This window comes from Psychromonas aquimarina ATCC BAA-1526 (assembly GCF_000428725.1).
Classification (GTDB): domain Bacteria; phylum Pseudomonadota; class Gammaproteobacteria; order Enterobacterales; family Psychromonadaceae; genus Psychromonas; species Psychromonas aquimarina.
Genome location: NZ_KE386791.1, coordinates 407,551 through 495,609 on the forward strand (window position 1 = coordinate 407,551; position 88,059 = coordinate 495,609).

Below are 88,059 nucleotides of genomic sequence, written 5' to 3' on the forward strand. Positions count from 1 at the left end.
GTCATTTATCAAAGACGGTATTAACCGTGTTATTTTAGCCACCGACGGCGATTTTAATGTCGGAATGGTTAATCAGCAGGCCTTAAAAAACAGAGTTGAGCAGCAGAGAAAATCCGGTGTTTCTTTGAGTATTTTAGGTTTCGGCCGCGGTAATTACAATGATGCTTTGATGCAGGAGCTGGCACAAAATGGTAACGGTAATGCGTTTTACATTGATAACCTTAACGAAGCACGCAAAGTGTTAGTGGAAGAGTTGTCGTCTACCCTGCTTACCATTGCCAAGGATGTAAAAATTCAGATTGAATTTAATCCCAGCATAGTAAGTGAATACCGTCTGATTGGTTATGAAACTCGTGCTTTGAAGCGTGAAGATTTTAATAACGATAAAATTGATGCGGGTGATATTGGCGCTGGTCATACGGTGACCGCTATTTATGAAATCAGTTTACGCGGTGCCGCGAATCAAAGTGTTGATCCGCTACGCTATCAGTCTGCACATAATAAAAAACAGCTTCCTGCTGAGCTAAGTGAAGACAAAATTGCGCTTAATGAGCTGGCCTTTTTGAAATTACGTTATAAATTACCGCAGCAGAACACCAGCAAATTGATTGAAATACCGATTAACAGCGCTGATATTAAAGCATCTCTGCAGGACACCAGTGAGACTTTTCAGTTTTCTGCCGCTGTTGCAGGTTTCGGTCAGCTGCTGCGCGGCGGTAAATATCTTTCCACTATGGATATCAGCCGGATTATTAAGCTGGCACAGCTTAGCAAAGGTCAGGATAAACACGGCTACCGTGGAGAATTTATCAATATGGTCAAGCTCGCTGATGCCTTAGCGCCGCAAGTTGCTGAAAAACGGAGTTTAAAACAGTAAATTTAGTGACAGAGCAGACAGTAAATAGATTTAAAAAAGGTAATATCTGCCGACATGTTATTTAATAATGCTCAACAGGCAATGACCCAAACCACTTGAAGATGCAGGAATCAGCAGATTAGAGTAGTTTGGGTATATCAATATAAGGGTAAAGGATTGGACGCTAAGGCTCAGGAGAATATAAGCCGGCAGCTGCTCGATCAAACGCAGATGCTGGCCTATGCACAGGGAGATGCCGCTGCGTTTGATCAGCTTTATGCCAGGCATAAAACGGCTGTGTACCGCTTTTTTATACGCCAGAATTTGACCACCGCCGTGGCCGAAGAGCTGTGTCACGATACCTGGCTTAAACTTATTAATAACCGGGCAAGTTATCAGGCTAATGCATTGTTCACCACTTACCTTTTTACTATTGCCCGGCGTATCGCGATTGATCACGCACAAAAGAAAAGTGTGTTATTTGAAAAACAGCAGATTGAAGATGACTTAGACAGCTTAGATAATCAGGAGAGCAGTAAAACGCAGCAGATAACAGAAAATAACCATGACCCGCAATTAGATGCGGCGGTAAATCAAACATTAGCCGATGCGTTAAAACAGCAGATAGCGGCCTTGCCCTATGAGCAGCGGGAAGTCTTTTTATTAAAACAAGAAGCGGGGTTTAGCATTGATGATATTGCCAGGATAACCTTTCAGAACAAAGAAAAAGTGAAAAGCAGTTGGCGCTATGCGTTACAGAAAATGCGTAAGGGGTTAAGTTTTTATGGCAACTAATAAGCAGGATGATAAAGCACTGGCAGAAGATCAGGCCTTTATACAGTCACTTTATGATGATTTGTCTGAGCACAATGGTGATTATACAGCCGAGCAGCCTAGTGAGCAGTTAGATCAGTCTATTCTCGCCGCTGCACATAAAGCGGTGAAGGCTAGACCGACTCTGCATATAGAAAAAACATCAAGTCGACAAACTAGCGATAAAAAACAAGAGTTGAACCGCCCTGCTGACAAACGTAAAAAAATAGCCTGGTACTACCCGGCAGCTACGGCTGCTTCTTTTCTGTTAGTCGGGTTAATTGTTAATCATCAGCTTAGTGTCCCTATTAACCCCGAATATAGAGCCCCGTTAGTATCGATGGATCATATTACTAAAGCTGAGCAAAGTGAGTCTTTAGCTGCACCAGCAGCAGAAATGGAGTTAGACACTTTCAGTGATCAAGAGGTACTGCCTGCAGCTGCAGAACAAGCATTTAAAGAAGAAATGCTTATCGGGGAGTCTGATGATGCTTTTGCAGAAAGCGAGCAGCAGCTGACCGCATCCGTAGAAGTACCCGTTTCTGCTTATAAAAAATCCATGAAAAGCAGCCCTGCCCAGCTTCAGTCCAAAGCAGAAGTCGCCGGTGAAATTTCAGCAGGAGCAGTGCTCCAGAGCACTGAAGCTGAGTTTGCTGTTGCAGCGGCTAAACCACAACCATCAATAGCAGCAGAAAAAGAAGCAAAGGCAGACATGCTGGCCAGTAATGACTTAACAACAGAGATGCACAAACAAATGCTTGCAGAACAAGCTCAACAACAGCGCCGTCAGGCGGCTAAGGCCAAACTAGCGCCTGCTGCTAAAGACAGGATGCTGAGTAAACAAACGTTTAAGCCACCTTTATTTCCCGCTGTTTTGGCGTATGAAGAATACAAATCACTGCAGGAACAGTCTAAGCAAAAAACTTTATACTGGCAGCTGCAGCAGGAAACTGACAGCAGTTATGTGATTAAACTGTTTAAAACAGAGCAAACCTCAGTATTTTACCGCTTAAATAAAAACAGCTTCCAACTCGACATAAGCAGCGAAGATAAAAAGCGGCCCTTTGCAGAGATAACTTATACTGCAGAAAAATGAAAAACATAACCCAGTGAATGCTTCCCACTCTTAAGTGCATAACTAAATTTATGTGCTTTAAGAGCGGTTTAATTTTTGAACGACAAGGAAGCTATTTCTGCACGATGAAATAACCCGAATTCTGTGAGTAGTTAAGCTCTATGCCGAGAATATGACTCCAGCGTTTGACCTCTTGAGCAAAAAAATCACTTTCCTGCAGATATCGAAACGCACTCTGCCAGGTTTTAATAAGATCAGTGCTAGAGTCAGGGCTGAACGCCATATAGCTTTTCGACTCTTTTATTATCCACACCATTTTGATATCAGCCGCCTTATAACCAAGGGACTTTGCAATCACTGGCGCTTCAAGATCTGAGCTTACCCAGTAGTCAACGCGCCCTCTCATCAGCATCTGCAGGCCCTGCGAGTGTTCGGCAAGGTTGAGTACTTTATTGCCTTGTTTTTCTAAAAGTAATGAACGCCAGTCACTGCGCATTGCAGCAATCGGTGTTTGCGAGGATTTGATGAGTTCAGGCTGTGCCGCCTGGTGATCCGCTCGTGTAAATACACCATGCTTGCGGGTAGAAACCGGCCCTATAAAGGTGAAACCTAATGCTTTGCGTTCTTCAGTTTTTCCGGCTGTAAAAATAACGATATCAGGTGTATACAATGCAATTCTATAGGCGCGGCTCCAGGGGTATACTTCTATTGGTTTTGTCCAGCCTAAATGATCACGAACAGCTTTTACGATTTCTGTTGTTGTCCCGGTGAAACTACCGGCATAGCTGTAATTGGTTGGTGGTTCCGATGAGGTAACGAATCTTGGTTCCGGGTGGGAGCGGATCGGCACGGCTAATAAGAACACAATAAATAAAACAACATAGACAGCGCTATAATGTCGTTTTATTTTAGTTAATTTGGCCATTGAAACTACCACCCTAATATTTCCTAATTATCAGATTAATTCAAACTCTCCTCTGTCGGTTGAACTTGCAAATTTAGTAGAATTTAGCATTATCTTTTTATTTGCCAATTCACTTTCTGCCGGCTTCTTTGTTTTCCTGACAGACTCAACAATTAATCTATCTACATCCATATCACTAAAGCGCGGTGTTATTCTGCAAACTTCTTAGCATTTTGTTTGTGATAATTAATTCTTTCTTCAATATTAACGGAGTCATTATAATTGTTGATGGTATTTATCCAGAGTTCACTAAGCTGATTAAACTTTTGCCCTTTTTTAGTAACAGCAATATAGGCAGGTGTCGCTCTCTCCATACTGAAAATCTTTCGGTACTTCACACCTTTCATCGCAGGATTCTCAGCTGCAAATTTCTGTATCATTGAATCAAAACTGGAGTCAGCGGAAAATATATAATCCCGGCGTTTTGCTGCTAACATTTTTAAGGCTTGATCGTGCATACGTACTACACCGCGGCTGGGTTCATCGATGGAATTAATAAAATCATCTATGGTTGTACCAAAGCTGTTACCCCGGGTCATGACCAGCTTGTATTGTTTTAGTTCCTGTAAGCTTTTTACCGGCTGCACCTGTGTATTGTCTTCTACCGTGTAGGCGCTTATCATAGATTTGTTGATAAAGGCCGGGACACTCAGGTAATGAAATTTTATTTCTCGCTCAGGCGTTTTATTTGCCCCTAAAATAATATCTATTTTTCCGCTCTCTACATCTGCCTGACATCTTCGCCAGTTATCTCGGACAACGGCTTCAGCCTTAATATTGTATTTTTTCTGTAGAAGATTCAGTTCTTCAATAAGAATGCCATCGTAGGAATCTCCAGCGGGGTAAATCCATGGAGCCCAGTTATAATAGGCACACCAGGTTAGTTTCTGTTGTGCATGTGCAGTCAGCGGCAGCATGAAACAAACAAGTAAAAATAATATTTTCATAACGTACCTCATACGATTTGCTTTGCTGCGGGCGTACAGAGTGTAATGAATAGGCTGCTTTTGATGACTCGCGGCAAGCGTTGATATAGTCGAATATGATAAAAGTATAGTGTAATTTACTTGATCTGTGTCAAGCAGCGCCTTGTAAAAGGCGTGGCGGTCCAGGTATTACGTTTTGTAGTTAAACAGCAGCGGTCTGACAAAAAAACAAAATTTGAACCGTTGCGGCTGAAGCTGTTTGCGCCCTTCCTCCCGATCACTAAAATGCTCAGGCCTTTAACTCCTGGTGACAACTTTGATGAACTCTATAAACAGTGCTGTTTTAGTGTAATGATTTTAGATATCATCTAGGCAATGTAGAGGAATACTCATCTATCGTACAAAAATCATTCGAATCATGTTGTTACGATACTTGAGTGTTTAATGAAGATTACCAGCCTTCTTTGGATATGAGTTAAGGTAATGAATGTACCTTGAGTTTCCCTGTTCCTGGAAGGCCATTAGAAGTACTTAGGAACAAAAATGGTTAATGTAAGGGCGAGAGTGCCGTTTAAGGTCGGCTCGAAGAGTGATATACCAGCAGATCTGCTTTCTTTTAACGGCCTTGAATCTGGTAAAGAGCATATTGCGGTGATTTTTAAAGAAGCTGATAAGCAGGCGGCAGCCCCGCTGGTGCGCATACACTCAGAGTGTTTAACGGGTGATGTATTTCATTCTTCCCGCTGTGACTGCGGTGAACAGTTAGATGAAACCATTGAAAAAATGGGTCAGCAAGGCGGCATTATCCTGTATTTACGTCAGGAAGGCCGTGGAATTGGCTTGTACAATAAAATTGATGCCTATGAACTGCAGGGCCAGGGCATGAATACCTACGAGGCAAATAATCACCTTGGTTTTGGTGATGATCTGCGTGATTTCACTGAAGCAGCCCTGATGCTCAAGGCTGTCGGCATTGACGAGATCCGTTTGATTACCAATAATCCGAAAAAAGTGCATGATCTTGAAAATTACGGTATTAAAATCGTTGAAGTAGTCGGCACTCAAACTCATGTTAAAGAAGGGAATGAAAGTTATCTGAAAACCAAAGCGAGCCATGGTAAACACCGCTTCAATTTCGACTGATAATTTTCTGAATAGAAGAATGCACTAATAAAATGTGAGTTTAAGTAAATATAAACTCACATTTTTTGTGCACTAAGCGGTGTTACTGCTTTTTCATCTGCATAAAGCTCAGCACTGACAAGAAAGCAAAGAATACCGGGTCGCTCCAGCCAAAACCAACAAAGATACCAGTTAGCCCAGCATAGGTAGTAATAATAACACCCAGGCTGTTCGCGATCGTTAAGGCCAAAAACAGGTTCTTAGCCAGTTTTCCTGCTTCAATCTCCCGCAGCAACAAGCTTACAGCCGCTATTCCGCCAAGAAAAATCGACGTGTGCTGCGACAGAAAATACGCATACTGATCGTTAATTTCCAGCCCGTACATTGGCCACATAAGCGTCGGCACAAAAAATAGTGCCAATGCAAACAGCGTATACACAGTGCCGTGAGCTGTTAAAAATAACCTATTGTTCATCGTCCTGTCCTTAGTGCTCAGCAATTGGTGCATGATTGATATCAGATAGGGTCTTGTTAACGTCAAAAATCAGCCCTCTTACATCTGTGATCCCCATCTTATTTAAGCGAGCGGTATGCATCTCCAGATAAGCCTGTGCACTCACTTCATCTTCAAACAAGTAAACCCCGCCGCCGAGCTGTTTCGATTCATTTTCGGTCCAGATCTTCCAAATCATCCCCGGTTCATTATTGATTGATTCGGCAAGTTCATTGAGCATAGCCGCCATCTTTTCTCCAAACGGACCATTAAAACCAAAATCGACCTGTAGTAATTTCTGCATCTTTCTTCTCCTGTAAATATTCATCTCATTTTTTAACTTTAGAGTAAGGTTGTGAAATATTTTTCAACACATCTCTGGCTTAAGTGCAATAATACCTATAGGAATTGAACATAAAAGTTCATAATATTGCGCATATGTGTGGAGAAATTAGACCAATGAGACTAAAAACGACGCTGGATCAGTGGTTAACCTTGTATGAAATTGATCGCGCCGGAAGTATTCAGGCTGCCGCGGTAAAATTAAATAAAAGCCATACCACGCTTATCTACGCGGTTAAAAGACTGGAAGAGCAGTTAGGCATTTCGCTGGTACAGATAAAAGGCCGCAGAGCGGTACTTAGCGACGATGGAAAATCGCTGCTTCGTCGAGCTGATACAATGCTTGAGCAGGCACGTGAACTTGAAGAAATCAGTACGCAGCTTGCTAAAGGAATCGAGTCGGAAATAACAGTCGCTATCGATCACCTCTGTGACCGCCGCTGGTTATATCAGCCTATGGCTGATTATTTAACACAAAACAGCAGTACTTCCATTCAAGTGGTTGAAACTTCACTGTCTAAAACAACGCAGATGGTGGCCGCTGAACAAGCTGATATTTCAATTATTACCCTGCCGGTTACTAACTACCCATGTGAGGCGTTCGGTATTGTCACTATGCTGCCTGTGGTTTCCAAAAGCCACCCACTTGCAGACAAACAGCCCCTGTGTTCAGCGGACTTTACGACAAGCAGTCAAATCGTTGTAAGAGACCTGGGCTGTGATACAAAGCAGGATGTCGGCTGGCTAAAGTCGCGTCAACGGATTACGGTGGACAATTTTGATCACGCCTGGCAGGCCGTCGAACAGGGAGTCGGTTTTTGCCGTCTGCCGGAGCATTTATTAAAAAGCCGCAGTATGGAGAATATTGTTATTCTAAAAGTAGAAAACGCACAGCAATACCAGGTACCTATGCATCTAACTTTACCAAAAGGCGCAAAAACCGGTCCGGCTGGCAAATGCCTGTATCAGCTGTTATTAGAGAGTAAAAATCACCGGTCTTGATAAGAAAAAGCAGCCGCTGTTTGCCCCATTTCATAAAACCTCCAATCGTACGGATATCTTCCGTAATTAACTGCAGTCTAGTTTTACGCACATAAAGAGCAGCTTGTACGGGCTTGATTTTCGATTTGTGATGAATCTTACATCGTTTAAGTAAGCATGAGGTCTTATTGATCATTACCCTTCAACTGCTATATTTAACAGATAGGCAGGTCATACTGCTGGTTAAAATGCCAGTCGTGAGACCATACTATGGAGAAATTATATGAACATAAAAACACTTTCTTTAGGTCTGTTTTTCAGCGCCTCGACTCTTATGTTTCCACTCAGCGTAAATTCTGAACCTGATAAGACGCCAAAGCTTAGTATCTCGAAAAAACAGGTTATTGAACATTGGACGCTCGAGAGAAGACATCAAGCCATCCCCAGAGATTTGGTCGTGGATCATTCCGGAAACGCTTTTTTGAAAGGCCGTAACGGGCAGCTTACCCCCTATGGATTATCTAAGGACCATCCCGAGTATAATCGCAAGCCTGGCTCAGGTGCAAAAGATACTACGCCTCCATCCATTACTGACATGAGCCCCGCTGACGGGACAACCATTGGAGAGTCATACACTTTTAGTGCGGTTATTACCGATGACAGCGGTGTCCGCTCAGCGAAGGTGATAATTCGCTACCCAAACGGCACTCAAACCCAATCCTTTTCAGCCAGCCGGACCTCCGGCAATACATGGTCAGTCAGCCTAAGCGGTTTTACCACAGGTAACTGGAGCTGGCGAATAGAAGCGAAAGACGGCAGCTCAGGAAAAGGCCTTACAGCAACATCGGCTGAACTGGATTTTATCGTCGATAGCGGGGGAAATCCTATTGACCCGGAAACTGGCGACACCGTGACAAATGCAGCATGGAACAATGGCGGAGCAATCCAGAATGCAGCCGGGAGACTTTACTTCGAAATGCCGACCAACCGTCGTATGCGCAAGTGGAGCGGCTATGTCTGTTCAGGAACAGTAAGCAACGATGACGGCGTCACTGGCCGCTCTATCATTATCACTGCTGCTCACTGTGTTTACGACGATGCCAATAAAGCCTTCGCACGCAACGTGCTTTTTATCCCTAATCAAGGTCAAACCACCGGAGCCGGTACTGATTTAAACTGCAGCAACGATCCTGTCGGCTGCTGGGTACCTAGTTTCGGGGTTGTTGATGACGACTGGACCTCGCGGACTTTTCCGGACAATATACCTTGGGATTATGCATTCTACGTGGTTGAAGACAGCGGTTCTCATCTAGGGGCACCTGCTGGAACGGATGTACTTGATCAGGCTGTAAGCGGCTTTAATATCTCTTTTGACTACCCTGTCTATGGGGATTTTACTCATGCATTCGGTTACTCATACAGTGAAGATCCTAACTTCATGTATTGTGCTGAGGATCTTACCACCGAGGGAAGTGACAACTGGTGGCTAGCAAGCTGCGGCTTATCAGGCGGATCTTCAGGCGGGCCATGGATTCAGCCAATGGACGAAACAAACGGCACCGGCCCAATCATGTCGGTCAACTCCTGGGGTTATACAACTTCACCTGGAATGGCTGGACCAATATTGTTTGATACCTCTGCAGAATGTGTTTTTCAGGCGGCTAAAACAGCAGCCGGGCCAAGTTCAAGCAGTGATGGTGATGCAGGAGTTGCACCGCTTTGCCCATAAAATTACGGGCTGTTTATTTGTCACAAATATCATACATAACGGCTGCAGAGCGCAGCCGTTTTTTGTATTGAAGTATGTGTATAGTTAAGAAATCGTATATTCATAGAAAGTTACCCCATTGCCACCTTCTTCATTAGAAATAAAACCAACCTTTTCCAGTAACTTGACTGACGCTGTGTTTTCACTATCAACACCGCCAACCAGCTTCTTAATTAACTGTTCTGCATGACAACATTCAATTAGACCCAGTAACAATTCACTTGCATAACCACGATGCCAGAAATTTTCTCCCAGCAAATACCCCAGATGAGCTGTAGAATTATCGGATTCATAGAGAAAGACAAAACCAATGACAGTACTGGAATCTTTGAGATTTACGACATATAAATGGCTTTCACAAAGCATTTTAGTAAGCCAGATATCTGCTTTTGATTCAGTGTTAATACCGTGGAAATACGGCGGCAATGACTCAACTACAGAGGGAGAAAATAAATCGACAATTGAAGACAGCAGCTCAGACTTTGATGACTCAGTTTGCAGATAACCAGCTGGATTGGAAATCTCGAGTCTAGCTGTTGTAAACGCTAATGATTTCAACTTTGAGTTATTAATCATATTGTTACATGCCTACCATATTATTTGAATTTTTGTACCGACATTGACTAATTCCATAAACTCATCCATTTCAGAGTTTGTCAGTGCAATGCATCCGTTGGTCCAGTTAAACTGCTGAGTAATTGCAGAAAACCAGCTAAGCCAGTTCCGTTGACCGTGAATCATGATAAACCCACCAGCAGAAACACCATTGGCCTTGGCATTTTCAAGATCCTGACGGTTAGGATAAGAAATATGCATTGCTCTATAAAAAGATGAGTTTTCTTTTTTATAGTCTAATACGTAAGTCCCTTGCGGCGTTTTTTCATCGCCTTCCTGCTGCTTGTGCCCCTTTGGATTCGCACCAAAAGCAACATGGTACTCTTTGATAACTTTACCATTATCAAGTAAGTACATTTTATTTTCAGATTTCTGGACTTTGACCAGATCGATACCTGCAAAAGAACAATTAGTGAAAAGCAGCAATATTAGAAAAACAGATCTCATAATATCCATGATATTTAGGAAAATTACAGAACAAAATACGGTTCATTTTCAACTGCATTTAAACATTCCTGCATTGAAAACTCTTTATGTAACTCGCACCATTTACCGTTGTAACGCATATAAGATACATTAAATTTTTCATCGCCTACATATACCATTCTTGCAAATTTGATTTCAAAACTGGGAGAAATAGCATTTTCTCCCGGGCTATTGTAGATTGCGCAAAAATAAAAAGAATTTCCATACCATTTTGAATAAATATCCGCCAGATAGTTGGAACTACAGTCTATCGATAGAGGCTTAACATTTTTGGGTTTAAGAGTTTGCTTAATTAAATTAGAGGCTTCTTTATCAAGCTTGCTTTTAATTAAACTAGTTACTTTGGGCCTTACGCTTGTTGAATTCATCCACTTTTTCATTTCTAATACTGCTTAATTATTTTGTATCGGACGGAGTAAACGGCATTAATAACTAACCATACTTATTAACCAATAAAGTAGCCGAATTGATAACTGCTCGACGTAATGTCGGCAGCGCTACGAAAAACAAACCACATCAAAGATTCTCTCATTTGTATTTGTTGAACGCTCTTCACTGAGATAACCAATATATTCATCACATATGATGCCTTTTCCTTGGTTTTCTTCAACCATGTAAATCCGAAAATATGACAAAGCAGAAATCTCTGCCAGCCACTTAATCTCAAAAGGCTCATTTACTCTAAATGCTGAACCTATTCCGAACCAACATAAAACAGGTGGTTTCAGTATCATAGTATTATTCACAAGATAACTTTGAACGTCTGTAATATCATCAAAATCGGTATGTATCATCGACTTAGTAGAAAGAAACTGATGGCACGCAAAATCCTCTCCGGGTAAAACAGGAAATACAGAAAAGAAATCAAAACTGCTTACACATTCTGCTTGTTCAATTTTGTCAACCCAAGTAAGCGGCAGCAGCTTTAACAGTTGTTCCCGCTCCTTACGTTCCTTGTTTTCTTGAAGCTTTATCTGCAAACGAGAAGGCATGATTTACTCCTTTTGGCGAGCCCCTGGAATGAAAAAATCGAGGCCTACATCCTATGCATTAAAAATCAACAACATACAACCGATAGATTTGAGTGTTACTTTTTACATCGAGCTCACTTATTTCCGGTGAGTATGAATATTTGATATTCAGCATCTGCTCTTACCGCAGTACATGCTGATGAAATATTAAGGTTCTTAAACCCGGCTTTCTTTGCTGTATCTAAAAACATCTCTCTATCAAAACCAAAATGGAAAATTCCTGTGTCTTCCGTATGAAAGCTTCCATCCTCGATATCTAAATCGGCAATTGCTATAACACCATTATCATTCAACATCGTATGAAAATTGTTAAACATTTTTTGTATGTCTTCAATATGATGCATTGTCATTGATGAGATGATTCCATCAAATTTTTGATCTAATCTGGCTTTCGCTAAATCTATTTCTAGTATTTCAAGCTCACATCCTAAATTATCTCTTTTATCATCCAGCATTTTGTTCATAGAGCTTGATATATCTATAGCTGTAATTCTATCAACAAATGGGGCTATTTTTTCTAACAGCAAACCCGTTCCGGAGCCAAAATCCATTATCTGCATAGTTTTATCAAGTTTTAAGACTTTCAAAACAGCCTTTGCAATATTTCCTACGGTATTAACCCTATTCTTATCTTGTTCATAATTTTCTGCTTTATGCTGAAAGTAGTCCTTTTTCATATGCTGTTCCTAAGCTTAATTTGGTTCGTTATCTTTGTGTACGATGAAGACCATAAACTGCATGATCAATAATACGTCCATTCAGGTTTTCCGAGTTGGTAATAATGCCCTCCAGCGTCATTCCTAGACGCTCACAGACAGCTCGGCTAGCCAGGTTTTCGCTAGCCGCTGATATTTCAACCTTATGCATATTTAGGTCATTAAATGCGATGTCGATAAGCTTTTTACACACCCGGGTCATAATCCCCTTTCCCTGAGCCGACTCTGCCAGCCAATAACCAATCTCAACTTTTTTCAAGTTATGGTTAATTGTATTGAAACTTACATTACCAACGAGTTTTTTATTGAACCATACTGCACAGACCATTGACTTACCGTCTGCGTAATCATGGAGAGATTTTTGAATAAACGAAACAAAGTCCTGTTCACTTTTACAGTGCGGCGGCCATGCCAGCCACTGCTCAAGAGCACTGTAATTTTCTTCAGCTAATTCAACATACAGCGGTGCAAAAGATTTTTGAACTAATGCCAGTTTAATTTCATTATCAACTGTTGAGCTAAACAAAAACTTCTCCTTTAAAAAATGGAATACAGATATCACAGATATCACAGATATCACAGATATCACAGATATCACAGATATCACAGATATACTTATCTGGATCCTCTGCTGGATTGTTATGGTAGAGTTCATAACATGATTTGTCATCACATTCGTATCCGCCGGTGCAAAAACATGCAGAGGTTTCTTCCCATGCCTGCAGGATATTGTCAGTAATGACCTCAAAATGACAGATAGCAGTCAAATCACATTTAATCACCCGCAGATTGATAAAGCGGCCTGTGCAGCACCAGCCGACATCCTTCATAACTTTTTAAAAACGCCCTTTTGATGATCTTGATTTGATTATAATTATTTCAACTTGACTTATAATTCATAATCACTACTCTGGTGCTGTTAATAAATTGTTAACACGTCCGTATTTCTTATAGAAAGACGGAATTCTAAATAGTGACAAGGAGAAAATCGATGCCTACAAAATCTGCCGACAGCTGCAATACGCTAGAAAATTCGAATAACATCAGTAATGGTAATGAACCCGTTCCTGCAAGTACATTTGTTGCTCTGGGAAAATCCGTAGATCTCAATACCAGAAGAGTCTATGACCCAACGGTATTCATTGATGATGAAGCTAAATTAAAAAAAATCATAAGCCGTGTCACTGCCGGAATATCAACCGCAGAGTTTAAATGGAGCAGTAACATAGAAGAAATAAAGGAAAATCTAAAGTCAGATGTCAATGCTGACTTTTCCTACGGCGTGGTAGAAGTTAACGGCGGGGTCAGTTATAACACCAGTAACGCCAGTGTAGGTCTTACTAAAACATTGTTCGCAACCAGTTCAACAATTGTTTATAACGATTATATCAGTAATCCTGATAGTAATTTCATCACTGATGCGGCTAAAAGTACGGCTTATGAAGATATTGAAGTTTTTTATAAAAAATACGGTAACGGATATGTCTCTTCTATCGATTTAGGAGCAAAAATCATAGCCAAAGTTGAATTGAAATTTAACAGTACCTCTACCGCTGAAAAGTTCTCATCACATTTAGATGTCGGCATAACGGGAGGACAGATTGCAGGCGGAGTTAAATCTAAGCTCGAGCAGGAGAAATCATGCGCCAATGCCAAAGTTGATATCAGTTTAAGTTTCATGCAGATCGGCGGTAATTTTACACATGGCGTCAAACACTTAATTGACAGACTTCTACAGGAAGAGCCGGGAATGCAGCAGACTGGTGATACTGCACTGTCTCTGTCTAACAAAGAACTGACAGAATCTATTACTTTATTTAATAAGATACAAAATGCGGTTCTGGAGTCAATTAAGAACTTAGGTCCGGGCCTGTTAGAGCCTAATGCGGTACTGGGTGCGGTAAATTATCGTGCTGCTGAATATAGCAGCGATATGATAGAAGAAGCCAAGACCACCACACTTGATATTAGATTTGTAAGAGAAGTGAACAACTGGTACACAGATATTTGCGGCAAAATAAACATAATGACCGGACTTCACAGCACATGCAGTCATAACGTTGATAACTCAACACGCACCCTGCTGCCGGCATTTACTGCAATGAGAAATCTGACCCGGCCAACTGATATAACCAATTTACAGATCGGGATATATTCAGGTGTTCTGAATATACTGCGAAGCACCAGTGAAGCTGCGGCTAGAACAAAATTTAACAGCCTAAAAAATGCGGTTGCAGTCGGCTCTGAATATGCTGGAAAACCTATGGTGATTGGAACATCACCATTAGGCCCGGCTTTAGAATATATTGAGAAAATCCGTGCGAACAGCTGGATATATACCAGCGGACCTAATGCTATGGGAGCCATTGAGGGAAAAGCAGTCGCTTTACTCTCGGCACAAGGTGATCATAAATCTGAACTGTACCACTACGACAGAGCCAGCAGCTGGCAGGATCTCAGTATTGCAGAGGCTAGTACATTAATCAGTTCAGCTAAAGGTTTCTGGACCGGCTACGGTGAATCAAATCGACGTTCACGTTTCCATGCTCCCTGGAATTTACCCGAGAGGCTTGCAGCTGCGCAATACAACGGCTACAGCAGTGAACTGGTAGATGATGATCAAGGACGTTACAGCGCATCCCTGCAGGGCACAATGACAGTCGGCGTTTTTGATTTTCAGGGACCGGTGAACCGGAATCTTTGTGCCACAACCAGTTCAATATTATGGATGACTGAGAACGGTATCACCTGTCATAACAATGATGGTTCTCAATGGTCGCGTACCTGGCCGTGGGTACAGAACTGTACTGGATTAATAACCCATGGGACATATGTAGACTGGCGCACAGGAGCAGGTGCACAACTCTATTATCCTAGGTGGACCTGGGATAATGTAAATGAATCCGTGGGAGTAGATGTTCCTGCCGGAGCAATTCGGGATGCAAGCAGTCTGGGTCTTACAATTACTCCTACAGAAGTATGGGCTACGATGTTTTCAACTAAAGTGAGCATTGATGCATTATCAATAGAAACTGAAAGCCGGCCTTTACAAGATATACGGCTTTTGACCAATCCCGGAAGCAATATCGCCGAAAACACCCACAGATTTATGGAGATATCAAAAATATGGGATAACAAAGGGAGAATAATTGTTGTTAAATAATCATTTAACGCTCGATTCATAACACAAGAAACCCGCCGTAACAGGGCGGGTTTTGACTGTAATTAGTGAAGCAACTGGATGAGGCGTTGAGGCATTCAGCTTGTGCTGCAGCGCAGGGAATGTCCGGTGCAGCGTTTTATGCGCCCCTTTTACAGTTCATATTCTTTGGCAATAAATGCCGTTGACTTAGCATGATCTATAAAATTACCTTCATCTTTCAGCAGTACTGCACTTATTTCCTGCCCTTCTGATGAGCTCATTGCTTCCATAAGCTCCTGTTCCGATTCAAACCAGACTTCTGCAACACCATCGTATGCCTGCATCATTCCCCTTGACTCTCGAATGCCCTCATTAAGTGGTGTAGCAATTGTGTGAGACTGGATATACTTTTTCGCTCTATAAGTATCGGCAAACTTCTGGAACAAGGGCCCATGACTGTTAAGCCAGTAATCCTGAAACTCTTCTCGAGTCATTTCTGCATGGCGGGTACAACACATGATAAATTTGATCATTTTATTTTCCTTATTACGTCTGATCTAAGCGCCGACGAGTAACTATTAATTATGGATATACAGATTTCATCTATCTGCAAACTTCAATTAAAGTTTACTTGTTCCTAAAAACTTTACTAGATAGGTGTTTTGAATAATACTGTTCTCTTTAAGTGAACAGTTTCGATAAACTTCAGGAATTAAAATGGAAGAGCTAAAACGTGTAGGAGTTTTTACCAAGGTGGTACAGGCACAGAGCTTTTCTGAAGCTGCCCGCCGCCTTGGTGTCGCTAAATCAGCAGTGAGTAAGCAGATTAGTTTATTGGAGCAGGAAGTCGGCGTACGCCTGCTTAACCGTTCGACCCGCAAGTTGAGTCTTACTGAGGCAGGCGAAATTTATTACCGCCATTGTGAACAGATAGTCAACCGCGCCGATATCGCTCTTAATGAACTGCGCCAGTATCAAAACCAGCCGACCGGCACGCTGCGGGTATCCAGCCCCGTTCCGTTCGGCAGAGCACTATTGATCCCTGTAATTAAAGAGCTGCGCAGCCTTTATCCTTTGCTGAAAATAGATCTGCAGCTCAATGATCAGGTAGTTAATATGGTTGAGGATGGTATAGACCTTACAGTACGCATTGGACAGCTGCCGGACTCTAACTTGATTGCTAAAAAACTATGCGATACCTCTGTGGTCCTTTTTGCTTCACCCGAATATCTTGCCCGCTGCGGTACGCCGCAAACACCAATGGACTTGGCGGAGCATCAATGGATTAGTTTATCGATTCTTTCATCCCCAATTGTGGGATCATTTAGCTATAAAATTACCGGGAAGCCGGCAGAACACCAAATCAACAGCAGCCTTAAAATCAACTCGGTAGATGCGGTTATTGATGCCGCCGTACAGGGGCTGGGAATCTCAGCCTTAGTAAAAACCGTCATTCATGAAGAATTACGCACCGGCAAACTTATTCCTGTGCTGCAGGAGTATGAATTAGCGCCGCGAGCAGTCTATGCACTCTATCCTCATCGAGAGCACCTGCCGCCCAAGGTAAGAATTTTCATGGACTTTTTAGAAAAACATTGTGCAAATGCCGACTGGGCATTACCCCGGAAATAATAGAAATTAATAATAAAGTGTAATAATGAAACACAGTATTAACACGCCTAGGTATACTTGATTTATAAGACAACCCTATTCTTATTTTCGAATAAGGCGGTTTTATCAGACTTCGTAAGGTGAATGATATAAAGAGATGCAGAGCGCAGTTCGATTTGACTAACTGTTGTAAAATACCGCATCAACCGTCATAGACAAACGACGGCTGGTGCAGCTGTTTCAGTTAAAAATTAGTTTTGACATTTCAAAGGAATACAAATATCAAAGATACACTTACCTTCTGGATGCTCTTCTGGATTGTTATGGTAGAGTTCATAACATGGTTTGTCATCACATTCGTATCCGCTGGTGCAAAACCATGCAAAAGCTTCTTCCCATGCCTGCTGAATATTGTCAGTAATCACCTCGAAATGACACACGGCATAGGGCCCGCCGCAGACACTTTGAACAGCAATTTGTCCTTCAGGAACAGTTCCTTCAGGAATAACTATGCATGCATCAAAACGGCACTTTTCAGCAGGGGTTACCTCAGGATTATCCCAAAAGATTGAAAGAACCTTACCGGGTCCCGCATAATTTCGAGGGCCAGCCCACTTCATCAGCTCTACGAATGCAGGTTCGCATGTTTCACGGCCATAAGAACCAACCTTACGTATATAGGCAACATTATATTCCGGCATTTCTTTGATTTCTGCGTTCATTGCGTTTCTCCTTTTGTTGTTTAATGAATTCATTAAGACAGTGTCAGAATCATAGGTTGCCTGGAGGGATAATGCGTTTTCATTTTTGCGCTCTGTGTTTCCAATCTTGCTTTTGCGATACTCAGAAGGTGTCGTTCCAAAATGCTGTCGAAAGGCCTTGGCAAAATTTTGTGAACTCGAGAAACCGCATCCCATTGCTATTGTGGTAATATCATCAAGCGGATTAGATAAAAGACGGTTTGCCGCCAGCTCAAGACGCAGCCTTCTTGTAAATCCAGCCGCAGTTTCCCCAACAACAGCCTTGAAAATTCTGTGGAAATGGAACATGGAAAAAGAAGCTGACTCAGCAATCTCTTCCAACGACAGATCGCGTTCGATATTGCGGCTGATAAAATTCATAGCACGACAAACGCGTTTTTTGTAGTCAATTGTGGTGTAGCGCATCAAATTTCCTTATGCAGCATTTTTATTTGAATCTATCTTGATCAAGTCCAAATAGTTCAATAAAAAGGCAAGTCCTCAGAGTGGAACGATTATTACAAAACACAACTGTATTAATATACAGTTAATATTGTACATCCTTATCAGAACTGATCAATAAGCCCCTGTCAACTTAACGATAACATTACCACTTATATTGATACTCTTAACACCTCATATTCATCGAATTTCTGTCAACGGCTGCACTAGCTCACCGACTTAAACACTTATCTGAACCAGTACTTTCAAGGGAAAGCCTTAGAGTATGGTTTTGGGAGCGGAGCATCATCAAACACTTACGGCCTTGGTAATTTTGTTATTTACGAACGTAATGATGGTGTTTTTGCCACCCCTAGAGGAAACGCTTTAATATATGCTGGTGAAGCACAGTGTTACTAGAATGTGACGTGCTGAAGCCCGAAAAATACAATAAAAAGTTCCGGCCTTTGTTAATAGTTGTATTTATTCACATTCATTTACACGGGATTTTAAAATCAACGTGATAATGCTCGTCGTGCCTTACCCATGAAGGTTTTTTTGAAAACTGAATATTCTGCTTTAAATATTCAGCATGCTTGGTTGTGAATAAGTTCGGCTGCAGTTCCGGATCAAAAATAACCCGCCATAAGTCAAAGCCGAGTCTCTTCGACTCTTTGTGCAGCTCAACTATATGAGACGCTAACGCATTATAATCGATACGGTATTCTTCAAACCAGCCTGACGAATCGAACTCGATGTTATAGCCGAATTTGTTAAACGGACTGGTAGGCAGATGAACAGACACACCTTTGTCATTAACGACGGGAGTCATAAAATCCACCGACAGTCCATTTTGATGCGTTTTATGCGGTCGGAATTTACCACCGTCTTCGAAACCTGTTTCAGCATATTTAAATACGGTGTCAGGCATGCTGGTTTGTAAATTTTTATATGAATTCAGTATGATTGTTTTCACTGCGGAATGAACATAGGTTCGTCCAGCAAGCCTCGCAATCGTGCTGTAACTTACATAATTTTTTCCTTTGCCCGGCAGTTCAACTCCGTTCTTTAAACTTCCGTTTGCAGTGGAGCCAAAACAGGTACTTGACTGGGAGCTGGCGCCTGAAGAGATAAATATCAGGCCTATTAAGAATAACTTTGTCATTAAATATAATACTTCCTTGTGCGTTTCATAACTGCTTATCCTTGTTTTATTAACAGCAGTTATGAAGTTTTATTACGTGATCAATGTATGTAAACGTCTACTGCAGCATACGTTTTTCCACCGTCGCCAGTGCATCATCGATAGACTGACGGCCGCTAATGACATTACTGATTGCAGCTTTTTGTCCAAACCAGAACGGCATCATCTGCGGTATATTAGGCATAATCTCCCCTATTCTGGCATTTTCAATCGTTGCCGTTACGCGCGGATCAGCGCTTAACTCTTTCTGGAAACTTTTTAGTGCAGGCGCTCCAATCGGTGCATGCTGGTTCATGTATCTAAGTCCGTCGTTGGTAAGCAGGTAGTTCTCAATAAATTCCTTAGCTAAATCAACATTAGGAGAAGCGGCACTAATTCCTGCACTTAAAATACCCACAAAAGGACGAGAAGGTTTACCATTTAACTTAGGAAGCACTGCTAAACCATAGTTAATGCCGGATTTATCTAAATTTTTCCATGACCATGGGCCGTTTATCATCATGGCGACTTTGCCTTTATTAAATGCAGCTTCAGCAGACGCATAATCAGAGTCTGGTGAAATAATACCGCGGTCTACTAATTTCTTTACAAATGACATCGACTGTTTAGCACCTTTATTGTTAACCCCGATATCCCGGGCATCAAACCCGCTGGAAGTGAGTTTAAATGCATAGGCACCATTTGCAGAAAGAATCGGCCAGGTAAAAAAGGGGGACTGAATATCCCACATTACGGCTTTCTTGTCATCCGGCATAGACTTATCTACTGCAAAGACTTCTTCCCAGTTCTGCATTGGTTTCGCTATTAAATCCTTATTGTATATAAGTGACAATGTTTCAGCAGAAATAGGGTAACCGATATAGTCACCTTTATAGTTCAGGGCACTCCAGGTAAAGTTGTCAAATTTAGATTTAAATTCATTACTTGGTGAAATTTTTCGGAGCAGGCCCGCTTCTGCATAGCCGCCGAAACGGTCATGTGCAAAAATCATGATATCAGGACCGCCGCCTGTTGAAGCAACCTGCGGGAACCTTTTTTCCAGCTCAACCGGGTGTTCGACGTTGATTTTTACCCCTGTCTCCTGTTCAAATTTTTTGCCGATTTCAATAATTCCTTTATAACCTTTATCAGAAGGCGCCCACACTGTAATCACATTATCAGTAAACGCATTGACAGGCAGTGAAGCGGCGGTTAAAAGAGCAGATATAGCAAGTGTTGATAATTTTCTCATTGTATCTTTCCTTTTACGTTGTAAATTGTTCTAGTTGAATGTGGTGATTTTATATTCGAAAGGTTTAAGCTTTACCTCTTGTAAAAGCTTGTTTGAGTAAAACTGCTGGCTGCTGTCAGAAAGGTTAATCATCACTACAACACTGTTCTGCTCTTTTTCACGACTGAAGCAGAAAACAGACTCACTCGTTTCCTCTAATACTTCCGGTCTTGCGCCGTACTGCCCGTTCCATAACACAGGGTTATTTTTTTTCAGCGCCAGAAGCTGCTGGTAGAAATCATCATGTTGAAATTCCTGCCATTCAATCTCGTCTTTTGCAAAAAAAGACAGCTGTTTATTAAGGCCCGATTCTTGTCCGCTGTAGATCAGCGGCATACCTGATAAGGTCGCCGCCAGAACTGAATAGGCTTTGAATGCAGGCCCATACAGTTCAGCATCACATGTCTCCCAGCTGTTTTTATCGTGATTGCTGGTAAAGGCCATACGATAAGCGTGTTCAGGGTATTCAACGGCAGACAATTCAATATGTTCCTTAATTGCAGACACACTGCTTTTACCTTTAACAATGTCACTCATTGCATCATACAGTCCCCAGTCGTAAGTCATGTCAAACGCCTTATTATGCAGCTCTGGAGATGCCCATTCAGCAAGCATAAACACAGGTTTAATACTGTCTAATTCAGCTCTGGCTTTTTCCCAGAATTCCGTCGGCACCAACCCTGCAACATCACAACGGTAACCGTCTATATCAACGTCTTTAACCCAGTAACTCAGCGCATTTATCATGGCATCCCATAATTCCGGCTTTTTATAATCCAGACCGACTACATCATCCCAGTACTCAAGCTCTTTCCCGTTATGGTAAACATAGGAATGAATTTCTCCCTTCTGGTCTTTTTTAAACCACTCAGGATGCTCGCTGACCCAGTGATTATCCCAGGCAGTATGATTGGCCACCCAGTCAATCAGAACATACATTCCCATGTCGTGTATCTCCTGCACCAGTGTTTTAAAGTCCTGCAGTGTGCCGAACTCAGGGTTTACACCGTAATAATCTTTAACAGAGTAACCGCTGCCCATACAGCCTTTGCGGTTTTTTATACCCACAGGATGAATAGGCATAAACCACAAAATATCTACGCCCATTTTTTTTAATCTCGGCAGATGGCTTTTAAAAGCGTTGAATGTACCCTCCGGTGTAAACTGACGGATATTCACCTCATAGATATTGGCAGATTGAGACCACTCGACATGCTTAAACTGACTCTCTTTTGTTTTACTCATTGCTTATTCCTTCTATTTGATAATTTGTGTCTGCTGCCTGCTATATTTTATGAGCAGGCATCTTAGGCTTATTAATCTTTTTGACGGACAGCACCGATGGACTTTCTAACAACTAGTTCAACAGGTGCTATTGTCTGCAGTTTTTTCGGCTCGACACCGGAAAGAACAGCTACAATCGTATCTGCAAGCGGCTTGCAGGAATCGGTGAACGGTGAACGAGTTACAGTAAGAGGAGGTGTAAAATTTTCTGTTTTCAAATGTGCGATAACATCGTCATGAGCGATAACTGACAAATCTTTACCTATGCTGATACCAAGTTCTTTAGCGGCAAGGTAAAGCCCGTATGCCTGACTTACGCAGGAACACACTACGGCCGTCGGAATTAAATCGGCACTGCTGTTTTTAAACCATTCTAGCGCTGCTTTATAACCCTCTTCTTCTACCATTGGACGGTTAACAATAAATGAATCGACAATATCTATGTCCCGCTCTTTCATTGCCTTAGTAAAGCCTTCTGCCCTTTGAGCTGCAAAAGCAAAATGAGACGGTGCATTGAGCATGGCAATACGTTTATGGCCGAGGTCGGCGAGTAAATTAACAGACTGGGACGCTGCATCTAGGTTATCAATATCAAAATAGGCATAATCAACTTTTTGTTGAGTACGGCCATGCACGACAAAAGGAAAGTCCTGCTCTAATAAATATTTTATGCGTTCATCATTGACATCAGGTGCTTTAATAATCACGCCGTCTATGGTCCGGCTGGACACAAATCTTTTAAATGACTCCAGAGCCTTGCCTTTACGCGCAGAGTTGATCAGCAGGTCATAATCAGCATCGCCTAGGTGATGGCTGATATTTGCAAGCTCCTCTACATAAGTCGGAGCATTAATTAATTCGTCAGGTGACCGCAGAACAATGCCGATCATACCTGAACGCCCCGTCGCTAACTTGCGCGCATTTGCGTTTGCCTGATAGCCCAGCTCACTGGCTGCATTTAACACACGTTTTCTGGTTTTTTCACCCACTTCCGGGAAACCGTTAAGTGCCCTGCTGACCGTTGCCTGAGACAGGTTAAGATATTGAGCAAGAGATTTTAGTGTTGTCATGATTAATCCTTTGAGAATTTAAAGCGCTTTAAATTTATATGAATGTCAGTTCAGATCAACAATCACAGTAATTAGCTGTGATCTCGATCTTGAAAGGATTTACAACATAAAGAAAAAGCTCAAAGCGCTTTAAGTTTTGTTTGAAATTACTGACTATAAGATAAATTTCATAAACAGCAGCAGACGGTTAGTTGAGATCTTGAGGTGGAAATTAAGTATCCGCTCGGCTTTGTGTGAAGGTCTTTACTTGAAGGGCTGTTGAGAGTACTGCTCGTGAACGCGTCTGTTTATACGGATCTCAATACTGCTGTCCATTTAGACCGAAATTATTGATAAGTACTGGTTAAAAGCATCAGGCGGGAAGCGCATTTATCGACTTTCTTTTACAATAGTTATTCTTGATTTAAACCAAGTTCTTTCTGCTTTTTTTTAGTAAGGCCCAGGGAAACAATGCGATGAGACTCTTTAAGGTAATAGGCTAAATCTGCATCTGTTTCTTTTGAGCTGTCATAGTGTTGTATCCACTTCATTCCTCGCGAGGCAAAGTAAGGGGCTGGTTTATAACCTTCTAATTCACTTAAAAAATAAAAGTTAAGCTCGGATGTTTTAAAAATAAATGCAGGTTTATCCTTTTCTCCCAGGCCGCCGATTGCAAATACTTTACCGCCTACTTTCCATACATGAGAGTTGTTCCATTGAACTACGTATGTCGATGCCGGTAATGAATGACAAAAGGCATTATATTCGTCATAAGTCATTGTACTGTTCCTCTCCTATTAGGCCGGATGAAATGTGCATTCTCAATTAATTGTATAACGCTATTCATTTTCACCCCCTGAATACACAAATATTGTTCCTGACTGCTTCTGGATTTCTTTTGCTATGATTGACTTTCCAGCACTTGATGTTCCATTGAAGACTATTGATATTTTACGCATACTTCATACCCTGTTGAGCCGCTTGTTAGTCCTTGTTTATTTCGAACATAATTTTTAACCACCTAAGATCCTCTGGACCAAGTCTGGCTTCCTTATGTAAGCGGCTGTCTTCATATACTTCTTTATAAACACGGCAAATCGCAATTTCAGTTAATTGACGCCACCTTTCATTATGCAGTTCGGGAATGCCGGCATTAGATAAATTGGGATCGATTAACGGATCATGTTCAGATTCCGTTGTGCGAAGAGCAAGCTCTAATTCTTGTAATATTGGATTTATAACCTGAAGTGTGCTCGATTCTGCGAATTGTTTGGCTATATTTTCTTCCGCTTCCTTAACTGATTTTTCAATCTGGTAATTACTCAGCTTTTCACCTGCAGGTCTTAAACCATATTTATTTAAAAGACTACCGACTCCAGGTAGTAAGGCTTTTGCTGCAATTCCAGCCCCCAGAACAGGATTAGCTACGGCTGCTAACCCTCCGACTAACAGCATTCCATAGGTTAGCTTTTTATCCAATGAATCAATATCGTTTGCCAGTGATTCAAGGCTGTTTAAATTATCCTTAGACCTTTCTCGAGCAACATCCCCTGCACATTGTCTCATGTACTCTTTCAGCATCACTTCATAGTGGACATTAGGAAAGTGGAATATTCTTCTTTTCGGAAGGTTATTAATTTCAGGCACTGAATCAGGTAAACAGCGCATAGTATGCAAAGCGAATGTGTGCTCTGAAAGATGATAAGGAATAACAAAGTAATGCTTTTCATCATACTGAATATCAACATACTGTGAATATTTTTGGATCGAAATAAAGATCGGCAGTCCATTTACTTTTTCTTTGACGATTGAATATCCAGAAATTAATTCATCTGCTGCTTTATCGGCAACCGTTCGCACTGTATTAATTCCCTTTTTTAATAACTCTTTCATAAATTAATTTGTACCGTCTATTTAATATAAAGCTGATGCATAAGCATAACTGCAGCCGGAGGATAGATTGTCAGCCCTTATCTGTGCCGGTTAGTCTACAAACCCCGGCACCTTAGATTGAAGTATCTTGATCAGTTTTGCATCCATATATTCATAATCATCTGGAATATTTAACGAAATGATTTTTTGATTTTTGATGGCTAGAGCAAACTTACTGCTTAATTTCTTCTTATGTGCTTTTTCCATGACAAAGATAAAATCAGCCCACTCAATATCTTCGACACTTACATGAACCTCTGCATCGTTACTGATGCCTGCTGAATAAACTTCCCAGCCTTGCACATTACTGAAGACAGCCTCAGCCGTTGGACTTCTCAGCTTATTCCTGCTGCATAGGAACAATACTTTTTTCATTCTCTCTCCAATAACAAAGTACCCGGCTTGCTAATATGTGTTTTCGCAAATACCAGAGACTGCGTTTTTCCAATGTTCCATTTCTTTAACATTAATCGCAATGGAATCTTCTTCGCCATTTTCATTGATGAAAATTATACGCAGCATTTTCTTAAGAGGCGATACGCCTTTCAAACGACGAACGAATTCCGCCCCTCGAAGTTTAGCCGCCGGCACTGTAATTACTAAATCTAAAAGAACAAGTTCAAAATACAGATAATTTTCTGTAAGTGCTATATAACCCATACCACTCGTTTGAGAATATCCAGAGGATTCCACAGCCCTGAACATAATATGTTCTACGGGCATTATTAGCTTCTGACCCCGTATTTTTTCTTCTACGCGCGCCATTACAAGTTTCTGACGGCGCCACAAAAAGTAAAAAAACCATATAAGCAGCGAAATTCCGATCAATATTGCTATATACATATGGCTCATAAACAAAAAAGTAAGCGCAAGTAATAATATATTGAGCGCCACAGCTAATATAACTCTCACTGAAACTACCTCCTTCTCTGCTAGACGCCGTCAGCCACGGTACTTTTGCAGCACAGAGCGATGCAGCGGGGCCGGTTGAATAGCTTTATTAGATTTTCGGTTCAAATCTATAGTGACCAGTGATTTTGTAGTCAAAAAGTATATCTTCAATCTCAGGTCCTGAGCCGATGTTGTGAACGACATAAGGATGAGAGCCAAACACTGACTTTTTGTTAACCAATATACCTATGTGGGGAAGGTTTCCCGGGAGCATCCATGTGACAATATCACCAGCACGATAGTCTTCACCACGCTGGCTAACAGGTAAAGAAATCGCATTCCGTTCAAAAAATGCCTGTAGATTTGGTACTCGACGATGATCAATGTTCCGATCAGTTCTCGATAACCCCCATATCTTTTTAGAAGGATAGTGACTGAAATTGTCACGCATATCTTCGTGAACCAAGACCTGAAGATCAACTCCCAGCTTACGATAACTACGAATAATTACATCCGTACAAACACCAATACCTGAAGGAACATCGCCGTTAGGATAACTTAGTTTATGGTATGAACCGTCGTATCTAACCTGAAACTCTGTTCTCTCTTCCGCTGCTTCAACTAACCGCTCGGAAAAATCGCTGGCAAAGCTCATAAATGAGAAAAGAGACAGTATTAAAAATGGAATTCGATTCATAATCATTCTTCCTAAAAATATAACGCCTGCTGAACAGAAACAATGGCTGGCTAAAATCACGAAGTAATGACCAGCTGATATTTTTCCGTTAAAGCACCTAGCACGCAGCGCAAACATTTCCATGGCGTTTGGGGATGTTTGCTCTAATTACGATATTTCTAGGCGTAATCTGATAGTCACAAAACTCTTCTAGTACCACTTGATAGCCCTGCTCCTGTAAGTATAAAGCTCTATCTAAAATGAGCCACATTTCTAACGGCCGTCTAAAAACATGGCGCACCAATTCCATTTTTTGTATGCTGGCGGCTCTAATTTCTCCAAGCGATAGATACTGCTGCCAGTCTACCTGCCCGGGCGCTGTTAAATTATGCTGTTGTAAACACCAGCAGGCGAAATCCTTAAACTCTCCGCTAAACCAGCTTTTATTCACAGAAGGAATAGGTACATAATGTAAATCCTGCATTAAGTCAGCCCTTAAAGCTTGATAGGCCAAGCGCCAAGTCACTTCTTTCTGGCGTAAGACTGCGGCCCTGTTACCTCCTGTTAGCTGTGACTGTACGGCCATTTTTATCTGATCTTTATTTAAGGCTAACTGGCTCTGCTGCGCATAGCTGGACAAACTTTGATACGTTTCAGCTTCTGTTAAATGGTAACAGCAAGGGATCAAATCTATGTTTTCAACTTGATGTTTAACACTTTCTGCAAGCATCTTTGTATGTAAATCACCACAGGCATGCATAGCTACAACATGCTGCTTACCTGCAAGCAGTTCGGCCTGAGTCGTTAATACATCCGCATGAATAAATTTCTGCGGCAGCTGCAGCTTGTCGGCCTGCGTTTGCCCTTGTTGACACAGCTCAGCCTGCCACTCAATACTGTCAATTGAAGTTTGGTGATGAAATGCCAGAATGCGGCCTAGGTGCCCTTTTCCTGCACACCACTCCACAATCGAGCGGTTTTTAAATGGAAAGCTTTGACTAAAGGCCTGTATTTGCTGCCATTTTCTCCCTGCAATATTAGTTTTCAGCCAGAATGGAGAGGCTGCTTCCGTTTGCGCACTCATCGCCAGTTGATGTTTTTCACCCCAGGCGAACATATCCGGAAAAAAGTCTGAAAAACACATTTTCTGCCGCTCAAGCTGAGTATCAATTTTATTAAAATCACTCGCTTTCAGTTCATCAACATACCGGGTTAATGCTGGATTTGACCATGGGTAATCATGATGCTGAAACGGGATAAACTGCCAGTACGAACTGTATTTGTGGAGCAGATTATCGAGTTCAAGAAATGCGTTAACTAAATTCATCTTGGCTCTATATGTAGAAAAATTTCAATTTAACCTTAATTTACCTATTTTAGCGAGTAACTATTTAGCTTTAGGCATTGATTTCTTATCACCAGTACTAACTGACAGACCTGTTTATAGTTGATATAACAGGAGTGTCGGCTGCGCATAATAGATACTGAATAGCGTAAACAATTGCTGTATCATCGCGTGCAGATTTTTCACAGTATTTAAGAACCACTATGGCAGCACAAAAATTTAATCCAGAGCAGACAGATTTAACAGCAGATGATCGTTTTGACTCAGAAAAACAGAGCGCACTGCTTAAGCGCAACAAAGAACAAACCTCAGGTAAAATCGTACTTGCTACGATTAACGCCAGGTTTATCCATGCAAGTTTGGGATTACGCTATCTATACGCTAATTTACAAGAATTACAAAGCGCTTGTGAGATAAAAGAGTTTGTTATTCAAACCCGTGCCATGGATATTGTTGAGCAGATCTTGGAATCAAAACCAGAGATTGTGGGTTTTGGTGTCTATATCTGGAACATAGTTGAAACTACAAATGTTGTCAGCCTGTTAAAGGTGATCGCGCCGGAAATCAAGATCATTTTAGGCGGGCCGGAAGTGAGTTATGAAACCGAGCAGCAGGCTATTGTCGACTCAGCAGATTTCGTATTGACAGGTGCGGCTGATTTAAGTTTTTATCAACTGTGTAAAGATATATTAAATGCGTCGGAACCTGACAAAAAAATCCTTAAATCTAAGCCCGTTGAATTAAAAGATATTGAATTACCCTATCAGTATTACAGCGATGCAGATTTAAAGCATCGTCTGCTCTATGTTGAAGCATCACGCGGCTGCCCGTTCAAATGTGAATTTTGTTTATCATCATTAGACAAAGTATCAAATCCATTTGAGCTGGACTTATTTCTTGAACAGATGGAGATCCTCTATCAACGTGGTGCGAGAAATTTTAAATTTATCGATAGAACCTTTAATTTAAACATTCAAAAAACCATGCAGATTATGCAGTTTTTCTTAGATAGATTAACTGACGATCTCTTTCTACATTTTGAAGTGGTACCGGACCATCTGCCTAAAAAATTAAAAGAGCTGCTGACCCAGTTTCCCGAAGGCACTTTGCAGTTTGAAGTGGGGATTCAAACCTTTAAACCAGAGGTACAAGCTAATATCAGCCGTAAGCAGAATAATCCTAAATCAAAAGAAAATTTACTTTGGTTAAGAGAACATACCAACGCACATATTCATGCGGATCTTATTTTTGGTTTACCGGGTGAAACCTTGGAAACATTTAAAGAGAGCTTTAACGAACTCTATCACTGCCGCCCCCATGAGGTTCAACTGGGCATTTTAAAGCGTCTAAAAGGTACTCCAATAATCCGCCACACTGAAACATTCGACCTGCGTTTTAGTCCATTGCCGCCGTTTACTATATTAAGTAATGATTGTGTTGATTTTGCGACCATGCAGCGTTTTACCCGCTTTGCTCGATACTGGGATATGATTGGTAATTCTGGGCATTTTAAACATTCGCTGGCAGAGATGTTATCTGAAAATCCTTTTGATGATTTTATGGCGATCGCAGACTGGCTCTTTAGCCAAACGAAACAAACACACAAAATTAACCAGAAAAGACTTTACGAGCTAGTTTCGCAATCAGTCCAAGCTTTATTTCCAGACAGGCATCAGCTTGTTGTTTCTAAAATGGAATTAGACTTCCCCTCGGCGAAACTAAAAAGCCGCTTCAGCAATCTCAATCTTTATGCGGGTCAGCAGAGTGAATCAACAAGGCCAAACAAGTTAGCGCAGCGCCAGCAGCGACATGCGTTATAAAACGGTGATGCTAGAACGCCACTAAATCAAGCCAGGTTTTCCTAAACCGAGTCTGCTAAGCAGGCTTGGTGTTTTCCGTACTAACCGCACCGCGTTTATCATCCCTGGTGAATACGTACAAAAACTGGAGCGTCCATATATGTCCTCGCTTTTTGAGGAGTAACACTGACACTTAACGCTTTGCTCAGCAAGCATTATGCGCCCAGTGACTGCCTTGTATGCGAGTTTTAAAAACACGATGTATTTCACAATACATAACTCGAAACATTACTAAAATAATTATTAATTAGAACAATGCCAGGAGCACCATCATGGGTGAAGTCATTGCACAATTAATAATTATTGGTGGAAACCATTTAGCTTTCCATTTAGGACGACTATTTCTTACTATCTGTTCATTTGGAAAATTATCCATTGAACCTTTGCCAAAAAAGTACCCAGCAAATTGGGTTCAAGCATTTGACGGTGAAAAAGTCGAACAAGCATCAACTAAAGCTCACTATAATATGTCCTATTCAATAGCTATCGCTATCGGCTGCGTAATCATCATTACACTTTTTGGTTTTGGATTATTCTTCTTTAGCGAAGCTTTATTCGAACAAAAGCTTCAAAGTATCAATTGATTTTACCCCGCCTCAACGGCAGGCGCTCAACCACTATCTGCATGCTTTACAGCAAGAGTTACAAACTCGACTATATCAATTTTAAAAAATTTCATAACGACATACATCCTAATTAAAAAGTTTACGCCCTGCTGACAGGTAATAAAATGCCTGGTTAAAATAAGCGTGAAGAAGAAACGCCTGCTGTTTTTATGTGAACCAGGGAATAGTGATTGAACGGAAAAGATAGAACAGCCAGCCTTTTCAAAAAAAGCCTCTTTATTTTAGGTATCCAAAGATTTGAGGTTATGATGGCGATGTTATCAAGCATACCGTCGTTAAAGTTATATAATAACGGGTGCTCATAGCGACACAAACCATGCAGAAGCTCTAATCACACTGCGTTCATGGCCGGTCGCCTTCAAGAATTCGACACTTTCACTCTTAGTCAGCACATAGGTTTCGGTATTTACCAGCGGATGACACTGAAATGCCTGCTGCCGCCAGATATCATCATCCATCAGCAGTTCAACCCGGTTTTCACTGTCATTGATCAGCGCCAGCAGCGACACGGAACCCGGTGTTACCCGCAGATATTTATCCAGCCGCTCTGCTGAAGCAAATCCCAGGCGGGAAATAGACATCTGCTTGGACAGTTGTTTCAGATCAACCTTCTTTTCCGGTGTCGTTAACAGCAGAAAATGGCGACGGCCATAGTTATCCCTCAGAAACAGATTCTTTAGCCTTGTTCCCTGGCGCTGCAGGTTCAACTTGTCAGCCTCATCACAAGTCGCAAGGGGGGGATGTTCATAGCACACCGGGCGTATATTCAGCTGTATAAGCAGTGTATCCAGCGATGCTTTGGCAGTGATAAGATCTGTCATCTGTAAACATTTCCTCTATTCATACAGTAATTCAAGCCGCATCTATATTCGTAAATGCAGGCCAAACTTTACATTTACTCATGCAGCCGTCAATAAATACCCTTCCATTCAAAAGAACTTTTTCATCACCACTCATACTCGAGCCAGGATAAGCTTTAACGATTATTTCTAAATGCCGCTATTACACAAGTTACCCGCTTTAACTACGGATGAACTCAGCAGAAAAATTACTAATAAAAATATCTCTGCAAACCTTTATATTATGCTCTATTTAAGGCGCATCTTTTTCATCATGCTGCCAGGGCCATCGACCTTCGACTTCAAGATGAAGCGTCACACTGAGGAAAGTACGTATTAATATAATCAGCCCAAGGACGGCTACGTTCTCTAATGTATTTGCCACAACCACTGTTCTTATAATGTCTCCGGCAATTAAAAATTCTAAGCCCAGCATAATAGACCGGCCTAGTTGTCTTCGGTAGGTACGATAGGCGGCACCTTCTGCTAACTGCCGATATGAACGCAGAAAGGTAACCGAAGAAAGTATTGATCCGATAAGAACAACAAGAACACCAATAGCCTCAATGCCGTAACCTGCTGCAGATATTATTTCAGTAAATTCCATAGATTTTTCCCTGTTAATTATCCGTTTTCCTAACGCCGTTTAAAGCCCTAAAAGCAACTGCTATTGTTTAATTACATACTCTTCATTTCCAATAGAGTAAGCCAAATTCTATGCCCAAAGGAATAACAAACCCAAAGAAAACGCCACCTAAAGCATAAACGCTCAAAATCCAGTCTGCATCATTTTTTGGTAAATCGATATTTGGATGCTTAACAAATGTACCTTTCACCAATATAGTTCTATAGATAAGTCTTGGGTAAAATCCATACAAAGAAAATACTCGCCTGCAGTATAGTAATTGCGCCATAAAACAGAAAAACACAACTGTAAACGGCATGAAAGCGATAATATGCTTACCGTCATTTGCATTAAAGGACACAATACAACAGAAAATTAACAGGCTTAAAATTAACCCGCCAGCTATTTTCAGAGTAAATTTAAGGTGATAAACAGGCTCTAACACCACATATAAAATGGCTAAAGCATATATTTGTAACCAAAAATCCATTTATATAATTACTCAACTCTAATTATAAGATTAACGTGGTAAACAACAGTCCATAAAACGACGTTGTTTTGCCGGCTTGTTCTTTCAGCAAAACGATGGCAGCCGTTAATGCACCTGCTTGATCTGCTTTGTCAGGCTGTTCTCAAAGCAGACAGCTTCCAGTAAAACAACATCAAGGACAATACTGACCACGGCATTAGCAGCCACCAATAGAAAGATGTTGTACCGTCTATTCTGTAGCCATAGATTAAAATCCCTGCACTTACTAACAACGATATGCAGTAAATGAACCAAAGGCCAACTAAAACATTATTGGCAAAATTTGAGGTGTTATGTGTATGTTCTGCACATGCATAAAAAATCCCCCCCATTCCAACTGCCCCGCCAAAAGATATTTGGGCAAATGACAATAAAATCACCATCCAAAGTGACATGATTTCTTCCTTGTTTAGTAGGTCTCACCACACAAAAAGTGGGCACGTTATGCACTATAAAGTTTTATTAAGGGCTGGTATGAAACGACAGTCCCCGGAGGGCCGAAGGCCCGGAATGAACTTAGCAGCTTATTAGGTGCACGTCTTTTCGCCGGCATAGTTAATTTTGTAGTTATGATAGCTATCGAGAACTTGATGATAAATGCCCGCAGACTTAACAATTGCGGCAGGATGAAAAGCATTAATCAGTAACATATTATTATACTTGTGAACCCGTTTACACACATGCTCCATCTCAGGGAAAACGTGTTTCTTTACCGGCTTGAATGTACCACAAAGTACAATTACATCAGGTTTAATAAGCTCAACCTGGCGTTTTATATAAGGAGCATATTCATTAACATGGGCATCAAACGACTTTTTGTTTGTCCTGGATCCACCTGCAGTTTTTCGCATATTAATATATGCGATACTCCAAGCAGCTTCCTTTCCAAAGGATTTTGCATCCTTAAAACTAGGTACTTCCCCGGAATAGTTTGCTAAACCATAAGCCCATCGACCGACTCTTCGGAGCACTTTTCCTTTCCACCAGCAGCTCTTCTTTGAGGACAATGCGTTAGTTATAGCATTTACCACATTTTGCCTGGCTTTATTGGTTTCTTTAAGTATGAAGAGAACCTTCAGGTCTGATCTTTCCCAATGATCGGGAGAAATAATTCCATCACGGTTGAAATGCCATTTTTCAGTAGGGAATTTCTTTTCCCATACATCAAGAAGTGAATCATGGCATTCAACTTTACTTATTGTTAGATCATCCATCTCAATATCTCATCCATAAAAATTGAGGGGCAGTCTTGTATTTTGCTGACAACTCCAATTGAAAATATAACAGCTTATTAGGCAATATTTGCTAAAAACTTAGGGTTTTTTAAGGCTAAATCATAATCATACTTTCGATAGAAAGGCCATATACTTTTGTCACCAAGTAGGTAATCATCGGTGCTTATACTCTTAAAAAAGACTCCACTAGAAATCCTATAGAACAATACTTTTAATGATCTTACAGAAAGTAAACTAACTCTCGGCCATTCATACTCAAGTTCAGAATGTAGGAAAATAATCCAGCGACAGATCACTCGTTTATCATGCTTTGATAGTTCGATTTTATGAGATTTAAAATCATCATATAAAAACCATGATTGCTCAAACACTTCAAAAACAGCCCTATCATCAGAATCAAAGTGGCCTTCAAACTCTAAGTCATCATACTCAAGGTTATCAATTTGTCCGCTAATTAAGTGCCTCAGCTTTTCAGATAGTAACTTTCTCTTTTCGATATCGATCAAACTAAGCCCCTATACGAAATGTGTTGTATAACGCCCATACCACGAGCAATTGAATGTTGGACTGCTTTTTTGCATCCTTTGATTTTTCGCAAAAAACAGGCCGACGTTTAATTGTCCCTGTACAAATTTTTGTCCGCTGTAATTACTGGCATAGAATTTCCTTAACCTTGCCCAATGATAAAACCTTATTCAACTTCGCTGTATCAGGTTCGTAACCACCAGTATCGGTATAATTAGATACAATAATTGAAGCTGTTCCAGAGTAACCACAATGACCTTGCTTTTTAGGCGGTACTTTAAGTGATTTTCTTGCTTCAATATTTGGTGCAAAACAAAACCATACTGACCGATTACTTTTTTGTTTTCTAATTACTAATTTTGCAGTTTCATCATTTGGATTAAAACACACTACATCACCTAAATACTCTAACGATTCTGCATCTGTGTAATACGTATAATCACCAACAAAGGTTATTTCTTGGTTTGCAAGTGAACTAAATGAAAAAAGAAAAACAATTCCACTACAAAAATTGCGAAACACCTTCATTGAAACTCCTTTACAGCTGACGCCTTAATACTTGGCAAAATTTTGAAATTCGAGGGGCAGTCTTGTCTTTTACTTTAAAAAGTAAGACTTGATCCCATATATGTTATTTATCAACAACAATCCCAGTTGTACCAAACTTCTGAAAAGTCACATTTAGATAATAATTCAGGTTTTATGAAAAAATTACCGACCCCACTGTCTCCCCACATTATGTCAACCTCTTCACAGTCAGATGTATCCATTTGAAACAGTAACAGCCAATTTTCATCTGTTTTTTCATAACTTCGAGGATCTTCTTGAGTAAAGTAGGCATATCCACCGACTTTGCTGCCGGTTGCATCTAAGTTTTCATAAATATGATCAGAAACTTTCTCATCTAAATCAAATATATCTCCGACAATCGGTTCAAATCGGTAATCGCTTGGCGACGGAAGTTCTTTTACTAATGTAAAACTCAAAGAATACTCCTCACATAAAGGTAACATGCAGTTATTCGAAGCAACGGGGAGATCACTTTCTATTTCCGAAAAGAATTCTGGATGATAAATAACTCTATAACCATTAGGTTTTTTAAGAATATCGTCTAATGGTGTTTCGAAATCTAAGCCATATACATCATCATTCTCTATGAAAAACTGCAAAATACCGTTTTCAGGATACCCAGCTAAATGCGGCATATCTTCAAAGTTAATTTGACTCAATAAAAATAAAGGAGCCCCTTCATTAGAAGAAGGATATTCAGCCCCTTTCGGCCAATACGCTTTACCTCCAAATTTACTGCTCCATGGATGCTTTGGTGCTTTTGCAATTGGTTTTATTTTTACAGTCTCTAATTCATGTGGTTTGAGTTTTTCAATAATTACATCGATCTCTTTTTGAATCCCCATAAAACTTAAATCCTTTTATTATTTTTTAGTACTTCCGATACTATGAATAGATAATTAATACTTTACTTAAAAGCTTCACATCCAGAAAATGGCGTACAGCTTTGGTGAATGTTAATTTAACTGCTTGTTAAGTCTCTCTTCGTACAAATTAAGCTTATTTAAAAATAGATTTACGAAATATCTATCATTTTCATTACAAGCTATAGACAAAGCAAAATCAGCCTCTTTCTTTATGATTTTACATTGCTCAAGAGTAGCACCGTCCATTGCATATAAGATGCCCGCAGGCCACTCATGCTCACAATGTGAGAGCCAGTATAATATACTCTTAAGAAGCAGCTCTTTACCTTCGCTATTTGAGGGATCAATCTCATAGCATTTACGATAAAAATCCATTTCAACCAATGAACCTAGCTCTTCAAAAATACCTTTAGTTTGGTAGATATTTTGAATTAACTTTCCAAGCCAAAGAGTAGATCTGTAATCATTAGACTCAAATCCTTCTTTGAGTATTGGATATACAAGCTCAATAAAAATTTCATACCTGATGCAGCTATGCCGGTTCTTTTCAAGGTTAGGTAAATAAGACCAAACCCATGTTGAAATTTCGTCATTATCCTTAAATGAATTAACAAATTTTTTAATCGAATTCGTGGCTTGCTTTTTTAAACCAGCTTCAAGTTCTCGTTCAAAACTTTCGTAATACTCAATATTCATAAGAGACTAAACGCCTTATTATATTTTTTGGGCTAACTCATCCAATTTTTCCTGAGCTACAGCAACTTGCTCTCCGTATTCTTCTGAAATATATTCTAACAAGGCGCAAAATATTGTTGGCTAAAATTGAGCGTAGCGAAAATAGCTAACTGTATCTTGTCGCACTTTAACGGATTGTTATAAATTTTTACTCAATCCATTTCAGCTTAGCTAGCTCTTTTTTATCAAATGAAAAATAAGTATCCAATATCGAACACGATTTGGATTGTGACTCGACAGATTCACACTGTAGTAATCGAAATACCTTCCTCTGTTCATGCTGAGTACATTCCTTATCATATGAAAATTTTGACTTAGGCTTACAGGCAAATTTAGGATTGATTTCAAACTTCCAAACCCTGGAGTTAGAAAGCAAGATAGTAGGCATAGAAACCTCTTTTATTTCCTTATAATCGAAGGCTTCCCTCTCTCCCCCTAAAGCATGAATAACGACCACATCACTCTTAATGATTAGATAGTTCTTATTCCAAGCCATTTTACCTAAGAATGCATACGACGGCTGCCAAGTCCCAGTAGGAATCTCCATAGGGCTTGCCCAGCTAAAAATTGGAAAACACAGAAGCGCGAGAAGAAAAATGTGACTCATGGATTCTCTCAATAATTTATAACATAACGTTAAGCAGCGAAAAATAGTTGGCTACAATTTGTGAAGCACGAACAAAAGCCAACTGTTTTTTGTCCGTTTGAACGACTTGTATATATTTATTTTTCAGTAATCACTGAATAGTAATGAGTAATACTAGCTTCGGCTCCTAAGGAGATACGTTTAGACACGTTGAGGACAGGCCAAATGAATGCCTCTCCTGTATCTATTTTTCCCATACCAAAATGTTTGTTGCCATCAATGCTTACCCCACCCCAGACAACACCACCATGGTTTTTCCTATAAACCTCACCGATATAAAACCCAAACATTTTAGTAAATTCATCAATCTGTTCGCTTGGCATTCCACTTTTCTTCACGTAATTGCTCAAGCTTTCGAGTGTATTTTCGATTTGCAAAATACTTGCGTCAGACCAATCTAACTCAATATTAAATTTTGACCTTACGAAATCAACACAATCAAGTGAATATGCCTCTGCGATCTTTTGTACATTATCATCATTATGAAACTCGATATTTGTTTCAGTTGCTTGAACTGTCGTTGAAAAGAACATAGCTATAATCGCCTTTATTATTCGATTAAACATTAAACTTCCTCAATAAATATAACGCTGCATTAAACGGACTAAAATTGTTGGTTATAATGTGAAGCACAACGGAACCTAACCAACTTTTTTAGTTCCGTTTAAATGCCTTGTATATGCAAGACTTTAAATGCTATTAATATTTAGTTTTGCTTCGTATTCAAGTTTGTCACCCTTGATAGGCACTGCTGATTGACTCCGCTGTAAAATACTAACGTACTCTTGCTGACCAAGAACATCCCAAGCCAAATTGCCCTCGTAATTAGAAATATCATTTTCTGAAATGTATTTTAATACCTTAGGGTGTTTAAAAATCAAATTTTGCATATGACTGTTGAAGTTAGACATTGATTCTTGAAACTCTTTCCCCGTTTCCTGAGTCCAATTAACGTAGTAAATTGACTCATCGAAATCTTCCCTCTTTTGGTAAACCCCATTCCCGTCAGCACCAGACCAGTTGTGAATTTTAATTGAAAATAACTCTGAACCACAATTGATGGGGAAAATTGTAGCTTTACTGTCTTTCCCAAGTTCGAAAGTTTCTCTTTTAAAGTAGATATTTAGAATAAAAAGAGCTCCTAAAGCACGTAACAGATTCCCAATATTTCCTTTTGCTAGGCTTTTTACTCGCTCATGTTTAACAGCTTGGTACGCTTTTTTCCAATCAGACCCACTTGTTCCCCTTTTATGCGCCTTATGCAGAGGTTTCAAGGTTTTATTTTTCTCATCTTTATAGTGAAAGTTAGATGAGCTAAGAACCAGAACCTTTTTACTAAGCAACCATTTTTCTTCTAAGTGTTTAAGACAGTCAGTATCAAAATATAGATCACGATCCGTTGGAACCGTTCCACCATCCTCTATATATAAGTCTTTAGAAATTGATTCTATTTCAACCGAACATCGTATTAGCAATTCTGATATTTTTACTGAGTACACGGCCATTTGAGAATCATCGAAGTGTACTAAATTAGAAAGCTCTAACGCTTCTTTTTCGATATTTTTATAGATTGGCCAATATAAATTCGACACTCGACTACTCCGTTTGCATATAACAGTTTTATATACATCACAGTGACGCAATTGCCCTGCTGTATATCTTATTCACTTAAAACATCACAATAACCAAAAGATCAAATCAATTCAATGAATTGTAAATATATGTAAGATAATCGTGATTCGACAAATAGATCACCAGGATGATATGCACATTTTTCAAACGAAGCAGGCAAAATACGGAGGGGACGCTGCTTGTGTTTTGTTCAGCATAACTGAACATAAGAGGAGTAACAGCAATTTTCAGCAGATCAAAAATCAATCAGATCCTTAATCAAACAATCGAGATGACCATTAAATAAATAGAGAATTCGAGGGTCAGGTTTATTTTGCAAGACAAAGGTTCGCCGCATAACTTGGGTTGATCATTTAAGAAATTAAGTTGTGTGTCCAGTCAATGGGCCCATTTCTCTCTTCTAGTGATTCCATTTGTATATACTCTCCTATTAGTTTTAACCACCAGCCATAAACGATTAACCCCCGCACTTGGCGAGGGTTTTATTATTTACTTACGTATTTTATTCAACTGACACATGCATCATAAGATCAAACAGCTTTCCTAAATCTACATCATCAATAGGCTTATCATCAAACAAATGCTCTCTAATTTCTATTTTAGGTACAGCATTAATAAAAAGCTTATTTTCAAATAATATTCCTATTAAGTATTCATTCCCATATCTTGAATGTTCATAGTATGAATGATCTGCTGTAAAACTTGCCTCTGTTTTATATCCACCATCAACATTCATCAAATTACATTTTTCAGTCTTTACAGAATCTATAGAACCAGTACCAAATAATGAACATGTTGTTTTTTCATGAATTAAATATTTCTGCATTTGATCTAACTGAACAACTTTTGATACTGTGATTAAACCCTTTCCTTTTAGCGGATAATAAGTAAATATCCCATTGGTAGAATCATCAGTTCTAGAGATTGAAATTTCGTATTCCATCTCGTTTGTTTCTTCATTAAGTTTGTCTTTTAGCACGCACTCATATTTGTCTGCTGTACATATATGCTTTATTTCATCAACATCATAATTTAACACTTTAGCAATAGTATCAAAATCACCAAGAATTTCAGGATCAACCACCTCAGGCTCAACAAGCTCTGATTCAACAACTTCCTGTTCGGCAGTCTCAGGCGTAACCGCTTCAGTTACAATTTCAGTAACGGTTTCAGGCTCTACAATTTCTGTAACAGTTTCAGGCAGACCAAGAATTTCATTATCAATAATTACAGGTTCAACAAGGTCGTTATCAACAATTTCCGGATTAACAGTTTCAGCAGTAATCGAGTCTATTGGTTTAACCGTTTCAGCTTCATTCGTTTCAGTAATAAGATCAACATTCACCGGCTCAATAGTTTCAGTAACAGCCTCAGGATCAACAATTACAGGCTTAACAGTTTCAGGCTCTGCAGTTTCAGTAGTAACCGGATCATTAATTTCACTAACCGTTTCAGCTTCATTCGTTTCAGTAATAGGCTCAACAATCACCGGCTCAAGAGTTTCAGTAACAGTTTCAGGGTCAACAATTACCGGCTTAACAATTTCAGGCTTTACAGTCTCAGGCGTAACCGTTTCAGTCACATTTTCGGTGACAGTTTCAGGCTCAATAGTTACCGTTTCAACAGTTTCAGTAAGAATTGGCTTTATAGGCTTAATAAGCTCAGGTTCAACAACAGCAGGATCAACCGTCTCAGTAACAACAGGCTTTATAGGTTCAACTGTTTCGACAGCGATTGGTTTTGTAGTTTCAATCGTTTCTGTAATGTTCGGCTTTATTGGCTTAACAATTTCCTGATTAACAGTTACAGGCTTAACCGTTTCAGGGTGGATCGGCTTTATAGGTTTAACTGTTTCCGTGATTATTGGCTTAACAGTTTCCACAGTTCCTGTATGGATAGGCCTTACAGGTTTAATAATTACCGGGTTAACGATTACCGGCTTAACAGTCTCGCTAACAACAGGGTTTATATTATCAACATTTTCATTATTGATAACTTCATCTATATTTTTATCGTCTATAACTTCCTTATTAACAACGTCCTGTACGGCTTTTGTGTCGTCTGCTCCATCAGATCCACAAGCACTTAAAATTAAAGCCATACTTAGTACAATTGCATTTTTTTTCATTAATTATCTCTATTAGTTTAAACCGCCCAGGACTGCCCTGAACAGCGGGCGAGACAATAGCAACCCATGATTACCATAGCAATCAAAAGTTAATTCTCACCAGAAAATAAACAACAATAAGCGGTTTGGCTGCAGCTGACAAAATTCTACAGAGAAAAAATCAATCAGTTCCTTAATCAAACCATGATATTGCTGCTAAACGGACAGATCTGGCGGCAGAAGATGAAGTGCTGAAGTCGTTAATAGATAAAATCAACTGCAGCTTGAGGCTGGATATTTAAGCAAAAAAGCACACTCATCTGCCGATAAAACAGCGAATGTGCTGAGCTGCATTTCTCTAACGCATTAGAGCGCCCTTTTCGTCGACGTATTTTTGAAAGGCGCTAATAAGTGAATCAATTGGTGACTTTATTGGTTTTATCCCGCGATTTACCTTGTATTTAATCCGGACAATCCTGAGCATTAGTTATTTGATATCTACAGTTGTCTGCTAAGCCCATTGTGCCCAGTATATAGATTGCATCACCTAAATTTTCAAAGGCGGTATTTTGAGTTGACGGAGTTATTGTTGATGCTTGGGGCTGGGGAGCGGTATCAGCATTTACAGCCTTATTACACACTACACTCATACATGAGGTTTTTGCAATAGCCTGAGGTACTGTTACAGCATCAGATTCATAAGATACCTGGTAGCTGGGCAGAACAACATCTGCATTTGCAGATGACTCTGCAAATGCAGGACTGAACCATAAAACTCCCAAGAAAAAAAGCTTATTCATTTTCCACCTTATATTTTCAGTATCTTAATGTAACTGTTCGATATAGCCGCATAGTTTGCTAGACCCTTTTTACTAGCAGGCACCATGCAGGTGAAACCTTAAATTACATCAACAAGAAACCAACTACATTAAATAGTTCACTGCTGAAAAACAACTCTGAGAGGATATAATTCGCGGCCGCAGATTGCTTCTATGCACTTAGCTCCCGTGTTTTGCGCTGACTATTATAAGTCGTCAGGCAGTTTTATTAGAAAAGATATAATGTATGGATTTGTATGTATAGCCTTTCACTACCGCTGCATGTGGAGGCTTCACAGCCTCTAAGTACAGGCGTTAATAGATAGGGTTAACAGCAGCTTAAGACTGGATATTTAAATATAGTAGAAAAAGCACACTCGTCTGCAGATAAAACAGCGAGTGTGCGAATCGCTATTTTCTCTGACGCATCAGATCGGCCATTTCCTGCAGCGACTGCTCGATATAGAACTGCATCAGCTCAAGTTTATCCTGCATATCACTGCGGCTTGTCATATTAAAGCAGATGCTGTCATTGCGCTTGAAGTAGCGGATCCCGTAGCCGTCATCTACAATCGGCCCGTAACCTGCCAGCTCTACACCGTAGTCTGACGTGGTGCTGGTACAAACCACACTATGGTTGAGAGTCTGGTAACCTTTATCTGTAAATATTTCCGGCAGCGTATCGATGCCGATGCTGCGGCCAGCCTTTTTATATCGGTACTTTAGCGCTAGAAAATGAGTGTAAATACCATGACCAAATCTGCACTCTTTTGCCCTTTCAATATGCTTTTCGGCGGCTTTAATGAGTGAATCAATTTTAGTCTGAGCAGTGCATCCGGCATCGCGTATATTATTAATAAATGCCGTCGACTCGGGTGAAACGGTATACAAAACATCGATACGTCCGTCGAGAAACGTTCTGGTCATCACGGCTTCATAGGCACTGTAGCACTTGCCATAAAGTTTATATTCAGCCAGCTGCAGCGCCAGCTGAACAAAAGCATCTGGGCTGACACCAAACTTCTTGATCTGATTTTTACCAAAGCTTGTAAAATTTAAAACCCTGGTCTGGGTATTTGCCGTGTGCTGTTTAAACGAATCAGCTGCTGTAGAAATTGTCTGTTTCAGTGTTTCATCTAAGTCAAATTCCATTTCTTCGACGTTTGGGAAAAGTCCTTGTTTTGTTTCAACAGAAATATCCCTTTCATCAAAACAAACCTTATCAATCGTGTCATAGATATGACCAACCATGCGTAACATAACTGAGCCGTCTACCCCGGTATGTTCAAAATTTATCCCGGTCTTGCCGTTTTTAAAAACGATAAACTGCAGCGACTTATCGAAGAAGCGATCTCGGCCGTCTCCATGAAGTAACTGTTTTGATATTTCACTTATCTCCTTCGGATTGTTTTCATCCAGGCATAAGGCAAAGGCAGCTTCTTCAATAACAGTCATCGCTTTTTTATTATCGGCCGATAACTGAAGCAGATCTGCCCGGCTTTCTGCCCAGGCATCCCGCTGCATTGTGGTCAAAAGACCTAAATTCTGTCCTTTTTCAGAAACAGAAATAATGCAGTTGAGATCGAATTCAATTGCAGAGGCAGAGCGAACAATTCCATTTCCATTAATGATATTGAGTTTGTAGATGCGCTGATGGTACATAACAACAATATGCTTTCTGGATGATGAAACTTTGAACTCATCTGTTCCCGGCCGTGCAATTCTGATTGAAGAAAACAGATTTTTATACTGATTCATACAAAGCGGCATCTCTTTCTGCATATCAGCCGTCAGCACTTGTTTATCAATCAAAGCGATAAAATCATAAACACTACTGATTAACGCTGCAGCAATATTTGCCTGTGAGCAGGCCTTTTCATCACGCTTACTTTTCAGGTAATAAAATACATTGCTGTTAATTACCAGAGAATCTCGAGATTCCAGGTAAAGGTTTCGCCAGACGGGCGCAGACCAGTTAGATTGAGTCTGTTGGTTATCCCATTCAAGCAGCTCGTTTTGTAGTCTTTCCCCTTCACCGCCAGGCAGGAGAAACTGCTCAACCACTTCTCTAGTCTTAGTTATTTCTTGTTCCGTTATTAACGGCTGAGCCCATTCAATAAGTTTACGGCATGTTGTATTTAAGTCCGGCACCTGCATTAACGGCAGCTCTTTTTGAAGGCTAAATGTGTTCTTTATCAATCTTTCAATTCCTTTGTACAAAATAAATATTTTCTGCGCTATATCACCAGACAAAACCCCACTAACTTATGCAGTTGTAACAGCAGAATTATTGGAAGTAATTCATTGAATTTAAGGCGTTATCCCAGATTCACCGTGTTTCCAATGTGCATAGCCGGCCGCCCCGGGCAAGGATATTTTTTCAGGTTTTCTTCCCTGTTTTAAAGCGGTTCAGTCAGGTGCGTTTGCTTGTAAAAACTATTGCTGATAGCGTCTGATTATCTTTCACCGACAAAATAATTACAGTTAAAATAATTTTAGCTGTAATTACCTGGCTATTCTCACTTTTAGAAAAACAAGCCAAACCCAATAAAACAGCGCACTTAGGGCGGTATCTTACCCTTTATTTTCATAATTTCCAATTAACTTGATTACTGCTCAATTTTGGAAGCGTTCGAATTAACACTTGATAGTTAGAGCACTAATCATTAGGATCGTTATTAATTGAGCGTTCAATTAACAACGTTATTTAAGAATAAAGGGAAGTTATTTATGCCGAGACCGGCGATGAAACATGTCCGACAACAGCAGCTTATTGATGCCACGCTGATATCAGTCGAACGCTATGGATTACAGCACACCACAATTAATACGATTAGTGGTACGGCGGGCATGTCATCGGGGATCATCAGCCATTACTTCGGCGGCAAACAAGGGTTAATTGAAGCTACACTTAAATATCTTCTCAGTGAATTAAAGCAGGCATTATTAATAAGGACATCAGGTAAAACCCTGTCTCCTGTTACAAGGCTCTCTATGATTGTTGAAGCAAATTTTACCGAACTGCAGCGTTCAAATGCAGTAACTAAAACATGGTTAAGTTTCTGGTCCCAGGCGATGCATGATCCGGGATTAGCAAGACTTCAGCATATCAACAGCCAGCGCCTCTACAGCAACCTGCTTTTTTCTTTTAAACAGCTTCTGCCGGATACAGCCGCGGTTAATGCCGCCAAACAAACCGCGGCGGTGATTGACGGTTTCTGGCTGCGAAGTGCCCTGAGTTCAACACCAGAGCAGGATTTCAAGCAGGCGCAAATGCTGTCTAAAGCCTTTATTGAGACTGTTATTCTGCAGTATGGAGAAAATCAATGTCGTCATTAATCGTTTATCAAAATTATGTTCATGGTCGATATATATCTAACGGCACGGGTGAAACATTTCCAGTAGTTAACCCTGCGACAGGTCAAATCAGCTATTTAGTTGAAACAGCAGATGAAGCAGTGCAGCAGGCCGCAATTGAAAGTGCTAAATCCGGTTTTGCTCAATGGTCAAAAATGACTGCTGTAGAGCGCAGCCGTATTCTGCTTAAAGCAGCCGCGCTGCTGCGGGAATACAATGACGAACTTGCCGCTGGTGAAGTATTGGATACCGGTAAACCATGGCAGGAAGCATCCGTGGTTGATGTGGTCACGGGGGCCGATTCAATCGAGTTTTTTGCAGGCCTTGCCCCGAGCATTGAAGGTAATCAGCAGCACCTTGGTGATGATTTTTATTATACCCGCCGCGAGCCGTTAGGTATTTGTGCTGGTATTGGTGCATGGAACTACCCGCTGCAGATTGCCTGCTGGAAAGCAGCCCCGGCTTTAGCCTGCGGTAATGTGATGATTTTTAAACCCTCAGAAGAAACCCCGCGCGGCGCAATGCGTTTAGCTGAAATATTCACTCAGGCCGGTCTCCCCAATGGTGTATTTAACGTGCTTCAAGGCGACGGCAGAGTCGGCGCCTGGCTAACCGGCCATGAAGATATCGCTAAGGTGTCTTTTACCGGTGAAGTTGGTACCGGCAAAAAAGTGATGGCAGCAGCCGCTGCTTCACTAAAAGAAGTCACTATGGAATTAGGCGGTAAGTCGCCGCTGATTATTTTTAATGATGCCGATATCGAAAATGCGGTATCTGCCGCTATGCTGGGTAATTTCTATACCCAGGGCGAAATCTGTACAAATGGTACACGTGTGTTTGTTCAGCAGGATATTTATCCGCGTTTTATTAAGCGCCTAGTTGAGCGTACCGAGCAGAATATTGTCTGCGGCGATCCGATGAATGCTGAAACCAATTTCGGGGCACTGATTTCAAAGGCCCATCAACAGAAAGTGCTCGACTATATTGAGACTGGCAAAGCACAGGGCGCGACCCTGCTCACTGGCGGTAAAGCATTACAGCCGGAAAATGCACCACATGGTTTCTTTGTTGCGCCGACTATTTTCACCGACTGCACTGACCAAATGACATTAGTCAAAGAAGAAGTCTTCGGCCCGGTTATGTCGGTACTGACTTTCAGCGATGAAGAGGAAGTTGTGCAGCGCGCAAATGACAGCCACTTAGGATTAGCCGCTGGTGTGTTTACCCAAGACATTACCCGCGCTCACCGGGTGATCCATCAGCTCCAGGCCGGTATATGCTGGATAAATGCCTATGGTGCATCCCCCGCTGAAATGCCGGTCGGCGGCTATAAAATGTCAGGTATCGGCCGTGAAAACGGCAGTGAAACATTAAAAGCCTATACCCAGATTAAAGCGGTATATGTCGGCATGCAGCCGCTTGAAAGTCCGTTTTAAGGAATGAATATGACTAGATCACAATATGACTACATCATTGTAGGCGCAGGAAGCGCAGGCTGTGTACTGGCAAACCGTTTGTCAGCTGATCCCGGCAATAAAGTTCTGCTGCTGGAAACCGGCGGTAGTGATAAGAGTATTTTTATTCAAATGCCGACCGCATTATCCATACCGATGAACACTAAAAAATACGCCTGGCAGTTTGAAACTGAAGCCGAGCCGTTTCTGGACAACCGGCGTATGCACTGCCCTCGGGGTAAAGTATTAGGCGGTTCATCATCTATTAACGGCATGGTCTATGTACGCGGCCATGCACGTGATTTTGACGAATGGCAGCAGGCTGGAGCTGAAAACTGGGATTATGCACACTGCTTACCCTACTTCAAAAAAGCCGAAACCTGGTCATTCGGCGCTAATGACTATCGCGGAGAGTCTGGACCTCTGGCTGTAAATAACGGCAATAATATGAAAAACCCGTTATATCAAGCCTTTGTGGATGCGGGTGTTGATGCAGGTTATTTAGCAACTGCAGATTACAATGCCGGGCAGCAGGAAGGTTTCGGGCCGATGCATATGACAGTCAAAAACGGTGTACGCTGGTCTACGGCGAATGCCTACCTAAGACCGGCCATGAAGCGTGCTAATCTCACCGTAATTACCCATGCACTGGTTCACAAAGTGTTGTTAGAAGGTAAAACAGCCGTGGGAGTTTCTTATGAGTCTAAAGGTCAGTTAACGGATCTGCGCTGTAATAAAGAAGTCCTGCTTTGTGCCGGCTCTATCGGCTCGCCGCATATTCTGCAGCTGTCGGGGATCGGCGCAGCAGACACATTAGCACAAGCCGGTATAGAGCAGGTTCATGAACTGCCCGGTGTAGGTGAAAACCTGCAGGACCATCTTGAGTTTTACTTCCAGTTTAAATGCTTAAAACCGATATCGCTTAACGGCAAAATTGATCCGTTAAACAAGTTGTTTATTGGTACACGCTGGATATTGAACAGATCCGGCTTAGGCGCGACCAATCACTTTGAATCATGCGGATTCATCCGTTCTAAAGCGGGTTTAGAGTGGCCGGATCTTCAGTATCACTTTCTACCGGCGGCCATGCGTTACGATGGTAAAGAAGCATTTGCAGGTCATGGTTTTCAGGTTCACATCGGTCATAACAAACCTAAAAGCCGCGGCTGCGTTAAAGTGGTATCAAGCGATGCACATACGGCACCGCAAATTCAGTTTAACTATTTATCACACCAGGATGACATTAAAGGTTTTCGTGCCTGTGTTCGATTAACCCGTGAAATTATCAATCAGCCCGGCTTAGATGAATATCGCGGCGAAGAGATTCAGCCGGGAGCTGCGGTACAAAGCGATCAGGAAATCGATAGTTTTGTCAGAAGTTCAGTTGAAAGCGCCTACCACCCCTCCTGCTCTTGCAGAATGGGCGAAGATGCAATGTCGGTAGTGAACTCAGAAACTAAAGTTCATGGTATCGAAGGTCTACGAGTCGTTGACTCATCAATTTTCCCGACAATTCCTAATGGCAATCTGAACTCACCGACCATTATGGCCGCAGAGCGTGCCGCCGATATTATTTTAGGTAAAACACCTCTTGCGCCCAGCACGGCTGAAGTAACTGTGGCAGATAACTGGCAGAGCAGTCAGCGATTACAAGCCCCGAAACGTCAGGTCAGCTAGTTCAAACTGGTCATAAATTTATTGTAATTGGCTGAAATCTGTCAATTACAGCAAAAAGGTCAGGGCCAGCCTAAGCGGAATACGCAAATGGCCTATATTGCCGCGTTCATTTTTTCAGGGTTTAACTATCGTCAACACGATACTTAAGCCTTTAAAAACTGCTCAGCAGCGTTTTATAAAACAACACAAGGAATTAATTATGTGTGTCAACAATATCCACCTGGAGGCCAAATAATGACTATTTGGCTGTCAATCGGCATTTTATTTACTTTTGCCGCAATTGCGTTTGTTATTTACCGTTGGGGTAATATGAAGTGTATTGGTGTCACGCCTGTACGCAATTTTACCTTTATCGCTATTCTCTTTACCTCTGGTTTAGATGTAGGTTTAATCATGTTCCCGCTAACCGAATTTGCAGGTTACGCTGATATTGCGAGCAGCCCTGAATATGGTTTTAGTAATCCCTTAGCCATTGAATTTGGTTTCTGGGCTTTCTTTATCTGGGCATTCTACTTTTTAACCTGTTTCTACTTTTGTGTTATTGAACCAAGAGTTAAGTTTTTCGAAATTTCGTTAATTAAGTTTATTAATAACTTAGTTATTATCGGCACCTGTGCCTTTACTGCCTACCTGCTCCTGACTAACCTGCCCTGGTACTTACCAGGCTTAGGTGACGGTGAAACCCTTGTCGGCAGTTTTTACTTAATTGTATTCCTGGTTATTGCCGCCGCCGTGTATTCAAGTACCAATATCCGTTACGTCAAAATTTTAAGCCTGGGCAGCAGCTGGTTATTTTTAGCTTTAATCGCAATCATGTGGGCAGGTGCATTTTTAACTGATAACTCAAGTGTTGGTGAGTTCTTTACTACTTTTGCTTTATTAGGCGACTACTTTACTAATCTTCACCGCTTTGTACTGCCGCTTAATGATTACCATGAATTTTACCTGTTCTGGTGGTTTGCCTGGAGCATTATGATTGGTCAATTTACCGCACGTTTTGTCGGTGGAATGAGAACCTATCAAGTATTAGCTGCAATGATGATTTTCCCGTCTATTCCGATTGCAGTATGGTTCAGCGTGCTTTATTACTACAGTGCTAACGCCATCCCGACAGCAGGATTTTATAATCTGGCGATGGTGATTGTAGGGGTAACATTTGTTATCAACTCACTTGATTCATTAGTTCGTCTATATACCGACAATTTAAATCTGACCGTGCTGCGTTTTGGTAAAACCCGTTATATCATCGGTAATATTGCGCTGTTAAGCGGATTAACACTGCTGTTCAAGTTAGATTTTTTACAAATTCAGTGGGTCGGCGCATTAGCAATAGCATTAATTTTAGGGTGCTTCGGTTATATTCTAAAAACTCATTACCGTAAAGTCGCTGATATTGAACGTTCACCAAAAGCGAACAAAATCGACTTCACTAAAATTGAACTGGCAAACTGAGAATGAAATAACTAGGGTCTGTGAGTAATACTTTTAGGCTCACAAGCCTTTAATTTTGCACATAAACCAGAAAGCAGAATATCGTTCAGCGTTATTCTGCTTTTTTTCTATTTTGCGCATGAGTCTTATGATTATTTCTGTTATGGTACGCAAAAAAATAATGAGGGAATTATGGAAAAGTACGAACAACTATTAATTTCATTACGCCGAGTGATCCGAGCTATCAGTATACATTCTCGGCAGTTAAATAAAGATTCTGGATTAACCGGGCCGCAGCTGATGGTAATGCGCAAAATAGCTCAGCTTGATGCGCCGCTTGCAAAGCAGATTGCTCAGGAAATAACGTTAAGCGCGGCAACCGTGACAACGATTCTCGACAGACTTGAAAGCCGTAATTTAGTCATTAGAACACGCAGTACAACGGATAAGCGTAAAGTGCATTTATCCTTAAGTGAAGCGGGACAAACGTTATTAAACGAGTCGCCGAGACCACTTCAAGAGCACTTTATTAAACGTTATCAGAATCTTGAAGAGTGGGAACAAAGCCAGCTGCTTTCAGCCGTCGAGCGTATTGCATCAATGATGGATGCTGACGAACTCGATGCGGCGCCGGTATTATTAGTAGGACAGATTCAAGCCGACGAGTCTTTGTAATTCAAGCATCTGCCTATGCTGCGGGTAATATACCCGCTTCAATGCTTAACTGACTGCCGCGCCCTGTCTGTTCTAATTTACTGCTGAATGCCTGCGGCTTAATTATCGTTTAACAATTTGTTAAATTAATAGCGCTGTCTATGCGCTTCTCAACTTAAAATCAGTGAATATGTTTGTAAAACATACAAAACCACCTGTTTAACAGTTATCAGCTTTGTTTTTTGATTCGTTTGTTTTTAGCTGTATCGCCTGCCTGTCCCGTAAATACAGGGCTGACAAGCTGTCTGGCTAATATATAAACGCTCTCACGTGAAATCTGCTGTGTAATCAGGGGCATTATATGTATTTAGAAAAATGACAGCGCTAATTTATCTTCAGTTTCCCGTTAATATAAATTTTTTTAATAAACTCACTGCTGAGTAGACGGAACTGTATAAGATACAATGGCACTTAATTAAGTTATACAACAACAAGGAAGTTTACCCAATGGATGTGATAATTCTGTACTCAGCAGGCCACCTTGGCAGTGCAGTGATTATGAATAAGTTATTCAACATGCCGGAGATTAATATTGTCGGTGTTGTAAAAGCCCAGCCGTTAAAAATGTCTATCCGCGGACGAACCCGCATCATCAACCATCTTAAAAAAGTGGGATGGAAATTCGCATGGCTGCTCCTTTGGCAACGCGGCATTCAAGTACTCGGTTATCTAGTCACACTCGCTTTTCCATTTTTACGAAAACGTTTAAAGCCGGCATGGAAGATTGCCGCGGATCATAATATTCCTGTTTTTCACTGCGGAAATATTAATGATAAATCCTGTCAGGAGTTTATTAAAAAGCTCCAGCCTGATCTGCTGATTTCAGCCTATTTTTCGCAGATATTAAAAAAAGAGATTATCTCACTTCCTAAAACCGGCGTGTTAAATATTCACCCCGGCTGGCTTCCCTCCTATAAAGGGGCAATGGCGTATTTCTGGGTATTAAACAACGGCAGTGACAGAGGCGGTGTAACGGTTCACTGGATAGATGAGGGTATTGATACTGGTGAGGTATTAGCCCGCAAGGCTTTTACATTAAAAGCTAATGCGACACAGGAGAGTGTCTTAATGTACACAGCAGTAATAGGTGCAAAACTGCTGGGACGTGTGCTGAGAAAATTAATTGATGGAAAAGATCCTAAGCTGCATACAGCCCACAGCCAGGATGAGAAAGAGATGTACTACCCTATGCCTGGCGATAAAGATTTTGAGTCCTATTTTAAACAGCGTCGCTATTTCAGAATACGTGATGTACTAAGCGTGCTGGTGATGAAAAAATACTAATAAGTATTAACAGCTTCTCAAAAACAGATATACAGTAGTAATGCACTCAATTTCAAACAAATAGAACTGCAGCCGAAAAAACATATATACCCGTTATCATTCAAGATGCAAAAATCAGCAAGTCGTGAGGTGAACAGTTTCTAGGCGTGAAGGTGACGATCTAACTGGTTAAATCGAGACTTCACAACAACGAAGGTGTTTGCCTCACGGCTTGCCCTGTGGGTCGCTAGCTCGAAAACCAATACTGCGTTGCAATATTCGATAAGGGCTAGCCATTGTCATCATATTGCGCCTTGTCTTGGTGTCCGAGCTAACGACTGATAAATGCATTTTGATTGGTAACGGGTATATAATATCAATTCACTTCGAGCTGGATAAACTTAACATTTAAACAAACATTATAGGGATAATAATGAAAAGGAATTATCTATTACTTGCAGGGATTGCTCTTGGCTGCTCTGCGTACGCCAATGCTGCAGAAGGTCCTGCCGATAATCAAGGGCTAAGCGGTGAAATCAGTTTATTAGCCGCATTTAGCGGTGGAAAAAGTAACTTTAATACGGATCACGCGGTTAAAACAGGCGATTTAAACAGTGCAGGAGAATCAGATTCTGAGTTTATGCCGATCCCGTTAGGTCAGGTGCGCTATACCTTTGGAACGCAGCAGCTGTTTTTGGGTACATCTCGTGCAGATATTATTGAAGGGGTCGTTGCATTAGAACTTGGCTACGCATTTGAAGTTGGTGAGAATTCCAGGCTGTCTTTTTCATATTTACCTACCATTGTAAATGGTGAAACATGGGAAAACCCGTACCTTGTCAATAGTTCAAGAAAAACTACTGACGTATCCGGCAATGCTTACCGTATACAATATGACAACGTTTTAGATACGGGGATAGATGCAGATTTTGCGTATTATGATAAAGAGATCGAGAATGAACAGTCCGGCAGTACTACTGCTGAGCAGGAGCTGTTAAAACGCGGCGGCTCTGGATATTTAGTTCAGGTTTCCTATGGACGACCGGTCGGCCGGTCAACTTTTATTATGCCTTCACTTGAATATCAGAGATATTCAGCAGACGGTAAAGCAATGTCCTATGACAGGTATGGTTTTAGCCTTACTGGAATGCATAGTTTTGGAAACCATCATTTTTCATTAAACGGCGGTTATTCAAAAACAAAATACGATGCTGAAAATCCAATCTTTAACCAGACCCAGGAAAACTCAATTTACAGTGTGATGTTTGCCTACGAATACAGCAGTTTTATGGGCTGGGAAAATTTAGGCTTTAATGTGCTTAGCGGCTATGAAACAACCAGTTCTAATATTACATTTTATGATGAAAGCGAATATATAACGGGTATTGGTGTAACATACTTTTTCTAGGGTAAACAGCATGGTGATTCAATATACTTGCTTCTGCAAAAATCAAAACACCATGCTGAAAACAATGTGCACAGATAAACTGTATTTAGGCGACTTAGAAATAATTCCAGCGAAGAATATCGACAGCCTCTATTAATTCTACTTTTTACACTTATTCTGCACATTTAAGTGCGCTTGATATTTCTTAGCAATCCACTGATGTAAGGGAAGCCCTGTGTTCTTCTTTAGCAAATACGCAATACCTGCCAAGACTAATATACCTATAACAGCTGCCATGATCATTTCTCCATGAAGTAAAAATAAAGACGATATTTTTTAGAGTATCGCCTTTATGATGGATTAAGCAGTTTGCATCTTAAGTGCCTGAGATTCTGCTTTCTTATCTAATGCGCCGCTAAAGCGTGTTAACACAAGAGCAAGCAACACCACAATCGCGCCAATCCAAGGTGTGTTCATAAGTCCAGCTTCTGCTACGATTAAACCGCCCCCCCAGGCACCAAGTGCAATGCCTACGTTAAATGCTGCAATATTAAGACCAGAGGCCACATCAACTGCATCCGGAGTGTGCTTTTCTGCTAGTTTGACTACATAAACCTGTAAACCCGGCACATTACCGAAGGCAAATGCTCCCCAAATTAAGATAGTTGCAGCCGCTGCAATTGGGTTAACCGCGGTGAAATTGAACACCAGCAGCACCGCGGCAAGGCCTGCAAAAATAATGGAGAGTGCTTTAATCGGGCCCATTTTATCACTCATTTTCCCGCCCCAGACATTACCTATTGCAACCGAAACGCCATAAACCAACATGATCAGACTGACAGCGCTGGTATCAAAACCTGAAACCTGTTCCAGGATAGGTGCTAAATAAGTAAAGGCGATGAATGAGCCGCCGTAACCAATTGCTGTAATTGCGTAGACCAGCAGTAAGCGAGGCTCGGCAAGTACTTTAAACTGCGCTGAAATTTTGCTCGCAGGCGCCTGCTTTAAGTTATTTGGTACTAACAGCGCACTGCCAATAAGAGCAATCAAACCGAGCAGCGCCACAATTAAAAAAGCTGCCTGCCAGCCGAATGTTTGACCAATGTAAGTGCCCAGCGGCACACCCGTTACCAGTGCCACGGTTAGCCCGGTAAACATAGTCGCAATAGCGCTGCCTGCTTTTTCCTTTGAAACTAACCCGGTTGCAATGGTTGAACCTATGGAGAAAAATACACCATGTGCCAGACCCGTTAATATACGTGCGGCAATCAGTGTGTCATAACTCGGTGCTTGCCATGCTAATAAGTTACCGGCAACAAAAAGTGCCATAACCGCCAGTAAAACATGTTTTCGATTCCACTTACCTGTTAACGCCGTTAATACCGGTGCGCCAATGGCAACACCAAGTGCATAAAGACTGACTAACAGTCCGGCGGAAGGCAGTGATACGTTTAAATCCTGGGCCATGGTCGGGATTAAACCGACAATGACAAATTCAGTGGTTCCGATAGCAAAGGCGCTGAGCGTCAATGCGAGTAATGCTAAAGGCATAATTTTTCCCTCTTTTTCTGTTTTAATATTGCAGCACAAGATGTGTTTTCGTTTGACGGGGGCATTATTGTGTTTTGTTAAGTTGTGAAAAACCGTACTATTAACAAATTACTTTTGTTAATATTGCAAAAATAAGTATTAAGGTTGTAAGGAGGACTGCATGCTGACCCGTTCTGATGATTTAGAAATCTTACTTACCGTAGTCGACAGTGGTGGTTTTTCTGCTGCGGCTGATACGTTAGATATTCAGGTCGCCCGAGTGTCTCGTGCGGTGAGCAAAATCGAAAAACAGCTTGGTGTCACTATTTTAAACCGCACCACAAGACGGATCGAGCTTACCGATGAAGGACGGCAGTTTGTTGATTCTGTTCGTGTCGGGTTGTTACACATTCAGCAGGCAGAAGAAGAACTTGTCTCTCGCGGTGAGTTACCTGCAGGCAGATTGCGCATCGATGCGGCAAGCCCTTTTGTATTTCATCAACTTGTTCCTCTTATCCAGTCTTTTAAAAAAGCGTTCCCTGACATTCAATTAGAGCTCACCTCTAATGAAGGTTTTGTGGATCTGTTAGAGAAAAGAACCGATCTGGCAGTCCGCATTGGTAAATTAACCGATTCCACTTTACACGCCCGTCCGTTAGGAAAAAGTCTGCTGTATATGGTCTCCTCTCCTGAGTATCTGGCCAAAAGAGGTGTACCAAAACAGATGAGTGATTTATCTAAGCATCAGCTAATTGGTTTTACGGGAGCAAAAGTATTAAACAGCTGGCCATTAGCCGGAATTGATTATATTGAACCGAGCTTGACAGCCAGTAATGGAGAAACGGTGCGTCAACTTGCACTCACTGGCAACGGCATTGCCTGCTTATCCGGTTTTATGGTCAATGAAGATATTGCGGCAGGAAGGTTAGTCCCGCTATTAGAGCAGGAAAAACTGACCAATACAGGTCGTGAGCAGATCAATGCCGTTTTTTATAAGTCTTCTTCTGTTGCACGACGTATATCGGCATTTATTGATTTTATTCAGCCAAAGCTGTCTTTGTAAAACTGACTATATAAGATGTTATATTCTCAGCAGCACGTAAAGGGAACATAGCGTTCATTTTCAGCTATTAAAAATTTAAATTACTTCACCCGGATCAAACTATGCAGACTGTTTTCCAGCTGTATTTTGATCGCTTGCGAGCAGCGCATTTTATCTACATTTTTAATCATTGCAGCCTGGTAACCTTGCAGCTCCATCCATTGCATCGGACGGTCAAAACTGTCTTCGCTGACCAGAAACGTATCATTAAGCATACTGCTCTGCTGTCCTGAACTTTGCTGGATACTGACTATCCAGATACGCTCTTGAAACTGCTGAACCTCAGAACAAGCTTGCGTAAATTTATGCCAGTTTATCACCATCAAAGAAACGATTTTATTCATTATGTTCATTACAGCTTCCTTAGAACGCTTAAGGTAATTCATGACCGCGCGCACTTTCATATAACTGATACCACTCTTCACGCGTTAACTGAACCTGTTCGGCTTGAACGCAGGCCTTAATTCGTTCAAGGCTGGTCGTGCCAATAACAGGTTGAACACGTACCGGGTGGCGCATTAACCAGGCTAAAACAATAGCCTCAGTCGGAACATTATATTGCTCCGCCAGTTTAGACACTAATCTGCAGGTTGCCTGCACTGCTTTGCTTTCACCTGTCACATCACGTCCAGTGAACAACCCCTGAGCTAAACTTCCCCAAGCCTGGATCTGCACATTATGCTGGCGGCAGTATTCTAATTTTCCTGCTGTAAAGTTGATATCTCGGCCCTCAGGATTACCCGCCATAATACCTTCTTCTAACCAGTCTAATTTAGCCAGGCTGATTTCAATTTGATTGGCTACGAGCGGAGCGTCAAGCGCTGACTGTAGATAAGCCATTTGATGGTGATGCATATTAGACACACCAAAGTGACGAACTTTTCCACTATTTTTTACCTGCAGAAGCGTGTCTGCAATCTCATCCAGCTCCATCAGCGGATCCGGGCGGTGAAGAATCAAGGTGTCAATATACTCGGTATTTAAACGGGTCAGGATATTATCAACCGAAGCGCTTACCCATTGTTTAGAAAAGTCATAACGCTTAGGACCTGCATCATCTTCAAAACGGATACCGCACTTTGACTGAATGTACATTTTTTCGCGTAATTCTGGCCGCTCAGTCAGTACCTGTCCGAACGCTTTTTCTGCTTTTCCCAGCGTGTAGATATCCGCATGATCAAATAAGTTAATACCTGCCTGTAAAGCGGTCTCAATCACCTGATGAGCTTGAATAATATTTTCTGGGGCAACCGGGTTTTGATCCCAATCACCACCAAGTCCCATACAGCCGTATGACAAGGCACTAACATTCGCTAAATACTGATTTAATGGAATCGGACGTTGTTTGCTCTGCATGTTTATCATTCGTTAGTCCTTTTAATATTGATCTGATGATTTTAATGAATGATATTGTAATGGGGAAAAGACAAAGTGGAAGAGCGTGAAAATGAAATCATTGTTTGATATAAAGAACAATCACCGCTATTTTTAGTTATGGCGTAGAATATTAGTCTGAATTTCCCTTTATCTTGGATAAAAATCATGCAGCAGCATAAAAAAATCGAGTGTTTAATGCTATTTGTCGAAACCGCTCAACAACTTAGTTTTACCAAAGCGGCACAGAACTTATCAATATCAAGAGGATATTTATCGGATCAGATAAAAAAGCTGGAAAAAGAGTTAAAGTGTTCATTGCTGCTGCGGACGACACGCAGTGTACGTTTAACCCCTGAGGGGGAGAAAATTCTCGCCCAGGGAATAAAAATAAAAACCACTATGCTGGACTTAGAACGCAATGTTCATCAGGAGCATAACGCTTTAACGGGGGCTTTACGGATCACTGCCCCTAAATTACTTACCGAGCGCTTTCTATTAGATATCTGCCATGACTTTCAGAAACTGTATCCCGGCATACATTTTATTATCGACTCAAGTTATATCAATTACGATTTAAATCAGGACGATTTTGACCTGGCATTTCGTGCAACCCTGCACCCGCCGCAAAATATGGTGGCAAAAGAGTTATTTTCCTATCAGCACTGTTTATGTGCCTCTCCTGAATATTTGGCTGAATATGGCGTGCCGAAAAGTATCAAAGACCTGTCTGCACATTGCTGTTTATCAGCATTAGAGCCGCAGTTTTGGCCCTTGAAGTCTGCTGACACGGCTATCAAAGGCTGGTTAACTATTAATGACCATTATTTGCTGAAACAACAGGCGCTGGCAGGAAAAGGGATCATTCGCGTCGCCAGCTATTATGTGGATAGAGAGCTAGAGCAAGGAACTCTGCAGAGTATATTAGAAGATGAGTATATTCATGGGCAGAGTATTTATCTGCTTTATCCGCAGCTGATTTATCCTTCCGCAAAATTAAAAGTTTTTATTTCATTTGTTCAGGAAAGGCTTGCCTGTTGAATGGAAGGTGAGCAGATCCTGATGGCTCCCCATAACTACGCAAACAGTTTCAATGTGTTTGCGTCTGCAGATTGGTGCGGCTTGCCTTGCCCTACGGGCACTCGCTCAAAAAACAGTTCAGCGGTGCGCAATCGAAAAGGAGCTGCCGTTACCTTATGCTGTTCCTTGCTCTGCTATTCGATCCAGTGCCTGACAAAGCATCTTGAGGTAACATGGGTATAGGTATATATTTATATGCAAAGGATTTTATATGAAAATATATGCGCTTTTATTTTTACTCTTCTACAGCACATTATCTGCAGCTTCAGATAAGCGGGTTGTTGAGATGGCAACGGACACATGGCCGCCCTATTATGGTGCGGATCTTGAGAAGAATGGACCGCTGGTCGAAATTACCCGACGCACACTTAAAAATATAGGTTACGAATTATCGGTTGCTTTTATTCCCTGGAAACGTGCAGTAGAGCATAGTAAAAAAGGAAAATACCAGGCCGTACTAGGCGGTTATTATAATAAACAGCGTACTAACTATTTCTGGTATTCGGATCCTATTGCCACAAGCAACCTAGTGTTATTTATGCATAAAAATAATAAATATAAATATAAAGAAATAACAGATCTTAATTACCTTGATGTCTGTGTTATCAACGGTTACTTTTACAGCGATGAATTCACCAATAATCCGCTAATTATTAAAATCAAATCAAACAGTTTAAAGCACTGTTTTGAAAGGCTCATTGCACAGCGTGTGGATATAGTTATAGCAAATGAAGTTGTCGGTCTGCAGCTGCTTAACCAGGAATTCAGTCAGGATAAAGAACAGATTGTTACTGCTGAAAATGCATTAACTTTTAAGAATCTCTATATATTATGGACAAAAAAACAGCCTGAAAACTTTACCCTGAATATAGATTTCAATCGTGAACTTAGGAAATTAAAAGCAGCTGGTGAAGTCGATAAAATTTTTCAAGAACTGCTTTATTAAATAAGGTTTTCTTCAAGTAGTTCAACAATTTTTTCTGTTGTTATCTGTTTAAAATCATATTGCCCGAGCAGCGACAAATCTTCCCCGCCATTTTTCCCTATGCCGACACCCACGATATCGGGTTGTGAATCAAGAATAATAAATACCAGTTTTTTATTCAGTGATGCGCTATCTATCGTTACAGCTTCGGAATTATTGCCAAGATTTCGCAGTGCCTGATCCATTAAACCTATGGTTGTAGAGATCTCTTTATAACGTTTCATAAACCGATCATTAGCTTGTACTGCCGTATTAAGTAGTTCCTTTATATTATTTTTCATTTTATTCCTTTATTATTTAATCGTATGCACGGCCTGAAAACTAATTAGAATTAATAACCAACTCGCTTCCAAAAGTCAGCTTCGTTGTGCTTCTCTGGCTGGGAAATATGGAAAGTTTTATCAGCAATAATACGGTCATTCAATTCAATGGTCATACGCCACTGTCCGCATTTATCTGCAATCGGCGCCCAGATAGTGTCGCCAAGATAAAAACTCCAGTCATTGTTCGTTACATGCACCACGCCGTCAAACGGGGCGCGTAAATTCCCTGCATCATCAAGAATACCCGGATGATCAATACAGTAACGGATTTTACTGCCTCTGGCTTTTTTTATATTAACAATAAAGCCGAATTCAATATCGATCTGTGCCGGAATATCCGTAGTAAATTCTTTTACCTGCGGAAGTTCTTTTGATTTTGACTGCCATTGTGAGTGAATGCCGTAGGTCAGCATTTTAATAACCGGCTTCTGTTTTGCCATCAGTAATTCAACTTAGTAGTTATTGTTTGTTAATTAGAATAGGAGTTCATTATAGTTAAAAACAACCGCTCGAAAAAGAATTTTACACAAGCACCCTTCTTCTTTTAGCTAACATGCTGCCGCCGACTCGGTAGAGTAATAATGACAATACAATCAGAATACAGCCTAGTAGTTTATTGACAGGCATAGCTTCATCGTACCAGAGAATGCTCAGGAGCATAATCCATAACGGCTCTAAAATCATGACAATAGCAGCCATTGCCGGCGTACTGTGTTTTTGACCCGTAGTCTGCATCACGTAACGTAAGCTGGTGGCAAACAAAACACTCATAGCGAACCAACCCCAGATACTGCTGTCGACTGCAGCCGGAACTGACTCGAATAACAGTGAAAACAACAGCCCCATTAAGCCGGTTACAAACAGCTGTAAACAGGCGAGCAGTAATGTCGGGATCCGCTGCGCATATTTACCGTTGAAATTAAAATGTACAGCTAAAACAACCGCCGCGGCACCAAACCACAGCTGGCTTGATGACTGCTGCCACTGCCCCTGAAGTGCTAATAAAAACAAGCCGGCAAGAGCAAAGGGAATTGACAACCAGAAGATCAGAGCCGGACGTCTATTAAACAGCGGCCATGCGATTAAAGGCGCCAGAAGCATAGATAAACTCATAATAAATGCCCCCTCAGCAAGCGTATCACTGACCGAAACAGCATAAACCCATAATAATAATGCACAGCCGAGCAGGATGCCGACTCCCATCGCTTTAGCTATATCACTTTTTTTAGCAGCACCTAACGCCCTGTAACAAAAGGGTAACAGGCATAACGATGCCAAAAAGAAACGCAGGCCGATAAAACTAAAAGGCGGTAACCCCTGAATAGATTCTTTAGAAAAAATCCATCCGGCTGCCGCTAATACAGTGGTGAAAACAAGCAGCAGATCAGCTTTACGGTTTGCTATCATAAGATTCCGAAAGGTAAATAAACATTAAAAACGGACTATAGCTTCTTTTGTAAGGCTTGTATGTGCTTAGAATGTAAAGAATGACAAAGAAGAAAATATCAGGCTAACGGATATAAATATTTCAAGATCAGCTGCCGGTATTATTTTCTGGCTGCTGCTTAAATTACCATTATTCCTGCAGTATTAAATATTTAATAAAGCATATTTTACTGCTCGAAATACAACCTTTATCCTGATAACCGGAAATTTGATAACCACTGGAAATCAGCATCTGCAGCATGGCAGGAAAGCGGTTCATTGATTTTACGCTGAGCGACTCATAACCCTTATCAGCAGCCCAGACCTCCTGTTTTTTGCGTAACTGTGTCGCGATCCCCTGCTTTCTATGCTCAGGGAGCACGCCGCCTAGCCAGCTGTAAAATTCTGTATGCGAAAGTTCATAACCGATTTTATAAGCAACCGGCTGCTTGTTATAGCTGGCAATAAGAATCAAAGCATTTTTAGCGGCGAGTTTATCCATCATTTTTTCTGCCGTGTTTCTGCCGTCAAACTCTGGAATTTGACTGTCAACTTTTAAAACATCAGCGATTGTGCCGATATGAAAATCATAATCCATTTCTTTTTACCTCATAAATATTATAAAAAACTGCAGTGTTTGTGGTTCTAATAGGGTAAATCATCCGGCTCAACGCCGATATAATCAGGCTGCACAGCATGTGTAAACTGTACGGCATCAATATAGGTCAAACCATTTTTTAGCGCTTTACATACACGGTGCATACCGTCCATTACCCGTCCCTCACAGCAGAGTATTATCGGATAAGTTAAATCTGCCTGATCAATCAATAATGCATGTTGTGCGACATTGCGGCAGGTAGGAAGCGCGCCGCCAAGTCCGTACCAGAACGGTTCATCGAGCTCGGTTATCGCCTGCAAAGGGAATTTTTTTACTGTTAAGCTCTGCGATAACTTTAATAATCTAAATACATCCCATGCCAGCAGCCCTTGTTCAGACTGACGAAAATGATATTGCTGACGCATCTTATCTCCTCCTCAGTAATACAGTACAACTTTTTTAAGGAGCACAGTTTATAATAAATGCCTTCACCACAAAACACGCTTTACACAAAAGGGCCTTGTTCAACAAATATTTAGTAAGCCTAGCTTTAGGATAATTGCTCTGATAAGTACTGTTATTTGCTCTAACAAACAATATTTTGATTAAACGTTTCTTTTTTTTATACAATTCGCCATGTTTGTGCTTAAATGAGAGAGTATCTCATTTAAGCACAAACGTTTTTTGCAGGCTTGTTGTACATACAGCAAAACTTAAACAGAGCTAACAGCGAGGTAGTTGCCGTGGAAAGCCCTCCCATATTTTCATTCAAGTGGTACGACAGTCTTCAATTTAAAATATCGGCCATCTTTATTGTACTTTTTTTAATCATCACCATCTCGGTGATCATGGTACTGAAAACAATCGGTAATGAATTGATCCGGGAACAGGCCTATCTACGTTTGAGCGAAGCCGATCATGAAGTGGCGGCTGAGCTTGAAAAACGTATTACACTTGCCGCAACACTTGCCGATGCTATGGCAAACCTGGCAGAAAAGCTGCCCAGAGATGTAGACCTGCATAAAGCGCTACTTCTGCAGTTAATGAATTATAAGGGCACCGAAGAGTATATTGCCGGCGGCGGTGTCTGGCCGGCCCCGTTCCAGTTCGATACAGATATTGAACGACGCAGCTTTTTCTGGGGACGAAACCAGTCCGGGCGGCTTGAATTTTATGATGATTATAATCAGCAGGACGGTAACGGTTATCACCATGAAGAGTGGTATGTCCCTGCCGCCTACCTAGCAGAAGGCGGCGTGTACTGGTCAAAATCCTATACAGATCCGTATTCACTGCAGCCTATGGTTACCGTCAGCGTCCCTATGATCAATGACGGACAAAATATCGGCGCGGCAACTATCGATCTAAAATTTGAAGGTCTGCACCAGCTGCTTGAGAAGGTTACGCAGTCTTTCGACGGCTATGCTTTTGCGGTTGACCGCAACGGTACTTTTTTATCATACCCCGATATTCAGCAGGTTATTTCTACGGTTAATAATAGAGACGGCAGCGAACTTAAATCATTTCTTAGTTATCAAGATCTTGCAGAGAAATCACCACAGTTCAGCGAATTTGCCGGCGTGTTAGATGAAAAACGCAGCCATCTGCTTAAGAGTATTGACACTAAAAGTCGACTCAGAAATGAATTAGCAAATAAGCTGGCATCGGCCAGCTATCAGATCAATCTGGAGGAGGCGAATATTATTGCGGCATCAATGCTTTCTTCGATACTGGATACTGACAGCCGCATATTTAAACATAATAATTTTTTACTGGAAAAGGATCCCCTGCTTAACGAGCCGGTATTTGTTTCTGTCTCGATGATGCCCGACACTTTCTGGAAAATAGTTACAGTTATGCCGTACAGCAAAGGGGTCGAAAAAATAGCAGCTGCCTATGATCGACTCAAGCAGGCTACAGTTAGCGTGGTGCTGCTGGCAATCTTTATCATCTGGCTGCTGATCAGACAAATAGTAACCGTACCAGTCAGGCAGTTATCCAGGCAGATTCAGTCTCAGCAGGATAACAAAGCATCTGAACTGCACCTGCTTGACACATCTGCAAAAGGAGAGCTGGGAGCTCTGGCTCAACTGTTCAATCAACGCACCGGCCAGTTATTATATACCCACAATAAAATTAAAAAGCTGGCCCATTTTGACGTGTTAACGGGTTTACCTAACCGCCGTTTACTGATCAATCGTCTGGATGAAAAACTGGAAGTCTGCAAACGTCAGACCTCTTACGGAGCATTGCTGTTTATTGATCTGGATAACTTTAAAGTGATCAATGACTCCCTTGGTCATGATATGGGGGATGAACTTCTGGTGCGGGTTGCAGAGCGTTTTCAAAAATGTGTCAGAGGTGAAGATACCGTCGCACGTCTGGGAGGTGATGAGTTTGTTGTCCTTATTATGAAAAACAGTGATTATTCCGAACAACTGAATCACGAATCAACCGTCGTCGCCCGAAAATTAGTACGTGCTATGGAGAAACCTTTTAAACTCAGAACACATCAGCACCACGTCACAATCAGCATTGGAATCAGCAGTTTCTCCAGACGCAGCACCAGCTCTGATGAGTTACTGCGTCAAGCAGATACTGCAATGTATCGGGCCAAAGCGAAAGGAAAAAACGGCTTTTGTTTCTTCAAACCTAAAATGCAGGAACAGGCCGACCTCAGACTGGAAGTTGAAGAGGCATTACGCACAGCACTAGCTCACAAACAATTATTTTTAATGTACCAGTCTCAAGTCGATAGTCAGGGTATCTGCATCGGGGCCGAGGCCCTGATTCGCTGGTCCCATCCACAAAAAGGTATGCTTCCACCGGCTGAATTCATCGCTATTGCTGAAGACAGCGGATTAATAATACCGCTGGGTACCTGGGTTATCGACGAAGCCTGTCGTCAGCTCAAATCCTGGAATGATCAAAAAATAAAGCTGGAAAAAATTTCCGTTAATGTCAGTCCTAAACAATTCCGCCATAGTAATTTTATTGAAAGTGTTCGCGGCTCTATTGAGAAACATCAGATTAGCGCCAGTCAACTGACGCTGGAAATAACTGAAGGTATCGTTATTGATGATATTGCTGATACTATCGATAAAATGAGTATATTGAAATCACTTGGCGTGCGCATCTCTATTGATGATTTCGGTACCGGATATTCTTCTTTGACCTATCTAAAAATGCTGCCCCTGGATCAGTTAAAAATAGATCAGAGTTTCGTGCGTGATATCACCAGTGAACCTAACGATGCGATGATTGTTGAAACCATCATTGCAATCGCCAGCCACTTTGATTTGAATGTAATTGCTGAAGGGGTAGAAAATAAAGATCAAATAGATTTCTTAGCAGATAAAGGATGCACTCAGTTCCAGGGATATTACTTCGGCAAACCAATGCTGGCTGCAGATTTCAGCGCTTATATGACTCAGCAGCCTGTTTCAAATGTATCCCATATTTGCAGACGCAGCTCCTCAATGATGAAGAAATAAAAGCCTCATAAAGCTCAACCGTATGTCCCGTGAATACAACACAGGAAATCTTGCAGTGCTCAGCTTTTGAACTGCAGGCTGATAGAAAATGAGTAATAGAAGAAGGTTAGAAAGCATAATTCCGATACCAGTAATACTAAACAGCCCTGCCAAAAGGCTCGCTTTGTAATACTGACAACTAAAAATTGGGCAGATATTTATATGTAACATCTTTATAAATCATAAAGATATTATATAAAATGGTTGACGCCACACCTTTTTGTAAGTTGATAAATTAAAGCGGATGCAAAACAGTCAAACAATCCGTAAATTGTTCTGGATCAATAGTTGTACCACGAGAAACCTTCTATACTCAGCGCGTCTTTCGGATACCATTAAATTTATATTTAGAGACATTAAAACAGACATTATATCAATAACTTAATGCTGTACGGACACATGATATTGATCACGGAATCATCACTTAAATAACCAGTGCTAAACCTCTGTCATTGCGTTATTTCACTTCTCATTCAGCTTGTTTTTATTCTGTTTCCATCAAAATAGAGTGCAGTGCATAAAGCACCGTTTTGCAGTCTGCTGAGATTCCTTTGCTCCATCGACGGAGTATGAAAGATATATAAAAGGGCTCTTTGAAGACAATAACAAATACCTAATTAAAGGAGATGTCCATAATGGACACAGTAAAAAACAACACGATCGATATTTCACTACAAGATAACGCCAGCAAAGCCCCGTGGAGCAAAAGTGATACTATCTGGACGCTTGGATTATACGGTACAGCTGTTGGCGCAGGTACTTTATTCTTACCTATCAACGCTGGTTCAGGCGGCCTGATTCCGCTGCTTGTTATGGCAGTTCTTGCACTGCCTATGACCTTCTTTGCTCACCGCGGTATGACTCGCTTTATGCTGTCGAGCTCTAACCCTGGGGCTGATATCACAGAAGTAGTAGAAGAGCATTTTGGTACAGGCATGGGTAAAGTAATAACTCTGCTGTACTTTTTCGCTATTTATCCAATTCTACTAGTTTACAGTGTGGCATTGACCAATACCGTAGAGAGCTTTATGAGCCAGCAGCTAGGTATTGAACCTCCTGCCCGCGCATTGCTGGCGCTGATCCTGATCATTGCTTTAATGGCAGTCGTTCGCTTAGGTGAGCAGCTGATCATCAAAGCAATGAGTGTATTAGTTTATCCATTTGTTGCCGTGCTGCTTATGTTAGCATTTTACTTGATACCACATTGGAACGGAGTGATCTTCGAGCAGGTCATTCCCGCTGGAGGCAGTGTTAACGGCGTGTTTATGGCGGTCTGGCTGATCCTGCCGGTGATGGTGTTTTCATTTAACCACTCTCCCGTCATTTCAGCCTTTGCAGTAGCCAAGCAGAAAGAGTATGGGGAAAAAGCAGAAAAACAATGTTCGCGGATTCTTGCTATTAGCAACATCATGATGGTAGCAACTGTGATGTTTTTTGTATTTAGCTGTATATTAAGCTTATCTCCGGCCAACCTGGCAGAAGCAAAAGCTCAAAATGTGTCTATTTTGACTTACCTGGCTAATTACTTCAACACGCCTGTCATTGCATATGCAGCGCCGGTCGTCGCAATCATCGCAATTACTAAATCTTTTCTTGGCCACTACATAGGTGCTAGTGAAGGTCTAAACGGTCTAGTCACAAAAATGGCCCGCAGCCGTGGTAAAGAGGCTGCACCAAAAGCAGTTAACTCTTTCACTGCGCTATTTATGCTTCTGACCACTTGGATAGTTGCAACGATTAACCCGAGTATTCTTGGCATGATCGAAAGCCTTGGCGGTCCAATAATCGCTATGCTGCTCTTTATTATGCCAATGTATGCGATCAAAAAAGTTCCGACGATGCGCAAGTATTCAGGGGCGATCAGCAACGTATTTGTGGTTATTGTTGGTGTCATCTCTATCTCTGCTATTTTCTACTCACTGGTGCAATAACAGTAAGCATCATAATAAGCAGAGAAATAAAATAAACACACCGCTGAGCATTCAGCGGTTTCATCAGCAGCTTAACACTCTTATCAAAAGTCATGAGACTGGATTAGTCTCAAACCTGTTGAATATGAGACTGTAAAATAACTAGGCAAATACCCTCTTAGCTTTAATCGCTGCTCCCATAACCACAGAACTGAATGCATCTGCGATTTCAATATTCACCTCTGGATACTCCGCTTTAACGGCTTCCTGAACGATTGGAGATAATCCCATGCCGCCGGTTAAGTAGATTATCTCAGGTGCATAACCTACTTCCTCTATCGAGGTTTCAATAATTGCAAAAAGTTTGTCCAGCCATACCTTCATAGTATCTGAGGTATCAGAACGGGTAATATTCACCTCAAGTTTACTCTCAACGTAATCAAGCGGTAAACGGATCTGCTCACTGTCACTAAGTTTAATTTTTGCTCTTTCAATAGAGTGCATCAGCTGATGGGTTAAACGGTTTTTCTGTACCCGCTGCAGACGGAGCAGCTTTAACGGATCTTCTGAATCAATAATATACTGGCGAATTGCTGATGCACGATTATGTGAATAAAAGTCAGTAATTTCCGGCATATTATCAATAGAAAATGTTCCCGAAAAAAGAACATTTGGAACTGCCCGTCCGTCGACGGTTCTGCCTCCGCGCCCGAATAACGGCGATATGACACCGTTGGCCAAATGTTTATCACAGGCAATCCCCCCCTGCCTTATGCCTTGGGTGGAAAGAATATCGTCATCACGGTTTAACTTATCTGCTTTTTCCGCACTGAGACGGCAGAAAGTAATATCAGATGTACCGCCGCCTAAATCAACCACCATGGCTTTCGTGGATTTATTTATCTTCTGCTCAAAATGATAAGCAGCAGCCAGAGGCTCATGAATGAAATGGACTTCATCAAACCCTGCTTGCGCAGATGCTCTCGCCATTAACGCTTCCGCCTGCTTATTACCTAACTCTCCCATTGTAGAGTGGTAATTTACCGGACGCGCGATCACCGCTCTTTTTATCTGTCTGCCTAAATGTTTTTCTGCACGAATGCGCAGATAGGAGAGAAACCTTGCAACAATAGTTTCAAAATCATCCAGCAGTACTTTGGGAATTTTGGCGCCGAGAAAATTTTTCGGGCTGTTAATATAACGGCCTTCATCGGGACTGATTAAAAACTCATTAAAACCTGTCTCGCCAAATAGAATACTGCCGGATACGAGCATGTCGTTTAAAGTATCTTCCTTGGAAACGCTGTCAGCCATTGCCAGGCGGGTCGCTTTTGCTTTAATAAAGGCACTTTTACCTAATTCGTCACTGAATCTCTGCTCTTTCTGAGCAGCGCTTTGTAATAGAAACTGCAGCCCTTCGACTTTGCCCGGCAGCTGATCTTTAGCCGCCTGCTGGATTTGAGAGTTCAGCTTGATTATCTCTTTCTGGGTTTCATTCAGCTGGCGGTTTAAGTCTCTGCTTATCTCACTCTCGTACTTGCTGATACTGTGCATATTCGGCTTAGGCAAAGGCCTGTCACCTGCTTTAAGGTAGATTGAAGAACGGATTTTAAAAGGCATATCACTGTTGTCATCAACAGGGATCAGTTCTGCCTGGTTATTTACCCATGCCGCTACAGAGCAGTTACAAGTTCCAAAATCAATACCGATATAATCAGGTGCCACATAAACTCCAATATTTTGTCTATTTTAAATCTTAAAACCAAGGTTTGTGCCTGTTGATACAGGGGCGCTGATAATAATACTTAACAGGACTAATGTTCAATCATTACCATCTACAAACAACGCTATTGTGGTGCAGATGAATATTATCTGTTCACTTTGCCTTTTCATTGAGCCAGCTATCCATGCCGGCGCTTATTTTTATTAAATTTTTTGATTATTGATGGACGCTGCAGGTAAGTTTTTTATCTTGGAGGTTGGGTCTGTTTGTGGGTGAGAATCAAAACTCTGCCTTAACAGATTTTAATTCTATTTGTTAAACAGGTTTATAACTGTATCTTATAGCATTCTTTTTACCGTTTTTATTTAAAGCCAGTAACTCGCTGTTCTCTGCCAGGAATACAGGTAATGAATTGTGTTTTTTTCTGACCACAACTTTTTTTGATTCATCGCTGTTACGCAGTGTTGCTTTGGCTTTGGGAAATAAAATGTCACTGTCTTTGTTATGTTTTTCTAAACCAAAATAAATTGAATCAACCGGTTCGCTTATCTGCACTAAATTGCGGTACAGCTCACTGGTTACCAGGTAGCTCAGCCCGCAGATATTATGTACAAAGTAAAAACGCAAATCGGCCTGTTTGCGCGGATCTGTATCTTTAATGGAGGTGATTATTTTTTTACAGCGCTTTTTGGCACTGTTAATACGGGTGATATGCAGATCCAGAAGCTCGGTTGATAAACCTGTCTGGACAAAACCGGCTAATTTTTTAGTGTCCTGAATAGAGTCAGTCTGAAGATCAAAACTGAAAATAAAACGTAATGCTTCCTGTACCGCAGCCTCATTAAAAAAGACAACAGCTTGCCGCTCTACTTTACCTTTTTCGATATCAATCAGTGAAAAAACCACGGACTGTTTCTGCTTCTGTTTATCCTGCAGTAAAACCGTTTGTGAAAAATCAGATAATGCCTGCCTTACTTCTGCTAACGACTGAAGCAGATTATTTTTTAACTGTTCACTGTGTTTAATATAATAATATTCTGAATTCATTAAATCCCCTCCCGATACACATGTGTTTATATACATGTCATTGTAGATTGAGGAATAGCAGCTGTCCATTACATTTCCTTTTAAAATAGTACGTTACGTTCTTAAGAACTATATCTGCGCAGTGTGGGCTGGACTTTAAATGTGCCGGGGATGTAAAAAGAGGTTATATCGTTTTTCATTAGATACAGGAAAAGTAAAAATATGCGCAGTATTCGCTTACCTTCTCATAAATGCATCAATAATATCCTGCAGTTCCCCCGTTTTACGCATCTCATAAATAATAATATCGAGTTTCTTTTTGAAATCATCTTTAAAAACAAACTTACCATTATCACGACTGGTATAACCTAAAAAACCCTGCTCAATGGTAATTGTGGTGCCCTGCAGCAGTCTGCTGTGTATACCGCCTTCATCATATACTTTCTGGTGTTTTAACTTCTTAAGCCCCCATAATATTGACAGGCGGTCATTCATATAACAGTCAGTACGTCCAAGAGCGAGCATAAGAATATTTTCTCGATTACCCTTAGCTTCATAAACGTTAATTTTTTTATCTTTGACAGCCTGCCAGAACTTCTCCCCGCCAAGATTAAACCCCGCATTATTGCCGATAGTTAAACCATAATAGTCTTCCGGCCACTTATTACGTATCGAGTGCGTGAGTATCTCTTCCGAACAGAAAACAACCACCCTTTCATCTAAAACAGGTAGTGAGTAGGGCCAGATGTAGGGGCGTTTTAATGCATGAAAATAGGGAGGATAAAGCGCGAAGCCTTTACCGTTCTCAAGAAGCTTGAGACCGCGCTTCCAGGGCACTGCTTCAATAGTCACCTTGTAACCCCGCATTTTGTCAAAAGCAGCCCGGAAAATATCACTATAAATGCCCTTAAGCTGACCTTTCTCGAGATACGAATAGGGAGGGTAATTATCATCAGCATAAACAGTCACTTTAATTTCAGCAGCCGCCGGACGTATTAATATAATCACAAGCAGAAAGAAAACAGCGGCAATCATATTTCTTATCATACTTCCTCCTGTTTCTGATTTGATAACTGCAGCCTAGTAACACTTTAAACAATAGTTTGCACCAGTTTAAAGGTAAAGAGGCGGGGATAAATAATCATCACAAGTTAAAACAGCCTGCATTCAGGAGCAGACAGACAATAGATATTATTGTTTATATGAAAATATGTGCCGGTGCTACACACTGAATATTCTGCTGTCTATTGTTAAATAACTGATTAAACTTGAAATTTTTCTATGAGAATAACGGTCTGTTAACTATTATTTATTGGTAATTTCCTCGGGATCTGTTTTATGAACAAGAAAAAACTCGTTTTAATAATATTTGCTGTTTCGGCACTATGGTTTATTTTTGATTTTAACCACCTGCTGACGCTGGAAAATGCCAAACAGCAGCAGGCGCAGCTGGATATTTATATTTCCCGGAACTGGATACTGGCCAGTGTTACCTATTTCTCTGTGTATATTATAGCCACCGCCCTTTCTGTTCCCGGTGCGGCTGTTTTTACTCTGCTGGGGGCCGCACTGTTCGGCTTCTGGTGGAGTGTACTACTGGTATCATTCGCCAGTTCAATCGGAGCAACCTTAGCTTTCCTGTTCAGCCGCTACCTGCTTAGAGACTGGGTACAAAACAGGTTCGGTAATAAGCTCTCCACAGTAAATAAAGGTATCGACAAAGACGGTAATCTTTACCTGCTGACTCTGCGCTTAATACCGGTTTTCCCGTTTTTTCTTATTAATCTGTTAATGGGTTTATCAACTATGTCTGCTAAAAGGTTTTACCTTTACAGTCAGATAGGTATGTTTCCTGCGACCCTGGTTTATCTTAATGCCGGTACGCAGCTGGCACAAATTGACTCCTTATCCGGCCTGCTTTCACCTTCGGTGTTAATCTCCCTGGTTATTCTCGGCATGTTTCCCTTAACCGCTAAATTTGTTGTCAATCGTATAAAGCAAAAGAAGGTATACTCCCCCTGGAGCAAACCCGATTCCTTTGAGCGTAATATGGTAGTAATAGGTGCCGGATCCGGCGGACTGGTAAGCGCTTATATTGCAGCCGCGGTAAAAGCTAAGGTTACCTTGATAGAAAAACATAAAATGGGCGGTGACTGTTTAAACAGCGGATGCGTTCCCTCCAAAGCGTTAATCCGCACCAGCCATAATATTAAAGAGATCCTGCAGGCTGAAGATTTCGGCGTAGATGCTCAGATCAATAATATCGATTTTAAGAAGGTGATGGAGCGTATTCAAACAGTGATCCACAAGATTGAGCCGCATGACTCAATTGAACGCTACTCACAGCTGGGTGTTGAATGCCTGCAGGGACAGGCAAAAATAATTTCCCCCTGGCAGGTTGAGTTAAACGGTAAGCTAATTACTACGCAGAATATTATTATCGCAACGGGGGCAAACCCCTTTATTCCGTCGATTCCCGGATTACAGGAAGTTAACTATGTCACCTCCGATACAATCTGGGCGCTGACTGAACTGCCCAGACGTTTTTTAGTGCTGGGCGGCGGTCCTATCGGCTGCGAACTGGCACAATGTTTTAAACAGCTCGGCAGCGAAGTCACCATTGTCGAACGTCTGCCGCAGATTTTAATCCGTGAAGATTCCGATGCTGCAGAGCTGGTCAGCAGGCAGCTTCACAGTGACGGTATTGAACTGCTGCTTAACCATAATGTCAGCGCTTTCTCTCGTACACAGCTGCATCAGCTGGTCGAACTGCAGCACCAGGGGCAGACAATAACTAAAGAGTTCGATGTCGTGCTGGTTGCCGTCGGCAGACAGGCAAACGTCAGCGGCTTTGGTTTAGAGGAACTGGATATAGAGCTGACAGATAAAAAAACCATTGCGGTAAATGATTACCTGCAGACTAAGTACAGCAATATATATGCTGTCGGTGATGTAACCGGCCCTTTTCAGTTAACCCATGCAGCGGCCCATCAGGCCTGGTATGCGGCAGTTAACGGATTATTCGGCTCTTTTAAAAAATTCAAAACAGATTATTCGGTAATGCCGGCAGCCGCCTATACCAGTCCGGAGCTTGCCCGCGTCGGCATTAATGAAAAAGAAGCGGCCGAGCAGCATATCAGCTATGAAATCAGCAGATATGAGCTTAATGATCTCGACCGGGCAATAACCGACGGCCGTGACTGCGGCTTTGTAAAAGTGTTAACTGCAAAAGGCAGTGACAGAATATTAGGCGTAACCATAGTCGGCTCCGGCGGCGGTGATCTGTTAGCTGAGTTTACCCTGGCAATGCGTTATAATATTGGTTTAAATAAGATACTTAGCACCATACACCCTTACCCGACCATGAGTGAAGCCGTTAAGTATACGGCCGGTATCTGGAAAAAAAATCACGCGCCGCAGACGCTTTTAAATTTTGTTGAAAAATACCATAACTGGACTCGAAAATAGGAAGTTTCATGAACAAATTAGTTTTATTAAGCAGTTTATTAATGTGCAGTATGTTTTCTCAGGCGGCTGTTAACTGGCAGGAAGTTGAAAAAAAAGCATCCGGACAAACCGTCTACTTTAATGCCTGGGGAGGCAGTCAGGAGATAAACAACTACCTGCGCTGGGCAGATAAACGCCTGCAGGCCGAATATGGAGTGACATTAAAACATGTCAAAGTCACGGATATTTCCGAGGCAGTATCCCGTCTGGCGGCTGAAAAAAGCGCCCGGAAAAACAGCGGCGGCAGTATTGATATGGTATGGATCAACGGAGAAAATTTCAAATCCATGAAAGAGCATAAGCTGCTCAGCGACGCATTTGCCGCGCAGCTGCCTAACTGGAAGTATGTTGACCAGAGCCTGCCTGTCAGCAGTGATTTTGCAGAGCCGACGCTTGGACTGGAAGCTCCCTGGGGCGTTGGTCAGCTGGTATTTATCTACGATAAAAAGCGCTTAAGCAGTCCGCCGCAAAGTTTTGCACAGATGCTTAGTTACGCTAAAAACAATCCGGGAAAATTAAGTTATCCAAAACCGCCTTCATTTCACGGCACAAGTTTTCTTAAAGCGGCTTTACTCGAGTTAAGCGCAGACAGTAAGCTGTTATACAGCCCGGTTAATAAAAACGACTTTCAGGAAATCAGCGCACCTTTATGGAAGTACCTTAATGAATTTCATAAGTCAGCATGGCGTCAGGGCAAATTGTTTCCAGCCGGCAGCAGCGAGACTTTGCAGTTGCTTGATGATGGTGAACTAGATCTTGCTGTTTCTTTTAACCCTAACGAGGTTATCAGTGCACAGGCAAACGGTATACTCTCTGAATCAACCCAAGCCTATGCACTGCAGGCAGGTGCATTATCTAATATTCATTTTCTGGCAATTCCATGGAATGCATCAGCTAAAGAAGGCGCACTAGTTGCGATTAATTTCCTGCTTAGTCCAGAAGCGCAGTCACATAAAGGCGATCTGCAGGTATGGGGGGATCCAGCTGTTCTCTACCCTCACTATATCCGCGGCTCAGCTAAAGATACAACCCTGTTCAAATCAATCCCGGAGCCTCACCCAAGCTGGCAGAGTGCGCTGGAAAAAGAATGGCAGAAAAGGTATGGACACTAACTGTTAATATGAAAAGCGCAGCGCAAAGGCGCCTGTTTCAAGGATTACTCTTGTTCACTGTGGTGATCTGCTTTATGCCTCTGCTGCCTGGGTTAGCAGGATTAATTTTCGCTGCTTTCGGTTATATTCCCGCGATAAACCAGTACCAGTTTTCATTAACTGGTTTTTATCAGCTGGCCGCATGGCCGGGACTAACAGCATCTATTCTAATCACAGTATTTGTCACTCTGTGCAGTACTTTTCTTTCAGCAGCCTTTGCTTTCAGCATTTTGCAGTCATGCTGGAACAGGCCCTGGTGGAAAAAACTAGAAAATCTGCTCGCACCGATTCTGGCTCTCCCGCATGTGGCGTTTGCTGTTGGTCTGGCATTTTTATTTACGCCAAGTGGTTTTGCCGCTCGTATCAGTAATCTGTTTATAGACGACAGCTTTATCACTAACTGGAATTTAATTAACAATCAGTACGGCCTGGGATTAATCTTCGGATTAACACTGAAAGAGATCCCGTTTATTGTTTTTATGAGTCTGGCAATACTGAAACAGCTGAATGTAAAGAGCACAATAGAAGCAGCACAGAGTTTAGGTTATTCAAGCAGTCAGGCCTGGCAGAAAATAATATTTCCGCAATGGCTCAGTAAAATTCGCTTCCCGCTGTTTGTGGTTATGGCGTACAGCTTGTCGGTTGTTGATGTATCACTAGTAATAGGGCCAACCAGGCCGGCAACACTGCCGGTACTTGTCTGGCAGTGGTTGAATGATGCAGATCTGTTGACCCTGCCGAAAGCTTCAGCCGGCGCCCTGCTGCTGCTGATATTATGTATCGGGCTGATTTATCTGCTCCGTTTTAGCGAATGGTTAATTGTCAATAAATGGCGCAGCTGGCAGTTCAGCGGCCCCTGTGCATTCCCCCTTCCCGGCCTGAGCGTCCTGCTGATCACTTATTTAATTACTCTGGCGACGCTGCCGATTCTTCTGTTATGGTCCTTTGCTAAACGCTGGTCTTTTCCGGATATTTTACCTTCCAGCTGGACACTGCGTTTCTGGCGGCAGGAGTGGAGTTATCTGCTGGATATCAGCATCAGCAGCATCAGTATTGCATTAATCAGTGCGACAGCAGCACTGTTATTAGTATTTATCATTCACGAGCATAACAGCCGAGCAGCGTCCGGCAGAAATCTGATACCGCATCTGTTAATTGCCGTTCCTATATTAGCGCCGCAGCTGTCTATTTTATCCGGCATACAGATTGCGGTTCTTTTTGTATCCACTTCGCATTATTATCTCTGGGTTATCTGGGCGCATATCTTCTTTGTTTTTCCCTATATTTATTTAGCATTAGACGGCCCGTGGCGAAGTTATGATCTACGACTGGATAAAGCAGCACTGAGCTTGGGTTTATCTCCCTGGAAAGTCTGGTGGAAAATCAAGCTGCCTGTACTTATGCCGGCAGTATGCATTGCCTGGGCGGTTGGTATCAGCGTTAGCCTAGCTCAGTATCTGCCGACTTTGATGCTCGGCGGCGGGCGAATATCAACCTTAACAACAGAAGCCGTCGCATTATCAAGCGGCCAGGATCGTCGTATCAGTGCAATTTATGCGCTGCTGCAGTCGTTAGTACCATTTTTCTTTTATATTACTGCTATCATAACCAGCCGCAGAACAGGTCCGCTGGATAATCAAATTAAGAGTACTGCTTGAGATGTCACTAGTTGTAAAAAATCTATCCGTTATTAATAAAGATCAGTCTGTTCTTTTTGCCCCTGTTTCATTTTCTATCGATCCGGGTGAAATATTAACCTTAATGGGCCCCAGCGGCTGCGGAAAATCTACTCTGTTAAGTGCTGTTGCCGGGCATCTAAGCGCTGATTTTAAGTATAAGGGGCAGTGTTATCTGCACGGTCAGGCGCTTAATCATCTTTCGCCTGAAAAGAGAAAGATCGGTATCTTATTTCAGGATGATCTGCTTTTCCCGCACCTCAATATCTGGGAAAATCTTGCGCTGGCAATACCTGAGCAGATAAAAAAATCTCAACGTAAAGAGCTGGCAATGCTTACTTTAGAAAAGTTAAACCTGGAATTTATAGCCTGTAGTTCGCCAGCTCAGATATCCGGCGGACAGCGGGCAAGAGTCAGTATGATGCGCATGTTACTGGCTGAGCCTGATGCAGTTTTACTTGATGAACCTTTTAATAAATTAGATAAATCTTTACGTGCTGAATTTCGCAGCTGGGTACTTGCCCTGCTTAATGAAAGAAAGCTGCCTGCCTTAATGGTAACCCATGATCAGGAAGACCTGCCCGACAACGGACGCAGCCTGATATGGCCCTGGCGTGATATTGAGAATAACAATAAGGAAAGTGAACATGCTTGACAGGTTCAGTATTAAGGTAATCAGCGCCCCGCTTAATATATTAGCGGCGGGTGCACATAAAGCGGGAATTAAAGCTGATCAGATAACCCTGACAGGATTTATTGTCGGCCTGCTGGCTTTTCCGGCACTTATCTTTGCACAATATCAGCTTGCGCTGCTGTTTATCCTGATAAATAGAGTATTTGACGGCCTTGATGGTGCAGTCGCCAGGATCCAGGGAATAACCGACAGCGGCGGCTTTCTCGATATCACTCTGGATTTTCTGTTTTATTCTTTAATCCCTTTTGGTTTTATATTAGCGGCCCCGGAAATGAATGCGGTTGCCGGTGCTTTTCTGATTTTTTCTTTCTTAGGAACCGGCTCCAGCTTTCTCGCATTCGCGGTTATGGCAGGTAAAAGAAATATAGAAAACCCGGTCTATCAACATAAGTCGCTGTATTATATCGGCGGATTAGCAGAAGGCACGGAAACAATCACCTGTTTTATACTGTTATGTTTATTCCCGGAGCACTTTTCTGTTATTGCATATAGTTTTGCACTGCTGTGCTGGATAACTACATTTACACGCATCTGGGCAGGTTATCAAACCTTAAAACAGAGTATTTAACTGCATTTACAAACCCTTGTGCCACAGTCGGGGCACAAGGGTATGTTTAGGGTATTTTAATCGTATGTTGTGAAATCAAATTTTAAACCTAGTCCAACCATAGGACCGTTTAAGCCGCCTTTCACTGCCTTTATCCAGCCGCCGTTTGCCGATAAACTTAAATTTTCAGTTAAACGATAATCCAGATCCATTTGTCCGGAAACAACCAGCCCGCCTTCAACATTTATTGCACCTCCAGCAGCCGCTCCGGCTAATCCTTCTGCAGAAAGGCGCCAGCTGTCATTAAGATCAATACCAGAGCCTAAACCTAATAAGCCCATAGCAAAACCACCTGCCCCGCCGGATGTAACCGTATATGCCTGACCCGTTACATAATAATTTTCACTAAGCATCATATCTGCTTTAACATCAACCATACCAATATTACCCGTATCCGTTTCCGTGGCGTAGCGCAGGCTGTCATGATCAGCAATTGCGCTGTACCCCGTGGAAACAGTCCAGTAACTCGGGTTTAAACCGGCCGTTCGAGAATAATTAATATCTGAGTCAGACTCTGAATACCCCAGGTCCATACCTAATTTCACAGACGGTACCCATGCATGATAACCGCCCTCCAATGCACCTACATATCCAATGCCTGTATCTAATGTCAGACCGCGAAACAGCTCCCATTGAATTCCGGCATTCGCAGAGGCCATTGAGCCGCCGCCGGTATCAACATCCCCGCCTCCGGCAAAACCCAGGCCGGCTTCAGCAAACAGTCTAACTTTCTTGCTGGGTAAAAGGTTTTCATCAGTTAAATATTTACCTCCAGCGAAAAATTCAGCATAGCCTTCACCGTCTCCACCCATTGAACCGGCGGCCTGAAGATAACTGTACCAGCCCTCTCCCCAAACCGCTTTCATATCAAATTCAAACTGCGCACCGGCAAGCTGCATAGTCTGGATAACAGAGCCGTTTCTATTTCCGGGTGCTTTGTCGGTCAGCGGTATATAGTTTTTATAAACCGCTTTAACTGCGTGCAGAGAGACATAATCAGAAGACATGGTATTTATACAGCCCGCACAGCTTGATGAATGTCCCTGATCAAACAAAAGATCCAGCGGGTGACTGACAGCAAACTCAATAACCGGCGATGAAATATCAGAACCAGTAACATGCATATAGGAGGCGCCCAGTGCCAGTTCATAATGGCCGACCTTTTTACCCAGCATAAGGCGCGGGCGAATTAACATTCCGTCACCGGGAACAATCACCGCACCGCCGCCGCCGCCGAAGAACAGAGAGCCTTCAACAAACAGATCATCAGCAAAAACAAACTGCTGCCCGACTTCATAGCCGCCGATAAACAGGCCGCCGGCATCTCCAAGCGTCGCCGAGTAGATAGTACCGCCGAAAGACAAGCCGCTGTCAAAACGGTACAGCAGTGACGTTCCTACATTGCCGTGCAGTGTTGTTGTCTGATCTGTTAAATAGTCACCGGAAAAGCGAAATAATAGTTGGTCTGCATTTGCAGTAGATGATACTGCTAGCGCCAATGCCATAACACTGCTGAATTTGCTGACTGTTTTATGTAGATGCAAAATAAACCCGTCCATTGGTTAAGTTAAAAGTAGAAACTGGAGCTGTTATTAAAGTTTTGTTTTAAATAAACACAGAAAATGCTGGTGAATGGAAATTTTATTGTGCCGCAGCAGAATCCTTTTTACCGTGATAATTAACTGTTTTTATTATTAAAAACCAATAAAACAGTAACTTACTGCTTTATTAATATAGTCTTTTGTTATTGCCATAGGCGTGACTAATGTAAAATTAACAAGCTCGGGATTTTATTAGCCAGGCTAGACACATAAACAAAAAACAGCGCCTTATAACTAGTCACATTGTACAGAACAATTTAAATATAACTATATAACATATTGTTATTTAATCATTTTAAGTATAATTAATGATTAACCGCTGAAAATTGCACCAGCTAAGCGCCCCATATTCTGCTATTATCGGCACCCCGAGTATTTCATTACAGATATAGTCTGTTTTATGTGATTTTATTTATAGGATATTGTTTTATGAGTCTTGCCGACAAAGTATTAGCTGTTAATAATGATCTTCCAATTCGTTCTGACAAACCAGTCCACAGCGGTAAAGTGCGTTCAGTCTACTGGCTGACCGAAGAAGACAGCAAACGTTTAATCATAGAAAAAGGTTATGATGTTGCCCCCGATGCTCCGCTGGCAATTATGGTAATCAGTGACCGTATCTCCGCCTTTGACTGCATCTGGCATGGTGAAGGCGGTATGAACGGTGTCCCGGGTAAAGGTGCTGCACTTAACGCAATTTCTAACCACTGGTTTAAGTTGTTCAAAGAGCAGGGACTTGCTGACAGTCATATTCTTGATATCCCTCATCCGTTTGTATGGATCGTACAGAAAGCTAAACCGGTTATGATTGAAGCAATCTGCCGTCAGTATATTACCGGCTCTATGTGGCGTTCCTATGAAAAAGGTGAACGTGAGTTCTGCGGTATCAACATTGCAGAAGGATTAAATAAAGATCAAAAACTGCCTGAGCTGTTAATTACCCCTTCGACAAAAGGAATACTTGAAGGTATTCCAGGTGTGCCTGCTGTAGATGATGTCAATATCACCCGCAAAAATATCGAAGATAACTTTGAAGCATTTAACTTTACCACTGCAGAGGACATCTGCTTTTATGAAAAACTGTTAAAAGAAGGCTTTGATGTTATCAGTAATGAACTTGCTAAAATCGATCAGATATTCGTTGATACCAAGTTTGAGTTTGGTTATGTAAAAAACAAAGCCGGCAATGAAAAACTGATCTATATGGATGAAGTGGGTACGCCTGACTCTTCACGTATCTGGGACGGTGCAGCTTACCGTGAAGGTAAAATTGTTGAAAATTCTAAAGAAGATTTCCGTCAGTTATTATTAAATCACTTCCCGGATCCCGATATTCTGCTTAATAAAGACCGTATGCCTGAACGCTCTGCTTTAGCGCGTTATAACGCCCTGCCGGCAGAAGTATTAATGAAAATATCAGAAACCTATACGGGTATTGCAGAGAAAATTACTGGTAAGAAAATCGAACTTTCTGCTAATCCGAAAGCCGAAATAATTGAAATTCTACGTAATGACTATCAGCTGATTGATTAAGCTATAGAATTTGGTTATTGAAAGCAGGATCAACTTCCTGCTTTCTTTATTTTTAGGGGCATAATATGAGCGGATGGACAGTATTTTTAATAATCAGTCTAGTGTTAGGCGTTATTATCAGTAATCTGATGGTGCTGAAATACACTGCAAAAATGAAAATGCCCGGCGAGCTTAAACGCGATGCTGAAAAAAGAAAACAGCAGCAGGCCCGTGAAGACGAACAGCAGAAAACAACCGACAAAAAAAACGGCGCTAATTAACACCTCGGCAGAGCCGCAGAACCATTGTAAATTACAAAACTATAATTTGCGGCCGAATACAGCCAGCAGCACTACTTTACATGCGAAGTATTTTGTCAAATGAACCTTGAGCCTTCAACCGCTAATGCCTATGGGAATGTTAATTGGACGAGAACTTTAACTCTTCATTAAATAAAACATGACTTTTAAATATCATGTTTGAAGAAACAACTGATATATAAAAACAGGGGAATTTCCCCTGTTTATCTCTTATTCGTTGACTAAGTTATCAGTTTTCATTGATACATCTTAACTATAAAAAGCTTCAACAGTTCCTTTCAGTGTCATCATAAGCGGCTGGCCGCGACGGTCTAACGCTTTGTGCGACGGGACTTTTACCCAGCCTTCACTGATGCAGTATTCCTCGACATCGAAACGCTCTTTGCCGTTGAGGCGAATACCAATGTCGTGCTCGAAAATTTCTGCCACATGGTGCGGGCTGCGGGGATTACCCGAAAGGCGATCTGGTAAAGCTGGTAGCGATTTAGTGTCGTTCATGTTAGTGACCTGTAGTAAATAAAAAGTGCGCTATTGTAGACAATATAGGCCTAACGCTCAAGAGCTGCCGCAATAAATCGTGTTGATGCATTTATTATATGCTGTCGACTTAGCAGATTGATTTAACAGCAATAAGTCATAAGTATTTCTCTTTGTGAGGTACGAACAAAAGCCAACTGTTTTTTGTCCGACTTAATTGCCTTGTTATATTTTTTATACCATAATCCAATATATATTGGTACAAACTAAAAAGGTAAAATTATGGCTAAAAATACTAGCGTTACTTTAGGCGATCACTTTGATCAATTTATACACCAACAACTACACTCTGGCCGTTATGGCTCAGCAAGTGAAGTTGTTAGAGCTGGCTTACGAGCTTTAGAAGACCAAGAAGCCAAACTACATAATTTACGCAACATGTTAGCTCAAGGCGAACAGAGTGGCACCGTTGACTATAGCTACGACTCTTTAATCGCTGAACTTGATAAAGATAACCACTAATGAACAAGTTTGTATTATCAGCTAAAGCAAAATCTGATCTAGTTAAAATTGCAAAGTACACCCAAGCGACTTGGGGGCAAATTCAACGAAATGACTACTTAAAAGTATTAGATAGCTCATTTCACTTATTAGCAGACGAACCCGATATCGGAATCCAGTGTAATTACATCAGAGAAGGATATAGCAAGTATCCTCAAGCTAGCCATGTGATTTACTATAAAGAGCACAAAGAAAATCAGATACTTATTGTTCGCATTTTACATAAAAGCATGGATGTAAACCGGGCTCTATGAGAAAAATATAACGACCTTGTTAGCAATATTTCGCTTTATCAAATAAACCACTATTTCTAGCAACAAAGTACTTATCAATATGTATATATTGGTCATCCCAACCATTAGCCACAGCTATATCTTTTAATGTCGATGGTTGTGAAAGTAGGTTCATCATTTCGGTCATATCTATAACCCCAGAAGATTCATAATCAGATTTTATTTTTTCCACTTGAGCTATCAAATCTTTGCAATCAGATTTTTCAGAGTCTTCGAGATTTAATAGTATAATTTTTAAGAAATTAATTTCAAAATCACGATCAAAGTATCTTTTCTTTCGATTGAATAACCAGTCCCACATACATCACCTATATTGCTAACGCTGCAATAAACGGCGCGTAGGTTAGCGCTGTTTTTGCTGGCTTTTTGTTTTAGCAAAAACAGCGACAGCCGTACTGCGTGATCTTCCCCCGATAAAACGGACACATTTATTTTCACGCTGCTAGCGCTTCATATTCAATCGGAGAACAATAGTTAATTCCTGAATGCATCCTGCTCGTATTGTAATATTTGTTAATGTAACTGCCAACTGTTCCGCGTAATTCTGCATCAGTTTTAAAAGTATTACCACGAATAGCTTCAGTCTTCATTGAATGAAAAAATGATTCCATATGCGCATTGTCAGTACACTTTTCAGCGCGACTTAAACTATGAACTATCCCACTTTGTTTTAAGGATTTTTGGTAGACTTGCCCTCTATACTCAACACCTCTATCACTATGTAGCATTAAATCACCTTGAGGTTTTCTCTTTCTCACCGCATTTTGTAATGTCCGTTTGGTCACTTCCATTGTTCTCGTTTTATCTAAACTCCAGCTAATAATCCGTCTCGAATATAAATCCATAATGACGGATAAGTACCGCCAGGCACCTTTTACTTTTAAGTACGTAACGTCTGCAACCCACACTTTATTCACTGCTGTAGGTATGCCACCATCAGGGCGCAAATTTTCACCGGTAGCGAGGAAACGTTTATAAGCGACGGAGCGAGTCGTCACGCGCATAACCCTAGCTACTACGGTATAAGCGCTCTACACGCTTACCTATACAGTAGCCTTGCTTTTTCAGTGCCATAAATATGCGGGGGCTTCCGTACCGGCCTTTGTTCTCCGTGAAAATCTTCTGGATTTTATCCTTTAATTCAGCATCTTCAATCTCACGCGCACTCGGTTGGCGTTTTCGCCAATCGTAATAACCACTTTTTGAAACACCCAATAAACGTATTAAAACAACAACGTCTATTTCTGAACGCAGTTTTTCGATGAATCGATATCGTCCTGATGTTCCTTGGCAAGAAACCGTTGCCACTTTTTTAACACGTACAGTTCCTCCTTCAGCTGTTTATTTTCACGCTCAAGTTTTTGTTCTTTGGTAAGTTGTTTTTTTACTTTAGGTTGACCTGCTACTTTTTTACGTTTGTCAGCCACAATAATTCCTTCACGATATTCTTTTCTCCATCGTGACAGCATAAAGGGATGAATGTCGAGTTTTGACGTGGTCTAATGGATTTGTACAACCCAGTTAAGAGATAATAACCTCAACTGGAGTTAACGATATGACCACAAGAAAGAAATATACCAAAGAATTTAAGCTAGACGCCATCAGCCTCGTTTTAGAACAAAATTATACTCGAACAGAAGCTGCTAAAAATTTAGGGCTAAATGCCAATGTGCTTGGCCGATGGATCAAAGAACATCAAAATGATGATGGGCAAGCATTTAGGGGGAATGGAAAACTAACTCCCGAACAGGAAGAAATCCGTAAATTAAAGGCTCAGGTTAAACGCCTTGAAATGGAGAAAGATATCTTAAAAAAAGCCACAGTCTTCTTTGCGAAAGAAACGAAGTAAAATACTCGTTTATTACCCTGCATAGAAGACTTGGCCAATAAAACTCATGTGTGACGTATTGAATGTCACCTGCAACGGCTACTATAGTTTTATGCGAAGAAGTTTAAATAAGCCGATAGAGCCACTTCATGAAGAAATGTTGGAATGGGTTCAGGATATTGCAAAAGCCAGCGGTGACACTTACGGGAGCCAGCGCATGAAAGCCGCTATGAATGCTCTTGGTTACCCAATCAGCAGGAACAAGGCCAGAAAGCTCATGAAAGAAGCTGGTACTCAGGTTAAGCGTCAGAAGAAATATAAAGTAACAACGAATAGCAATCATAAGCTGCCAGTATTTGAAAATTTACTCGAACGTCAATTTAATGTTGAACAACCCGATCAGGCGTACGTCTCAGACATCACCTATATCTGGACTCAAGAAGGATGGCTGTATTTAGCTGTGGTTATTGATTTGTATTCCAGAAAAATCGTTGGCTGGAGTATGAGCTCAAGAATGAAAGCACAGCTCGTATGCGATGCATTAAAAATGGCGCTCTGGCAACGTCAGCCGGGTGCAGGAGTTATTCATCATTCGGATCGTGGCTCTCAATATGCCAGCAAAGAAATGAGACGGTTAATGAAAACGAATAAAATAAAGGGAAGCATGAGCCGAAAAGGTGACTGCTGGGATAACGCTGTCGTTGAAAGCTTTTTTGGCACTTTGAAGCAAGAACGAGTGCAATGGCAGAATTACCAAACACGTTATGAGGCTCAACAAGATATATTAAATTATATCTCTATGTTTTATAACGGTTATCGTTTGCACTCATATTTAGGGTATAAAAGTCCGAATCAATATGAGGCAGAGCAGATAGCAAACTTAAAATTAGTTGCTTAACTAGGTTGTAACAATTTGATTGACCACGTCATTTTTCAGCGACGGATTTGATAGTAATACCGACAACAAAACTCAGTTGTACTGCATTAACTTTAAAATCGTTTGAATACTTCCAAGTTCGTCTTGGGTTGTTGTACTTTGGCATAAGACACCTCATCTTTAATTAGATTTTGGTGTCCGTTAAAGCGGGGGAAGATCAAGTTCCGTTTAAATTGCTTGTTATAACTTTAAAATACATTTATCTATGCACATACAATTTCTAAATTTTACTGCGGATTGAGAATTTAAACACGAAACTATAATTCTTGAATGAAAATACACAAGCATAAGGAATGAATATAAGCGGTAATAAATAGAAAATATAAAATAAAATTGAATTCTCAAATATGTATTGAAAACTTTCCCTTTTTCGTACACTTAAACTTTCTGGAGTAATAAAATGCATGCCCAAAAAAAGCAAACTAAAGAATAATATCACTAGAATAAACTGTATAATCGAAACTTTTAGAATTTTTTTAGGAAGGGTCGGAACCAAAAACATCCAACATAAAAAAATAAAAGGCTGCAACACTATATGACTTATTAAAACAAATGAAATTAAATCTGAATGATAAGAAAATCGATACAGGTTATTTATAACTGGAATATCAATAAATGCAAATGAGAGTGAAAATAGATCGAAATAATCCACTATAAGATAAGTATATAAGGCAAACAAAGTAGGCCAAAAATAGCCAACAACTGCCACATCATTTTTCATACGATGGCGTTTAATAACAGCTATATGATCAAATTTTTCGTTATTATGCAAATTAATACTTTACCTCCAATCACTCTACTAAGTTATAACGCCGCAAACAACAGCGCATAGGTTTGGCGGTGTTTTTGCTGGCTTTTGTATTTAGCAAAAACAATGACGAGCCGTTATGCGTCTGCTTGATTTGCCTTGTTATGCGTCGATACCTAACTCGACAAGATATTTTTTAACTTCGATTGTTTTCGCATCTTCAAAAGCAGTAAATGTCTCACCATAATCTGAATATGTAGCATAAATGTCACAACCTTTTTCAACTAAAAGTTTAATTGTGTTTAATGAACTGCCACTACAAGCCTTTAAGAAAGGAGTTTGGTCCATATATCCTCTCCCTTCAAGATCCGCTCCAGCAGATATTAATAAAGATATGATCTCGGAAGAGTCTCTTTCAACACTTTTAAGTAAAGGAGTGCATCCACAATCATCTCGCATATTTACATCTGCACCTAATGATATAAGAAAGGCTACGATACCAATATTCTTTGAATCTATTGCATTTAACAATGGAGAGCCAAAACTAGAAGCTTTATTTATATCTGCACCCTTAGAAATAAAAAATTTAACATTCTCAATTTGTGAAAGAATACACGCATCATTTAATAAGAAGGCTCCATGTTCATCAGGAATTCGAACATCTAACGTTGTTGGATATATTTCAACAATATCTTCGTGAGTAAGCTCACTTAGTATCTCAAAATATGAATCGATCATTGATTAAACAGCTCCAGATAAAAACGCATAACGCCATTTTAAGCCGCGAATTACGAAGGGCTATAATCGCGCAACGATAGCCCGCCGTAATTTGACTGCTTGAAAATTCTTGTTAGATTGTTTTTATACTCACCTTAACATCCTAGCTTACGAAACTCTCGATACGCTGAAGAGCTTAGCCCATTTGGATCCATAGCTGCTTTCCGAGATAGTTTCTTACATTTTTTATCTAGTTGCGCAGGACTATATTTTTTCTTTTGGTGTGTGCGAATATTGGACTTTTCTTTCTTTATAGAAGTTTTGCTCGAATTACTTTTTCTAACTTGTACATTACTAACCTCAATATTTTCAGGCACATTATCGGTGTTTTGAGAAAAGTGAACATTTCCATTTTCGTCTACCCATTTATATATCGCAGCATGACCTTCTCCAATAAAAAGTATCAATACCAATGTAAAAAAATATTTCATCTATTGACTCCCTTACACAACCTAACGAGGCTGTAGAATTACTCCATTTTCAGAAAAAACACATATTTCTAAATTTTATCGCCTTTTAAAACAACACGTTAAAAAGTTAAGATTTTCATAAATTTACAAAAAGTGAGTTATTCTACAGCCTCAACGACTTCCTAAGCGGAAAAGAACGGTTGGCAATAATCGCGAAGCGATGGCCAACTGTTATTTTTCCGTTTAAGCAACTTATATGGCTAACTCTTCAATTTTTGATGTTGCTTGTGCAGGTAACCGTGGAAAAGCAGTTTTTACCTCGGATGGAATCATGTCGATCCAAGCATTTAGATTACTTTCAACTTCCTCTTCAAACCCATCTTGCTCGCATGCGTCACCTTCATCGTCAAATGAGTATCCAAAACGTTTACCTGATGAATCTAATGCATAAAATTCATTAGTCCCATATTCGTCATACACCCTTGTATAAAATTCAATATCACTACCTTTTCTGACAAAAGCTATTGTAATTTTGCTCCAATCCGAACATTCAAAATTAAAGCATACATAACCTGATTTCAAATCCACATCTTCAATACGGCAATCAGTAGATTTAAACAACTTAGAATCAATCTGGGCATGTACGGCTAGTTCTTCGACTAACTCTTTAATATCACTATTTTCACCGTTTTTTATTTTTTGTAGTAAGTCAGTTGGTGCCTTTATCACTACAATTCCATTTTCCTCTGCCATCATTTTTCCTTAAATCATCTAGTTATTTTATAAAGGTTAGCTTTTATTTAGTCGTATAACTCAGCAAACATTTTTATTCCACTTACTGCATTAGGGAGTTCGCTTTCCAAATCTTCTAGTGTCTTCAAACTGTATTGCTCTTTAGAATCATTTACAGCAGAATCTAGTGCTTCTTTTAATTTCTGAGGAGATTGTTCAATCTTTTTATCTCCAAGTTGATAATAAAAACCACTATTAAATAAAATATTACCTAATTCAATTTGCTTAGCAAGATGAGCTTTACACTCTTTAATTGCTGTAGCCATTTCATGATAATCACTGCACTTCTCAAAATACTTTGATCTTTCTTCAAATACTTGAAGCGTCACTTTAATCCGTAAGGTTGGAGTACAAACTCTAATTTCCTGTTTAAGCCTTTCATTGTCATCTTCATGATGAAGGTCTTCACCCCACGATTTCAATATATCTGCAACTAGTCTCATTTTTATTTCGCAATTAATAGTATTCATTTATTCCCCCAAATGAAATATAACTCGTACAAGGCTGATGCCATATAACGCCTTGCTCACCGGCGACAACTGTATCGAGTCCGAGTACAGCAACTTGTTGAACGAAGCCGCTGCGCGGCAGAAAAAACACATAACCTCAATCGAGTATACAAATAAAGAACCGTCAATGTTGACGGCTTTATTTGGAGGTTGTTATGAAACCACTCGAACAAACTCGTTTTAACAATTTATATCAATCTTACCTCAACGAATTGATCTTACAAGGCAAAAGCCCCAAAACGATTGACTGTTATAGCCGTTGTCTTCGTCAAATCACACAATACTTTGATACCTGCCCTGATCACCTCAGCACCGAAGAGCTGAAAACTTATTTTCTACACCTCGTAGAGCATAAATCCTGGAGTCTCGTCAAAATCGCACG

General features: G+C 41.1%; 89 protein-coding genes and 3 pseudogenes (1 of these 92 only partly in view). 33 read left to right on the plus strand and 59 right to left on the minus strand.

All coding sequences use genetic code 11. The annotated features are described in order from the left end of the window. The 3 genes from G337_RS0121195 to G337_RS0121205 all read left to right on the plus strand — a co-directional run. On the plus strand, nucleotides 1–877 hold the final stretch of the coding sequence (locus G337_RS0121195; RefSeq protein WP_028865622.1) for a vWA domain-containing protein. It extends 1,013 nt beyond the left edge of the window; only the last 877 of its 1,890 coding nucleotides appear in the window; its start codon lies off the left edge, out of view; its stop codon occupies nucleotides 875–877. Nucleotides 878–1,033: 156 nt separating this feature from the next. After that, the gene (locus G337_RS27035; RefSeq protein ID WP_051303479.1) at nucleotides 1,034–1,651 is read left to right on the plus strand and encodes a sigma-70 family RNA polymerase sigma factor; all 618 of its coding nucleotides are present in this window, start codon (nucleotides 1,034–1,036) and stop codon (nucleotides 1,649–1,651) included. Beyond that, nucleotides 1,641–2,765, plus strand: coding sequence for a hypothetical protein (locus G337_RS0121205; RefSeq protein ID WP_028865623.1), 1,125 nt, complete (start codon nucleotides 1,641–1,643; stop codon nucleotides 2,763–2,765). Before G337_RS27035 ends, G337_RS0121205 begins: the two co-directional genes overlap by 11 nt. Nucleotides 2,766–2,856: 91 nt before the next feature. Here G337_RS0121205 and G337_RS0121210 read toward each other — a convergent pair whose 3' ends face one another. Next, complete coding sequence (locus G337_RS0121210) at nucleotides 2,857–3,669, minus strand: substrate-binding periplasmic protein (RefSeq protein WP_028865624.1); 813 nt, start codon at nucleotides 3,667–3,669, stop codon at nucleotides 2,857–2,859. Between the two features lie 188 nt (nucleotides 3,670–3,857). Then, nucleotides 3,858–4,655, minus strand: a complete 798-nt coding sequence (locus G337_RS0121220; protein ID WP_028865625.1) for a substrate-binding periplasmic protein — start codon at nucleotides 4,653–4,655, stop codon at nucleotides 3,858–3,860. Between the two features lie 522 nt (nucleotides 4,656–5,177). Between G337_RS0121220 and G337_RS0121230 the strand changes: the two genes are divergently transcribed. Next, nucleotides 5,178–5,777, plus strand: a complete 600-nt coding sequence (locus G337_RS0121230; protein WP_028865627.1) for a GTP cyclohydrolase II — start codon at nucleotides 5,178–5,180, stop codon at nucleotides 5,775–5,777. An 82-nt stretch (nucleotides 5,778–5,859) separates the two neighbouring features. On the opposite strand, the gene G337_RS0121235 is transcribed toward G337_RS0121230, so the two are convergent. Both G337_RS0121235 and G337_RS0121240 read right to left on the minus strand, forming a co-directional pair. Next, a complete protein-coding gene (locus tag G337_RS0121235; RefSeq protein ID WP_028865628.1) occupies nucleotides 5,860–6,231 on the minus strand; it encodes a hypothetical protein in 372 nt (123 codons plus the stop codon). A 10-nt stretch (nucleotides 6,232–6,241) separates the two neighbouring features. After that, on the minus strand, nucleotides 6,242–6,553 hold the full coding sequence (locus G337_RS0121240; protein ID WP_028865629.1) for a monooxygenase: 312 nt from the start codon (nucleotides 6,551–6,553) through the stop codon (nucleotides 6,242–6,244). 155 nt (nucleotides 6,554–6,708) lie between these two features. Here G337_RS0121240 and G337_RS0121245 point away from each other — a divergent pair, with 155 nt between their 5' ends. Next, nucleotides 6,709–7,593, plus strand: coding sequence for a LysR family transcriptional regulator (locus G337_RS0121245; protein ID WP_028865630.1), 885 nt, complete (start codon nucleotides 6,709–6,711; stop codon nucleotides 7,591–7,593). Nucleotides 7,594–7,855: 262 nt separating this feature from the next. Continuing rightward, nucleotides 7,856–9,301, plus strand: a complete 1,446-nt coding sequence (locus tag G337_RS0121250; RefSeq protein ID WP_028865631.1) for a trypsin-like serine peptidase — start codon at nucleotides 7,856–7,858, stop codon at nucleotides 9,299–9,301. Nucleotides 9,302–9,385: 84 nt separating this feature from the next. Here G337_RS0121250 and G337_RS0121255 read toward each other — a convergent pair whose 3' ends face one another. The 7 genes from G337_RS0121255 to G337_RS0121285 all read right to left on the minus strand — a co-directional run bounded on the left by G337_RS0121255 (nucleotide 9,386) and on the right by G337_RS0121285 (nucleotide 13,018). Next, on the minus strand, nucleotides 9,386–9,916 hold the full coding sequence (locus G337_RS0121255) for a GNAT family N-acetyltransferase (protein WP_028865632.1): 531 nt from the start codon (nucleotides 9,914–9,916) through the stop codon (nucleotides 9,386–9,388). A 12-nt stretch (nucleotides 9,917–9,928) separates the two neighbouring features. Further along, nucleotides 9,929–10,402, minus strand: a complete 474-nt coding sequence (locus tag G337_RS0121260) for a L,D-transpeptidase family protein (protein ID WP_028865633.1) — start codon at nucleotides 10,400–10,402, stop codon at nucleotides 9,929–9,931. Between the two features lie 23 nt (nucleotides 10,403–10,425). Continuing rightward, complete coding sequence (locus G337_RS0121265) at nucleotides 10,426–10,821, minus strand: DUF3024 domain-containing protein (protein WP_028865634.1); 396 nt, start codon at nucleotides 10,819–10,821, stop codon at nucleotides 10,426–10,428. A 117-nt stretch (nucleotides 10,822–10,938) separates the two neighbouring features. Then, nucleotides 10,939–11,433: a hypothetical protein gene (locus tag G337_RS0121270; RefSeq protein ID WP_028865635.1), complete on the minus strand. Its 495-nt coding sequence runs from the start codon at nucleotides 11,431–11,433 to the stop codon at nucleotides 10,939–10,941. A gap of 113 nt (nucleotides 11,434–11,546) precedes the next feature. Next, nucleotides 11,547–12,149, minus strand: a complete 603-nt coding sequence (locus G337_RS0121275) for a class I SAM-dependent DNA methyltransferase (RefSeq protein ID WP_028865636.1) — start codon at nucleotides 12,147–12,149, stop codon at nucleotides 11,547–11,549. Between the two features lie 28 nt (nucleotides 12,150–12,177). Further along, nucleotides 12,178–12,714, minus strand: coding sequence for a GNAT family N-acetyltransferase (locus G337_RS0121280; protein ID WP_028865637.1), 537 nt, complete (start codon nucleotides 12,712–12,714; stop codon nucleotides 12,178–12,180). Further along, complete coding sequence (locus G337_RS0121285; RefSeq protein WP_028865638.1) at nucleotides 12,707–13,018, minus strand: hypothetical protein; 312 nt, start codon at nucleotides 13,016–13,018, stop codon at nucleotides 12,707–12,709. The genes G337_RS0121280 and G337_RS0121285 overlap by 8 nt, the downstream gene beginning before the upstream one ends. 161 nt (nucleotides 13,019–13,179) lie before the next feature. On the opposite strand from G337_RS0121285, the gene G337_RS0121290 reads away from it, so the two are divergent. After that, on the plus strand, nucleotides 13,180–15,351 hold the full coding sequence (locus tag G337_RS0121290) for a hypothetical protein (protein WP_028865639.1): 2,172 nt from the start codon (nucleotides 13,180–13,182) through the stop codon (nucleotides 15,349–15,351). 149 nt (nucleotides 15,352–15,500) lie between these two features. On the opposite strand, the gene G337_RS0121295 is transcribed toward G337_RS0121290, so the two are convergent. Continuing rightward, nucleotides 15,501–15,863, minus strand: a complete 363-nt coding sequence (locus G337_RS0121295) for an EthD domain-containing protein (RefSeq protein WP_028865640.1) — start codon at nucleotides 15,861–15,863, stop codon at nucleotides 15,501–15,503. A gap of 184 nt (nucleotides 15,864–16,047) precedes the next feature. On the opposite strand from G337_RS0121295, the gene G337_RS0121300 reads away from it, so the two are divergent. Further along, the gene (locus tag G337_RS0121300; protein WP_028865641.1) at nucleotides 16,048–16,962 is read left to right on the plus strand and encodes a LysR family transcriptional regulator; all 915 of its coding nucleotides are present in this window, start codon (nucleotides 16,048–16,050) and stop codon (nucleotides 16,960–16,962) included. A 230-nt stretch (nucleotides 16,963–17,192) separates the two neighbouring features. Here G337_RS0121300 and G337_RS0121305 read toward each other — a convergent pair whose 3' ends face one another. The 12 genes from G337_RS0121305 to G337_RS27040 form a co-directional block, all read right to left on the minus strand. Next, nucleotides 17,193–18,107 (minus strand): AraC family transcriptional regulator, encoded by a 915-nt coding sequence (locus G337_RS0121305; protein ID WP_037028286.1) that lies wholly within the window; start codon nucleotides 18,105–18,107, stop codon nucleotides 17,193–17,195. A 508-nt stretch (nucleotides 18,108–18,615) separates the two neighbouring features. Beyond that, complete coding sequence (locus G337_RS0121310; RefSeq protein WP_028865643.1) at nucleotides 18,616–19,287, minus strand: penicillin-insensitive murein endopeptidase; 672 nt, start codon at nucleotides 19,285–19,287, stop codon at nucleotides 18,616–18,618. A 97-nt stretch (nucleotides 19,288–19,384) separates the two neighbouring features. Continuing rightward, nucleotides 19,385–20,557, minus strand: coding sequence for a maltose/maltodextrin ABC transporter substrate-binding protein MalE (malE, locus tag G337_RS0121315; RefSeq protein WP_028865644.1), 1,173 nt, complete (start codon nucleotides 20,555–20,557; stop codon nucleotides 19,385–19,387). Nucleotides 20,558–20,587: 30 nt separating this feature from the next. Further along, nucleotides 20,588–21,841, minus strand: coding sequence for an alpha-amylase family glycosyl hydrolase (locus G337_RS0121320; protein ID WP_028865645.1), 1,254 nt, complete (start codon nucleotides 21,839–21,841; stop codon nucleotides 20,588–20,590). 71 nt (nucleotides 21,842–21,912) lie between these two features. After that, a complete protein-coding gene (locus tag G337_RS0121325; RefSeq protein WP_028865646.1) occupies nucleotides 21,913–22,950 on the minus strand; it encodes a substrate-binding domain-containing protein in 1,038 nt (345 codons plus the stop codon). 392 nt (nucleotides 22,951–23,342) lie between these two features. Next, complete coding sequence (locus G337_RS0121330) at nucleotides 23,343–23,708, minus strand: MmcQ/YjbR family DNA-binding protein (RefSeq protein WP_028865647.1); 366 nt, start codon at nucleotides 23,706–23,708, stop codon at nucleotides 23,343–23,345. 60 nt (nucleotides 23,709–23,768) lie between these two features. Then, on the minus strand, nucleotides 23,769–23,888 hold the full coding sequence (locus tag G337_RS29645) for a phosphotransferase-like protein (protein WP_157619426.1): 120 nt from the start codon (nucleotides 23,886–23,888) through the stop codon (nucleotides 23,769–23,771). Nucleotides 23,889–23,913: 25 nt separating this feature from the next. Further along, on the minus strand, nucleotides 23,914–24,822 hold the full coding sequence (locus G337_RS29350) for a hypothetical protein (protein ID WP_245597694.1): 909 nt from the start codon (nucleotides 24,820–24,822) through the stop codon (nucleotides 23,914–23,916). Between the two features lie 90 nt (nucleotides 24,823–24,912). Further along, the gene (locus G337_RS0121340) at nucleotides 24,913–25,236 is read right to left on the minus strand and encodes a low molecular weight protein tyrosine phosphatase family protein (protein WP_028865649.1); all 324 of its coding nucleotides are present in this window, start codon (nucleotides 25,234–25,236) and stop codon (nucleotides 24,913–24,915) included. Nucleotides 25,237–25,266: 30 nt separating this feature from the next. Beyond that, nucleotides 25,267–25,773 carry a hypothetical protein gene (locus G337_RS0121345; RefSeq protein WP_028865650.1) on the minus strand — a complete coding sequence of 169 codons (507 nt, stop codon included), beginning with the start codon at nucleotides 25,771–25,773 and terminating at the stop codon, nucleotides 25,267–25,269. An 88-nt stretch (nucleotides 25,774–25,861) separates the two neighbouring features. Further along, entirely contained in the window at nucleotides 25,862–26,449 is a 588-nt protein-coding gene (locus G337_RS0121350; protein WP_037028288.1) for a DUF1287 domain-containing protein, read from the minus strand. A 97-nt stretch (nucleotides 26,450–26,546) separates the two neighbouring features. Beyond that, nucleotides 26,547–27,755, minus strand: a complete 1,209-nt coding sequence (locus G337_RS27040) for a methyltransferase (RefSeq protein ID WP_051303481.1) — start codon at nucleotides 27,753–27,755, stop codon at nucleotides 26,547–26,549. Nucleotides 27,756–27,976: 221 nt separating this feature from the next. Here G337_RS27040 and G337_RS0121360 point away from each other — a divergent pair, with 221 nt between their 5' ends. Continuing rightward, nucleotides 27,977–29,593 carry a B12-binding domain-containing radical SAM protein gene (locus G337_RS0121360; protein ID WP_028865652.1) on the plus strand — a complete coding sequence of 539 codons (1,617 nt, stop codon included), beginning with the start codon at nucleotides 27,977–27,979 and terminating at the stop codon, nucleotides 29,591–29,593. A gap of 311 nt (nucleotides 29,594–29,904) precedes the next feature. Then, complete coding sequence (locus G337_RS0121365; protein WP_037028290.1) at nucleotides 29,905–30,216, plus strand: hypothetical protein; 312 nt, start codon at nucleotides 29,905–29,907, stop codon at nucleotides 30,214–30,216. Nucleotides 30,217–30,557: 341 nt separating this feature from the next. On the opposite strand, the gene G337_RS0121370 is transcribed toward G337_RS0121365, so the two are convergent. From G337_RS0121370 to G337_RS0121440, 15 genes are all read right to left on the minus strand, one after another. Continuing rightward, nucleotides 30,558–31,079: a prolyl-tRNA synthetase associated domain-containing protein gene (locus tag G337_RS0121370; RefSeq protein ID WP_037028292.1), complete on the minus strand. Its 522-nt coding sequence runs from the start codon at nucleotides 31,077–31,079 to the stop codon at nucleotides 30,558–30,560. A gap of 271 nt (nucleotides 31,080–31,350) precedes the next feature. Beyond that, nucleotides 31,351–31,704, minus strand: a complete 354-nt coding sequence (locus G337_RS0121375; RefSeq protein ID WP_028865655.1) for a DUF1622 domain-containing protein — start codon at nucleotides 31,702–31,704, stop codon at nucleotides 31,351–31,353. Nucleotides 31,705–31,786: 82 nt separating this feature from the next. Beyond that, nucleotides 31,787–32,212, minus strand: coding sequence for a hypothetical protein (locus tag G337_RS0121380; RefSeq protein WP_028865656.1), 426 nt, complete (start codon nucleotides 32,210–32,212; stop codon nucleotides 31,787–31,789). 131 nt (nucleotides 32,213–32,343) lie between these two features. After that, nucleotides 32,344–32,646 carry a hypothetical protein gene (locus G337_RS0121385; RefSeq protein WP_028865657.1) on the minus strand — a complete coding sequence of 101 codons (303 nt, stop codon included), beginning with the start codon at nucleotides 32,644–32,646 and terminating at the stop codon, nucleotides 32,344–32,346. Nucleotides 32,647–32,778: 132 nt separating this feature from the next. Then, nucleotides 32,779–33,465, minus strand: coding sequence for a uracil-DNA glycosylase family protein (locus tag G337_RS0121390; protein ID WP_028865658.1), 687 nt, complete (start codon nucleotides 33,463–33,465; stop codon nucleotides 32,779–32,781). Nucleotides 33,466–33,542: 77 nt separating this feature from the next. Continuing rightward, nucleotides 33,543–33,992 carry a hypothetical protein gene (locus G337_RS0121395; RefSeq protein ID WP_028865659.1) on the minus strand — a complete coding sequence of 150 codons (450 nt, stop codon included), beginning with the start codon at nucleotides 33,990–33,992 and terminating at the stop codon, nucleotides 33,543–33,545. A gap of 142 nt (nucleotides 33,993–34,134) precedes the next feature. Continuing rightward, nucleotides 34,135–34,539, minus strand: a complete 405-nt coding sequence (locus G337_RS27045; protein WP_051303483.1) for a hypothetical protein — start codon at nucleotides 34,537–34,539, stop codon at nucleotides 34,135–34,137. 110 nt (nucleotides 34,540–34,649) lie between these two features. Next, nucleotides 34,650–35,426, minus strand: coding sequence for a YwqG family protein (locus G337_RS0121405; RefSeq protein ID WP_028865660.1), 777 nt, complete (start codon nucleotides 35,424–35,426; stop codon nucleotides 34,650–34,652). Nucleotides 35,427–35,537: 111 nt separating this feature from the next. Next, nucleotides 35,538–36,143, minus strand: a complete 606-nt coding sequence (locus G337_RS0121410; protein ID WP_028865661.1) for a hypothetical protein — start codon at nucleotides 36,141–36,143, stop codon at nucleotides 35,538–35,540. A 187-nt stretch (nucleotides 36,144–36,330) separates the two neighbouring features. Continuing rightward, nucleotides 36,331–36,729, minus strand: a complete 399-nt coding sequence (locus G337_RS0121415) for a hypothetical protein (protein ID WP_157619428.1) — start codon at nucleotides 36,727–36,729, stop codon at nucleotides 36,331–36,333. Between the two features lie 176 nt (nucleotides 36,730–36,905). Next, nucleotides 36,906–37,394: a hypothetical protein gene (locus tag G337_RS0121420; RefSeq protein WP_028865663.1), complete on the minus strand. Its 489-nt coding sequence runs from the start codon at nucleotides 37,392–37,394 to the stop codon at nucleotides 36,906–36,908. A gap of 123 nt (nucleotides 37,395–37,517) precedes the next feature. Then, the gene (locus G337_RS0121425) at nucleotides 37,518–38,420 is read right to left on the minus strand and encodes a hypothetical protein (protein WP_028865664.1); all 903 of its coding nucleotides are present in this window, start codon (nucleotides 38,418–38,420) and stop codon (nucleotides 37,518–37,520) included. A 542-nt stretch (nucleotides 38,421–38,962) separates the two neighbouring features. After that, complete coding sequence (locus G337_RS0121430; protein ID WP_028865665.1) at nucleotides 38,963–40,588, minus strand: hypothetical protein; 1,626 nt, start codon at nucleotides 40,586–40,588, stop codon at nucleotides 38,963–38,965. 440 nt (nucleotides 40,589–41,028) lie between these two features. After that, a complete protein-coding gene (locus G337_RS0121435) occupies nucleotides 41,029–41,367 on the minus strand; it encodes a hypothetical protein (RefSeq protein ID WP_028865666.1) in 339 nt (112 codons plus the stop codon). 429 nt (nucleotides 41,368–41,796) lie between these two features. Next, nucleotides 41,797–43,584 (minus strand): choline/carnitine O-acyltransferase, encoded by a 1,788-nt coding sequence (locus tag G337_RS0121440; RefSeq protein ID WP_245597695.1) that lies wholly within the window; start codon nucleotides 43,582–43,584, stop codon nucleotides 41,797–41,799. A gap of 531 nt (nucleotides 43,585–44,115) precedes the next feature. On the opposite strand from G337_RS0121440, the gene betI reads away from it, so the two are divergent. The 7 genes from betI (at nucleotide 44,116) to G337_RS0121480 (ending at nucleotide 52,689) form a co-directional block, all read left to right on the plus strand. Next, nucleotides 44,116–44,724, plus strand: a complete 609-nt coding sequence (gene betI, locus G337_RS0121445) for a transcriptional regulator BetI (protein ID WP_028865668.1) — start codon at nucleotides 44,116–44,118, stop codon at nucleotides 44,722–44,724. Next, nucleotides 44,712–46,178 carry a betaine-aldehyde dehydrogenase gene (gene betB / locus G337_RS0121450; RefSeq protein WP_028865669.1) on the plus strand — a complete coding sequence of 489 codons (1,467 nt, stop codon included), beginning with the start codon at nucleotides 44,712–44,714 and terminating at the stop codon, nucleotides 46,176–46,178. The genes betI and betB overlap by 13 nt, the downstream gene beginning before the upstream one ends. Before the next feature lie 9 nt (nucleotides 46,179–46,187). Then, nucleotides 46,188–47,873, plus strand: a complete 1,686-nt coding sequence (gene betA, locus G337_RS0121455; protein ID WP_028865670.1) for a choline dehydrogenase — start codon at nucleotides 46,188–46,190, stop codon at nucleotides 47,871–47,873. A gap of 234 nt (nucleotides 47,874–48,107) precedes the next feature. Then, nucleotides 48,108–49,325, plus strand: coding sequence for a choline transporter (locus G337_RS0121460; RefSeq protein ID WP_028865671.1), 1,218 nt, complete (start codon nucleotides 48,108–48,110; stop codon nucleotides 49,323–49,325). Nucleotides 49,326–49,496: 171 nt separating this feature from the next. Further along, nucleotides 49,497–49,979, plus strand: coding sequence for a MarR family winged helix-turn-helix transcriptional regulator (locus G337_RS0121465; protein WP_028865672.1), 483 nt, complete (start codon nucleotides 49,497–49,499; stop codon nucleotides 49,977–49,979). 486 nt (nucleotides 49,980–50,465) lie between these two features. Continuing rightward, entirely contained in the window at nucleotides 50,466–51,302 is an 837-nt protein-coding gene (locus G337_RS0121475; RefSeq protein ID WP_028865673.1) for a methionyl-tRNA formyltransferase, read from the plus strand. 412 nt (nucleotides 51,303–51,714) lie between these two features. After that, nucleotides 51,715–52,689, plus strand: coding sequence for a DUF2860 domain-containing protein (locus G337_RS0121480; protein WP_028865674.1), 975 nt, complete (start codon nucleotides 51,715–51,717; stop codon nucleotides 52,687–52,689). A gap of 339 nt (nucleotides 52,690–53,028) precedes the next feature. Here the strand turns inward: G337_RS0121480 and G337_RS0121490 are convergent, their stop codons facing one another. Continuing rightward, nucleotides 53,029–54,219, minus strand: coding sequence for an MFS transporter (locus G337_RS0121490; protein WP_028865675.1), 1,191 nt, complete (start codon nucleotides 54,217–54,219; stop codon nucleotides 53,029–53,031). A 160-nt stretch (nucleotides 54,220–54,379) separates the two neighbouring features. On the opposite strand from G337_RS0121490, the gene G337_RS0121495 reads away from it, so the two are divergent. Next, complete coding sequence (locus G337_RS0121495; RefSeq protein ID WP_028865676.1) at nucleotides 54,380–55,261, plus strand: LysR family transcriptional regulator; 882 nt, start codon at nucleotides 54,380–54,382, stop codon at nucleotides 55,259–55,261. Between the two features lie 80 nt (nucleotides 55,262–55,341). Here G337_RS0121495 and G337_RS0121500 read toward each other — a convergent pair whose 3' ends face one another. Both G337_RS0121500 and G337_RS0121505 read right to left on the minus strand, forming a co-directional pair. Continuing rightward, a complete protein-coding gene (locus tag G337_RS0121500; RefSeq protein WP_245597696.1) occupies nucleotides 55,342–55,653 on the minus strand; it encodes a hypothetical protein in 312 nt (103 codons plus the stop codon). Nucleotides 55,654–55,672: 19 nt separating this feature from the next. Then, a complete protein-coding gene (locus tag G337_RS0121505; RefSeq protein WP_028865678.1) occupies nucleotides 55,673–56,656 on the minus strand; it encodes an aldo/keto reductase in 984 nt (327 codons plus the stop codon). Nucleotides 56,657–56,842: 186 nt separating this feature from the next. On the opposite strand from G337_RS0121505, the gene G337_RS0121510 reads away from it, so the two are divergent. Next, nucleotides 56,843–57,715, plus strand: a complete 873-nt coding sequence (locus G337_RS0121510; protein ID WP_028865679.1) for a LysR family transcriptional regulator — start codon at nucleotides 56,843–56,845, stop codon at nucleotides 57,713–57,715. Between the two features lie 250 nt (nucleotides 57,716–57,965). Then, the gene (locus G337_RS0121515) at nucleotides 57,966–58,700 is read left to right on the plus strand and encodes a substrate-binding periplasmic protein (protein WP_028865680.1); all 735 of its coding nucleotides are present in this window, start codon (nucleotides 57,966–57,968) and stop codon (nucleotides 58,698–58,700) included. Here the strand turns inward: G337_RS0121515 and G337_RS0121520 are convergent. The 5 genes from G337_RS0121520 to G337_RS0121540 all read right to left on the minus strand — a co-directional run bounded on the left by G337_RS0121520 (nucleotide 58,697) and on the right by G337_RS0121540 (nucleotide 61,510). Next, complete coding sequence (locus G337_RS0121520; protein ID WP_028865681.1) at nucleotides 58,697–59,020, minus strand: hypothetical protein; 324 nt, start codon at nucleotides 59,018–59,020, stop codon at nucleotides 58,697–58,699. The genes G337_RS0121515 and G337_RS0121520 overlap by 4 nt on opposite strands. A gap of 50 nt (nucleotides 59,021–59,070) precedes the next feature. Then, nucleotides 59,071–59,502, minus strand: a complete 432-nt coding sequence (locus G337_RS0121525; protein WP_028865682.1) for a DUF3859 domain-containing protein — start codon at nucleotides 59,500–59,502, stop codon at nucleotides 59,071–59,073. Between the two features lie 82 nt (nucleotides 59,503–59,584). Beyond that, nucleotides 59,585–60,469, minus strand: a complete 885-nt coding sequence (locus tag G337_RS0121530; protein WP_028865683.1) for a DMT family transporter — start codon at nucleotides 60,467–60,469, stop codon at nucleotides 59,585–59,587. A gap of 169 nt (nucleotides 60,470–60,638) precedes the next feature. Next, nucleotides 60,639–61,085 (minus strand): GNAT family N-acetyltransferase, encoded by a 447-nt coding sequence (locus G337_RS0121535; RefSeq protein WP_028865684.1) that lies wholly within the window; start codon nucleotides 61,083–61,085, stop codon nucleotides 60,639–60,641. A 47-nt stretch (nucleotides 61,086–61,132) separates the two neighbouring features. Further along, entirely contained in the window at nucleotides 61,133–61,510 is a 378-nt protein-coding gene (locus G337_RS0121540) for a hypothetical protein (RefSeq protein ID WP_028865685.1), read from the minus strand. A 318-nt stretch (nucleotides 61,511–61,828) separates the two neighbouring features. On the opposite strand from G337_RS0121540, the gene G337_RS28450 reads away from it, so the two are divergent. Together G337_RS28450 and G337_RS0121550 are read left to right on the plus strand one after the other, a co-directional pair. Beyond that, entirely contained in the window at nucleotides 61,829–64,579 is a 2,751-nt protein-coding gene (locus tag G337_RS28450) for a bifunctional diguanylate cyclase/phosphodiesterase (RefSeq protein WP_157619430.1), read from the plus strand. Between the two features lie 674 nt (nucleotides 64,580–65,253). Further along, nucleotides 65,254–66,549, plus strand: coding sequence for a serine/threonine transporter (locus G337_RS0121550; RefSeq protein WP_028865686.1), 1,296 nt, complete (start codon nucleotides 65,254–65,256; stop codon nucleotides 66,547–66,549). A gap of 141 nt (nucleotides 66,550–66,690) precedes the next feature. On the opposite strand, the gene G337_RS0121555 is transcribed toward G337_RS0121550, so the two are convergent. The 3 genes from G337_RS0121555 to G337_RS0121565 form a co-directional block, all read right to left on the minus strand. Continuing rightward, complete coding sequence (locus G337_RS0121555) at nucleotides 66,691–68,253, minus strand: Hsp70 family protein (protein WP_037028295.1); 1,563 nt, start codon at nucleotides 68,251–68,253, stop codon at nucleotides 66,691–66,693. Between the two features lie 313 nt (nucleotides 68,254–68,566). After that, nucleotides 68,567–69,298 carry a DNA replication terminus site-binding protein gene (locus G337_RS0121560; protein ID WP_028865688.1) on the minus strand — a complete coding sequence of 244 codons (732 nt, stop codon included), beginning with the start codon at nucleotides 69,296–69,298 and terminating at the stop codon, nucleotides 68,567–68,569. Between the two features lie 216 nt (nucleotides 69,299–69,514). Beyond that, nucleotides 69,515–70,324, minus strand: a complete 810-nt coding sequence (locus tag G337_RS0121565; protein WP_028865689.1) for a substrate-binding periplasmic protein — start codon at nucleotides 70,322–70,324, stop codon at nucleotides 69,515–69,517. Nucleotides 70,325–70,615: 291 nt separating this feature from the next. Between G337_RS0121565 and lpdA the strand changes: the two genes are divergently transcribed. From lpdA to G337_RS0121590, 5 genes are read left to right on the plus strand one after another with little or no spacing between them, the layout of a single operon-like run. Beyond that, a complete protein-coding gene (gene lpdA, locus G337_RS0121570; protein WP_028865690.1) occupies nucleotides 70,616–72,745 on the plus strand; it encodes a dihydrolipoyl dehydrogenase in 2,130 nt (709 codons plus the stop codon). An 8-nt stretch (nucleotides 72,746–72,753) separates the two neighbouring features. Then, on the plus strand, nucleotides 72,754–73,896 hold the full coding sequence (locus G337_RS0121575; protein WP_028865691.1) for an ABC transporter substrate-binding protein: 1,143 nt from the start codon (nucleotides 72,754–72,756) through the stop codon (nucleotides 73,894–73,896). Next, entirely contained in the window at nucleotides 73,872–75,593 is a 1,722-nt protein-coding gene (locus tag G337_RS27055; protein ID WP_051303485.1) for an ABC transporter permease, read from the plus strand. Before G337_RS0121575 ends, G337_RS27055 begins: the two co-directional genes overlap by 25 nt. A 1-nt stretch (nucleotide 75,594) precedes the next feature. Further along, nucleotides 75,595–76,266 (plus strand): ATP-binding cassette domain-containing protein, encoded by a 672-nt coding sequence (locus G337_RS0121585; RefSeq protein WP_028865692.1) that lies wholly within the window; start codon nucleotides 75,595–75,597, stop codon nucleotides 76,264–76,266. Next, on the plus strand, nucleotides 76,259–76,873 hold the full coding sequence (locus G337_RS0121590) for a CDP-alcohol phosphatidyltransferase family protein (protein WP_028865693.1): 615 nt from the start codon (nucleotides 76,259–76,261) through the stop codon (nucleotides 76,871–76,873). The genes G337_RS0121585 and G337_RS0121590 overlap by 8 nt, the downstream gene beginning before the upstream one ends. A 56-nt stretch (nucleotides 76,874–76,929) precedes the next feature. On the opposite strand, the gene G337_RS0121595 is transcribed toward G337_RS0121590, so the two are convergent. Continuing rightward, nucleotides 76,930–78,417: a hypothetical protein gene (locus G337_RS0121595; protein ID WP_169719650.1), complete on the minus strand. Its 1,488-nt coding sequence runs from the start codon at nucleotides 78,415–78,417 to the stop codon at nucleotides 76,930–76,932. A gap of 525 nt (nucleotides 78,418–78,942) precedes the next feature. Here G337_RS0121595 and G337_RS0121600 point away from each other — a divergent pair. Continuing rightward, a complete protein-coding gene (locus tag G337_RS0121600) occupies nucleotides 78,943–80,046 on the plus strand; it encodes a phosphoribosylaminoimidazolesuccinocarboxamide synthase (protein ID WP_028865695.1) in 1,104 nt (367 codons plus the stop codon). A gap of 65 nt (nucleotides 80,047–80,111) precedes the next feature. Next, nucleotides 80,112–80,306, plus strand: coding sequence for a DUF2897 family protein (locus G337_RS27060; protein WP_037028296.1), 195 nt, complete (start codon nucleotides 80,112–80,114; stop codon nucleotides 80,304–80,306). 288 nt (nucleotides 80,307–80,594) lie between these two features. On the opposite strand, the gene G337_RS0121610 is transcribed toward G337_RS27060, so the two are convergent. Continuing rightward, on the minus strand, nucleotides 80,595–80,843 hold the full coding sequence (locus tag G337_RS0121610; RefSeq protein WP_028865696.1) for a DUF3297 family protein: 249 nt from the start codon (nucleotides 80,841–80,843) through the stop codon (nucleotides 80,595–80,597). Between the two features lie 261 nt (nucleotides 80,844–81,104). On the opposite strand from G337_RS0121610, the gene G337_RS0121615 reads away from it, so the two are divergent. Both G337_RS0121615 and G337_RS0121620 read left to right on the plus strand, forming a co-directional pair. Then, nucleotides 81,105–81,344: a type II toxin-antitoxin system ParD family antitoxin gene (locus G337_RS0121615; protein WP_028865697.1), complete on the plus strand. Its 240-nt coding sequence runs from the start codon at nucleotides 81,105–81,107 to the stop codon at nucleotides 81,342–81,344. Next, nucleotides 81,344–81,637 (plus strand): type II toxin-antitoxin system RelE/ParE family toxin, encoded by a 294-nt coding sequence (locus tag G337_RS0121620; RefSeq protein WP_028865698.1) that lies wholly within the window; start codon nucleotides 81,344–81,346, stop codon nucleotides 81,635–81,637. The genes G337_RS0121615 and G337_RS0121620 overlap by 1 nt, the downstream gene beginning before the upstream one ends. Before the next feature lie 19 nt (nucleotides 81,638–81,656). Here the strand turns inward: G337_RS0121620 and G337_RS0121625 are convergent, their stop codons facing one another. After that, entirely contained in the window at nucleotides 81,657–81,977 is a 321-nt protein-coding gene (locus G337_RS0121625; protein ID WP_028865699.1) for a hypothetical protein, read from the minus strand. A gap of 133 nt (nucleotides 81,978–82,110) precedes the next feature. Continuing rightward, nucleotides 82,111–83,166: pseudogene (locus tag G337_RS0121630) on the minus strand (IS3 family transposase); the annotation flags it as partial. 65 nt (nucleotides 83,167–83,231) lie between these two features. Here G337_RS0121630 and G337_RS0121645 point away from each other — a divergent pair. Beyond that, nucleotides 83,232–84,402 (plus strand): annotated as a pseudogene (locus G337_RS0121645) (IS3 family transposase). A gap of 31 nt (nucleotides 84,403–84,433) precedes the next feature. On the opposite strand, the pseudogene G337_RS29655 reads toward G337_RS0121645, so the two are convergent. The 5 genes and pseudogenes from G337_RS29655 to G337_RS0121670 form a co-directional block, all read right to left on the minus strand. Next, a pseudogene (locus G337_RS29655) lies at nucleotides 84,434–84,547 on the minus strand (transposase); the annotation flags it as partial. A gap of 804 nt (nucleotides 84,548–85,351) precedes the next feature. Then, on the minus strand, nucleotides 85,352–85,927 hold the full coding sequence (locus tag G337_RS0121655; RefSeq protein WP_028865705.1) for an ankyrin repeat domain-containing protein: 576 nt from the start codon (nucleotides 85,925–85,927) through the stop codon (nucleotides 85,352–85,354). 134 nt (nucleotides 85,928–86,061) lie between these two features. After that, a complete protein-coding gene (locus tag G337_RS0121660; RefSeq protein ID WP_028865706.1) occupies nucleotides 86,062–86,397 on the minus strand; it encodes a DUF4124 domain-containing protein in 336 nt (111 codons plus the stop codon). Between the two features lie 231 nt (nucleotides 86,398–86,628). Continuing rightward, nucleotides 86,629–87,129 (minus strand): hypothetical protein, encoded by a 501-nt coding sequence (locus G337_RS0121665; RefSeq protein WP_028865707.1) that lies wholly within the window; start codon nucleotides 87,127–87,129, stop codon nucleotides 86,629–86,631. A 47-nt stretch (nucleotides 87,130–87,176) separates the two neighbouring features. Next, complete coding sequence (locus tag G337_RS0121670) at nucleotides 87,177–87,638, minus strand: hypothetical protein (protein WP_028865708.1); 462 nt, start codon at nucleotides 87,636–87,638, stop codon at nucleotides 87,177–87,179. Between the two features lie 194 nt (nucleotides 87,639–87,832). Between G337_RS0121670 and G337_RS28455 the strand changes: the two genes are divergently transcribed. Further along, nucleotides 87,833–88,059, plus strand: a 227-nt coding sequence (locus G337_RS28455; protein ID WP_028865709.1) for a phage integrase N-terminal SAM-like domain-containing protein, incomplete at its 3' end; no start/stop codon positions are given.

Bases quoted from the DNA above. Each gene is read 5' to 3' on its own strand.
- G337_RS0121205 (WP_028865623.1), top strand. From the start codon at position 1,641: ATGGCAACTAATAAGCAGGATGATAAAGCACTGGCAGAAGATCAGGCC.
- G337_RS0121210 (WP_028865624.1), bottom strand. From the start codon at position 3,669: ATGGCCAAATTAACTAAAATAAAACGACATTATAGCGCTGTCTATGTT.
- G337_RS0121220 (WP_028865625.1), bottom strand. From the start codon at position 4,655: ATGAAAATATTATTTTTACTTGTTTGTTTCATGCTGCCGCTGACTGCA.
- G337_RS0121230 (WP_028865627.1), top strand. From the start codon at position 5,178: ATGGTTAATGTAAGGGCGAGAGTGCCGTTTAAGGTCGGCTCGAAGAGT.
- G337_RS0121235 (WP_028865628.1), bottom strand. From the start codon at position 6,231: ATGAACAATAGGTTATTTTTAACAGCTCACGGCACTGTGTATACGCTG.
- G337_RS0121240 (WP_028865629.1), bottom strand. From the start codon at position 6,553: ATGCAGAAATTACTACAGGTCGATTTTGGTTTTAATGGTCCGTTTGGA.
- G337_RS0121245 (WP_028865630.1), top strand. From the start codon at position 6,709: ATGAGACTAAAAACGACGCTGGATCAGTGGTTAACCTTGTATGAAATT.
- G337_RS0121250 (WP_028865631.1), top strand. From the start codon at position 7,856: ATGAACATAAAAACACTTTCTTTAGGTCTGTTTTTCAGCGCCTCGACT.
- G337_RS0121255 (WP_028865632.1), bottom strand. From the start codon at position 9,916: ATGATTAATAACTCAAAGTTGAAATCATTAGCGTTTACAACAGCTAGA.
- G337_RS0121260 (WP_028865633.1), bottom strand. From the start codon at position 10,402: ATGAGATCTGTTTTTCTAATATTGCTGCTTTTCACTAATTGTTCTTTT.
- G337_RS0121265 (WP_028865634.1), bottom strand. From the start codon at position 10,821: ATGAAAAAGTGGATGAATTCAACAAGCGTAAGGCCCAAAGTAACTAGT.
- G337_RS0121270 (WP_028865635.1), bottom strand. From the start codon at position 11,433: ATGCCTTCTCGTTTGCAGATAAAGCTTCAAGAAAACAAGGAACGTAAG.
- G337_RS0121275 (WP_028865636.1), bottom strand. From the start codon at position 12,149: ATGAAAAAGGACTACTTTCAGCATAAAGCAGAAAATTATGAACAAGAT.
- G337_RS0121285 (WP_028865638.1), bottom strand. From the start codon at position 13,018: ATGAAGGATGTCGGCTGGTGCTGCACAGGCCGCTTTATCAATCTGCGG.
- G337_RS0121290 (WP_028865639.1), top strand. From the start codon at position 13,180: ATGCCTACAAAATCTGCCGACAGCTGCAATACGCTAGAAAATTCGAAT.
- G337_RS0121295 (WP_028865640.1), bottom strand. From the start codon at position 15,863: ATGATCAAATTTATCATGTGTTGTACCCGCCATGCAGAAATGACTCGA.
- G337_RS0121300 (WP_028865641.1), top strand. From the start codon at position 16,048: ATGGAAGAGCTAAAACGTGTAGGAGTTTTTACCAAGGTGGTACAGGCA.
- G337_RS0121305 (WP_037028286.1), bottom strand. From the start codon at position 18,107: ATGCGCTACACCACAATTGACTACAAAAAACGCGTTTGTCGTGCTATG.
- G337_RS0121310 (WP_028865643.1), bottom strand. From the start codon at position 19,287: ATGACAAAGTTATTCTTAATAGGCCTGATATTTATCTCTTCAGGCGCC.
- malE (WP_028865644.1), bottom strand. From the start codon at position 20,557: ATGAGAAAATTATCAACACTTGCTATATCTGCTCTTTTAACCGCCGCT.
- G337_RS0121320 (WP_028865645.1), bottom strand. From the start codon at position 21,841: ATGAGTAAAACAAAAGAGAGTCAGTTTAAGCATGTCGAGTGGTCTCAA.
- G337_RS0121325 (WP_028865646.1), bottom strand. From the start codon at position 22,950: ATGACAACACTAAAATCTCTTGCTCAATATCTTAACCTGTCTCAGGCA.
- G337_RS0121330 (WP_028865647.1), bottom strand. From the start codon at position 23,708: ATGACTTATGACGAATATAATGCCTTTTGTCATTCATTACCGGCATCG.
- G337_RS29645 (WP_157619426.1), bottom strand. From the start codon at position 23,888: ATGCGTAAAATATCAATAGTCTTCAATGGAACATCAAGTGCTGGAAAG.
- G337_RS29350 (WP_245597694.1), bottom strand. From the start codon at position 24,822: ATGAAAGAGTTATTAAAAAAGGGAATTAATACAGTGCGAACGGTTGCC.
- G337_RS0121340 (WP_028865649.1), bottom strand. From the start codon at position 25,236: ATGAAAAAAGTATTGTTCCTATGCAGCAGGAATAAGCTGAGAAGTCCA.
- G337_RS0121350 (WP_037028288.1), bottom strand. From the start codon at position 26,449: ATGAATCGAATTCCATTTTTAATACTGTCTCTTTTCTCATTTATGAGC.
- G337_RS27040 (WP_051303481.1), bottom strand. From the start codon at position 27,755: ATGAATTTAGTTAACGCATTTCTTGAACTCGATAATCTGCTCCACAAA.
- G337_RS0121360 (WP_028865652.1), top strand. From the start codon at position 27,977: ATGGCAGCACAAAAATTTAATCCAGAGCAGACAGATTTAACAGCAGAT.
- G337_RS0121365 (WP_037028290.1), top strand. From the start codon at position 29,905: ATGGGTGAAGTCATTGCACAATTAATAATTATTGGTGGAAACCATTTA.
- G337_RS0121370 (WP_037028292.1), bottom strand. From the start codon at position 31,079: ATGACAGATCTTATCACTGCCAAAGCATCGCTGGATACACTGCTTATA.
- G337_RS0121375 (WP_028865655.1), bottom strand. From the start codon at position 31,704: ATGGAATTTACTGAAATAATATCTGCAGCAGGTTACGGCATTGAGGCT.
- G337_RS0121380 (WP_028865656.1), bottom strand. From the start codon at position 32,212: ATGGATTTTTGGTTACAAATATATGCTTTAGCCATTTTATATGTGGTG.
- G337_RS0121385 (WP_028865657.1), bottom strand. From the start codon at position 32,646: ATGTCACTTTGGATGGTGATTTTATTGTCATTTGCCCAAATATCTTTT.
- G337_RS0121390 (WP_028865658.1), bottom strand. From the start codon at position 33,465: ATGGATGATCTAACAATAAGTAAAGTTGAATGCCATGATTCACTTCTT.
- G337_RS27045 (WP_051303483.1), bottom strand. From the start codon at position 34,539: ATGAAGGTGTTTCGCAATTTTTGTAGTGGAATTGTTTTTCTTTTTTCA.
- G337_RS0121405 (WP_028865660.1), bottom strand. From the start codon at position 35,426: ATGGGGATTCAAAAAGAGATCGATGTAATTATTGAAAAACTCAAACCA.
- G337_RS0121410 (WP_028865661.1), bottom strand. From the start codon at position 36,143: ATGAATATTGAGTATTACGAAAGTTTTGAACGAGAACTTGAAGCTGGT.
- G337_RS0121415 (WP_157619428.1), bottom strand. From the start codon at position 36,729: ATGGAGATTCCTACTGGGACTTGGCAGCCGTCGTATGCATTCTTAGGT.
- G337_RS0121420 (WP_028865663.1), bottom strand. From the start codon at position 37,394: ATGTTTAATCGAATAATAAAGGCGATTATAGCTATGTTCTTTTCAACG.
- G337_RS0121430 (WP_028865665.1), bottom strand. From the start codon at position 40,588: ATGAAAAAAAATGCAATTGTACTAAGTATGGCTTTAATTTTAAGTGCT.
- G337_RS0121435 (WP_028865666.1), bottom strand. From the start codon at position 41,367: ATGAATAAGCTTTTTTTCTTGGGAGTTTTATGGTTCAGTCCTGCATTT.
- betI (WP_028865668.1), top strand. From the start codon at position 44,116: ATGCCGAGACCGGCGATGAAACATGTCCGACAACAGCAGCTTATTGAT.
- betB (WP_028865669.1), top strand. From the start codon at position 44,712: ATGTCGTCATTAATCGTTTATCAAAATTATGTTCATGGTCGATATATA.
- betA (WP_028865670.1), top strand. From the start codon at position 46,188: ATGACTAGATCACAATATGACTACATCATTGTAGGCGCAGGAAGCGCA.
- G337_RS0121460 (WP_028865671.1), top strand. From the start codon at position 48,108: ATGACTATTTGGCTGTCAATCGGCATTTTATTTACTTTTGCCGCAATT.
- G337_RS0121465 (WP_028865672.1), top strand. From the start codon at position 49,497: ATGGAAAAGTACGAACAACTATTAATTTCATTACGCCGAGTGATCCGA.
- G337_RS0121475 (WP_028865673.1), top strand. From the start codon at position 50,466: ATGGATGTGATAATTCTGTACTCAGCAGGCCACCTTGGCAGTGCAGTG.
- G337_RS0121480 (WP_028865674.1), top strand. From the start codon at position 51,715: ATGAAAAGGAATTATCTATTACTTGCAGGGATTGCTCTTGGCTGCTCT.
- G337_RS0121490 (WP_028865675.1), bottom strand. From the start codon at position 54,219: ATGCCTTTAGCATTACTCGCATTGACGCTCAGCGCCTTTGCTATCGGA.
- G337_RS0121495 (WP_028865676.1), top strand. From the start codon at position 54,380: ATGCTGACCCGTTCTGATGATTTAGAAATCTTACTTACCGTAGTCGAC.
- G337_RS0121500 (WP_245597696.1), bottom strand. From the start codon at position 55,653: ATGAACATAATGAATAAAATCGTTTCTTTGATGGTGATAAACTGGCAT.
- G337_RS0121505 (WP_028865678.1), bottom strand. From the start codon at position 56,656: ATGCAGAGCAAACAACGTCCGATTCCATTAAATCAGTATTTAGCGAAT.
- G337_RS0121510 (WP_028865679.1), top strand. From the start codon at position 56,843: ATGCAGCAGCATAAAAAAATCGAGTGTTTAATGCTATTTGTCGAAACC.
- G337_RS0121515 (WP_028865680.1), top strand. From the start codon at position 57,966: ATGAAAATATATGCGCTTTTATTTTTACTCTTCTACAGCACATTATCT.
- G337_RS0121520 (WP_028865681.1), bottom strand. From the start codon at position 59,020: ATGAAAAATAATATAAAGGAACTACTTAATACGGCAGTACAAGCTAAT.
- G337_RS0121525 (WP_028865682.1), bottom strand. From the start codon at position 59,502: ATGGCAAAACAGAAGCCGGTTATTAAAATGCTGACCTACGGCATTCAC.
- G337_RS0121530 (WP_028865683.1), bottom strand. From the start codon at position 60,469: ATGATAGCAAACCGTAAAGCTGATCTGCTGCTTGTTTTCACCACTGTA.
- G337_RS0121535 (WP_028865684.1), bottom strand. From the start codon at position 61,085: ATGGATTATGATTTTCATATCGGCACAATCGCTGATGTTTTAAAAGTT.
- G337_RS0121540 (WP_028865685.1), bottom strand. From the start codon at position 61,510: ATGCGTCAGCAATATCATTTTCGTCAGTCTGAACAAGGGCTGCTGGCA.
- G337_RS0121550 (WP_028865686.1), top strand. From the start codon at position 65,254: ATGGACACAGTAAAAAACAACACGATCGATATTTCACTACAAGATAAC.
- G337_RS0121560 (WP_028865688.1), bottom strand. From the start codon at position 69,298: ATGAATTCAGAATATTATTATATTAAACACAGTGAACAGTTAAAAAAT.
- G337_RS0121565 (WP_028865689.1), bottom strand. From the start codon at position 70,324: ATGATAAGAAATATGATTGCCGCTGTTTTCTTTCTGCTTGTGATTATA.
- lpdA (WP_028865690.1), top strand. From the start codon at position 70,616: ATGAACAAGAAAAAACTCGTTTTAATAATATTTGCTGTTTCGGCACTA.
- G337_RS0121575 (WP_028865691.1), top strand. From the start codon at position 72,754: ATGAACAAATTAGTTTTATTAAGCAGTTTATTAATGTGCAGTATGTTT.
- G337_RS27055 (WP_051303485.1), top strand. From the start codon at position 73,872: ATGGCAGAAAAGGTATGGACACTAACTGTTAATATGAAAAGCGCAGCG.
- G337_RS0121585 (WP_028865692.1), top strand. From the start codon at position 75,595: ATGTCACTAGTTGTAAAAAATCTATCCGTTATTAATAAAGATCAGTCT.
- G337_RS0121590 (WP_028865693.1), top strand. From the start codon at position 76,259: ATGCTTGACAGGTTCAGTATTAAGGTAATCAGCGCCCCGCTTAATATA.
- G337_RS0121595 (WP_169719650.1), bottom strand. From the start codon at position 78,417: ATGGCATTGGCGCTAGCAGTATCATCTACTGCAAATGCAGACCAACTA.
- G337_RS0121600 (WP_028865695.1), top strand. From the start codon at position 78,943: ATGAGTCTTGCCGACAAAGTATTAGCTGTTAATAATGATCTTCCAATT.
- G337_RS27060 (WP_037028296.1), top strand. From the start codon at position 80,112: ATGAGCGGATGGACAGTATTTTTAATAATCAGTCTAGTGTTAGGCGTT.
- G337_RS0121610 (WP_028865696.1), bottom strand. From the start codon at position 80,843: ATGAACGACACTAAATCGCTACCAGCTTTACCAGATCGCCTTTCGGGT.
- G337_RS0121615 (WP_028865697.1), top strand. From the start codon at position 81,105: ATGGCTAAAAATACTAGCGTTACTTTAGGCGATCACTTTGATCAATTT.
- G337_RS0121620 (WP_028865698.1), top strand. From the start codon at position 81,344: ATGAACAAGTTTGTATTATCAGCTAAAGCAAAATCTGATCTAGTTAAA.
- G337_RS0121625 (WP_028865699.1), bottom strand. From the start codon at position 81,977: ATGTGGGACTGGTTATTCAATCGAAAGAAAAGATACTTTGATCGTGAT.
- G337_RS0121655 (WP_028865705.1), bottom strand. From the start codon at position 85,927: ATGATCGATTCATATTTTGAGATACTAAGTGAGCTTACTCACGAAGAT.
- G337_RS0121660 (WP_028865706.1), bottom strand. From the start codon at position 86,397: ATGAAATATTTTTTTACATTGGTATTGATACTTTTTATTGGAGAAGGT.
- G337_RS0121665 (WP_028865707.1), bottom strand. From the start codon at position 87,129: ATGGCAGAGGAAAATGGAATTGTAGTGATAAAGGCACCAACTGACTTA.
- G337_RS0121670 (WP_028865708.1), bottom strand. From the start codon at position 87,638: ATGAATACTATTAATTGCGAAATAAAAATGAGACTAGTTGCAGATATA.